106 protein-coding genes, 3 pseudogenes and 1 riboswitch (1 of these 110 cut by a window edge) are annotated in these 113383 nt (G+C 69.2%); of the genes and pseudogenes, 67 read left to right on the top strand and 42 right to left on the bottom strand.

Translation table 11 applies throughout. The features are described 5' to 3' along the window. Positions 1-703 (bottom strand): enoyl-CoA hydratase/isomerase family protein (locus VFQ64_RS05570; RefSeq protein WP_325102314.1); only part of this gene is annotated, 703 nt, incomplete at its 3' end. 178 nt (positions 704-881) lie between these two features. Here VFQ64_RS05570 and VFQ64_RS05575 point away from each other — a divergent pair. From VFQ64_RS05575 to VFQ64_RS05615, 9 genes are read left to right on the top strand one after another with little or no spacing between them, the layout of a single operon-like run. Beyond that, complete coding sequence (locus VFQ64_RS05575; protein WP_325102315.1) at positions 882-2951, top strand: hydantoinase/oxoprolinase family protein; 2070 nt, start codon at positions 882-884, stop codon at positions 2949-2951. Next, positions 2951-4828: a hydantoinase B/oxoprolinase family protein gene (locus VFQ64_RS05580; protein ID WP_325102316.1), complete on the top strand. Its 1878-nt coding sequence runs from the start codon at positions 2951-2953 to the stop codon at positions 4826-4828. Before VFQ64_RS05575 ends, VFQ64_RS05580 begins: the two co-directional genes overlap by 1 nt. A gap of 53 nt (positions 4829-4881) precedes the next feature. Continuing rightward, a complete protein-coding gene (locus VFQ64_RS05585; RefSeq protein ID WP_325102317.1) occupies positions 4882-5514 on the top strand; it encodes an isochorismatase family protein in 633 nt (210 codons plus the stop codon). Beyond that, entirely contained in the window at positions 5511-7241 is a 1731-nt protein-coding gene (locus VFQ64_RS05590) for a tannase/feruloyl esterase family alpha/beta hydrolase (protein WP_325102318.1), read from the top strand. The genes VFQ64_RS05585 and VFQ64_RS05590 overlap by 4 nt, the downstream gene beginning before the upstream one ends. Positions 7242-7281: 40 nt before the next feature. Further along, positions 7282-8142: an amidohydrolase family protein gene (locus VFQ64_RS05595; protein ID WP_325102319.1), complete on the top strand. Its 861-nt coding sequence runs from the start codon at positions 7282-7284 to the stop codon at positions 8140-8142. After that, positions 8142-9653, top strand: coding sequence for a class I adenylate-forming enzyme family protein (locus tag VFQ64_RS05600; RefSeq protein WP_325102320.1), 1512 nt, complete (start codon positions 8142-8144; stop codon positions 9651-9653). Before VFQ64_RS05595 ends, VFQ64_RS05600 begins: the two co-directional genes overlap by 1 nt. Continuing rightward, positions 9650-10801: an NAD(P)H-dependent flavin oxidoreductase gene (locus VFQ64_RS05605; protein WP_325102321.1), complete on the top strand. Its 1152-nt coding sequence runs from the start codon at positions 9650-9652 to the stop codon at positions 10799-10801. Before VFQ64_RS05600 ends, VFQ64_RS05605 begins: the two co-directional genes overlap by 4 nt. Continuing rightward, positions 10801-11589: an enoyl-CoA hydratase/isomerase family protein gene (locus VFQ64_RS05610; RefSeq protein WP_325102322.1), complete on the top strand. Its 789-nt coding sequence runs from the start codon at positions 10801-10803 to the stop codon at positions 11587-11589. Before VFQ64_RS05605 ends, VFQ64_RS05610 begins: the two co-directional genes overlap by 1 nt. Then, entirely contained in the window at positions 11586-12908 is a 1323-nt protein-coding gene (locus VFQ64_RS05615) for an MFS transporter (RefSeq protein ID WP_325102323.1), read from the top strand. Before VFQ64_RS05610 ends, VFQ64_RS05615 begins: the two co-directional genes overlap by 4 nt. A gap of 153 nt (positions 12909-13061) precedes the next feature. Here the strand turns inward: VFQ64_RS05615 and VFQ64_RS05620 are convergent, their stop codons facing one another. Beyond that, complete coding sequence (locus VFQ64_RS05620; protein ID WP_325102324.1) at positions 13062-13304, bottom strand: DUF6894 family protein; 243 nt, start codon at positions 13302-13304, stop codon at positions 13062-13064. Positions 13305-13683: 379 nt separating this feature from the next. On the opposite strand from VFQ64_RS05620, the gene VFQ64_RS05625 reads away from it, so the two are divergent. Beyond that, positions 13684-17094, top strand: a complete 3411-nt coding sequence (locus VFQ64_RS05625; protein ID WP_325102325.1) for an amidohydrolase family protein — start codon at positions 13684-13686, stop codon at positions 17092-17094. Positions 17095-17201: 107 nt separating this feature from the next. Here the strand turns inward: VFQ64_RS05625 and VFQ64_RS05630 are convergent, their stop codons facing one another. Then, complete coding sequence (locus tag VFQ64_RS05630; protein WP_325102326.1) at positions 17202-17597, bottom strand: DUF3597 domain-containing protein; 396 nt, start codon at positions 17595-17597, stop codon at positions 17202-17204. Positions 17598-17671: 74 nt separating this feature from the next. After that, positions 17672-17861, top strand: a riboswitch (cobalamin riboswitch). 270 nt (positions 17862-18131) lie between these two features. On the opposite strand from VFQ64_RS05630, the gene VFQ64_RS05635 reads away from it, so the two are divergent. The 14 genes from VFQ64_RS05635 to VFQ64_RS05700 all read left to right on the top strand — a co-directional run bounded on the left by VFQ64_RS05635 (position 18132) and on the right by VFQ64_RS05700 (position 34609). Beyond that, positions 18132-20021, top strand: a complete 1890-nt coding sequence (locus tag VFQ64_RS05635) for a TonB-dependent receptor plug domain-containing protein (RefSeq protein ID WP_325102327.1) — start codon at positions 18132-18134, stop codon at positions 20019-20021. Next, on the top strand, positions 20018-20893 hold the full coding sequence (locus VFQ64_RS05640; RefSeq protein ID WP_325102328.1) for an ABC transporter substrate-binding protein: 876 nt from the start codon (positions 20018-20020) through the stop codon (positions 20891-20893). The genes VFQ64_RS05635 and VFQ64_RS05640 overlap by 4 nt, the downstream gene beginning before the upstream one ends. Then, entirely contained in the window at positions 20890-21855 is a 966-nt protein-coding gene (locus VFQ64_RS05645) for an iron ABC transporter permease (protein WP_325102329.1), read from the top strand. Before VFQ64_RS05640 ends, VFQ64_RS05645 begins: the two co-directional genes overlap by 4 nt. Continuing rightward, positions 21846-22598: an ABC transporter ATP-binding protein gene (locus VFQ64_RS05650; RefSeq protein WP_325102330.1), complete on the top strand. Its 753-nt coding sequence runs from the start codon at positions 21846-21848 to the stop codon at positions 22596-22598. Before VFQ64_RS05645 ends, VFQ64_RS05650 begins: the two co-directional genes overlap by 10 nt. Positions 22599-22629: 31 nt before the next feature. Then, positions 22630-24159: a CoA-acylating methylmalonate-semialdehyde dehydrogenase gene (locus VFQ64_RS05655; protein WP_325102331.1), complete on the top strand. Its 1530-nt coding sequence runs from the start codon at positions 22630-22632 to the stop codon at positions 24157-24159. Between the two features lie 215 nt (positions 24160-24374). Then, positions 24375-27428, top strand: a complete 3054-nt coding sequence (locus tag VFQ64_RS05660) for a DEAD/DEAH box helicase (protein WP_325102449.1) — start codon at positions 24375-24377, stop codon at positions 27426-27428. A 34-nt stretch (positions 27429-27462) separates the two neighbouring features. Next, complete coding sequence (locus VFQ64_RS05665) at positions 27463-27894, top strand: hypothetical protein (RefSeq protein WP_325102332.1); 432 nt, start codon at positions 27463-27465, stop codon at positions 27892-27894. Next, positions 27891-29036, top strand: a complete 1146-nt coding sequence (locus tag VFQ64_RS05670; RefSeq protein ID WP_325102333.1) for an acyl-CoA dehydrogenase family protein — start codon at positions 27891-27893, stop codon at positions 29034-29036. The genes VFQ64_RS05665 and VFQ64_RS05670 overlap by 4 nt, the downstream gene beginning before the upstream one ends. Continuing rightward, the gene (locus VFQ64_RS05675) at positions 29033-30073 is read left to right on the top strand and encodes an enoyl-CoA hydratase/isomerase family protein (RefSeq protein WP_325102334.1); all 1041 of its coding nucleotides are present in this window, start codon (positions 29033-29035) and stop codon (positions 30071-30073) included. Before VFQ64_RS05670 ends, VFQ64_RS05675 begins: the two co-directional genes overlap by 4 nt. Next, complete coding sequence (locus VFQ64_RS05680; RefSeq protein ID WP_325102335.1) at positions 30070-30843, top strand: enoyl-CoA hydratase; 774 nt, start codon at positions 30070-30072, stop codon at positions 30841-30843. Before VFQ64_RS05675 ends, VFQ64_RS05680 begins: the two co-directional genes overlap by 4 nt. Before the next feature lie 3 nt (positions 30844-30846). After that, positions 30847-31131 (top strand): hypothetical protein, encoded by a 285-nt coding sequence (locus VFQ64_RS05685; RefSeq protein WP_325102336.1) that lies wholly within the window; start codon positions 30847-30849, stop codon positions 31129-31131. A 3-nt stretch (positions 31132-31134) separates the two neighbouring features. Next, positions 31135-32010: a 3-hydroxyisobutyrate dehydrogenase gene (gene mmsB, locus VFQ64_RS05690; protein ID WP_325102337.1), complete on the top strand. Its 876-nt coding sequence runs from the start codon at positions 31135-31137 to the stop codon at positions 32008-32010. A 61-nt stretch (positions 32011-32071) separates the two neighbouring features. Next, positions 32072-33187 carry an NAD(P)-dependent alcohol dehydrogenase gene (locus tag VFQ64_RS05695; protein ID WP_325102338.1) on the top strand — a complete coding sequence of 372 codons (1116 nt, stop codon included), beginning with the start codon at positions 32072-32074 and terminating at the stop codon, positions 33185-33187. 66 nt (positions 33188-33253) lie between these two features. Then, entirely contained in the window at positions 33254-34609 is a 1356-nt protein-coding gene (locus tag VFQ64_RS05700) for an MFS transporter (RefSeq protein ID WP_325102339.1), read from the top strand. A gap of 123 nt (positions 34610-34732) precedes the next feature. Here the strand turns inward: VFQ64_RS05700 and VFQ64_RS05705 are convergent, their stop codons facing one another. Continuing rightward, positions 34733-35893, bottom strand: a complete 1161-nt coding sequence (locus VFQ64_RS05705) for an MBL fold metallo-hydrolase (protein WP_325102340.1) — start codon at positions 35891-35893, stop codon at positions 34733-34735. Positions 35894-36059: 166 nt separating this feature from the next. On the opposite strand from VFQ64_RS05705, the gene VFQ64_RS05710 reads away from it, so the two are divergent. Further along, on the top strand, positions 36060-37640 hold the full coding sequence (locus VFQ64_RS05710; RefSeq protein WP_325102341.1) for an amidase: 1581 nt from the start codon (positions 36060-36062) through the stop codon (positions 37638-37640). 117 nt (positions 37641-37757) lie between these two features. On the opposite strand, the gene VFQ64_RS05715 is transcribed toward VFQ64_RS05710, so the two are convergent. Continuing rightward, positions 37758-38150, bottom strand: a complete 393-nt coding sequence (locus VFQ64_RS05715) for a DUF4345 domain-containing protein (RefSeq protein WP_325102342.1) — start codon at positions 38148-38150, stop codon at positions 37758-37760. Beyond that, the gene (locus VFQ64_RS05720) at positions 38150-38599 is read right to left on the bottom strand and encodes a DUF2721 domain-containing protein (protein ID WP_325102450.1); all 450 of its coding nucleotides are present in this window, start codon (positions 38597-38599) and stop codon (positions 38150-38152) included. The genes VFQ64_RS05715 and VFQ64_RS05720 overlap by 1 nt, the downstream gene beginning before the upstream one ends. Before the next feature lie 83 nt (positions 38600-38682). Here VFQ64_RS05720 and VFQ64_RS05725 point away from each other — a divergent pair, with 83 nt between their 5' ends. After that, positions 38683-39762, top strand: coding sequence for a GNAT family N-acetyltransferase (locus VFQ64_RS05725; RefSeq protein WP_325102343.1), 1080 nt, complete (start codon positions 38683-38685; stop codon positions 39760-39762). Between the two features lie 22 nt (positions 39763-39784). Here the strand turns inward: VFQ64_RS05725 and trmB are convergent, their stop codons facing one another. After that, positions 39785-40465, bottom strand: coding sequence for a tRNA (guanosine(46)-N7)-methyltransferase TrmB (gene trmB, locus VFQ64_RS05730; protein WP_325102344.1), 681 nt, complete (start codon positions 40463-40465; stop codon positions 39785-39787). A 53-nt stretch (positions 40466-40518) separates the two neighbouring features. Between trmB and VFQ64_RS05735 the strand changes: the two genes are divergently transcribed. Continuing rightward, the gene (locus VFQ64_RS05735) at positions 40519-41196 is read left to right on the top strand and encodes a phosphatase PAP2 family protein (RefSeq protein ID WP_325102345.1); all 678 of its coding nucleotides are present in this window, start codon (positions 40519-40521) and stop codon (positions 41194-41196) included. A 24-nt stretch (positions 41197-41220) separates the two neighbouring features. Here the strand turns inward: VFQ64_RS05735 and pth are convergent, their stop codons facing one another. The 5 genes from pth to VFQ64_RS05760 all read right to left on the bottom strand — a co-directional run bounded on the left by pth (position 41221) and on the right by VFQ64_RS05760 (position 44248). Then, positions 41221-41790 (bottom strand): aminoacyl-tRNA hydrolase, encoded by a 570-nt coding sequence (gene pth, locus VFQ64_RS05740; RefSeq protein WP_325102346.1) that lies wholly within the window; start codon positions 41788-41790, stop codon positions 41221-41223. 71 nt (positions 41791-41861) lie between these two features. After that, positions 41862-42554, bottom strand: coding sequence for a 50S ribosomal protein L25/general stress protein Ctc (locus tag VFQ64_RS05745; RefSeq protein ID WP_325102347.1), 693 nt, complete (start codon positions 42552-42554; stop codon positions 41862-41864). Positions 42555-42700: 146 nt separating this feature from the next. Continuing rightward, a complete protein-coding gene (locus VFQ64_RS05750; RefSeq protein WP_325102348.1) occupies positions 42701-43609 on the bottom strand; it encodes a TraB/GumN family protein in 909 nt (302 codons plus the stop codon). Positions 43610-43649: 40 nt separating this feature from the next. Next, positions 43650-44051 (bottom strand): hypothetical protein, encoded by a 402-nt coding sequence (locus VFQ64_RS05755; RefSeq protein WP_325102349.1) that lies wholly within the window; start codon positions 44049-44051, stop codon positions 43650-43652. After that, a complete protein-coding gene (locus tag VFQ64_RS05760; protein ID WP_325102350.1) occupies positions 44051-44248 on the bottom strand; it encodes a helix-turn-helix transcriptional regulator in 198 nt (65 codons plus the stop codon). The genes VFQ64_RS05755 and VFQ64_RS05760 overlap by 1 nt, the downstream gene beginning before the upstream one ends. Before the next feature lie 114 nt (positions 44249-44362). On the opposite strand from VFQ64_RS05760, the gene VFQ64_RS05765 reads away from it, so the two are divergent. The 3 genes from VFQ64_RS05765 to ppdK all read left to right on the top strand — a co-directional run bounded on the left by VFQ64_RS05765 (position 44363) and on the right by ppdK (position 50516). Further along, positions 44363-45292 (top strand): glycine--tRNA ligase subunit alpha, encoded by a 930-nt coding sequence (locus VFQ64_RS05765; RefSeq protein ID WP_414712872.1) that lies wholly within the window; start codon positions 44363-44365, stop codon positions 45290-45292. Then, the gene (gene glyS, locus VFQ64_RS05770; protein ID WP_325102351.1) at positions 45289-47709 is read left to right on the top strand and encodes a glycine--tRNA ligase subunit beta; all 2421 of its coding nucleotides are present in this window, start codon (positions 45289-45291) and stop codon (positions 47707-47709) included. Before VFQ64_RS05765 ends, glyS begins: the two co-directional genes overlap by 4 nt. Before the next feature lie 140 nt (positions 47710-47849). Then, entirely contained in the window at positions 47850-50516 is a 2667-nt protein-coding gene (gene ppdK, locus VFQ64_RS05775; RefSeq protein WP_325102352.1) for a pyruvate, phosphate dikinase, read from the top strand. A 3-nt stretch (positions 50517-50519) separates the two neighbouring features. On the opposite strand, the gene VFQ64_RS05780 is transcribed toward ppdK, so the two are convergent. The 8 genes from VFQ64_RS05780 to VFQ64_RS05815 form a co-directional block, all read right to left on the bottom strand. Next, entirely contained in the window at positions 50520-50867 is a 348-nt protein-coding gene (locus VFQ64_RS05780; protein ID WP_325102353.1) for a hypothetical protein, read from the bottom strand. 93 nt (positions 50868-50960) lie between these two features. Beyond that, positions 50961-51953, bottom strand: a complete 993-nt coding sequence (locus VFQ64_RS05785; RefSeq protein ID WP_325102452.1) for a type II secretion system F family protein — start codon at positions 51951-51953, stop codon at positions 50961-50963. Between the two features lie 13 nt (positions 51954-51966). Beyond that, complete coding sequence (locus tag VFQ64_RS05790) at positions 51967-52938, bottom strand: type II secretion system F family protein (RefSeq protein ID WP_414712869.1); 972 nt, start codon at positions 52936-52938, stop codon at positions 51967-51969. Continuing rightward, the gene (locus VFQ64_RS05795) at positions 52935-54209 is read right to left on the bottom strand and encodes an AAA family ATPase (RefSeq protein WP_325102354.1); all 1275 of its coding nucleotides are present in this window, start codon (positions 54207-54209) and stop codon (positions 52935-52937) included. Before VFQ64_RS05795 ends, VFQ64_RS05790 begins: the two co-directional genes overlap by 4 nt. A gap of 1 nt (position 54210) precedes the next feature. Further along, on the bottom strand, positions 54211-54852 hold the full coding sequence (locus VFQ64_RS05800) for a CpaD family pilus assembly lipoprotein (RefSeq protein WP_325102355.1): 642 nt from the start codon (positions 54850-54852) through the stop codon (positions 54211-54213). 18 nt (positions 54853-54870) lie between these two features. After that, positions 54871-56469: a type II and III secretion system protein family protein gene (locus VFQ64_RS05805; protein ID WP_325102356.1), complete on the bottom strand. Its 1599-nt coding sequence runs from the start codon at positions 56467-56469 to the stop codon at positions 54871-54873. After that, complete coding sequence (gene cpaB, locus VFQ64_RS05810; protein ID WP_325102357.1) at positions 56469-57506, bottom strand: Flp pilus assembly protein CpaB; 1038 nt, start codon at positions 57504-57506, stop codon at positions 56469-56471. Before cpaB ends, VFQ64_RS05805 begins: the two co-directional genes overlap by 1 nt. Positions 57507-57557: 51 nt before the next feature. Continuing rightward, positions 57558-58031: an A24 family peptidase gene (locus VFQ64_RS05815; RefSeq protein WP_325102358.1), complete on the bottom strand. Its 474-nt coding sequence runs from the start codon at positions 58029-58031 to the stop codon at positions 57558-57560. Between the two features lie 51 nt (positions 58032-58082). Between VFQ64_RS05815 and VFQ64_RS05820 the strand changes: the two genes are divergently transcribed. Together VFQ64_RS05820 and VFQ64_RS05825 are read left to right on the top strand one after the other, a co-directional pair. Then, positions 58083-59018, top strand: a complete 936-nt coding sequence (locus tag VFQ64_RS05820; RefSeq protein ID WP_325102359.1) for an alpha/beta fold hydrolase — start codon at positions 58083-58085, stop codon at positions 59016-59018. Further along, positions 59015-60097 (top strand): FAD-dependent oxidoreductase, encoded by a 1083-nt coding sequence (locus VFQ64_RS05825; protein ID WP_325102360.1) that lies wholly within the window; start codon positions 59015-59017, stop codon positions 60095-60097. The genes VFQ64_RS05820 and VFQ64_RS05825 overlap by 4 nt, the downstream gene beginning before the upstream one ends. A 103-nt stretch (positions 60098-60200) precedes the next feature. On the opposite strand, the pseudogene rnhA reads toward VFQ64_RS05825, so the two are convergent. The 3 genes and pseudogenes from rnhA to ispH form a co-directional block, all read right to left on the bottom strand. Continuing rightward, positions 60201-60653: pseudogene (rnhA, locus tag VFQ64_RS05830) on the bottom strand (ribonuclease HI); the annotation flags it as partial. Then, positions 60650-61600, bottom strand: a complete 951-nt coding sequence (gene thrB / locus VFQ64_RS05835) for a homoserine kinase (RefSeq protein WP_325102361.1) — start codon at positions 61598-61600, stop codon at positions 60650-60652. The pseudogene rnhA and the gene thrB, both read right to left, overlap by 4 nt. A gap of 170 nt (positions 61601-61770) precedes the next feature. Further along, positions 61771-62718: a 4-hydroxy-3-methylbut-2-enyl diphosphate reductase gene (gene ispH / locus VFQ64_RS05840; RefSeq protein WP_325102362.1), complete on the bottom strand. Its 948-nt coding sequence runs from the start codon at positions 62716-62718 to the stop codon at positions 61771-61773. A 62-nt stretch (positions 62719-62780) separates the two neighbouring features. Between ispH and VFQ64_RS05845 the strand changes: the two genes are divergently transcribed. Beyond that, the gene (locus VFQ64_RS05845; RefSeq protein WP_325102454.1) at positions 62781-63434 is read left to right on the top strand and encodes a hypothetical protein; all 654 of its coding nucleotides are present in this window, start codon (positions 62781-62783) and stop codon (positions 63432-63434) included. 161 nt (positions 63435-63595) lie between these two features. On the opposite strand, the gene VFQ64_RS05850 is transcribed toward VFQ64_RS05845, so the two are convergent. Then, the gene (locus VFQ64_RS05850; RefSeq protein WP_325102363.1) at positions 63596-65764 is read right to left on the bottom strand and encodes a primosomal protein N'; all 2169 of its coding nucleotides are present in this window, start codon (positions 65762-65764) and stop codon (positions 63596-63598) included. 176 nt (positions 65765-65940) lie between these two features. Between VFQ64_RS05850 and VFQ64_RS05855 the strand changes: the two genes are divergently transcribed. Further along, positions 65941-66813 carry a tyrosine recombinase XerC gene (locus tag VFQ64_RS05855; protein WP_325102364.1) on the top strand — a complete coding sequence of 291 codons (873 nt, stop codon included), beginning with the start codon at positions 65941-65943 and terminating at the stop codon, positions 66811-66813. 96 nt (positions 66814-66909) lie between these two features. Here VFQ64_RS05855 and VFQ64_RS05860 read toward each other — a convergent pair whose 3' ends face one another. From VFQ64_RS05860 to rsmI, 5 genes and pseudogenes are all read right to left on the bottom strand, one after another. Beyond that, positions 66910-67509: a DedA family protein gene (locus VFQ64_RS05860; protein WP_325102365.1), complete on the bottom strand. Its 600-nt coding sequence runs from the start codon at positions 67507-67509 to the stop codon at positions 66910-66912. A gap of 147 nt (positions 67510-67656) precedes the next feature. Then, positions 67657-68613 (bottom strand): glutathione synthase, encoded by a 957-nt coding sequence (gshB, locus tag VFQ64_RS05865; protein ID WP_325102366.1) that lies wholly within the window; start codon positions 68611-68613, stop codon positions 67657-67659. A gap of 144 nt (positions 68614-68757) precedes the next feature. Continuing rightward, positions 68758-69102 (bottom strand): annotated as a pseudogene (locus tag VFQ64_RS05870) (YraN family protein); the annotation flags it as partial. Between the two features lie 186 nt (positions 69103-69288). Beyond that, a pseudogene (locus tag VFQ64_RS05875) lies at positions 69289-69570 on the bottom strand (endonuclease domain-containing protein); the annotation flags it as partial. Between the two features lie 103 nt (positions 69571-69673). Next, on the bottom strand, positions 69674-70504 hold the full coding sequence (rsmI, locus tag VFQ64_RS05880; RefSeq protein WP_325102367.1) for a 16S rRNA (cytidine(1402)-2'-O)-methyltransferase: 831 nt from the start codon (positions 70502-70504) through the stop codon (positions 69674-69676). Positions 70505-70515: 11 nt separating this feature from the next. On the opposite strand from rsmI, the gene VFQ64_RS05885 reads away from it, so the two are divergent. After that, entirely contained in the window at positions 70516-71730 is a 1215-nt protein-coding gene (locus tag VFQ64_RS05885) for a penicillin-binding protein activator (RefSeq protein WP_325102368.1), read from the top strand. Between the two features lie 62 nt (positions 71731-71792). Here VFQ64_RS05885 and hemW read toward each other — a convergent pair whose 3' ends face one another. From hemW to rph, 3 genes are all read right to left on the bottom strand, one after another. After that, complete coding sequence (gene hemW / locus VFQ64_RS05890; RefSeq protein ID WP_325102455.1) at positions 71793-72965, bottom strand: radical SAM family heme chaperone HemW; 1173 nt, start codon at positions 72963-72965, stop codon at positions 71793-71795. A gap of 124 nt (positions 72966-73089) precedes the next feature. After that, entirely contained in the window at positions 73090-73728 is a 639-nt protein-coding gene (gene rdgB, locus VFQ64_RS05895) for an RdgB/HAM1 family non-canonical purine NTP pyrophosphatase (RefSeq protein ID WP_325102369.1), read from the bottom strand. Further along, a complete protein-coding gene (gene rph, locus VFQ64_RS05900; RefSeq protein WP_325102370.1) occupies positions 73725-74438 on the bottom strand; it encodes a ribonuclease PH in 714 nt (237 codons plus the stop codon). The genes rdgB and rph overlap by 4 nt, the downstream gene beginning before the upstream one ends. 175 nt (positions 74439-74613) lie before the next feature. Here rph and hrcA point away from each other — a divergent pair, with 175 nt between their 5' ends. Further along, on the top strand, positions 74614-75654 hold the full coding sequence (hrcA, locus tag VFQ64_RS05905; RefSeq protein ID WP_325102371.1) for a heat-inducible transcriptional repressor HrcA: 1041 nt from the start codon (positions 74614-74616) through the stop codon (positions 75652-75654). A gap of 13 nt (positions 75655-75667) precedes the next feature. Then, positions 75668-76210, top strand: a complete 543-nt coding sequence (grpE, locus tag VFQ64_RS05910) for a nucleotide exchange factor GrpE (protein ID WP_325102456.1) — start codon at positions 75668-75670, stop codon at positions 76208-76210. 264 nt (positions 76211-76474) lie between these two features. On the opposite strand, the gene VFQ64_RS05915 is transcribed toward grpE, so the two are convergent. Together VFQ64_RS05915 and VFQ64_RS05920 are read right to left on the bottom strand one after the other, a co-directional pair. Next, complete coding sequence (locus tag VFQ64_RS05915) at positions 76475-76807, bottom strand: type II toxin-antitoxin system HicB family antitoxin (RefSeq protein ID WP_325102372.1); 333 nt, start codon at positions 76805-76807, stop codon at positions 76475-76477. Then, positions 76804-77025, bottom strand: coding sequence for a type II toxin-antitoxin system HicA family toxin (locus VFQ64_RS05920; protein ID WP_325102373.1), 222 nt, complete (start codon positions 77023-77025; stop codon positions 76804-76806). The genes VFQ64_RS05915 and VFQ64_RS05920 overlap by 4 nt, the downstream gene beginning before the upstream one ends. Positions 77026-77164: 139 nt before the next feature. Between VFQ64_RS05920 and VFQ64_RS05925 the strand changes: the two genes are divergently transcribed. Next, complete coding sequence (locus VFQ64_RS05925) at positions 77165-78388, top strand: threonine synthase (protein ID WP_325102374.1); 1224 nt, start codon at positions 77165-77167, stop codon at positions 78386-78388. Positions 78389-78469: 81 nt separating this feature from the next. Next, entirely contained in the window at positions 78470-79474 is a 1005-nt protein-coding gene (locus VFQ64_RS05930) for an SDR family NAD(P)-dependent oxidoreductase (protein WP_325102375.1), read from the top strand. Between the two features lie 21 nt (positions 79475-79495). On the opposite strand, the gene VFQ64_RS05935 is transcribed toward VFQ64_RS05930, so the two are convergent. Continuing rightward, positions 79496-79912, bottom strand: a complete 417-nt coding sequence (locus tag VFQ64_RS05935) for a copper chaperone PCu(A)C (RefSeq protein ID WP_325102376.1) — start codon at positions 79910-79912, stop codon at positions 79496-79498. 159 nt (positions 79913-80071) lie between these two features. On the opposite strand from VFQ64_RS05935, the gene dnaK reads away from it, so the two are divergent. The 3 genes from dnaK to VFQ64_RS05950 all read left to right on the top strand — a co-directional run bounded on the left by dnaK (position 80072) and on the right by VFQ64_RS05950 (position 83795). After that, the gene (dnaK, locus tag VFQ64_RS05940; protein ID WP_325102377.1) at positions 80072-81976 is read left to right on the top strand and encodes a molecular chaperone DnaK; all 1905 of its coding nucleotides are present in this window, start codon (positions 80072-80074) and stop codon (positions 81974-81976) included. Positions 81977-82163: 187 nt separating this feature from the next. Then, a complete protein-coding gene (dnaJ, locus tag VFQ64_RS05945; protein ID WP_325102378.1) occupies positions 82164-83285 on the top strand; it encodes a molecular chaperone DnaJ in 1122 nt (373 codons plus the stop codon). Between the two features lie 60 nt (positions 83286-83345). After that, positions 83346-83795 (top strand): hypothetical protein, encoded by a 450-nt coding sequence (locus VFQ64_RS05950; protein ID WP_325102379.1) that lies wholly within the window; start codon positions 83346-83348, stop codon positions 83793-83795. Positions 83796-84102: 307 nt separating this feature from the next. On the opposite strand, the gene purB is transcribed toward VFQ64_RS05950, so the two are convergent. Next, entirely contained in the window at positions 84103-85419 is a 1317-nt protein-coding gene (purB, locus tag VFQ64_RS05955; protein WP_325102380.1) for an adenylosuccinate lyase, read from the bottom strand. A gap of 154 nt (positions 85420-85573) precedes the next feature. Then, the gene (gene radC / locus VFQ64_RS05960) at positions 85574-86263 is read right to left on the bottom strand and encodes a RadC family protein (RefSeq protein ID WP_325102381.1); all 690 of its coding nucleotides are present in this window, start codon (positions 86261-86263) and stop codon (positions 85574-85576) included. Positions 86264-86373: 110 nt separating this feature from the next. On the opposite strand from radC, the gene VFQ64_RS05965 reads away from it, so the two are divergent. The 9 genes from VFQ64_RS05965 (at position 86374) to VFQ64_RS06005 (ending at position 93483) form a co-directional block, all read left to right on the top strand. Then, complete coding sequence (locus VFQ64_RS05965; protein ID WP_325102382.1) at positions 86374-89559, top strand: YdbH domain-containing protein; 3186 nt, start codon at positions 86374-86376, stop codon at positions 89557-89559. 219 nt (positions 89560-89778) lie between these two features. Further along, a complete protein-coding gene (locus VFQ64_RS05970; RefSeq protein WP_325102383.1) occupies positions 89779-89898 on the top strand; it encodes a YnbE family lipoprotein in 120 nt (39 codons plus the stop codon). Position 89899: 1 nt separating this feature from the next. Further along, a complete protein-coding gene (locus VFQ64_RS05975; RefSeq protein ID WP_325102384.1) occupies positions 89900-90277 on the top strand; it encodes a YdbL family protein in 378 nt (125 codons plus the stop codon). 279 nt (positions 90278-90556) lie between these two features. Next, the gene (locus tag VFQ64_RS05980; protein ID WP_325102385.1) at positions 90557-90871 is read left to right on the top strand and encodes an AtpZ/AtpI family protein; all 315 of its coding nucleotides are present in this window, start codon (positions 90557-90559) and stop codon (positions 90869-90871) included. Positions 90872-90935: 64 nt separating this feature from the next. Further along, entirely contained in the window at positions 90936-91688 is a 753-nt protein-coding gene (locus VFQ64_RS05985) for a F0F1 ATP synthase subunit A (protein ID WP_325102457.1), read from the top strand. Between the two features lie 61 nt (positions 91689-91749). Next, positions 91750-91977, top strand: a complete 228-nt coding sequence (locus VFQ64_RS05990) for a F0F1 ATP synthase subunit C (protein ID WP_055984318.1) — start codon at positions 91750-91752, stop codon at positions 91975-91977. A gap of 43 nt (positions 91978-92020) precedes the next feature. Beyond that, entirely contained in the window at positions 92021-92512 is a 492-nt protein-coding gene (locus VFQ64_RS05995) for an ATPase (RefSeq protein WP_325102386.1), read from the top strand. Next, positions 92505-93155, top strand: a complete 651-nt coding sequence (locus tag VFQ64_RS06000) for a F0F1 ATP synthase subunit B (RefSeq protein WP_325102387.1) — start codon at positions 92505-92507, stop codon at positions 93153-93155. Before VFQ64_RS05995 ends, VFQ64_RS06000 begins: the two co-directional genes overlap by 8 nt. A 19-nt stretch (positions 93156-93174) precedes the next feature. Continuing rightward, positions 93175-93483, top strand: coding sequence for a hypothetical protein (locus tag VFQ64_RS06005; RefSeq protein ID WP_325102388.1), 309 nt, complete (start codon positions 93175-93177; stop codon positions 93481-93483). A 414-nt stretch (positions 93484-93897) separates the two neighbouring features. Here VFQ64_RS06005 and VFQ64_RS06010 read toward each other — a convergent pair whose 3' ends face one another. Then, on the bottom strand, positions 93898-94644 hold the full coding sequence (locus VFQ64_RS06010; RefSeq protein WP_325102389.1) for a methyltransferase: 747 nt from the start codon (positions 94642-94644) through the stop codon (positions 93898-93900). 60 nt (positions 94645-94704) lie between these two features. After that, entirely contained in the window at positions 94705-95445 is a 741-nt protein-coding gene (locus VFQ64_RS06015; RefSeq protein WP_325102390.1) for an SDR family oxidoreductase, read from the bottom strand. A 42-nt stretch (positions 95446-95487) separates the two neighbouring features. Between VFQ64_RS06015 and uvrC the strand changes: the two genes are divergently transcribed. The 6 genes from uvrC to VFQ64_RS06045 all read left to right on the top strand — a co-directional run bounded on the left by uvrC (position 95488) and on the right by VFQ64_RS06045 (position 102635). Beyond that, complete coding sequence (gene uvrC / locus VFQ64_RS06020) at positions 95488-97404, top strand: excinuclease ABC subunit UvrC (protein WP_325102391.1); 1917 nt, start codon at positions 95488-95490, stop codon at positions 97402-97404. Positions 97405-97833: 429 nt separating this feature from the next. Continuing rightward, positions 97834-98784: a polysaccharide deacetylase family protein gene (locus tag VFQ64_RS06025; RefSeq protein WP_325102392.1), complete on the top strand. Its 951-nt coding sequence runs from the start codon at positions 97834-97836 to the stop codon at positions 98782-98784. Further along, positions 98781-99644, top strand: coding sequence for a GNAT family N-acetyltransferase (locus tag VFQ64_RS06030; protein ID WP_325102393.1), 864 nt, complete (start codon positions 98781-98783; stop codon positions 99642-99644). Before VFQ64_RS06025 ends, VFQ64_RS06030 begins: the two co-directional genes overlap by 4 nt. A 96-nt stretch (positions 99645-99740) precedes the next feature. After that, entirely contained in the window at positions 99741-100472 is a 732-nt protein-coding gene (recO, locus tag VFQ64_RS06035; protein WP_325102394.1) for a DNA repair protein RecO, read from the top strand. A 28-nt stretch (positions 100473-100500) separates the two neighbouring features. Continuing rightward, positions 100501-101544: a 3-isopropylmalate dehydrogenase gene (gene leuB, locus VFQ64_RS06040; protein ID WP_325102395.1), complete on the top strand. Its 1044-nt coding sequence runs from the start codon at positions 100501-100503 to the stop codon at positions 101542-101544. Further along, on the top strand, positions 101544-102635 hold the full coding sequence (locus VFQ64_RS06045) for a glycosyltransferase family 2 protein (protein ID WP_325102396.1): 1092 nt from the start codon (positions 101544-101546) through the stop codon (positions 102633-102635). Before leuB ends, VFQ64_RS06045 begins: the two co-directional genes overlap by 1 nt. Here the strand turns inward: VFQ64_RS06045 and VFQ64_RS06050 are convergent. After that, on the bottom strand, positions 102632-103855 hold the full coding sequence (locus VFQ64_RS06050) for a phospholipid carrier-dependent glycosyltransferase (protein WP_325102397.1): 1224 nt from the start codon (positions 103853-103855) through the stop codon (positions 102632-102634). The genes VFQ64_RS06045 and VFQ64_RS06050 overlap by 4 nt on opposite strands. A 214-nt stretch (positions 103856-104069) precedes the next feature. Here VFQ64_RS06050 and VFQ64_RS06055 point away from each other — a divergent pair, with 214 nt between their 5' ends. The 4 genes from VFQ64_RS06055 (at position 104070) to VFQ64_RS06070 (ending at position 107182) form a co-directional block, all read left to right on the top strand. Then, on the top strand, positions 104070-105275 hold the full coding sequence (locus tag VFQ64_RS06055) for a trans-sulfuration enzyme family protein (RefSeq protein ID WP_325102398.1): 1206 nt from the start codon (positions 104070-104072) through the stop codon (positions 105273-105275). Continuing rightward, positions 105272-105670, top strand: a complete 399-nt coding sequence (apaG, locus tag VFQ64_RS06060) for a Co2+/Mg2+ efflux protein ApaG (RefSeq protein WP_325102399.1) — start codon at positions 105272-105274, stop codon at positions 105668-105670. The genes VFQ64_RS06055 and apaG overlap by 4 nt, the downstream gene beginning before the upstream one ends. A gap of 169 nt (positions 105671-105839) precedes the next feature. Then, positions 105840-106622 (top strand): LysR family transcriptional regulator, encoded by a 783-nt coding sequence (locus tag VFQ64_RS06065; RefSeq protein ID WP_325102400.1) that lies wholly within the window; start codon positions 105840-105842, stop codon positions 106620-106622. Positions 106623-106642: 20 nt separating this feature from the next. Further along, positions 106643-107182 (top strand): GNAT family protein, encoded by a 540-nt coding sequence (locus VFQ64_RS06070; protein ID WP_325102401.1) that lies wholly within the window; start codon positions 106643-106645, stop codon positions 107180-107182. Here VFQ64_RS06070 and VFQ64_RS06075 read toward each other — a convergent pair. Then, positions 107172-108032 (bottom strand): ABC transporter permease, encoded by an 861-nt coding sequence (locus VFQ64_RS06075; RefSeq protein WP_414712870.1) that lies wholly within the window; start codon positions 108030-108032, stop codon positions 107172-107174. The genes VFQ64_RS06070 and VFQ64_RS06075 overlap by 11 nt on opposite strands. Before the next feature lie 58 nt (positions 108033-108090). Between VFQ64_RS06075 and VFQ64_RS06080 the strand changes: the two genes are divergently transcribed. The 5 genes from VFQ64_RS06080 to VFQ64_RS06095 all read left to right on the top strand — a co-directional run bounded on the left by VFQ64_RS06080 (position 108091) and on the right by VFQ64_RS06095 (position 111705). Further along, positions 108091-108753, top strand: a complete 663-nt coding sequence (locus VFQ64_RS06080; RefSeq protein ID WP_325102403.1) for a GcrA family cell cycle regulator — start codon at positions 108091-108093, stop codon at positions 108751-108753. 91 nt (positions 108754-108844) lie between these two features. After that, entirely contained in the window at positions 108845-110827 is a 1983-nt protein-coding gene (gene parE, locus VFQ64_RS06085; protein WP_325102404.1) for a DNA topoisomerase IV subunit B, read from the top strand. 76 nt (positions 110828-110903) lie between these two features. Continuing rightward, a complete protein-coding gene (locus VFQ64_RS06090) occupies positions 110904-111245 on the top strand; it encodes a hypothetical protein (protein ID WP_325102405.1) in 342 nt (113 codons plus the stop codon). Positions 111246-111271: 26 nt separating this feature from the next. Beyond that, positions 111272-111415 (top strand): matrixin family metalloprotease, encoded by a 144-nt coding sequence (locus VFQ64_RS15590; RefSeq protein ID WP_414712871.1) that lies wholly within the window; start codon positions 111272-111274, stop codon positions 111413-111415. 23 nt (positions 111416-111438) lie between these two features. After that, positions 111439-111705: a hypothetical protein gene (locus tag VFQ64_RS06095; RefSeq protein ID WP_325102406.1), complete on the top strand. Its 267-nt coding sequence runs from the start codon at positions 111439-111441 to the stop codon at positions 111703-111705. Between the two features lie 63 nt (positions 111706-111768). On the opposite strand, the gene VFQ64_RS06100 is transcribed toward VFQ64_RS06095, so the two are convergent. Beyond that, entirely contained in the window at positions 111769-112596 is an 828-nt protein-coding gene (locus tag VFQ64_RS06100) for a TIGR00266 family protein (protein WP_325102407.1), read from the bottom strand. A 254-nt stretch (positions 112597-112850) separates the two neighbouring features. On the opposite strand from VFQ64_RS06100, the gene VFQ64_RS06105 reads away from it, so the two are divergent. Then, positions 112851-113383 carry the beginning of an aspartate aminotransferase family protein gene (locus VFQ64_RS06105; RefSeq protein WP_325102408.1) on the top strand. The gene runs 658 nt beyond the window's last position, so the window shows 533 of its 1191 coding nt (coding positions 1-533); its start codon is at positions 112851-112853; the stop codon falls past the right edge of the window.

Raw genomic sequence — 113383 nt, forward strand, 5'->3', positions numbered from 1 at the left:
CGGCGAAGTTGGCAAGCTCCAGCTCGGTGCCTTGCGCGACGTTCATGTCCGCGCCCTGGATATAGACCCGCTTCAGCGCCGCGATCGCCGCGCGCGGCTTGTCGATGATCGACAGCGCATAGGCGCGCGAGTCGTCGAGCAGGCGGGCAAGCGGGACCGACTTCAGCGCCAGCCCGATCTCGACGGCCTCCGCCCCGGTGTACCAGCGCGCGGTCCACAGGATGTCCTTGGCGCGCTGGTCGCCCACCCGCCGGCGCAGGCGAAGCGAGACGAAGGCGGGAACGACGCCCGCGTCGGTGTGCACGTCGCCGATCTTGGCCTCGTCGGCGATGATGCAGAAGTCGCAGCCGAGCGTCATCTCGAACCCGCCCGCGCGCGCGAAGCCGTTGATCGCGGCGATGGTCGGGATCTCCAGCGCCTCGATGCGCTCGACGATCCTCGACAGGCGGCGGACGGTCGTAGTGAAATAGGCGAGATCGTCGAACGCGCGATCGAGCAGATCGAGGTCGAGCCCGACGCAAAAGGCCTTGCCCGTGCCGGTGACGATCAGCGCGCGGATGTCCTGATCGGCCTCCAGCCGGTCCAGCACCGCCTCCAGCTCCGCCAGCCTCTCCTCGGAGATAGCGTTCAGCCGCTCGGGCGTGGTGAAGGTCGCCACGGCGATCCGGTCGGTCACCTCGAAGGTCAGGCTGGTGAACGCCATGCTCGGTTCTCGCGTGGGGAATGGATGCCTGACGCCCCTGCGCATGGCCGTTGCGGGCGCACAGCCGCCGCCGCTCCGGCCACCGCGCTTCGGTTATCGACGGCAAGGCGTTGGACGCATGCCCACTGAGCGGGCTTGTTCGCGGCCCGAGGGACCGGTGGTCGCGAGAGGATAAAGCATGGGCTATCGCCTGGGTGTCGATGTCGGCGGCACCTTTACCGACCTGCTGCTGTTCGATCAGGGATCGGGCGCGTTCTGGCGGCACAAGACGCCGTCCACCCCGCACGACAGCTCCGAGGGCATTCTGACCGGCGTCAACCGGATCTGCGCGGATGCCGGGATCACGCCCGCCGAGGTCGAGATCTTCCTCCACGGCACCACCGTCGCGACGAACGCCGTGCTGGAGGGGAAGGGCGCGCGCGTGGGACTGGTGACGACCCAAGGCTATCGCCAGATCATGCAGATCGCGCGCAGCTTCGTCCCCGGCGGCCTCGCCGGCTGGATCGTCTGGCCCAAGCCCGAGCCGCTGGCGAAGCTCGAGGACACGGTCGAGATCAAGGGGCGGATGGACGCCCAGGGCCGCGAGGTCCGCGCGATCGACGATGCCGATATCCGCGCTGCGCTGGAGATGTTGAAGGCGCAGGGGATCGAGGCGCTGACCGTCAGCCTCATCAACGCCTATCTCAACGGCGCGCACGAAAAGCGCGTCGGCGCGCTGGCGGCCGAGATCATGCCCGACGTGCCGATCTCGCTGAGCCACGAAGTGCTGCCCGAGATGCAGGAATATGAGCGCACGCTGACCACCGTCGCCAATGCGGCGGTGCGGCCGATCGTCGGGCGCTATGTCCGTAATCTACGCGGCCGCCTACGCGAGGCGGGGATGGCGGGCCGGCTGGCGCTGCTGCGTTCCGACGGCGGGCTGATGACGTCGGAGAAGTCGGAGGAGCATCCGGTCTCGCTGCTGATGTCCGGCCCCGCCGGCGGCGTCACCGGCGCGATCTGGGTCGGCAAGAACGCCGGCATTCGCAACATCCTGACGCTGGATGTCGGCGGCACCTCCACCGATGTCGCGCTGATCGAGAATCTGGAAGCGCGTCGCGTCCGCACCACCGAGGTCGGGCATCTGTCCGTCCGCGCCTCCGCGCTCGACGTGAAGACCGTCGGCGCCGGCGGTGGCTCGATCGCCTATGTGCCCGAGCTGACCGGCGCGCTGCGCGTCGGGCCGCAGTCGGCGGGCGCGGTGCCCGGCCCGGTCGCCTATGGCAAGGGCGGGACGCAGCCGACCGTCACCGACGCCAATGTCGTGCTCGGCTATCTGCCCGAGTCGCTGCTCGGCGGCACCTTCAAGCTCGATCGCGAGGGGGCGAAGGCGGCGGTGCAGACGATCGCCGACCGGCTCGGCATCGATCTCTACGCCGCCGCGCGCGGCATCATCGACATCGTCAACGAGAACATGTTCGGGGCGCTGCGCATGATCTCCGTCCAGCAGGGCTATGACCCGCGCGACTTCGCGCTGATGGGCTTCGGTGGGGCGGGGCCGCTCCACCTCAACGCGGTGGCGCGGTTGATGGGCAGCTGGCCGGCGATCTCTCCGGTCAGCCCCGGGGTGCTCTGCGCACTGGGCGACGCGACCACCCGCATGCGCACCGAGAGCGCGCGCAGCTTCTCGCAGCTCGCGTCGCGCACGTCGCTGGACGAGCTGCGCGCGATCCTCGACGACATGGCGGCGCAGACCCGCGCGGAGCTGGAGGCGGAGGGGATCGCCGCCGAGGACGTGGTGCTCAGCTTCGAGATCGACGTGCGCTATTCGGGACAGGCCTTCGAAGTGCCGATGGAGGTGACGCTCGACGACCTGACGGCGCATGGCATCGGCTGGCTGACGGGGCGGTTCGACGACGAACATCGCCGGCTGTTCACCTTCAACATGGATAGCGAGCACGAGATCGTGAACCTGCGCGCGGTCGCTATGGGCAAGCCGCCCGAGCTGCCCGCCGCGCCGCTACCCGAAGGTGACGGCGATCCTTTGGCGGCCAAGCTGCGCGACCATGAGCTGTGGATGGATGGGGCCATGCGTCCCGCCGTTATCTACGACCGCGCCCGGCTGCGCGCCGGCGATCGCATCCCCGGGCCCGCGATCGTCGTCGAGATGGACTCGACGACGCTGATCGAGGGCGGCTGCACGGCCCTGGTCGACCGCGTCGGCAACATCCTGATCACGCCCCAAGCGCCTTCCGCGGAGAGCCACTGATGCCCGCCACCATCATCCAGGCGAACGATACGCCTTTCGCGCCGGTGCCGATCGATCCGGTGACGCTCGACATCATCGAGAACGCGCTGCGGAATGCCCGTATCGAAATGGACGCGACGCTGGTCCGCACCGCGATGTCGCCCGGCATCCGCGAGCAGGGCGACGCCTTTCCGCTGATCGCGGATCACAAGGGCCGTATGATCGTCGGCCAGTTCGGCAGCTATATCGGCCCTTTCCTCGACGGCTATGACGGCACGGTCGAGGACGGCGACATGATCTTCCTGTCCGATCCCTACTCGGTCAGCGGCGCGATCAGCCATCTCAACGACTGGCTGGTGCTGCTGCCGGTGTTCAAGGACGGCCGGCTGATCGCCTATACCTCGATGTTCGGGCACCAGAGCGACATCGGCGGCAAGGTCGCGGGCAGCATGCCGATCGATGCGACCAGCATCTTCCAGGAAGGCGTACGCATCCCGCCGGTCAAGATCTGGAAGCGCGGCGAGTATAACGAGGAGCTGATCAAGCTCGTGATGGCGCAGTCGCGCTCGCCGGAATGGTGCAAGGCGGATCTGAACGCGCTGATCGCGTCGTGCCGTGTCGCCGCGCGCCGCGTGATCGAGATGGCAGGGCGGTTCGGCGACGACGTGTTCGTGTCCGCTTGCGAGAATTTGCTGGCGCGCAACCACCGGGCGATGAAGGCGCTGATCGAGCAGGCGATCGGCGAAGCGCCGGTGAGCTTCGAGGATTATATCTGCGACGACGGCATGGGCTATGGCCCGTACAAGATCAAATGCACCATGTGGCGTGAGAATGGGCGCGTCGTGCTCGACTTCGACGGCACCGATCCGCAGTCGGGCGCGTCGATCAACTTCCTGTTGAACGAAAACATGATGCGGATGTTCTTCGGCATCTACATGATCATGGTGTTCGATCCCCAGATCCTGTTCAACGACGGCTATTACGACCTGATCGATGTTCGGATTCCGGAAGGCTCGCTGTTGAAGCCGGCCTTCCCCGCGGCGCTGTCGGGGCGGACGCATGCGCTGGGGCGGCTGTTCGACATCCTTGGCGGCCTGTTGGGCCAGAAAACGCCCGAGTTCCTCAACGCCGCCGGCTTCTCGTCCTCGCCGCACCTGTTCTATTCGGGCCGCGACAGCGGGGGTAAGTGGTTCCAGCTGTTCCAGATCGGCTTCGGCGGTATCCCCGGCCGGCCGCTGGGTGATGGTCCCGACGGACACAGCCTGTGGCCCAATTTCACGAACGTCCCCAACGAGTTCCTGGAACGTTACTTCCCGTTGCGCATCGAGCAATACACGACGGTGGCGGATTCGGGCGGGGCGGGGCTGCACCGGGGCGGCAACGGCATCCTCATGACCTACAAGTTCCTGGAGCCCGGCGAGATCGCGATCCACGACGATCGCTGGTTCACCATGCCCTGGGGCGTCAACGGCGGCGAGCCCGGCGCGCGCGCGCGCAAGGTGCTGCGCAAGGCGAACGGCACCACCACGATCGTGGGCAACAAGCGCGAGGATCTGCGCGTCGATGCCGGCGACGAACTCGACTTCATCACCTGGGGCGGCGGCGGCTGGGGCGATCCGCTCGACCGTGATCCCGCGATCGTCGCCAGGGAGGTCGTGCAGAGCCTCGTCACCCCGGACGGCGCGCGCAGCTACGGCGTCGTCATCGCGCCAGCCGGTCATGTCGACGAGGTCGCGACCGCCGGGCTGCGCGAGCAGCTCCGTCGCGAGCGCGGCGCGATCCAGCTGTTCAACTACGGGCCGCCGATCGAGGAGTTGCGCGCCAATTGCGAGGCGGAGACGGGCCTTCCCGCGCCGGTCGCCCCGCAATGGGAAGAGTATCGGATGGCCGCGGAGTAGCGCGGCGTGGACGGAAACATCAGCCGTGGCCGCCGTCGCAGAGACGGTGCGGCATGACCGAGCTCCGCGACAGCTATGCGGGCGCGTTCGACGGCCGGCTGGTGCCGGGCCGCACGGCCGCGCTGCTGATCGTCGATGTGGTGATGGCGTATCTCGACCCGGCGTCCAACCTCTACGCGGCGGCCGAACCCGCGCTCGCGTCCAACGAACGGCTGCTCGAGGCGGCGCGGGTCGCAGGGGTGTCCGTGATCTTCACCAACGTGGAGTATCAGGCTGACGGCGCCGACGGCGGCCAGTTCTACCGCAAGGTCCCCGCGCTCAAGGCGTTCCTGAAGGGCTCGCCGATGGGCGCGTTTCCGGCGACTCTCCAGCCGCGCGTCGACGAAATCGTCGTCACCAAGCAATATGCCTCGGCGTTTTTCGGAACGTCGCTCGCGGCCACGCTGCGGACGCTCGAGGTGGACACCGTCTTCATCACCGGCTTCTCGACTTCGGGCTGCGTCCGGGCGAGTGCGCTGGATGCTCTCCAGAACGGCTTTGTCCCGTTCGTCGTGCGCGATGCCTGCGCCGATCGCCACCCGGCCCCGCACGAAGCCAATCTGTTCGACCTTCAGGCCAAATATGCCGAGGTGGTGAGCGAGACCGAAGCGCTCGCGCTGCTGGCGGAAATGGGAACCGTGCGATGACGATGCTGACCCGCGCGATGCTGTTCCTCGCCGCGCTTCTCGCCTTCGGCGCCGCCGCGCAGGCTCACCCGCAAGGGCCCGCCATCCCGGCCGAAGAGGGCTGCCGTACGCTGGAAGGCGATCGTTTCGCCAAGCTTCCCAGCGCCCCGACCCATATCGTCAAGGCGACCTTTCGCCCCGCCGCCGCCGGCAAGCGGGCCGCGTGCCTGGTCGAGGGTTATGTCAACCCGACGGTCAATTTTGCAATGTTGTTGCCCGCCGCCGACTGGAACGGCCGGTATGTGGTGCGCGGCTGTGGCGGCAGTTGCGGTATCGTGGCTGCGGACTTGGCATGCAGCAGCCATGTCCGCGACGGCTATGCCTGCCTCCACACGGACATGGGGCACCGCTCGACCCTGAGCGACAACAATTGGGTGGCCGGCAACCTGCAGGGGCTGGTCGATTTCGGCTATCGCGCGACGCACGTCACCACCGCCGCTGGACGCGCGATCATCAAGGCCTTTTTCGGCAGCGATCCGCGCTACAGCTATTTCTTCGCCTGCTCGACCGGCGGCCGGCAGGGACTGATCGAGGCGCAGCGCTTTCCCGACGACTTCGACGGCATCGTCGCCATCGCCCCCGCCAGCATGGCGCCGTTCGGCCGCGACAAGCCGCCCACCATCACCGAGGTCGATGCCTTCAACCTCGGCGCGGACGGCAGGCCGATCCTGCCCAACCGCAAGGCGATGCTGATCCACCGCGCCGCGATCCGCCGGTGCGACCGCAACGACGGCACCGCCGATGGCGTCATATCGAAGCCGCTGGCCTGCGGGTTCAAGCCGGCCGAGCTGTTGTGCAGGACCGCCGACGCCCGCGACTGCCTGACCGCCGAGCAGGTCGGCGTCGCGGACAAGCTGTACCGCCTGCGCGGCGCGCAGCCCGGGTCCGAGTTCAACTGGATCGGCAACTTCCTGCGCAACGCGAGCATGCCGGGCGAGGGCTCGACGCCGCTGTTCGATCTCGGCGTCGGGCGCGGCGACCCGGTCGTCGTCGAGACGCTGAACGCGCCGAACAACCCCGACCTGCGGCCGTTCCGCGACCGGGGCGGCAAGCTGATCCTGGTCCATGGCTGGTCCGACTTCTCGGTGATGCCGCCGCCCACCATCGACTATTACGAAACGGTCACGCGCACGATGGGGGGAGCGGCCGCGACCGCCCGGTTCGCGCGGCTCTACATGGTGCCGGGGATGGACCATTGCAGCGGCGGCGACGGCGCTTATGCGATCGACTATCTGGGCGCGATCACGCGCTGGGTGGAGAAGGGCGAGGCGCCGGACGCGCTGCGCGGGGTCAAGCCGGTGCCCGGCGCCCCACTCGACTATTTCGCCGTCGACTTGCCGTTGATGGATCGCAAGTACATCGCCTTTGAGCGCGATCACCGCGCCTGGCCGGGCGACAGCGTACCGGTCAAGGGCCGCCCGGCGATCGCCCCCCGGCCGGCGCCGCAGCCGCTCGACCAGGCGCTGCTGACTACCGTCCAATCCGCCGAAAAGACCGGCACCGCGGCCGGCTTTCCCCGGCGCACGACGCTGAACCTGATGCTCAAGTCGCTGTGGGAGACGCTGTACCGTGCCGACCAGGGCGCGGCGGCGCAGACCGCGGCCCTGGCGGCGGTGCCGGTCGAGGGTCTGTCGCCGCTCGGGCGCGAGGCGATCGCCCGGATGCAGGCCGAAATGCGGCTCGACTGATGCGTCCGGCGGTCCTCTCAACCTCGCACCGGGTGGCAGCATGAGCGGCTATATCGACATCGTCTGCAACATCTACACGCCCGAGGCGGTCGCCAACGGCTGGACCGGGCTCGACGACGATTTCAAACGCCAGGTGCGGATGCCGCCCGAGATGTTCGGCGGCGTCTCGATCGACGAGTATCTGCGCAAGATGGACCGGGTGGGTATCGAGCGGTCGCTGCTGATCGCGGTGCGCGCAGGCGACCTGAACGTGAAGCACAGCTGGGAGATTCCCTACCGGGTGATCGCCGACATCTGCCGCGCGCATCCCGACCGCTTCTCGGGGCTGGCTGGAATCGACCAGACGCGTGGGATGCAGGGGCTGCGCGACCTGACCCAGGCGGTCGAGGAGTACGGGTTCGTCGGCGCGCACTGGTATCCGCACTGGTTCGGCAGCCCGCCCGACTGCGCGCAGATCTATCCCTATTACGCCAAGTGCTGCGAGCTCGACGTGCCGATCATGATGCAGGTCGGGCAGAACCTGGTCTATTCCAAGGAGCGCCGGCTGCCGTCGGTCGCGCGGCCGATCCTGCTCGATCAGGTCGCGATCGACTTCCCTGACCTGTCGGTGATCGGCATCCATATCGGCGTCCCCTGGACTGACGAGATGATCGCGATGTGCTGGAAGCATGCCAACATCTACACCGCCGGCGACGCCTATGCGCCCAAGCACTGGCCGCAGCAGTATGTTCGCTATGCCGACAGCTATGGCAGCCACAAGGTACTGTTCGGCACCGACTGGCCGGTGATCGACCCCGAGCGCGCCGTCGCGGAGATCGCGGAACTGGGTCTGCGTCCCGCCAGCCATGCCAGGATGATGCGCGAGAACGCGCTGACGGTGTTCAAGAAGCTGCCGCGCTGATGCGGCCGGAGACGTTTCGCTCGCTGACCTTCGGTGGCGCGATCCGCGCGGCGGCGGCGCGGGACCCGACCAAGATCGCCATGATCATGGGCGAGCGGACGACCAGCTTCGCCGCACTGGCGACGCGGATGAACCGGCTGCGCGACGCCGCCGTCGCGCAGGGCGTCCGCAAGGGCGACGTCGCGGCGATCGTTGCGCGCAACTGCCCCGAATTCATTGAGGTCGTGGCCGGCCTGCCCGAGGCCGGCGCGATGGTGGCGACGATCAACCCGCGGCTGACCGCAGGCGAGGTCCGCCAGACGCTGGAGGATTGCGGCGCCCGGCTCGTCTTCGTCGACCCGGTGTCGAAGGCGCTGGTGGAGGAAACCGGCCTGCCGGGGCTGACGGTCGTCGCCTTCGGGGACGATTACGAGCGCCTGCTCGCCGACCCGCCCGCCGATGTACCGCTGCCCCAAATCGAGGAATGGGACGGCTGGACGCTGCCCTATACCTCCGGCACCACGGGCAAGCCCAAGGGTGTGGTGCTGTCGCATCGCTCGCGGATGCTGCTCGGGCTGATCTGCGCGGCCGAATTCGGTTGCTTCGGCCCCGACGACCGGTTCCTGTGCATCTCCCCGTTCAATCACGGCGGCGGGATGGGGTTTCCCGCGAGCGCGCTGGCGGCGGGTGGATCGATCGAGATCCTCGACAAGTTCGAGCCCGAGCTGGTGCTCGAGCGGCTGAAGTGCGGCGGCATCACCGGCACCTTCATGGTGCCGACGCACTTTCAGATGATCTTCGCGCTGCCCGCCGAGACGCTCGCCCGATACGAGCGGCCGCCGATCAAGACGATCCTCGCGAACGCCGCGCCGCTGCCGCAGGCGATGAAGGAGCGCATCATCCCCTATTTCGGGGAAACGGTGCTCCATGAACTTTATGCCGCGACCGAAACCGGACTGGTCTGCAATCTGCGGCCCAAGGATCAGCTGCGCAAGCTGAGCTGCGTCGGCACGCCGTTCCCGCATGTCGAGGCGGAGGTGCGGCGCGAGGACGGTCGGGTCTGCGAGGCGAACGAGGTCGGCGAGCTGTGGTGCCGCAACCCGGTGCTGTTCAGCGGCTATTGGAACCGACCGGAGGAAACCGCGGCGGCGGTGCGCGGCGGCTGGGTGTCGGTCGGCGACATGGCGCGGCGCGATGCCGAAGGCTTTTTGTACATCGTCGATCGCAAGAAGGACATGGTGATCTCCGGCGGGGTCAACATCTACCCGCGCGAGATCGAGGAGGTGCTGTTCGCGCATCCGCAGGTCGCCGACGTCGCCGTGGTCGGCATCCCCGATGAGACCTGGGGCGAACGGCTGAAGGCCTTCGTCGTGCCGCGCGAACCCGGCCTTACCGCCGAGGCATTGTCCACCTTTTGCGCGGGCAAGATCGCGCCGTTCAAGATTCCCCGCGAGCTGGCGCTGATCGATGTGCTGCCGCGCAACGCCAACGGCAAGGTGCTCAAGACCGAACTCAGAAAGGCCCACGCGTGACCGACGACCCCCTGAAGCGCATCGGCATGGCGACACCGATCTTCGGCTTCTCGCATTGCCGTGACGTCGTCGCCGCGGTGTCCAAGGCGGGCGGGGTCGGCGTCTATGGCGCCGGGCTGCATTCCGACGACCAGATCGCGATCGACCTCAGGTGGATCGAGGATCAGATCGGTGATCTCCCCTATGGCATCGACCTTTTGATGCCGAGCAAATATGTCGGCAGCGAGAGCGGTGGGCTGTCGGGGGCGCAGGCCAAGGCGGCAATCCCGGCGGAGGTCACCGCGTTTCTCGACGACATGATGGTGCGTTACGACGTGCCGGAGGCGACGGGCGACGAGCCGGAGGACGAGTTCCTCGCGCTCGGCGGCCAACGCTACAGCGCGGCGCAGGCGCGCGGCATCCTGGACCTCGCCTTTGCGTCCAAGGCGAAGCTGCTGGTGAGCGCGCTCGGCGTGCCGCCGGCCGACGTGATCGAGCAGGCGCATGCGCAAGGCATGGTGGTCGCGGCACTCGCCGGAAGCGTTAAGCATGCGCTCGCCCATGTGGCTGCGGGCATCGATATCGTCATCGCGCAATCCTATGAGGCGGGCGGGCACACCGGCGAGGTCGGCGGCATGGTGCTGACGCCGCTGATCGTCGACGCGGTGGCGCCGGTGCCGGTGCTGGCGGCGGGCGGGATCGCCGACGGGCGGCAGATGGCGGCGGCACTCGCGCTCGGGGCGAAGGGCGTGTGGTGCGGGTCGGTGTGGCTGCCGACGGCGGAATCGGATCTGCTGCCGGTGGTCAAGCGCCGCCTGGTCGACGCCGCTGCCGAGGACACGCAGCGTACCCGCGCGATGACCGGCAAGCCGTCGCGGCTGCTCAAGACCGCGTGGGTGACCGAATGGGAGCGCCCCGACACCCCCGATCCGCTCCCCAACCCGCTCCATGCGGTGGCGATCGGCAGCTATGTCAGCCGCATCGAAAAGGCCGCCGCATCCCCGGATGCGACCGCACAGTCGGGCGCAGGCGCGCTCGCCCCCACCGCGGCCGGGCAGGTGATCGGCCTGATCACGCAAGAGACCAGCTGCCGACAGGTGATGGTCGAGATGATGACCGGCTGCGTCGACGCGGTGGCGTCGGTGCAAGAGCTGCTGGAGGCGCAGTGATGGCGGACACCCAACTCGCGGTCGAGCGCAAGGGTGAGATCCTCTACGGCACCTTCACCCAGGAGAAGGGGGTCCACTCGTTCAGCCTGCGCCTGCTCGAGCAGATCGACGCCTTTCTGGCCCGCATCGAGGACGAGCCCGCGATCCGCGCGGCGATCATCACCGCGCGCGGCCGCATCTTTTCGCTCGGCACCGACATGACGCAGATCGAGACGGGGCTCGGCGACTTCCGTCAGTTCCGCCACTATCTCGATCGTTTCAACGCCGTGATGGACCGGCTGGAGCGCGCGCCGGTGCCGATGATCGCGGCGGTCAACGGCCTGACCCGCGCGGGTGGGATCGAGATCGTGCTCGCCTGCGACGTGGCGGTGATCGCGCGGGGCGCCAGGATCGGCGACATCCACACCGCGCAGTTCGCGATTCCCGCGGGCGGATCGACCCAGCGGCTGCCGCGCCGCATCGGGCTGCCGCGCGCCAAGGATCTGATCTGGAGCGGGCGTTTCCTGGGGGCGCAAGAGGCGGTCGAGTGGGGGCTTTGCCATGCGCTGGCCGAGGACGACGCGCTGATCGAGACCGCCGAAGCGCTCGCCGCGACCTATATCGACAAGCCCCGGCAATGCCTGTTCGAATGCAAGACGCTGATCAACCGCAGCGTCACCATGTCGCCGGCCGACGGGATCGAGCTCGAAAAGCAGCAGTTCCTCCACTACGTCCAGAACTACCCTTATGTGCGCGACGCGTTCCAGGCGTTCCGCGACGCCAAGCGCGCACCGGTCGCGGCGTCATGAGCGACGCGCTCGCCGGACGCGCGCCGCCGATGCCGGAGGAGGTGCCGGTGCCGACCGGCGGCTATCGCTGGTATGTCGTCGGCGTCCTGATCCTCGCTTATACGTTTTCCTATATCGACCGTTCGATCCTGACGCTGATGGTGGGGCCGATCCGCGCGTCGCTGGGCATCAGCGACGTCGAGCTGAGCATGCTGCACGGTCTCGCCTTTGCGCTGTTCTACACCATCTGCGGCATCCCGATCGGGCGGCTGGTCGACCGGCGGCGGCGCACGACGATCATCGCCGTCGGCGTGGCGTTCTGGAGCGGGATGACCGCGCTGTGCGGGCTGGCGCAGAATTTCGTGCAGATGTTCCTCGCGCGGATCGGGGTCGGGGTGGGGGAGGCGGCGTTGTCGCCGGCGGCCTATTCCAGCTTCAGCGACTGGTTCGAGGGCAAGCAGCTGACCCGCGCGCTCAGCCTCTACAACAGCGCCATCTATGTCGGCGGTGGGCTGGCGACGATGGCCGGCGGGGCGCTGATCGCCTCCGTGCCGGCGGTCGACACGGCGCTGCTCGGCCGTTTGGAGCCGTGGCGGGTGGTGTTCATCCTCGTCGGGCTGCCGGGGTTCCTCATCGCGCTGCTCGTGCTCGCCCTGCGCGAGCCCGCGCGGCGCGGTCTGACCTCGCCCGACATCCCCAGCTTCCGCGCTGTGCTCGCCTATCTGTGGCTGCGGCGCGGCGCGTTCGGCTGGCTGATCGGCGGATTGGCGATCTCGAGCCTGATGTGGAACGGCGTGATCGCCTGGGCGCCGGCGCACTTCATGCGCAATTTCGGCTGGACGCCGGCGGAGGTGGGCGCGCGGTACGGGCTGGCGCTGATCGTCTTCGGATCGGCGGGCGTCCTGTTCGGCGGCTGGCTGGCGGGCATGATGCGCGACCGTGGGCGGCGCGATGCGAATGTGCGGATCGGCGTGATCTCCGCGCTGGCGGCGTTGCCGTTCGGGGTCGCCGCGCCGCTGATGCCGACCGGCGCCACCTCGCTGGCGCTGTTCTGCGGCTTCCTGTTCGCCGGCACCATTCCCTATGGCGGCGCGGCGGCGGCGCTGCAGGAGATGACGCCCAACCGCATGCGTGGACAGGTGACGGCGATCTATCTGTTCTGCCTGAACCTGGTCGGCATCGGGCTGGGGCCGGTGATCGTGGCGCTGTTCACCGAGCAGCTGTACGGCGGCGACGCCTCGGTGCGCTATTCGATCGCCACCATCGTCGCGATTGCCGCGCCGATCTCGGCACTGGTGATGATGGCGGCGTGCCGGTCGATGCTCAGATGGGTGCGGTGACCGGGTGATAGGCGAAGATGGCGGGGTCGCTCGCGGGCGACGCGCGGCCTCGTAGCGACCGAACCCCGGCGCGATCGCGCGCGCCCTGTTCGAGCGCGGGCGAGGATGATCGTGTCCTCGGAAGCATAAGCCGGTGGAACCGACGAAGTCCGACTAGCGAAGGGTGGCGGGCGCTTCCGTCCCCATGATGTGCAGATCGAAGAGAGTCAGGCCCTTCTCGTCGCTTGCGGACATGCGCCAGTCGACCTTGCCCCAGAAGTCCGTGGTGCCGTCACAGATCAGATCGCCCGCGTATTTCACCGCATGACACTTAGCGGCCGCAAGGTCGTCCAGTTCCGTCCCCTCTTCGTCGCGATCAGGGGAGCCGTCATGGACGAGGAAAAAGTAGCGAGGCACAGCGGTTCTCCGACACAAAGGCGGGTGCGCGTCGGCTCTCCCAGCCGTCAGTGCCTCAGCCAACCGATCTGACGATACCGGCAATTACTCCGCTTCGGACCTTTTGTCACCGTCGAATGTGACGGGGTTGTAACCCACAAATACGCCAGCGACGAGCCGCCGGCGTTGGCGGCATGGGCCACGGTCCTGGCGAGATCATGCCGCCAGCTTGCTGTTACCGTCCTGCGAAGTCACGGTCGGGCGGACCGCCGACGTGTGGCGAACCGAGGATCCGCGACCGCGCGCGGTGATCGCCTTCTTCAGCCTCGCCCTGGATTTCCGGCGTGACGGGGCGCGATGATGGGCTACAAGCCCGTGGGATAAGAGAGGGACTGCACCGATGACCTACCGTACCGCCACCGCCATGGCGCTGATCCTGTGCGCCGGTACGCTGGGTGCGCAGGTCACCCCGCCGGTCCAGAAGCCGGTCGAGCAGACCGAGGCGCCCGAGGACAAGGTGACCAGGCCCGAATCGGTCGCGGATGCGGCGCCCACGCCCACGGCATCGGCCACGCCAGCGCCCGCCGCGACCACCGCCGCGCCGGTCGCCACGCCCGCCAAGCCGCCCAAATGGGACGTCAACGCCCCGCGCGGGCTGCGCACGAAGGAGGTGCGGATCGACACCGACGAGGGCAGCTGGATGAACGTCGACGTCTCGCCCGACGGGCGGCAGATCGCGTTCGACCTGCTCGGCGATATCTACACCATGCCGATCGCGGGCGGGATGCCGCGGCGGATCGCGCAGGGGCTCGCCTTCGAGCACCAGCCGCGCTTCTCGCCCGACGGGCGGCGCATCGCCTTTACCTCCGATCGCGGCGGCGGCGACAACATCTGGGTGATGAATGTCGACGGCAGCGACAAGCGCCAGGTGACCAAGGAAGACTTCCGCCTCCTCAACCAGCCGACATGGAGCCCGGACGGCCGCTTCATCGCCGCCAAGAAGCATTTCACCACCGGCCGCTCGCTCGGCACCGGCGAGGTATGGCTGTACCATGTCACCGGCGGTGGCGGCGTCCAGCTGGTCAAGCGCGCCAGCGAGCAGCTGCAGAAAGAGCTGGGCGAGCCGATCTTCGCCCCCGACGGCAAGGGCATCTTCTACACCCGCAACACCACGCCCGGCCCGATCTTTGAATATGCGCAGCATTCGCGCACCGGGCTGTTCGACATCGAGCGTTACGATCTGAACACCGGCGAGGTCGATACGGCGGTCAGCGGCCTGGGCGGCGCGGTCCGCCCGACGCCGTCGCGCGACGGCCGGCGCATCGCCTTCGTGCGGCGCGAGGACAACCAGACGAAGCTGTGGGTCCGCGATCTCGCCGCGGGCACCGAACGCGTGGTCTATGGCGACCTTGATCGCGACGTGCAGGAGACCTGGGCGGTCACCGGCGTCTACCCGAACATGGGCTGGACCGCGGACGATCGCGCGATCGTGTTCTGGGCGGGTGGCAAGCTGCGCCGGGTCAACGCCGACGGCAGCGGCGCGGCCGTGATCCCGTTCCGGGTCAGCGACACGCGCGTGCTGGTCGATGGCATTCATCCGAGTGTGGAGGTGGCGCCCGATCAGGTGCGCACGAAGATGCCGCGCTGGGCCAGCGTGTCTCCGGACGGGCGCCAGGTGGTGTTCGAGACGCTGGGCAAGCTGTGGGTCAAGCCGATGGGCAGTGGCGCCGCGCGGCGGCTGACGCGCGCGACCGACGAGCTGGAGCTGTACCCGAGCTGGTCGCGCGACGGGCGGCAGGTCGTCTTCGTCGGCTGGACCGATGCGGGATTGGGGCAGGTCAAGGTGGTCGCTACAGGCGGCGGAACGGCGCGCGCGGTAACGACCGTGGCGGGCCATTATCGTCGCCCGCGCTTCTCGCCCGATGGGCGCACCATCGTCTTCGAGCAGGGGGAGGGCGGCGGGTTGACGGCGGCGCGCGGCAACCCCGGCCGTGGTGCGTACCGCGTCGCCGCGACGGGGGGCGCGCCGGTCAGGATCGCCAAGGACGGATCGGGGCCGCAGTTCGGCGCCGACAACGACCGGGTGTTCCTGCTCCGGAGCGAAAAGGACAAGCGCCAGCTGGTTAGCATGGACCTGAACGGAGAGGGCGCGCGCGTCCATGCCTCCGGCGATCTGGTCAACGACTTTCAGGTGTCGCCCGACGGCGGCCACATCGCGTTTCGGCAGAATTACGAGGCGTTCGTGATGCCGCTGCTGCCCGGCAAGCAGGCGGTCGAAGTTGGGCCAAAGGGCGGGCCGTTGCCGGTGACCAAGGTTTCGGCGGAGGGCGCGGACTTCATCAACTGGTCCGATAATGGCCGCCGGGTGCACTGGAGCCTGGGACCGACGCTCTACTCCGCCGACACCGCCTCGCTGTTCGCGACCGCGCCGATCGGAGAGGATGCGCCCAAGTTCCCGGCGCCGCGCACCGGCGTCGACCTGTCTATGAATGTGCCCGCGGCCAAGCCGACCGGCACGGTGGCGCTGACCGGCGCGCGGGTGGTGACGATGGCGACGGCCGATGGGGGCATCCTCGACGACGCGACGATCGTGATCCGCGGCGACCGCATCGTCGCGGTGGGCCCGCGCGGGCAGGTCGCGGTGCCGGCGGGTGCGAGGGTGGTCGATGTCGCGGGCAAGTTCATCATCCCCGGGCTGATCGACGCGCACGCGCATGGCAGCCAGGGCGAGGACGAGCTGATCCCGCAGCAGAACTGGGACGCGATGGCGAACCTCGCCCTTGGCACCACCACCGTCCACGACCCGTCGTCGCGCGCGTCGGAGATCTTCCCGGCCGCCGAGATGCAGCGCGCGGGGCTCAGGCTGCAACCGCGCACCTTCTCGACCGGCGAGATCATCTACGGCGCCAAGAATCCGGAGGTCTATGCCGAGATCGACAAATATGAGGACGCGCTCGCCGACGTCCGGCGGCTGAAGGCGCAGGGTGCCAATTCGGTCAAGAACTACAACCAGCCGCGCCGCGAGCAGCGCCAGATGGTGGTCGCCGCCGCGCAAGCCGAGGGGATGCACGTCGTGCCCGAGGGCGGCTCGCTCTACACGATGGACGTCAGCCTGATCCAGGACGGCAACTCGACGGTCGAGCACAATGTGCCGCTGGAGCGGTTCTATGCCGATCTGGTGCAGCTGTGGTCGCAGTCGAAGACCGACTACACGCCGACGCTGGTCGTCACCTATGGCGGGCCCGCAGGCGATCCATACTGGCGGTCGCGGACCGATGTGTGGCGGCATCCGCTGCTCAGCCGCCACGCACCACCCGCGCTGCTGGCCGCGCAGAACGCCCGGCGCGAGATCGCGGCGGAGGGCGATTATGTCGATGCCGACAGCGCGCGCGAGGCGAAGAAGCTGGTCGTGGGCGGCCGCATGGTGTCGATCGGCGCGCACGGCCAGCAGGCGGGGCTGGGGGCGCATTGGGAGTTGTGGAGTTTCGTGCGCGGCGGCTGGTCGCCGATCGAGGCGCTGCGGGCGGGGACGATCATGCCGGCGACCTCGCTCGGCTATGCGCGCGACATCGGCAGCATCGAGGTGGGGAAACTCGCGGACCTGGTGGTGCTGGACGCCGATCCGACGGTGGATATCCGCAATTCGGAGAAGGTTCGCCAGGTGATGCTGGGCGGCCGGCTGTACGACGCGGCCACGCTCAACGAGGTGGCGACGGGGACCGCCAAGCGGCTGCCCTACTGGTGGGAGAATGGCGGGGGCGGTGCCGGGACCGGCGCGAGCGCGGCGCGGGGGCATGGGCACGGGGATTAAAGCCGGGGACGCGGGCAAAGCCCCGCGTCGAACGGGTCGGCTGAGCCGACCCGCCGGCCGTCTTGGGCCGTCTCGCCGCGAGCTACGCTACCGGCGTGCGACCTGCGTCAATCCCGAAGCGACGCAGGCACCTTGCCGCCATTCTCGGCGAGCTTCTTCCACACCGCCTTGCTGAGCGCCATGTTCTGCTCGGCGCTTCCATGATCACCGGCATGGACGCCAAGCTCCTCGGCCAGCTCCTTGCGCGCGGTGAGGCTGGAATCCATGTCGAGCAGCTTGAGCAGGTCGACGATCGACGTCCGCCAGTTGCCGCCACCACCCTTGGTGTCGGCCATCTGCGTCAGCACCGCCTCGACATCGACCGGCTGAGCCGGAGCGGCGGGCGCGGCAGGCTGTGCTTGGCCCGCTACGGGCGCAGCGGCGGGCTTTGGCGCGACCTGGGGCTGCGCGGGCGCGGGCTTCTTGCCGAAGATTTTGCCGAGGATGCCGCCGAAGATGCTCATGATACTACTCCTGTTACCGGCCGTCTCAACGCGCCGCCCATGCCCGGGGTTGCGCGGTGCGTCCTGGCGGGCCTACAGGCGACGGCGTGACAGGTGCCCGGCGACGGGCTGAAAAGGGAAGTCCGGTGTTCAAGACCGGCGCTGCCCCCGCAACTGTGACCGGCGAGTGATCCTCCAATCCATGCCACTGGGCTTCTCGCCCGGGAAGGCGGAGGAAAGCAACGACCTGGGAGCCAGGAGACCTGCCCGTCACGGTCGATCCTTCGCGCGCACGGGGTGTGGCGGGCGGACGAGGGCAACCTCGCGTGAGCGACGCCGAAGGGCGTCCAGTCCGGGCGCCTCGCGTGTGAGGATGTGGCCGTGTTCTGTTTTCCGCTTACTTCTTCCCCGGCGAAGGCCGGGGCCCAGTTGCCACGCACTCGGTTGGCGAAGTCTGCCCTCTCCAACGTCTCAGCCCGATCCTGGGCCCCGGCCTTCGCCGGGGAAGGTGTAGGTGCGGCTGCATGGGTGGGTCTCGCGGGGGTGGGGTTGTTGGTGAGTGCGCCGCTCCCGGCGCAGACGCCCGATCCCTGCGCCGCCGCGCCCAACGACTGCATCATCCTCACCCATGAGCGCATCCCGCCCGACATCCTCGTTGCGGCGCGGGTGCCGCGCTATGCCGACGAGATCGGCCAGGCGGTCACCACCTATGATCGCGACGAGATCGAGCGCCGCCAGACCGTTTCGCTCGCGGACCTGCTCGCCACCACGCCGGGCGTGAACGTCAGCCGCAACGGCAGCGTCGGCGGCTTCACGGGCGTGCGGCTGCGCGGCGCGGAGGCGGAGCAGACGCTGGTGGTGATCGACGGCGTACGGGTCAACGACCCCTCCTCGCCCAGCGGCGGCTTCGACTTCGCCAACCTGCTCGCCGCCTCCGTCGAGCGGATCGAGGTGTTGCGCGGGCCAAATTCTGTGCCGTGGGGTAGCCAGGCGATCGGTGGTCTCGTCCATATCCGCACCGCCGACCCGGCGGGTGGGGCCGACGGCGACGTCAGCGCGCGTGCCCAGGCGGAATATGGCTATGCCGACCAGCTCTATGCGACCGCCGGCGTGCAGGGCCGCTCAGGGGGCCTGTCCGGATCGCTCAACGCCGGGTTCCTGCGCACCGATGGCATCTCGTCCGCCGCAGCGGGAACCGAGCGCGACGGTTATCGCCAGATCGGCGGCACCGCGCGGCTGGGGCTGGCGATCACCGACAATGTCGGCGTCGATCTGCGCGGCTATTACGCCGATAGCCACCTGCGCTTCGACGGCTTCAGCAACGCCCCGCCGTTCGGCCCCGCCGACGGGCCGCAGAGCGGCGAGACGCAGGAATTGTACGGCTATGCCGGCGCCTATGCCGACCTGGCGGGCGGGCGCATCCGCAACCGGATCGCGTTGACGATCGCCGATATCAATCGCGACACCTTCGATCCCGATTTTCCGTCGGCCGCGCGCGGGCGGTCGGAGCGGTACGAGTACGGCGTCGACGCCCGCCTCTCCGATAGACTGCGACTGGCCGGCGGCGCGGAGCGGGAGAACAGCCGGTTTACCGACGGCTTCACGGTGGCGGAGACGGGCATCACCAGCGTCTATGCGCAGGCGATCGTGCGACCGTTCACGCGGCTGACTCTGACCGGCGGCGTGCGCTATGACGATCATGATGCGTTCGGCGACGCGGTGACGGCCGGGGCGGACGCGGCCCTGGCGTTGGGCGGCACGACGCTGCGCGGCAGCTATGGCGAGGGGTTCAAGGCGCCGACGCTGTTCCAGCTCTTTTCCTTCTTCGGCAACGAGCGGCTGGCGCCGGAGCGGGCACGGTCGTTCGACCTCGGTGTACAGCAGCGGCTCCTCGGCGGGAGCGCCACGTTCGGCGCGACCTACTTCAACCGGCGCACCCGCAACCAGATCGGCTTCCGCTCCTGCACCGCCGCCGAGCAGGGCACGGCCGGTTCGATCTGCGTCGACCGGCCGTTCGGCGTGTACGACAACACCGCCCGCACCCGCGCGGAGGGTGTCGAGGTCGAGCTGGCGCTGCGGCCGAACGATGCGCTGTCGCTAAGCGCGAGCCTGACCCTGCTCGAAGCCACGGACCGCACGAACGGTCTCGATCTCGCGCGGAGGCCGGGCGAGACGGCGAGCGTCAGCGCCGATTACCGCTTTCCCTTCGGCCTCAGTGTCGGCGGCACCGTGCTGATCGTCGGCGACAGCTTCGACGATCCGGGCAATTTCGCGCGGCTCGACGGCTATGCGCTCGCCTCGTTGCGCGCGGCATTGCCGGTCGGCGAGCGGCTGGAGCTATACGGCCGCGTCGAGAACATCGCCAACGCGCGGTATCAGACGGTCGCCGGCTACGGCACCTACGGCCGTGCCGCCTATGGCGGGGTGCGGGTGCGGTTCGATTGAGAGCGCTTGCGGGGCTGCTGGCGCTCGCCGCCTGCGCGCCGGAGACGGCGGGCGGCGGCATCGTGTCGGTGAATCCGTGCGCGGACGCGATGCTGGTGCGGCTGGTCGCGCCCGACCGCATCGCCGCCATCAGCCATTACTCGCAGGATCCCGCGGCCACCTCGATCCCGCTGGCGGAGGCGAAACGGTTCCGCGCCACGGCGGGGACGGCGGAGGAGGTGATCGCGCTCAGGCCGGGGCTGGTGCTGGCGTCGACCTTCACGCCGGCGGCGACGCGGGATGCGTATGCGCGGGCGGGTCTGCGGGTGCTGTTGCTCGACTCGCCGGTGACGGTCGCGGGGAGCGTGGCGCAGGTGAGGGAGGTCGCGGCGGCGGTGGGGGAGCAAGCTAGAGGCGAGGCGCTGGTTCAGGAGATTGCGGATAGCCTCAAACATCCTCCCCGGCGAAGGCGGGGATCCAGTTTCGGCCCTGCTCATTGGGAAGGGCAGCCCTCACCAACGCAAACCGTGGCGACTGGGCCCCGGCCTTCACCGGGGAAGATAGGTGAACCCGCGGCCTTGCTGCTCCTCTCCGGCGATCTCGCCAACGGCTCCGGTACATTGCTCGACGAGCTGATGCTCCATGCGGGGCTGCGCAACGCGGCGGCGGACTATGGCCTGCGCTACACCGGCCGGGTGCCGCTGGAGGTGCTCGCCGCGCGACCGCCGGCGGTGGTGATCGCACCCGATGGCGGCGGGCGAACCGCGGCGTTGCGGCGCCAGCTCCTCCCGATGGTGCCGCAGGCGAGCTTCCCGCGCGCGCTCATCAATTGCGGCGGCCCCGCCATTCCGCCCGCGCTCGCCAGGCTGCGCGCGATCCGGGCGAGCCTGTGACGCGGTCTGCGCGCCTGGCGCTTCTCACCGGGCTGGTCGCGGTGCTGTTCTCCGCGTCGCTGCTGGCGGGCAAAATGTGGGTTACACCGCTTGCATGGCTGAACGGCGACCCGCTCACCCCGATCCTGCTCGAACTGCGCCTGCCGCGCGCGCTTCTCGGCGCCATGCTTGGCGCGTCGTTGGGGCTTTCGGGGGCCGTGTTGCAGGGATTCCTGCGCAACCCGCTCGCGGACCCGGCGGTGCTGGGCGTGTCCTCGACGGCGGCGCTGGGCGCGGTCGCCGCGATCCTGCTCGGCGTGGGCAGCGGCGGCGCGTTCGCCGCGGCGATGGCCGGTGCCGCCGGCGCGATGGTGCTGCTCGCCGTGCTCGCCTGGCGGGCGGCAGGGCCGGTGGCGTTCGTGCTCGTGGGCACGGTGCTGGCGAGCCTGGCCGGCGCGCTCACCGCCTTCCTGATCGCGGTCGCCCCCAACCCGTGGGCGGTGGCCGAGGTGATCGACTGGCTGATGGGGGCGCTGACCGACCGCAGCTGGCCGGACCTCGCGCGCGCCGCGCCGGCGATGGTGGTCGGGTGCGCGCTGTTGTTGATGACCGGGCGATCGCTCGACGCGCTGGCGCTCGGCGAGGAGGCCGCGCGTTCGCTGGGGGTGCGGATGGGGCGGTTGCAGGCGCTGGTGATCGTCGGCACCGGCCTGGTGGTCGGCGCGGGCGTCGCGGCAACGGGCGTGATCGGGTTCGTCGGCCTGGTTGTACCGCATCTGCTCCGCCCGCTGTTCGGGGCACGGCCGGCCGCGCTGCTGGTGCCGAGCGCGCTGGGCGGCGCGGCGCTGGTGCTCGCGGCCGACAGCCTGGTGCGGCTGGTGCCGGGCGCCGGCGAAGTGCGGTTGGGGGTGGCGATGGCGATGCTGGGCGCGCCCTTCTTCCTGGCGCTGCTGTGGCGTGGGGAGGGGCGGACATGGCGCTGAGCCTCGACGATGTCACCGTGCGGGTCGGGGGCGCGACGTTGCTCGACCGCGTCACCGCCACGGTCGCGCCGGGCCGCGTCACCGCCATCCTCGGCCCCAATGGCGCGGGCAAGTCGACGCTGCTCCGCGCCGCCGCCGCGTTGATCCGGGCGGACGGCAGGGTCTGCGTGGATGGTGAGGACATTATCCGGATGAGTTCGCGGAGCCGCGCGCGGGCGATCGGTTATCTGCCGCAGGACGCCGCCGTCCACTGGAACTTGCGCGTGCACGAGGTGGTGGCGCTCGGCCGCCTGCCCCATGCCGCCTTGCCGATGGAGGATCGCGCCGCCACCGACCGCGCGCTGGCGGTGACTGCCACCAGTGCCTTCGCCGACCGTCCGATCGTGACGCTGTCCGGCGGCGAGCGCGCCCGGGTGCTGCTCGCACGCGTGCTGGCGGGAGAGCCGCGCTACCTGCTCGCCGACGAGCCGCTCGCCGCGCTCGACCCGGCGCACCAGATCGACCTGGTCGCGCGGCTGCGCGCCTATGCGGCCGGCGGCGCGGGGGTGGCGGTCGTGGTCCACGACCTCCTCCAGGCGCAGGTCGCCGCCGACGACGCGGTGCTGCTCGACGGCGGCCGCGTCGTCGCGGCGGGGCCGTCGGGCGATGTGCTCACGCCCGACAACCTCGCCCGCGTCTTTGGCATTCGCGTAGCGGCGGTCGAGAACCAGGGCCGGAAACTATGGGTGCCGGTAGGGCGCTGACAGCTTCGCTCTGCTGTGGCAAAGGGCCGCCATGCGCACGATAGATCATTTCATCGTCGGCGGGGCCGGCGGCTCCCCCACCCGTTCGTCGGACATCTTCGACCCCAACACCGGCCAGGTGCAGGCGACGGTCGGGCTCGGCGGCCGGGCGGAGCTCGACCTGGCCGTCGCGGCGGCGCTGAAGGCGCAACCAAGCTGGGCGGCCACCAACCCCCAGCGCCGGGCGCGCGTGATGTTCCGGTTCAAGGAGCTGGTCGAGGCGAACATGGACGCACTCGCCCACCTGCTGTCGTCCGAGCACGGCAAGGTGATCGCCGACTCCAAGGGCGACATCCAGCGCGGGCTGGAGGTGATCGAGTTCGCCTGCGGCATTCCGCATGTGCTCAAGGGCGAATACACCCACGGCGCCGGCCCCGGCATCGACGTGTACTCGATGCGCACCCCGCTCGGGATCGGTGCCGGCATTACGCCGTTCAACTTTCCCGCGATGATCCCGATGTGGATGTTCGGCGTCGCCGTCGCCTGCGGCAACGCGTTTATCCTCAAGCCGTCCGAGCGCGATCCCAGCGTACCGGTGCGCCTCGCCGAGCTGATGCGCGAGGCGGGCGCGCCCGAGGGCATCCTGCAGGTGGTGCATGGCGACAAGGAAATGGTCGACGCCATCCTCGACCATCCCGCCATCGCGGCGATCAGTTTCGTCGGCAGCAGCGACATCGCGCACTATGTCTATCGGCGCGGCGTCGACGCGGGTAAGCGCGTGCAGGCGATGGGCGGGGCGAAGAACCACGGCATCGTGATGCCCGACGCCGATCTCGACCAGGTGGTGGCGGACCTCAGCGGCGCGGCGTTCGGCTCGGCCGGCGAACGCTGCATGGCGTTGCCGGTGGTGGTGCCGGTCGGCGACAAGACCGCGGACGCGCTGCGCGAGAAGATGATCCCCGCGATGGCAGCGTTGCGGGTGGGCGTCAGCACCGATGCGGACGCGCATTACGGCCCGGTGGTCAACGCCGCGCACAAGCAACGGGTGGAGAACTGGATCCAGACCGGCGTCGACGAGGGCGCGGAGCTGGTGGTCGATGGCCGCGGCTTCGAGTTGCAGGGGCATGAGCAGGGCTTCTTCATCGGCCCGTCGCTGTTTGACCGGGTCACGCCGCAGATGCAGAGCTACAAGGAGGAGATCTTCGGTCCGGTGCTGCAGATCGTCCGCGCGCCCGACTTCGAGACCGCCGTGCGGCTGCCGACCGAGCACCAATATGGCAACGGCGTTGCGATCTTCACCCGCAATGGCCACGCCGCGCGCGAGTTCGCCGCTAGGGTCGAGGTCGGCATGGTCGGCATCAACGTGCCGATCCCGGTGCCCGTAGCGTATCACAGCTTCGGCGGCTGGAAGCGCTCGGCCTTCGGCGACACGAACCAGCACGGCATGGAGGGCGTGCGGTTCTGGACCCGCACCAAGACCGTGACCCAGCGCTGGCCCGACGGCTCCGCACTGCCGCGCGGGTCAGAGGACGGTGGACCGTCGCGGGTACAGGACGCGTTCGTCATACCCACCATGGGGTAGTCATTCCCCTCCCGCTCGCGGGAGGGACTACGCGAGGGGGTGTCCGTCCGAAAGGGTCGGGTGACAAGCCCCCCGCCCAGCCCCTCCCGCAAGCGGGAGGGGAGCGACCGGGAACGCCGCCCGCGTCCCCTCGTTCAGCTTCCGAGAGGGAGTTTCACAACTTGTCGAATACCGAACGCGCGCCGGTCGGCGCGGTGGCTGCGCGTGCGGCGGAGATGCTCGATACGCAGGACGTGTTCCTCGTCCTCGTCGACGAGCAGCGGGCGGAGGCGGTGACCGCCGCGCTCAGCGCAGCCGCCCCGGCGGCGCGCGTGGTCCACCTGCCCTCGAGCGACGCTTTGCCCGGCGATGCCAGCCCGGCCTCGCCCGCCAATCTCGGTCGCCGCGTGGCGGCGCTCCACGCGGTGTTCGTCGCCCGGCAGCAAGATGCGCGGGTGGCGCTCGTCACCACGGTCGAAGCGGCGGCGCGGCTGCAGGCGCCGCCGGCCAGCTATGACATCGTGCTGCCCGCCGTGACGGTGGGCGAGCCGCTCGACGCCGCGGAATTCGGTGAGACGCTGATCGGGATCGGTTACATCGCCGACGACCGCGTCGACGAGCCCGGCGAGATGGCGGTGCGCGGCGCCACCATCGACATCTTCCCGGCCGACAGCGGCTGCCCGGCGCGGATCGAGATCGCGGACGGCCGGGTCGCCGCGATCCGCCGCTACGATGCCGCGACGCAGCTCGGCACCGAAAATATCGAGCGGCTTGAGGTCGGCCGCATCCACGAGCCGGAACTCGGCGCGGGCGTGCCGCTGTTCGACCATCTGCCCGATGCGCGCGTGCTGCTCGACCTCGACATCGACGGCCGCCGCGACCGCTTCGTCGCGTTGGCCAGGGACGCGGGAGGGCGCGAGCCGGTGCTCGATGCGAAAGCATGGGACAAGGCGCTGAAGGGCCGTTCGGTCGCCTTGTTGGAGGCCGAGGGCGAGCCGATCCCGCGCTTCGTCGAGCAGCGCAACTCCGCCCGCGCCTTCGCCCGCTTCGCGACGCCGCTCCTCGAGGCGGGCGAGCGGGTGGTGCTGGTCGGCGGCGAACGTGACCTGCGCTTCCTGCGCACCCGCGCCGGCGCGACGCTGAAGCGCGAGGTCGAGACCGTCGATAGCTGGGCCGCCGCCCGCGCTGCGCCTGCCGGCGCCCTGCTGGCGCTGGTGATGCCGGCCGAAGCCGGGTGGCGAATGCCCGGGCTGGTCGCGGTCGCCGCCGCCGACCTGATCGGCAGCCGCGCGGTCACCGATCCGAGCGGCGCGTCGGCGGACCCCTTCGCCGCGCACGCGACGGAGATCCGTCTCGGCGATGTAGTGGTGCACGAGGATTTCGGCATCGGCGTCGTCGCCGGGCTGGAGGAACTGGAAGAGGGTGACGCGATCGCGCTGACCTATGCGGGCGACAATCGCCGGCTGGTGCCGGTCGCGGAGGCCGACCGCGTCTGGCGCTATGGCGCGGATGCCGACGCGGTGACGCTGGACAAGCTCGACGGCTCGTCCTGGCAGAAACGGCGGGGCGCGATCGACGCCGCGATCGCGGAAAGTGCGAAGGAGCTGACGCGCCTCGCCGCCGAGCGCGACGGGCGCGAAGCCGTGAAACTCGAGCCCCAATCCTCCGCCTATGAGCGGTTCGCTGCCGGCTTCCCCTTCACCGAAACGACCGATCAGGCGCGCGCCATCGCCGCCGTCCGGGCGGACCTCGCATCGGGCAAGCCGATGGACCGGCTGGTGATCGGCGATGTCGGCTACGGCAAGACCGAGGTCGCCTTGCGCGCCGCGGCGCTGGCGGCGCTGGCCGGCGCGCAGGTGGTGGTGGCCGCGCCCACCACCGTGCTGGTGCGCCAGCATATCGAGACCTTCCGCCGCCGCTTTGAGGGCACCGGCGTCGAGGTCGCGGGCCTGTCCAGGCTGGCGGACGCGGCCGAGAAGAAGCGCGTCAAGGCCGGGGTTGCGGACGGCTCGATCGGCGTCGTCATCGGCACCGCCGCGGTGGCGACGGCGGAATACCGGAACCTGGCACTGGTGGTGATCGACGAGGAGCAGCGGTTCGGTGCTGCGGACAAAGCCAAGCTGCGCGCGCTCGGCGGGGATGCGACACACGCGCTGTCGCTGTCCGCCACGCCGATCCCGCGGACGCTGCAGACTGCGCTGGTCGGCCTGCAGCAGCTGTCGATCATCGCTACGCCGCCGGCGCGCCGTCAGCCGATCCGCACCGCCATCGCCGAGTGGGACGAGGTGACGGTCCGCACTGCGCTGCGCCGCGAGGCGGGGCGCAAGGGCCAGAGCTTCGTCGTCGTCAGCCGCATCGAGGACATGGCAGCGATGGCCAAGCGGCTGCACAAGCTCGTCCCCGAGCTCAAGCTCGTCGAGGCGCACGGCAAGATGCCCGTCGGCGAAATCGACGAGGCCATGGTGGCGTTCGCGAACGGGGAGGGCGACGTGCTGCTGGCGACCAACATCATCGAGGCTGGGCTCGACGTGCCGCGTGCCAACACGATGATCGTCTGGCGCGCGGACCGCTTCGGGCTCTCGCAACTGCACCAGCTGCGTGGCCGGGTCGGACGCGGCAGCCGGCGCGGGCAGGTGCTGCTGCTGACCGATCCCGCGCATCCGATCGCCGACGCGACGGTCAAGCGGCTGAAGACGCTGGAGGCGTTCGACCGGCTAGGCGCGGGCTTCGCCATCGCCGCACGCGATCTCGACATGCGCGGTGCCGGTGACCTGATCGGCGACGAGCAGGCCGGGCACATGAAGCTGATCGGCGTCGACCTTTACCAGTATCTGCTCGAAGCCGGCCTGCGCGTCGCACGCGGCGAGCCGGTCGATCGCTGGACGCCGCAGCTCAACCTCGGCGCGGCCGGCCGCTGGCCCGCAGACTGGGTGCCCGAGGAGGAGGCGCGCATCACCCTCTACGCGCGTCTCGCCCGCATCGCCGATCAAGCCGCGCTCGACGCCTTCACCGCCGAACTGGAGGACCGGTTTAGCCAGCCTCCGCCGGAGGCACGGGCGCTGCTCGACCAGGCCGCGATCCGGCTGGCGGCGCAGGACGCCCGCATCGAGCGCATCGACGCCGGTCCCGCCGCGATCGCGCTGACCCCGCGCAGGGACTTCGCCGGCGATGCGGTCGCGGCCGGGCTGGTCGAGAAGAACGGGCGGTTGCTGCTGGCCGAGCGGATCGAGGACCCCGCCGCCCGGCTCGCCCGATTGACTGAGGTGCTGGATCACCTCGGCGGCGGTTGACCTGGCAAGAAGGGAGAGGCAGCAGGGCGCGGCTATGACAGCACCTCCCCCGATCGACCGCGCCGGGCGAGCCGGCAGCGTGCCGCGGCCTGCGTTCGAGGTCCGGTACGACGCAGTCGCCCGGCGGCTGCGGTGGACGATGCGCGGCTTCTGGACGATGCGAGAGGTCGCCGGGCTGGGCGCGGCGATGCAGGACGCGCTCGCCCCGCTGGGGCCACCGCCGCATCGCTTCGACGGCCTGTGCGATTCGCGCGACTTTCCCGTCCAGTCGGCGGAGGTCAGCAACGCGCTCGGACTGATCGACAAGGCCGGCAGCGCGATGCGCCAGGGCCGGGTGGCGATCGTGGTGGGCAGCATGATCAACAAGCTGCAGGCGGAACGCACGCTGACCTCGCCGGACGTCCGGGTGTTCCTGACGATGGAGGACGCGGAGGCGTGGCTGAACCAGGACAGGCACTCGGAATGACGACCCAATTCGACCTCACTGACGACCAGCGCGAGATCCAGGCGCTGGCGCAGCGTTTCACCACCGATCGCATCACCCCCTTCGCGGCCGAGTGGGACGAGAAGCATCACTATCCCGTCGACGTCTGGAAGGCGGCGGGCGAGCTCGGTTTCGGCGCGATCTACATCGCCGAGGAGTCGGGCGGCATCGCGCTGGGACGGCTGGAGGCGGCGCTGATCATGGAGGCGATGGCCTATGGCTGCCCGGCGACCAGCGCCTTCATCTCGATCCACAACATGGCGACATGGATGATCGATCGCTACGGCGACCAGGCGCTCAGGGACCGGTTCCTGCCGAGCCTCGTGACGATGGAAAAGATCGGCAGCTACTGCCTGACCGAACCCGGCTCCGGCTCCGACGCCGCCGCGCTCAAGGCGACCGCGAAGCGGGATGGCGATCATTATGTGCTCAACGGCACCAAGCAGTTCATCTCCGGCGCGGGCTATAACGACGTCTATGTCTGCATGGTGCGGACCGGCGAGGAGAAGTCGAAGGGCATCACCTGCATCGTCGTCGAGGACGGCACACCGGGGCTGAGCTTCGGCGCGCCCGAGAAGAAGCTCGGCTGGAACGCGTCGCCGACCGCGCAGGTGATCTTCGAGGACTGCCGTGTGCCGGTGGCCAACCGCGTCGGCGCGGAGGGCGAGGGGTTCCGCATCGCGATGGCGGGGCTCGACGGCGGCCGGCTCAACATCGGCGCCTGTTCGCTCGGCGGGGCGCAGCGGTGCCTGGACGAGTCGATCAAATATACCAAGGAGCGCCAGCAGTTCGGCCAGCCCGTGGCGGATTTCCAGAACACGCAATTCACGCTGGCGGACATGGCGACGGACCTGGAGGCGGCGCGCGCGCTGCTCTACCTCGCCGCCGCCAAGGTGACCGCGAACAGCCCCGACAAGTCGCGCTTCTCGGCGATGGCGAAGCGGCTGGCGACCGACAACGGCTCGAGCATCGTCGACCGGGCGCTGCAGTTGCACGGCGGTTATGGCTATCTCAAGGACTATCCGATCGAACGCTTCTGGCGCGACCTGCGGGTGCACTCGATCCTGGAGGGCACCAACCAGGTCATGCGGATGATCGTCGGGCGGGAGCTGACGCGGCAGTGAGCGAAGTCTTGATCGAGCGTAACGGGCCGGTGGCACGGCTGCGGCTGAACCGCCCCAAGCAGCTCCACGCGCTCAACACCGCGATGTGTGAGGCGATGCTCGCGGCACTTGCCGAGTGGCGCACCGACGACGCCGTCCGCGCGATCCTGATCGACCATGCAGACGGTCGCGGCTTCTGCGCGGGCGGCGACATCCGGATGCTCGCCGCCAGCGGTGCCGCGGACGGGGTGGCGGCGCGGGCGTTCTTCCACACCGAATACCGGCTCGACCACGCGCTGTTCACCTGTGCGAAGCCGACGGTCGCGTTCATGGACGGGGTGACGATGGGCGGCGGCGTCGGGCTGAGCCTGCCGTGCCGGTACCGCGTCGCGACCGAGAACACGCGGTTGGCGATGCCGGAGACCGGGATCGGCCTGTTCCCCGATGTCGGCGGCGGCTGGTATCTGTCGCGGCTGTCGGGGCGGATGGGGCAGTTCCTCGCGCTGACCGGGCATCGGCTGGGCGGCGCGGAGTGCGTGAAGCTGGGGCTTGCCACCCACTACATCCCTTCGGCCGAGCTGGCCGCGCTCAAGGCGGCCATCACCGCGCAGCCTGATGCGATCGCCGCGCTGCTGGCTGACAAGGCCGAGGTGCCGGAGGAGGGCGCTATCTTGCGGCACGCCGATGCGATCGATCGGCTCTTCGACTCCGACAAGCTGGAGGATGTATTCGCTGCGCTGGAGGCCGAGGACAGCGACTTCGCACGAGCGACGCTCGCGACGCTGCGCACCAAGTCGCCGCAGACGATGAAGGTCAGCCTCAAGCTGCTGCTCGACGGCGCCACCATGCCGACCTTCGAGGACGAGATGCGGCAGGAATATGCGGTTGGCGCTCGCGTCGTCCAGCGCCACGACTTCATCGAAGGGGTGCGCGCCGTGATCGTGGATAAGGACAACGCGCCCCGCTGGGATCCGGCGACGCCGGAGGGGGTCAGCGACCACCTGATCGACCAGATCTTCGCGCCCCTACCCGACGGCGAAGCATGGAGCCCCGCATGACGTACGAAACCATCCTGGTCGAGCAACGCGGCGGGGTGACGCTGGTGACCCTCAACCGGCCGCAGGCGCTGAACGCACTCAACAATCAGGTTCTAGGTGAGCTGGTCGCGGCGATGCAGGCGTTCGACGCCGACGCGACGCAGGGCTGCGCGGTGCTGACCGGCTCCGAAAAGGCGTTCGCCGCCGGCGCGGACATCAAGGAGATGCAGCCGCAATCGTTCGGCGAGATGTACGGCGGCAACTACTTCGCCGGTTGGGAGCAGTTCACGCTCACCCGCAAGCCGATCATCGCCGCGGTCGCCGGCTTCGCGCTCGGCGGCGGGTGCGAGCTGGCGATGATGTGCGACTTCATCCTCGCCGCCGACACCGCCAAGTTCGGTCAACCGGAGATCAAGCTCGGCGTCGCCCCCGGCATGGGCGGCTCGCAGCGCCTGACCCGCGCGGTCGGGAAGGCCAAGGCGATGGAGATGTGCCTAACCGGTCGCTTCATGGACGCCGCTGAAGCCGAGCGGTCGGGCCTTGTCAGCCGCATCGTTCCCGCCGTCGAGCTGGTTGACGAGGCGGTCAAGGTCGCGACCCAGATCGCCGGCATGGCCCCGCTCGCGGTCAAGGCCAACAAGGAGATGGTCGATGCTGCCTACGAGACGATGCTCTCCCAAGGCATCCGCTTCGAACGCCGCCTGTTCCACGGCCTGTTCGGCACCGACGACCAGAAGGAAGGCATGGCCGCGTTCGTGGAGAAGCGAGCGGGGATATGGAAGGGACGTTGACCCGTGGGCTTGTTCCTCTTCATTCCGCTGGCGCTGCTAATCTTCGCCGTTGCCATTATTTTAGGCCTTCGCCCACTCCCGATCTCACTGGGGGTGCCGGCAGCTCTGTCGATGGGCCTCTGGCTTGCTGCCTTAGTCGCACTTTTTATCAACGACGGTCAGTGGCGCTTCGGCGTATTCGGACATGTTGTTGCCCGATACTGGTTGCCCATGCTGCTGTTTTCGCTGACGTTCGCTGGGCTCGGCGTTGCAGTCCGCCGCTTATTTTCGCTCGTTTTCAGTAGGTAGATAATGGCACGCGTCGCATTCATCGGGCTGGGCAACATGGGCGGCGGCATGGCCGCGAACCTCGCCAAGGCTGGCCACGACGTCCGCGCCTTCGACCTCTCCGAAGACGCGCTCGCGCGCGCCGAGGGCGCCGGCTGCCTGCGCAGCGCCGACGCGGTGAGCGCGGTCGAGGGCGCGGAAGCGGTGGTGACGATGCTGCCCGCCGGCACGCATGTCGAGCAGGTCTATGCCTCGATGCTTCCGGCCTGCGCGCCCGGCGCGGTGCTGATAGACTGCTCAACTATAGACGTGGCCACAGCCAAGCGCGTCGCGCAGCAGGCGATCGGGGCGGGCTTCATGGCGGTCGATGCCCCCGTTTCAGGCGGCATCGCGGCGGCGGCGGCGGGCACACTGACTTTCATGGTCGGCGGCCCGGAAGACGCGTTCGCGCGCGCCGAGTCGTATCTCTCGGCGATGGGCAAGGCGGTAATCCGCGCCGGCCAATCCGGCGCGGGGCAGGCGGCGAAGATCTGCAACAACATGATCCTCGGCGCGACGATGGTCGCAACCTGCGAGGCGTTCCTGCTGGCCGAGAAGCTTGGGCTCGACGCGCAGGCCTTCTACGACATCGCCAGCGTGTCGTCGGGGCAGAGCTGGAGCATGACGAGCTACTGCCCGGTGCCCGACGTCGGCCCCGACACCCCCGCCGACCGCGATTACGAGGGCGGCTTCGCGGCCGCGCTGATGCTCAAGGACCTGCGCCTCGCCATGCAGGCCGCCAGCGACGCGCGCGCGCAGACCCCTATGGGTGCCAAGGCGGCAGGCTTGTACGAGACGATGGTGGCGCAGGGCGAGGGCGCCAAGGACTTTTCGGGCATCATCAATCAGTTGAAGCCGTAACCGGGAACGGCACGGGATGTGAAGGGTTGCCTCAAGCATCGCCTCCACCGGAGCCTGCCCCATGATCGACGCCCTCGGCTACGCCGCCAAGCACAGCTTTTCGCGCCTGAAGCCGCTGGAGTTCCAGCGCGAACCGGCCGGCGCGGGAGAGGTCGAGATCGCGGTGCTGTTCTGCGGCGTGTGCCATTCCGACGTTCACCAGGTGAAGAACGAGTGGTCGAACACCGTCTACCCCTGCATGCCCGGACACGAGATCGTCGGCCGCGTCACCCGCGCCGGCGACCGGGTGACCAGGTTCAAGACCGGCGACCTGGTCGGCGTCGGCTGCATGATCGACAGCTGCCGCAGCTGCCCGTCGTGCCAAGCCGGCGACGAGCAATATTGCGAGGGGCCGAACAGCTGGCTCGCGACCTATAACGGCCCGATGCTGCCAGCCTCCAAGGCGACCACGGGCGAGAACATCTACGGCCACGACAACACCTTTGGCGGCTATTCGGACGTGCTGGTGGTGCGTGAGGAGTTCGTCGTCCGCATTCCGGACGGGCTCGACCCCGCCGCCGCCGCGCCGATCCAGTGCGCGGGCGTCACCACCTGGTCGCCGATGAAGCATTGGGGCGTCACCGCCGGTAGCAAGGTCGGCGTGATCGGCTTGGGCGGGCTCGGCCATATGGCGGTGAAGCTCGCCCGCGCGCTGGGCGCGGAGGTGACGGTGTTCACCCGCTCGCCGGACAAGGAGGGCGCGGCCCAGGCGATGGGCGCGACGCATGTGGAGCTGGAGAAGGACGCCAAGTCGCAGTTGGAGAAGATGGCGGCGACTGCCGGCCGCTTCGACCTGATCCTGTCGACAGTGCCCGAAAAGCACGACATCAACCCGTTCGTGGTGCTGCTGAAGCGCGACGCCGCGCTGGTGATCGTCGGCGCGCTGGAGCCGATGGCGCCAGTCGACAACCAGCAGATCGCGTTTCACCGCCGCAGCGTCGCCGGCTCGCTGATCGGCTCGATCGCGGAGCAGCAGGAGGTGCTCGAGTTCTGCGCCGAGCACGGCATCGCGCCCGACATCGAGATCATCCCGATCCAGGAGATCAACACCGCATTCAAGAAGATCGAGTCGGGCGACGTCCGCTTCCGCTACGTCATCGACATGGCGTCGCTGGCTCGGGAGAAGACGGAGGCCTGAGGGGCGGCCGACGGAACGCTTGCCCGCCCCGCCACCCGCGCTAACAACGCGAGCAGGGGAGAAGACATGACCGCCGCCGCACAACCATCGCCCGGGCAGATTCGCCAGGTCATCACCGCCTCGTCGCTCGGCACCGTGTTCGAATGGTACGACTTCTTCATCTGGGGAACGCTGACCGCGTCCGGCATCCTCCAGCGCAGCTTCTTCCCGCCCGGCGACGAATTGCTGGCGACGCTGCTCGCCTGGGCGACCTTCGCGGTCGGCTTCGCGTTCCGCCCGCTCGGTGCGATCGTGTTCGGCTATCTCGGCGACAAGCTCGGGCGTAAATACACCTTCCTCGTCACCATCACGCTGATGGGCGTCGCCACGGCCGGCATCGGGCTGGTGCCCTCCTATGCGACGATCGGCACGGCCGCGCCGGTCACGATCATCCTGCTCCGCATCGCGCAGGGGCTGGCGCTGGGCGGCGAATATGGCGGAGCCGCGATCTATGTCGCGGAGCATTCGCCCGCGCGGAAGAGCGGCTTCTACACCAGCTTCATCCAGGCGAGCGTCGTCGGCGGCTTCATCCTCAGCCTCGCGGTGGTGCTGTTCTTCAAGGGGCTGGTGAGCGGCGAGGCTTGGATCGCCTGGGGGTGGCGGCTGCCCTTCCTGTTCTCGATCCTGCTGCTCGCCGTCTCGTTGTGGATGCGCTTCAAGCTGGCGGAAAGCCCTGTTTTCAAGGCGATGAAGGCCGAAGGTGAGACGGCGGGCAATCCCTTCGTCGAAAGCTTCACCTATCCCGGCAATCTGAAGCGGCTGTTCGTGGCGCTGTTCGGGATCGGTGCGGGGCTGACCGTGATCTTCTACACCGCCATGTTCTCCGCACTTGCCTTCATGCAGGGCCCACTGCGGATCGACGAGACCACCGCGCAGGTGATCGCCGCTGCTGGCGCGTTCGCCGGGCTGCCCTTCTACTTCTGGACGGGCGCCTGGTCCGACCGCGTCGGCCGCAGGAAGCCGATCCTCATCGGCTATGCGCTGACGCTGGTGCTGCTCTTCCCGCTGTTCTGGCTGATGGGCTGGGCGGGCGCGGGCGCCGCCGCGCCGGGGTTCGTGCCTGACGCCGGTAAGATCGGGCTGATCCTCGTGGCGATCGTGGGGCTGATGGCGCTGTCGGGCCTCACCTACGGCTCGGTCGCGGCGCTGCTGGCGGAGATGTTCCCAGCCCGCATCCGCTACAGCTCGATGTCGATCCCCTATCACTTCGGCACCGGCTATTTCGGCGGCTTCCTGCCGCTGATCAGCGCCTATGTCGTGTCGCGCACCGGCGATCCCTATTCGGGGCTGTGGTATACCTGGGCGGTGGTGCTGATGGCGCTGGTGGTGACCTGGTGGGGGCTGGAGGAGCCGGCGCGGGAGGGGGCGAGGGCCGGCGGCTGACGTTCGGCGCCGGCAATATAGACCCTCCCCGGCGAACGCCGGGGCCCAGTTTGCGGTGCTCCGTCGAAGCTCGGTCCTCGTTCCCGGCGCGGCCGGCTGGGCCCCGGCTTCCGCCAGGGAAGGTCAGGGCAGCGCCCGCACCGCCTCACCCTTGAGGCAAGCGTCGAGCTTGCCCGTATCCACCGGCGCAGGTGCCGCCACGGGCACCTCGAACGTCTCCCCGATCCCCTTGGCCGCGAACCGCGCCGGATCGGCGCCGGTGCAGCGCATCAGCAGGTCGAGCATCCTGGGCGGCGTATCCCAGCCCTCGTACGACAGCCGGAACGTCCCCCAATGGATCGGCAGCGCGGTCGCGGCACCCAGCCCGGCGAACACCCGCACCGCGTCGGCCGGCCCGATATGGCTGCCCGTCGTCATCTGCCCCGGCACGAAGCGGAACGCGCCGATCGGGATGATCGCGAACCGCACCGGCCCCAGCGCCGCCGCTTCGGCGGGCCAGCGACCGTCGCCTAGTCCCGTGTCCCCCGCGAAATAGAGGTTGCCGCCGGGCAGCGTCACTGTGAAGCTCGACCACAGCGCCCGGTTGCGATCGGTGAACCAGCGGCTGCCCCAATGGTGGTTGCGGGTGACGTGCACCTCGACGCCGGGCCGAACCGCGACGCGTCCGCCCCAGTCGATCGCCGTCGCCTGCGCGCCGGTCTGGCCGATGACGCTGTCGTTGCCCAGGCTGGTGACGATCAGCGGTTTGTCACGCGCCCACAGGCGCTTGAGCGTCGGCTTGTCCAGATGGTCGTAATGGTTGTGGCTGAGCAGCACGAGGTCGATCTTGGGCAGGTCGTCGAACCGCACCCCCGGCGCCGCCACCCGCTTTGGCCCGCGCCCGAACGGCCCGGTGCGGTCGCTCCATACCGGATCGGTGAGGATGTTGAGGCCGTTGGTCTGCACCAGCACGGTCGCATGGCCGATCCAGGTCACCACCATCCGCTCGCCCTCGACCCGCGCCGCCGGCTTGCTAGGCGTCACGGAAACCGTCGAGGGCCAGGCCGGGCGGCCGTCGCCCCGGGTCAGCATGTTCCAGAAGAACCCGGCGCGGCTGCCGCCGGTCGGCGGGCGCACGGTGTCGTCGACGCCGGGGTTGAAGAACCGCTCGCCATCGAAATGGTCGCTCGCGTCCCCGCGATAATAGATGCGGTCGAGGAAGCGCGGCACGATCGTCACCGCCAGCCCGAGCACGATCAAGAGCAGCAGCACGATTCCGCCTAGGATCTTGAGCGCGGTGGTCATCGGGCGGAGTGAAGCAGCATGGATGAAGTCTAACGCGGCGCTTGTGCGAACGGTTCAGACCGAGGCCGCTTTGATCGAAGTTAATCTGTCCCGCCCGAGGCTTGTCCCCCCGCGCGCCCTCGCGCAAGCTGCGCGGCAAGCCGCCTCCACCGAAAGCACCCCCCCCATGCGTCGCTTCCTGCTCGCTCTTGCCCTCACCACCCCCGTCCCAGCCGCCGTTCAGGCCCGCACAGTCGCGGTGGAGGAGAAGTCGATCGACGATCTCCAGGCGCTGATGGCGTCCGGCAAGGCGTCCAGCGTCGATCTCGTCCGCGCGTACCTGAAGCGCATTGCGGCGATGGACCGCAAGGGGCCGACGCTGCGCAGCGTGATCGTCACCAACCCCGACGTGATCGCCCAGGCCAAGGCGCTCGACGCGGAGCGGAAGGCGGGCAGGGTGCGCGGCCCGCTCCACGGTGTGCCCATCCTCATCAAGGACAATGTCGAGACCGCCGACCGCATGGCGACCACCGCCGGCAGCCTGGCGCTCGCCCGCAACTACACGGGCCGCGACGCTCCGGTGGTGGCGGAGCTGCGCCGCGCCGGCGCGGTGATCCTGGGCAAGACCAATCTGAGCGAATGGGCCAACATCCGCTCCAGCCGGTCGATGAGCGGGTGGAGCGCGCTCGGTGGGCTGGTCCGCAACCCCTATGCGCTCGATCGCACCGCCTGTGGCTCGTCGTCGGGCTCCGGCGCGGCGGTGGCGGCGAGCTTCGCGGCCGGGGCGGTGGGAACGGAGACCGACGGCTCGGTCGTCTGCCCCGCCTCGATCAACGGCCTGGTCGGGCTCAAGCCGACGATCGGTCTGGTCAGCCGCACCCATGTCGTGCCGATCAGCCACTCGCAGGACACGCCCGGGCCGATGACGCGCTCGGTCCGCGATGCGGCGGCGATGCTGTCGGCGATGGTCACCGTCGACCCGGCCGACCCGAGCACCGCGGGAGCTGCGGCGTACAAGAAGGATTACGTCGCCGGCCTTTCGGCCAGCGCGCTCTCGGGACTGCGCGTCGCGGTACTGCGCCCCGCGATGTCGCCGGATCTGACGGCCGCTTATGCCGGCGCGCTCGACGTGCTGCGCGCGGCTGGCGCGGAGCTGGTGGAGGCGGAGATGCCGCGTCCCGACGGCGTCGGCGCGGCCGAGTTCACCGTCCTCAAGACCGAGCTCAAGGCCGATCTCGACGCCTATCTCGCGACCACCCCGCCGGCGGTAACGACGCGGACGCTGGAGCAGGTGATCGCCTTCAACAAGGCGAACGCGGCGGCCGAGATGCCCTATTTCGGGCAGGAAACCTTCGAGGATGCGCTCAAGACCAAGGGTCTGCGCGACCCCGATTATCTCGCCGCCCGCGCCAGGTCGCTCAAGGGCGCCGGCGAGGCGATCGACGGCGTCCTCGCCAGGGCGCGCGCGACCGTCATCGTCGCACCCAGCTACGGCGCCGCCTGGCCGAGCGACCCCGTGCATGGCGACCAGTATGACGGCCCCAGCTCGTCGGGCCTGCCCGCCATCGCCGGCTATCCCAACCTGACCGTGCCGATGGGGCTGGTGCGCGGCCTGCCCGTGGGGATCAGCTTCATCGCCACGAAGTACGGCGACGCGACGGTGCTCGGCGCGGGTTATGCGTATGAACAGCGCGCCCGCGCCCGGGTGGCGCCCCGCTATCTGCCGACGGCGGACGCGGGGCCGGGGATGGACGGCGTACGGCGGTAACGGCGCGCGGCGAGGGCTCCCCGCACCTCGCACGCGATCCCGAGCGTGCGCCCGGTCCTACGGCCGGGAGGTTCACCGTGTTTCGCGCGCCGGAAGCCAGGGGCCTCGCCGCCGGCTTTAGCGCTGGCGTGCCCGGCGTTCTACCGACCACTGCCACGCCATCAGCAGCGGCACGACGCCCAGCTCCATCGCCAGCCCGAACACATGCCCGTTCGACGGCACTCCCACCGTCACCAGCGACAGAAACCGCGCGGATCCGCCCGCGACCACCATCGCCCCGAGCAGCCGAAAGCGCGCGCCCTTGCGCTCGATCGCCGGGATGCAGGTCACGAACGCCACGCCCAGCGCGAAGAAGATGCCCGACACGTACCGGAAATGGCTGTCGAGATCGACCGGCACCGCCTCGACCCCGCGCAGGAAGCCGGGCCCGAACAGCACCGACCGACCGCCGGTCGACAGCGGCACCAGACAGGCGATGGCGACGACGATCTGCAACAGGCGTTTTTCCATCAGTCGAGCAACTCCGGCCGGATGTGGATCGCGCGCAGCGACACGCGCACCTCGACGAGAAACGCCACCAGCGCCGCGATCAGCAGCAGCATGGCGAGAATGAAGCACAGCGCCACCACCGTGCCGAGATGCAGCTTCGCCAGTTCCGCGACGAACAGCAGCGCCACCACCATGCAGGTCATCACCGCGCTCGCCACCGCGAGGAACAGTGCGGCGTTGATGACGGAGATCCGCCGGTCGAGCAGCCGCAGCTCCCACACGTGGCGCTCGTGCTCGGGCCCGGTCGAGGCGGGGTGTAGCTGCTCCAGCGCGCGCGCGCGGTCCACCACCCGCGACATGCGGCCGGCAAGCACGTTGAGCAGCGAGCCGATGCCGGCCAGCATGAACACCGGCGACAGCGACAGCTGGATGGTCTGGGCGATGGTGGAGACGGCGGGAAGGGTGAACACGGCGATCGTTATGGCCGCCGAGGGGCGCTTCGTCACCCCGTCCAGGTAGCGCTTCGGTAACGCGCGCGGCGTACAGCCCGGACATGACCGCGCCTCTTCCGCTCGCCGCTTTCGACCGCCTGCCGCCGGTGGCGCGCGCCGAGGTGGTGGAAGGGCTCGACTCGCGCCTCGACACTGTCGCCGGGCGCGCTGCGGAAGGACATCGCTTCCTCCGCTGCGGCTGGTTCGCAGCCGCGCTGACCGCCTATGGTGGCGAGGCGCGGACGCTGGTGGCGAGCGAGGATGAGGTGGCGGTGCTGGCATTGCCCTTCGTCGGCATCGGCCCGGCGGCGCTCAAACTGGCGACGATCCCGGGCAGCTATTGGCCATTTCGCGGCTTCCCGCTCGCGCTCGGCGCGGGCGAGCCGGCGCTCAAGCTCGCGCTGGCGGCGCTTGCCCGGCAGGTGCGGGGCCTCCGCGTCGGCCCGATCCCGGACGGCGACGCCGCCGCGGAGCCGCTGCTCGTCGCCGCCCGGGCGGCAGGCTGGACGGTCATCGACCGCGCGGTGGCGCGGAGCTGGCGGTTCGACCTGACCGACCCGGAATGGCCGCGCAGCTCGACGCTCAAGAAGAACCGCTTTTTCGAAAAGCACCTCGCCGGCCACGGCGTACTCGACTGGCGCTTCCTGGACGCCGCCGACTGGCCGGACGGGTTCGATCTGCTGGCGAAGGTCGAGGAAGCGAGCTGGATCGCCGCCGACACCGACGGCCGGGACGCGAAGTTCACGGCAGGCGGTCACGGAGCGTTCTGGCGCGCCGCGGTCGCCGACCCGGTGCTGGCGCAATGCTTCCACGCGGCGCTGCTCACCGTCGATGGCGCGCCGGCCGCCTTCTCCTTCGACATGGATGTCGGCACCGAACGCTACGCCATCGCCAACAGCTATCGCCCCGACATCGCCAAGCACTCGCCCGGGCGCCTGCTCCACTATCGCAACCTCGCTCGCGCCCGCGACGCCGGTGTCCGCTCCGTCGACTGGGGTGCCGGCGACAGCGGCTACAAGCGTACGCTGGGCGCGGTCGAGGGCCCGATGCTGCGCGACTGGCTGCTGCTCAGGCCGGGCCTGCCGGCGCTGGCGGGAAGCATGCTGGCGCGCTGGTGGCGGCAGTCGGGCGCAAAGGAATAGCGCCGCTCAGCGAACCGCGAACTCACCCCCGCACATAGCGGAAATACCACACCTCCCGCCCATGCCGCCGCGCCTTGCGCTCGTAGCGCGTCTCCGGCCAGTCCGCCGGGCGCTCCAGGAAATCCGCCGCACACTCCGCCGTCCAGCGGAAATCGCGCCGCTGTCCCATCACCATCATGGCCCAGCGGCAATAGGTCGGATCGTCGGTGCCGAGCCGGAACTCGCCACCCGCCTTCAGCTTGGCCGCGATCACATCGAGCGGTCCGTGGTTGACCATCCGCCGCTTGGCGTGCCGCGCCTTGGGCCAGGGATCGGGGTGGAGCAGGTACACGCGCTCCAGGCTCACATCGGGCAGCCGCTCGATCACGTCCAGCGCATCGCCCATATGCAGCCGCACATTGGCGAGCCCTGCGTCCCTGACATGCCCCAGCGCCTGGACGACGCCGTTGAGGAACGGCTCGCAGCCGATGAAGCCGGTGTCGGGCCGCGCCGCCGCCTGCGCTGCCAGATGCTCGCCGCCGCCGAAGCCGATCTCGACCTGCATCGGCCGCGCGGTCCCGAACAGCGTCGCCGCGTCCAGCGGTCCGGTTTCAGGCACACTGACCGCCGGCAGCATCTCCTCGACCAGCGTCGCCTGGCCGGCGCGCAGCTTGTGGCCTTTGCTTCGGCCATACAGCCGGCGGATGGTGGCGGGATCGTTCATCGCACCAGGCCATAGCCGGGGACACAACCCGCCCGCCACCCGTTCGACATCGCATGAGCACGCCCAAGACCAGCAAGCACAAAGCCGCCAAGCCCAGGGACGCCAAGCCGAAGGCCAAAGCCAAGGATGGTGCGGTGAAGAAGGCGGCCAGCAAGATCGCCAAGGTCGACCGCGAGGTGACCCACACGATGGCGCAAGGCCGCGACACTCCGCTGATGAAGGCGGTCGCCTTCCTCAGCGAGGCCGCCGACCAGCCGCCGCTGATCGCGGCATCGCTCGGCACATTCGCGATCGGGCTGGCGACCAGACGGGCGGACCTTGCGCGCGGCGGCGCGCGGATGCTGCTGTCGCACCTGCTCGCCACCGCCGCCAAGAACGCGATCAAGCACCGGATCGACCGTACCCGGCCCGCCGCCGCGCTGGAGCAGGGGCATGGCAAGTTCGAACCTGGCCATACCCATGACCATGACGAGAACAGTTTTCCTTCCGGCCACACCGCCGGCGCGGTCGCGGTGGCGCTCGCCGCGAGCCACGATATCGAGGGCGCTGCCCTCCCGGCCGCGCTCGCCACCGCCGGTGTAGCGGCGGCGCAGGCGCCGACCGGACATCACTACCTAACTGACGTGATCGTCGGCGGCGCGATCGGCTGGGCGGTGGAGTCCGTCGTCTCCAACGTGTTCGATCGCTTCGAGCCCAAGGTCGAAGCGGCGATCAGGGAAACGGCAAGCTGATCCTCCCCGTGAACGGGAAGGATTTCACGGCTGCAAGCGCAACGCCACATCATTCATGAACCGTACGTCGTCGCCGTCCGCCAGCCACCCCGCTTCGGCCGCGACCGCGCCGAGCATGTCCGCCAGCGCCTCCATCTCCGCCTTGGCGAAATTGCCGAGCACATGCCCGGTCACCCGGTCCTTGTGTCCGGGATGGCCGATGCCCAACCGTACCCGGCGGAATTCCGGCCCCAGATGCTGGATCGCGGAACGGATGCCGTTATGCCCGGCAGCACCGCCGCCGGTGCGCACCTTGACCTTGAACGGCGCCAGGTCGAGCTCGTCATAGAAGACGGTGAGCGCGTGCGGCTCCAGCTTGTAGAAGCGCAGCGCCTCGCCCAGCGCGCGGCCGCTGTCGTTCATGAAGGTCGCGGGCTTGAGCAGCAGCACGCGTGAGCCGCCGATCCTGCCCTCCTGCGTCCAGCCGGAGAACTGCTTCTTGACCGGGCCGAAGCCGTGCACCGCCGCGATCGCGTCGGCGGCCATGAACCCGACATTGTGCCGGTGCATCGCATATTGCGGCCCCGGATTGCCCAGGCCTGCCCAGATCTGCATCGGCTCAGCTCCAACGAAAAGGGGCAGGGAAGCTCTCGCCACCCTGCCCCCATCAGCAACGGAAGAGGTCTTTAAGCCTCCGGCGCCTCGCGGCCCTCGGCGCCGGTCGGATTGCCCAGCGTGTCCTGGTCGGCCTCGCCCTCACCCGACGGCGTCTCGCTGACGCCGACGCCGGCTTCGGCATCCGCCGCCTCGTCGGCCGCGGTCGGCACCGTCGGCGGCACGATCGTGGCGATCGCAAAGTCGCGGTCGTCAATCGCCGGCTTGGCGCCTGCAGGCAGCGCCACGTCCGAGATGTGGATCGAATCACCCACGACCCGGCCCTTGAGGCTGATCGTCAGCTCGCTCGGGATGTTCGACGCATCGACCACCAGCTCGATCTCGTGACGCGTGACGTTGAGCACGCCGCCCGCCTCCAAGCCTTCGCACTCCTCCTGGTCGACGAACAGGATCGGCACGGCGACAGTGACGGTGGTGTGCTCGGAGATGCGCAGGAAATCGACATGGACCGGCCGGTCGGTGACGACGTCGAAGGCGACATCCTTGGGCAGCGTGCGAACGCCGCCGACCATCACCACGGTATTCATGAAGTGCCCGGTCGCGAGCGCGCGCGAGAGCGCCTTTTCCTCGAGGTGGACGGAGGCCGGAGCCTGGTTCTGGCCATAGATCACGGCGGGGACGCGGCCTTGACGGCGCAGCGCACGGGAGGCTCCCTTGCCAACCCGGTCGCGCGCCTCGGCTGCGAGCGTCAACTGGTCGCTCATTGCAGTATTCCTTAGCTTACGAGGTGCATATCCGACCGCTCCTCCAGGGATGTAGCAGGGTCGGAAGCGGGCGCGTGTAGCGGGGCGTTGCCAATTTGGCAACTTCGGTGCGCGCAGCCCTCTCCCGCCCTTGCGGGCTCAGGCGATCAATATTTCACCCGCACCGCCCTGACGCCAGCCTTGCCCAGCATCGCCTGCACCGATGTCGCGCCCGCCAGATGCCCGGCGCCGACCGCGACGAACACCGTTCCCGGCCGTGCCATCCGCGCCTTCAGCCACTGGGCCCAACGCGCGTTGCGGTCCGTTAGCAGCACCTTGCCGACCTCGGGCGACTTCTTGAGCGAATCGTTCATCTGCACCGCAAGCCCGTCCGGGTTGCCGCGGCTCCACAGATCGACCATCTTGCCCATCTCCGCGCCCGCCTTGGGCAGCTCGTCGACGGTCGAGAGCAGGAACTGCATCTGCGCGGGCTTCGATAGCCCGTCGAAGAAGCCGATCTGCTGCTCGGTCGTCTCCAGCGCCGTCACCGTCTTGCCGCTCGCCGCCGCGGCCTTGGCGAGGACCGTCTCCGGCCCGTTCTCGGGCAGATAGCCGAGCTTCTGGATCGGGGTCAGGCTGGCGATCAGCGCCGCCAGCCACGGGTCCATCCGGTCGTACGCCGCCTGTGGCAGCCCCGCCTCGCCCAGCGCCTTGGCGACGGCGGCGCGCTTGGCGGCGGGCAGCTGCTCGGTCAGGGTCGGGCCGGTGGGGTTGATCCCGCGCGACACCATCAGCTGCTGCTGCGCGGCCGCGTCGCCCTGCACGATCTCGAACACCACCGTGTCCGACCGGTCGAACGCCGCCTTCACCGCCTCGTCGAACCAGGTCAGGCCGGGCTTGAGCATGTGGATCGTGCCGAACAGGTACACCGTGGTGTCGGCGTCCTTGATCACCCACAACGCCGGGTCGGCATCACCAGCGGCGACCTTGGCGGCGGGGGTGGAAGGCTGCGCGCAGGCGGGCAGCGCCAGGCCGAGCGCGAGGGCGGACAGGCTGATCTTCACGAGCATTCTCATCTTGTATCCCCGGATTTGGAACTGTGGCGGCGAACCGCGCCTAACGAAAGCGTTTCCAGGCGAAGACGCCCAGCACCACGGTCATGACGATCAGGAAGACGCCGAGATCGGCATGCGGGACCGGCCGCCCGAGCACCTCAGCGCCGAATTGCAGCGTGAACAGCAGCAGATACGCGCACATGCCGGCATAGCAGCTCCACAGGTTCGCATCGCGCTCCTGTTCGTCGACGGTACGGATGTAGATCGCCGTGCCGTAGACGAAGCCCCACAGCGCCATCGCCCCGCCGCACAGGATGCCGGCCCAGCGCAGCCACGCCTGGTCCGCCATCAGCCCGCCCGCGATCGCCAGCGCGCCGACGCCGGTGAACACCGGCGACCAGATCCAGAACGCCCGACGCCGATGCGCGACATCGCGCGCCCTTTCCCGCCACGTCTCGGTCATCACCGTTCCTCCTCCCAGAATATGTCCTGCACGGGCTGATCGAACAGGCGGGCGATGCGGAACGCGAGCGGCAGCGACGGGTCGTATTTGCCCGTCTCGATCTGGTTCACCGCCTGGCGGGACACGAGCAACCGCTCGGCCAGCTCCGCCTGGCTCCAGTTGCGCTCGGCGCGCAGTACCTTCAGCCTGTTGTTCACCTGACATCCTTGCCTGACATTCTGTCAGCGAAACCTGACTAGACGAGTCGCAGCGCCATGTCAAGCACCCCTGACACAATGTCGTACTCGCCTGACCAGCCGCCGCGCTTGACCATGCAGGCGCGCATCGGCCAAAGCGCAGCCGTGACCCGACCGCTCTCCTTCCAGCGCATGATCCTGACGCTGCATGACTATTGGAGCGACCACGGCTGCCTGATCCTGCAGCCCTATGACATGGAGATGGGCGCGGGGACGTTCCACACCGCCACCACACTGCGCGCGCTGGGGCCGGAGCCGTGGAACGCCGCCTTCGTTCAGCCCTGCCGCCGCCCGACCGACGGCCGCTATGGCGAGAACCCCAACCGGCTCCAGCATTACTACCAGTATCAGGTGATCCTGAAGCCCAGCCCGCCCGATCTGCAGGAGCTGTACCTCGGCAGCCTCGCCGCGATCGGCATCGATTTCACGATGCACGACATCCGCTTCGTCGAGGACGATTGGGAATCGCCGACGCTCGGCGCCTGGGGCCTTGGCTGGGAGGTGTGGTGCGACGGCATGGAGGTGACGCAGTTCACCTATTTCCAGCAGATGGGCGGCTTCGAATGCAAGCCCGTCGCCGGCGAGCTCACCTACGGGCTCGAGCGGCTGGCGATGTACATTCAGAACGTCGACAGCGTGTATGATCTCAGCTTCAACGACGCCGGCGTGACGTACGGCGATGTCTTCCACGCGAACGAGGTCGAGATGTCGACCTGGAACTTCGAGGTCGCCGACACCGACAGCCTGTTCGACCAGTTCCGCAAGCACGTCGCGGAATCGGAGAACTGCCTGACGCGCGACAAGCCGCTGCCGATCCCCGCCTACGAACAGGCGATCAAGGCCAGCCACATCTTCAACCTCCTCCAGGCGAGGGGCGTCATCTCGGTGGCCGAGCGCCAGGCCTATATCGGCCGCGTCCGCGATCTCGCAAAAGGCGCGTGCGCCGCCTGGATCGCGAAGAAGACGCCTGACTGGCAGCGACTGCATCCGGGCTGGTCGGTATGACCGACTTCCTGCTCGAACTCCGCTCGGAGGAGATCCCCGCGCGGATGCAGGCCAAGGCGCGCGATGACCTCGCCCGCCTGTTCGCGGCCGAGCTGGCCAAAGCGGGGCTGACCGCGACCGAGACCGTCACCTACGCCACCCCCCGCCGCCTGGCGCTGATCGCACGCGGGCTGCCCGACTCCACCGCCGCCGTCAGCGAAGAGGTCAAGGGCCCACGCAGCTCCGCGCCCCCGCAGGCGTTGGAGGGCTTTCTGCGCAAGACCGGTCTCACGCGCGAGGACCTGACCGAACGCGACGGCGTGTTCTTCGCGGTCACGCAGAAGCCCGGCCGCGCCACCGCGGAGGTGCTCGCCGAGGCCATTCCGGCGGTGATCCGCGCCTTTCCCTGGCCCAAGTCGATGCGCTGGGGCGACGCGTCGGCCTCGACCGACAGCTTGCGCTGGGTGCGCCCGCTGCAGGGCATCGTCGCGCTGTTCGGCGAGGATGTGGTGCCGGTCGAGATCGCGGGGGTCGTCTCGGGCGCGGCGACGCTCGGCCATCGCTTCCACCATCCCGGCCCGATCACGATCGGCTCGGCCGCCGATTATGTCGAGAAGCTGCGGCTCTGCCACGTCATCGTCGACCAGGACGAACGCGCCGCCCTGATCCGCGACCGCGCGCATGCACTTGCCGCCGAAGCGGGGCTGGCGCTGGTCGCGGACGAGGGCCTGGTCGCGGAGAATGCCGGCCTCACCGAATGGCCGGTGCCGCTGCTCGGCCGCTTCGACGAAGCGTTCCTCAGCGTGCCACCCGAAGTCATCCAGCTCACCGCCCGCGTGAACCAGAAATACTTCGTCCTCTCTCCCCTCCCTGGAAGGGAGGGGCCGGGGGTGGGTCCTGAGACTCATGACGGCGCGGCCAAGGACCTACCCACCCCCAGCCCCTCCCTTCCAGGGAGGGGAGGACTGGCCTCCGCCTTCCTCTGTACCGCCAACATCGACGCGGCCGACGGCGGTGTCCGCATCGTCGAAGGCAACCGCAAGGTCCTCGCCGCCCGCCTATCCGACGCGCGCTTCTTCTACGAGCAGGACCTCAAGGTGCCGCTGGAGGAGCAGGCGAAGAAGCTCGACCGCATCGTCTTCCACGAGAAGCTCGGGACGGTGGCCGACAAGGTCGAGCGCGTCGCGAAGCTCGCCCGCTGGCTGGTCGAGGAGGGGATCATATCCTCCCCACAGAGTGGGGAGGGGGACCATGCGCAGCATGGTGGAGGGGTGGTGCCTCATAGGTCACCGTTTGCCGCGCCGCCCTCCCACCACTCGGCTACGCCGAGCGGTCCCCCTCCCCTTACAGGGGAGGATTTGGCCGCCCTCGCCGAACGCGCGGCGCGGCTGTGCAAGGCGGACCTCGTCACCGGCATGGTGGCCGAGTTCCCCGAGCTCCAGGGCGTCATGGGCGGCTACTACGCCCAAGCTCAGGGCGAAGACCCCCGCGTCGCCGACGCCATCCGCGATCACTACAAGCCGGTCGGGCAGGGCGACGACGTGCCCACCGCGCCGGTGACGGTGGCGGTGAGCTTGGCGGACAAGCTGGACACGCTCTCAGCCTTCTTCTGGATCTCTGAGAAGCCGACAGGCTCACGGGACCCGTTTGCGCTACGGCGAGCCGCGTTGGGGTGCGCAGCCATACTAGTCGACAATGGCATCCGGCTTGCGCTCGAACAAATTGCAGCCCTCGCCATCGGTTCCCTCGAGGCCAATCCACGGCTGCGAGTGACTGGTGAGATCGGCGATGCGGAAAGTGTGGCTGAACACCTGATTGAGTTTATGGCTGAGCGCATCAGAGTTCAGCGAAAGGAAGCCGGTCTCAGGCACGACTTATGGAATGCTGTTTATACGCTCGGGGCCGACTACAAGCCCGTCGATGACGACCTCGTCCGTCTCCTCGCCCGCGTCCGCGCGCTGCAGGCGTTCGTGGGCACGGAGGACGGCGCCAACCTGCTCACCGGCTACCGCCGCGCGGCGAACATCCTGAAGAAGGAGGGCTATGACAGCCCCACCCCCAACCGTCACCCCGGCCTTGAGCCGGGGTCCCCCTTCTCCTCTCCGCAAGAAGGCAGCGGGACCCCGGGTCAAGCCCGGGGCGACGAACAGCTGTCCTCCCCCCAGATTCCGCTGTCCTACACGCCGGAACCCCCCGAAAAGGCCCTCCACGCCGCGCTCGACTCCGCCGAGCCGGCCGCGGCCGACGCGGTCCGCGAAGAGGATTTCGGCGCCGCCATGGCCGCGCTGGCATCGCTCCGCGCGCCGATCGACCAGTTCTTTGAAGCGGTGACCGTCAACGACCCCGCGCCCGAAAAGCGCGCATCGCGGCTGCGGCTGCTCGCCCGCGTACGCGATGCGGTCCATACCGTCGCCGACTTCTCGAAGATCGAGGGCTGAGCGCGATGCGTTTAACCCTCAACTTTCCCTCAACTTCCGAATGCGACCCCTGCGCATCCCAACGCGTTTGACCCTAAACTTCCCCTCAACTTCCGCGCACCTCATCGCGCCAACCCGCTGAGAAGGGCCGACAAACCGCCATGACCCACTATGTCTACCGTTTCGGCGGCGGCGTCTCGGACGGCGGCCAGGGGGACAAGACGCTGCTCGGCGGCAAGGGCGCGAACCTGGCCGAGATGGCGTCGATCGGCCTGCCGGTGCCGCCCGGCTTCACCATTTCCACCCCGATGTGCGCGCGCTATTATGAGGAAGGCGAGCGCTTCCCCGACGACGTAAAGGCGGAGGTCGCGACCGGCCTCGCGCATATCGAGCAGGTCACCGGCCATCGCTTCGGCGATCCGACAGACCCGCTGTTGGTGTCGGTCAGGTCCGGAGCCCGCGTGAGCATGCCCGGCATGATGGACACCGTCCTCAACCTCGGGCTCAACGACGCGACCGTCCAAGGGCTCGCGATCGCGTCGGGCGACGCGCGCTTCGCGTGGGACAGCTATCGCCGCTTCATCCAGATGTACGCCGACGTGGTGCTGGAGCTCGACCACAACGCCTTCGAGGACGCGCTGGAGATCGCCAAGGAGGATCGCGGCTTCACGCTCGACACCGAGCTGTCCGCCGCCGACCTCCAGGCGCTGGTCGCCGAATACAAGGACCTCGTCCAGCAGCAATGGGGCAAGCCCTTCCCCCAGGACGTCCACGACCAGCTCTGGGGCGCGGTCGGCGCGGTGTTCGGCTCGTGGCAGTCGGAGCGCGCCAAGGTCTATCGCCGCCTCAACGACATCCCCGCCGACTGGGGCACGGCGGTCAACGTCCAGGCGATGGTGTTCGGCAACATGGGCGAGACCAGCGCCACCGGCGTCGCCTTCACCCGCGATCCCGCCAGGGGCGACCGCGCCTATTACGGCGAGTTCCTGATCAACGCGCAGGGCGAGGACGTCGTCGCCGGTATCCGCACCCCGCAATACCTCACCCGCGCCGCCCGCGAAGCGGCGGGCGCCAGGCCGGTCTCGATGGAGGAGGCGATGCCGGCGGTCTATGCCGAGCTCGCGGCCGTGTTCGACCGGCTCGAGACTCACTACCGCGACATGCAGGACATCGAGTTCACGGTCGAGAAGACCAAGCTCTGGATGCTCCAGACCCGCGCCGGCAAGCGCACCGCCAAGGCGGCGCTCAAGATCGCGGTCGACATGGCGGCGGAGGGGCTCATCACCCGCGAGGAAGCGATCGCGCGGGTCGATCCCGCCGCGCTTGACCAGCTGCTGCACCCGACGCTGGACCCGAATGCGGTGCGTGACGTGATCGCCAAGGGCCTGCCCGCCTCGCCCGGCGCGGCCTCGGGCGCCGCGGTGTTCGACGCCAACACGGCGGAGAGATGGGCGGCCGACGGCAAGGCGGTGATCCTCGTCCGGACCGAGACCAGCCCGGAGGACATCCATGGCATGCACGCCGCGCGCGGCATCCTGACCGCACGCGGCGGCATGACCAGCCACGCCGCCGTGGTGGCGCGCGGCATGGGCCGCCCCTGTGTCTCGGGCGCGGGCAGCATCGCCATCTCCGCCAAGGACAAGGTCATGCGGGTTGGCACCGGAAGTTCTGGGCGCGAAGTGCGCGAAGGCGACACGCTGACCATCGACGGCGCCACCGGCGAGGTGATGGCGGGCGAGGTGCCGACCGTGCAGCCCGAGTTGTCGGGCGACTTCGGCACGCTGATGGAATGGGCCGACGCGGTCCGCCGCATGAAGGTCCGCACCAATGCCGACACCCCCAACGACGCCCGCACCGCGCGCGAGTTCGGGGCGGAGGGCATCGGCCTGTGCCGCACCGAGCACATGTTCTTCGAAGGCAGCCGCATCACCGCGGTCCGCCAGATGATACTCGCCGAGGACGAGGCCGGCCGCCGCGCCGCGCTCGCCAAGCTGCTGCCCGAGCAGCGCAGCGACTTCGCCGGCATCTTCGAGGTCATGGCCGGGCTGCCGGTGACGATCCGGCTGCTCGACCCGCCGCTGCATGAGTTCCTGCCGCACGAAGAAGCCGACTTCGCCGAGGTCGCGCGCGTCAGTGGGATTGAGGTCGAGGCGCTCAAGCGCCGCGCCGCCGAGCTGCACGAGTTCAACCCCATGCTCGGCCATCGCGGCTGCCGGCTGGGCGTCACCTATCCCGAAATCTACGAGATGCAGGCGCGCGCGATCTTCGAGGCGGCGCTGGATGTGGCGGAGCGGGGGGAGGCGCCGGTGCCGGAGATCATGATCCCGCTGGTTGCCACCAAGCGCGAACTGGAGCTGATGAAGGCGGTGGTCGACAGGGCGGCGCGCACGGTCTTTGCCGAGCGCGGTCGCGAGGTCGAGTATCTCGTCGGCACGATGATCGAGCTTCCTCGTGCGGCGCTGCGGGCGGGCGACATCGCGCAAGCGGCGGAATTCTTCTCGTTCGGCACCAACGACCTGACCCAGACCACGCTCGGCGTCAGCCGCGACGACGCCGCCCGCTTTCTCGGGGCCTATGTCGAACAGGGCATCTACGCCAAGGATCCCTTTGTCAGCATCGACGTCGAGGGGGTCGGCGAGTTGGTCAAGCTGGCGGCGGAGCGGGGCAGGGCGACGCGCCCCGGGATCAAGCTCGGCATATGCGGCGAGCATGGCGGCGATCCGGCCAGCATCACCTTCTGTGAAGAAGTCGGTCTCGATTACGTCAGCGCCAGTCCCTACCGGGTGCCGATCGCCCGCCTCGCGGCGGCGCAGGCGGCCTTGAGGTGACGCTCAGCGCCTCGGCGCGAAGTCGAACCAGCCGCGCTTCTCGTAACCGGTATCGCCCGGACGGACGACCCGGCTGGCGATAGGCCGCGTTGCAACGGGTGCGACCGGAGTAGCAGCGACCGGGGTTGCCGCAACGACACGGTCGTGGTCGCGCTCCAGCTCGCGGTGCCGCGTCTCGGCCGCCGTCACGCGCGCGTCGGCGTCGCGGCGATAGGCGGCATGGGCGTCGCGCTCGGCGGCATAGCGTTCGCGCCACTTGCGGCCGCCGGGGTGGCTCGCCAGCCCCAGCAGCCAGCCGGCGACGAACACGAGCGCAACGATCGCCCACTCGGTGATGGTGAAGGACTGCATGCTCGAACCTCCTGTTACGCAGGCATAACGAGCTTCGGGCCGGAGGGTTGCCTGCCGCCGAGCCTCGGCCCGGCAGCAGGCAACCTTCATGCCTCAGGAGATCAGCGCGTCCTTGATGTCGCAGGCAGCGGGGCCGAGAATGACGATGAACAGCACCGGCAGGATGAACAGGATCAGCGGGATGGTCATGATCGCCGGCAACCGCGCCGCCTTCTCCTCCGCGCGCATCATGCGCTCATTGCGGAACTCCGCCGACAGCACTCGCAGCGCGCTGGCCAGCGGGGTGCCGTACTTCTCGGTCTGGATCATGGTCGTGACCACGCCCTTCACCGCGTCCAGGTTGACGCGGGAGGCAAGGTTCTCGAACGCGGTGCGTCGGTCGGTCAGGAAGCCCAGCTCGATCGCCGTCAGCGAGAACTCGTCGCCCAGCTCCGGATAGGCACGGCCCAGCTCGCGGGCGACCCGGTGGAACGCCGCATCGACGGTCAGGCCGGCCTCCGCGCAGATGACCAGCAGGTCGAGCGCATCGGGCAGGCCCTTGCGGATCGCGTCGGAGCGCTTGGTAATCTTGTTCTTCAGGAAGATGTCCGGCATCTTGTACGCCAGGATCGTGATCCCGGCGACGCAGCCATAGCGCTTCAGCGGCCCCCAGGTGGGAAAGAAGTCGTAGCCGTACACCAGCCAGACGATGAAGATGCCGAACACGATCGGCAGCACCAGACGTCCGAAGATGACCGCGACCGCCCACTCCTTGGAACGGATGCCCGCCTGCATCAGCTTGGTCTGTGCGACTTTGAGCTGACTGTCCTGCAGCATCTTCATCGACTGCAGCATGCCGCGCATGCGGTCGGCGGCATCGTTGCGCTGGACCAGCTTGGCGCGGCGCTTGGTCGAGGCGGTGATGCCGGCCTTCAGCTGCTCGCGCCGGTCGTTCAGCGCCTTGACGCGCTTCACCATTGGGTCGCGCACCGTCGTGACCGCATAGATCGCGACGAGCACGGCGAAGGCGGCGACGCCGGACAGCACGGTCGCGACCCAGATCACGTCGACGCCGAGCAGGGTCGGTGTGGGCGAGGGAGGGATCATCATGTGTCGGCCCTCAAATCTCGAAGCTGACCATCTTGGCCATGATGCCGGCGCCGATGCCCATCCAGATCAGTCCGCCGAGGCCGGCGACCATCAGCCGCTGGTCGACGAAGAAATTCTGCATGTAGCCGGCGTTGATGAACCAGATCAGGGTGAAGACGATGAAGGGCAGTGAGCCGACGATGTAGGCCGACGCCTTGGATTCCGACGACATGGCGCGGATCTTCAGCTTCATCTGCCCGCGCTTGCGCAGCACGTCGGCGAGGTTGGCAAGCGTCTCCGCCAGGTTGCCGCCGGTCTCGCGCTGGATGGCGATGGTAATGACGAAGAACTGGAACTCGGGCGTGCCGAGCCGGTCGGCCGTGTCCTGCAAAGCCGCGTCCATCGAGCGGCCGATCTTCATCTTGTCGGAAACGGCGCGGAATTCCTCGCCGACCGGTCCGTCGACCTCGGTCGCGACGATTCCCATCGTCTCCGAGATGGGAAGGCCGGAGCGCAGGCCGCGGACCAGCAACTCGATCGCGTCGGGGAACTTGGTGGTGAACTTGCCGACCCGCCGCTTGATCGTCCGACCGACCCAGAAATGAGGGATTCCGACCCCGACCACGATGCCCACCAGCGCCGCGAGCAGCAGCGGCATGCCTTGCAGCCGAACCAACAGCGCGACCGCCACCGTCAACCCGGCGGTGGCGAAGCCGTACTGGCCGACATTCCAAGTCTTGCCCGTCATGTTCAGCCGCTTCTGCAGCAGCTCGCGATTGGGCAGGATTTTGCCGAAGGCGAGGTCCGCCCGCGTGGCGCGGCTGGTGGTGATGCGCCGCAGCTTCTCCTCGCCCATCACGGCGATGCTGCCGTAACGCTCGCGCACCGCGCCCAACCGGCGCGTCTGCGCGCGTCCGGTGGAAGGTCCAGAGACGAGCAGCCACGTCAGCCCTACCAGGGTGAGGACGCAGGCCGCCAGCAGGATCACGGGCAGCCAGTTCACTTCTTGTCACGCCTTCCCAGCAGGGCCTTGAAGTCGAACTTGCTGGCCAGCGAGCCGCTCTTAGGCTTTTTGTTGTCGTCGGCCGCAGTCGTCTCCGCCGCACCGGCGAGGAAGGTCGAAAGCTCGACCAGGGGGGCGACCGTCTTGCTGTTCTTGCCCGCTTCGGCCAACGGCTTGCCGAGCTTGGCCGCCTGCGCCGCGAGCTTCTGGTCATAGGGAACGGTGTAGTCGACCTTGCGCTCGATCGAGTTCTCGAAGTCCTTGCGGCTGATCTCGAGCTGGCTGGCGGCGGTCTGCTGACGATTGACGACCACCTGCACGACGGTATTCGGGGCGTTGGATTTCATCCACGACAGGATGCGGATCGTGTCGCGCGCGGCGGCCAGCGTCAGCTCGGTGACCAGCACCGCCAGTTGCACGTCGCTCACCAGCGAGGGATGCTGGACGAGCATGTTGCGGGGCAGGTCGATGACGGTGCATTCGAACGCCCCGCGCATCTCCTCCTGGAGCTGATAAAAGGCCGCGCCGTCAGTCAGCATCGGCGAGTTGATCGGTGCCTCGGCGCTCAGCACGGCGAGCTTCTCTGACGCCTTGACCATCGCGCGCTCGATGAACAGACCGTCGATGCGGCTGGGGTTCTCGATCGCGTCGGTCAGGCCGCGTCCGGGCTCAAGGTCGAGCGCCAGCGCACCCGTGCCGAAATGCACGTCGAGGTCGAGCAGCGCGGTGGTGCGGTTCTCCTTGGACGAGAGCAGCCACGCGAGCGAGGTCGCGACCGTGGACGCGCCGACGCCGCCGCGTGTACCGATCACGGCGATCGATGCATGCGGCCGCTCGACGCTCGCGTCGACCAGCTTGGGCGCGTTGAGCATCGCCTGCGCCTGGGTGAACGCCTCCCGCATTACATCGGGATGGAGCGGCTTTAGCAGATAATCCTGGATGCCGGATGCGACCAGGTCGCGATACAGGCGGACGTCGTTCACCTGCCCGGCGGCAATCACCACCGTACCCGGCTCGCAGACTTCGGCGAGGCCGTTGATGTCGTTGAGCGGATCGCCCGACTCGGCGAGATCGACGAACAGGATGTGCGGGCTCGCCGACACCGACAGCGTCTGGATGGCGTTGCGCAGGCCTCCCTTGTGGACCTTCTCCACCGACCAGCCGAGCTCGGCGACGATCGGCCGCATGGCTTCGACGGTGGTGTCGTCGCAGACATAGGCGACGAACGGTTCGCGGGTGCCCGCGCCGGCGGGCTTCCAAGGTGCGTTCATGTCACTTGCCTCCTGTGCTGGCGCCCTGGACCGCGGTGCCGCCGCCGCCCGACGGTGCCGCCTTGCGGAACGCGTCGATCGCCTTGACAGAGCGAAGCGTATCGGTGCCGGCGCCGTTGCCGCGGCCGTGGATCAGGTCTTCGGGCTGCGCGATCATCGCCGCGAGGCCGCTGTTCACCGCGCACCCGAAATTGGATGAGGTATGCTGGTTATAGTTCACGCTCGCGTTGCGGCTGTGGTCGGGGCAACCCGGCACGGATGCCACCATGCGGCTGACCACGATGCGCGCGCTGCCGGGTGACACCGGCGCGCCACTGATCGCGCGATCCTCGCTCAACAACAGCCCGAACCCGGCGACTGACTGCGCCACATCCTCGCGGACACCACGATAGCCGGTGGGGTCGTCCACCGTGACCTTGTCGCCGTAGCGAAGGCGGAGCGAATCGAGCCAGCCTTCCAACCGACGCGTCTCGCCGGCGGCGAGGCTGTCGCCCGCGGTGCGTACGTCGAAGACGAAGTCCTGGCGGTCAACGACCGGCTGGTGGACCGACTCGAGCCCTCGGTTCTGGGTTCCCCCTGCCGTGCAGGCGCCGAGCAGCAGCGCGGGAGTAAGGGCGGCGAGGAGCAGCGAACGTGTAGGCATCGGTGGCAATCCTCAGGATCAGTTGGAGAAGCCGGGCATCGGCGTCGCACCCTTGCGAGTGGCTTGCGCGGTGCGCTCATCGGAAGCGTTGCGACGGCCCGGCTGCGGCGCCGGTAAGGCGGGCGCGGGCGTCATCGCGCCGATTACGCCGGACGGGGCGACCGGCGCGGCCATGGTCGGCACCGGGCGGCGGGCGCCGGTGGTGCCGGTGCCGAGCTCGCCCAGCAGGACGCGCTCCGCGTCGCTCGGCGACTTCAGGCCGTCGGTCGGCAGCACGATGTCACCGGGATTGTCGATCGGCCGCACCAGGTAAGGCGTGATGACGATCATCAGTTCGGTCTCGCTGCGGCGCCAGCCATTCGACCGGAACAGCGCACCCAGCACGGGCACGTCGCCCAGGCCCGGCGTCTTTTCGATCGAGTTGTTGGTGTCGTTCGACAGCAAGCCGCCGATCACCATGCTCTGCCCGGAGCCGAGCTCCAGCGTCGTTTCGGCACGGCGGGTCGTCAGCGCGGGAATGGTCGTGCCGTTGATCTGCACCGAGCCCTGAGCCGATAGTTGCGAGACTTCGGGGCGGACGCGCAGCGAGATACGCCCGTTGGACAGTACTGTAGGAGTATAGGCCAAGCTGATGCCGTAGGATTTGAATTCCACGGAGACTGCACCCAGCCCCTGGCTGATCGGGATCGGGATCTCGCCGCCGGCCAGGAAGGTCGCGGTTTCACCCGAGAGGGCAGTGAGGTTGGGGTTGGCGAGTGTCGAGACCTGCCCGATCGTCTCGCCCAGATCGAGTGAACCGAGGATGTTCAGTCCAAGGAACTTGGTCAGCGCGCCGACCGTGGCTCGCTGAGCGCCGGGCGTGATCGTTGTGCCGGGACGCAGCACCACCTGACCGTTGGTCGGGTCGATCGTATAGCCCTGGACCGACTGTCCGATGCCGAGCGGCAGATTGGGATCCGTCGTATAGAAGCTCGCGGGCGAGCGGCCGCTGCCGATCCCGAATTTGAAGCCGCCGGTGCCGTCCAACGTCGTCAGATTGGCGCCGATGTTCTTGACGAAGCTGCGGCTCACCTCCGCGATCCGGACCTGCAGATTGACCTGCAGCGGCGTCGCTGACCTCAATCGGGACAGCACCTTGGAGCCGTCGCCGACAAACGCCTGGACCAGCCGTTCCGCCTCGGCGGCGTCCTCCGGCCCGGCGACGGTGCCGGTCAGCAGCACCAGGCCATTCATCGGCGTCGCGACGATCTTTGCGTCCGGCATGGCAAGGTTCAGCATCGTGCCGATCGAGTCGAGGTTGTTGCCGACCCGGACGGTCGCGGCATAGACCACTTGGCCGCCGCGTGCCGTGGCGCTGATCGTCGTCTCGCCCGTCTTCTTGCCGAAGATGTAGAGCTGGGTCGGCGAGCGGACCTGCACGTCGGCGACGTTGTCGTCGGCGATAAAAAGGTCGCTCATCGGCCGCGACAGCGTGATCAGGCGGCCGCGGCCGGTGTTGACCTGGAGCACCGGGGAGGCGCCGCTGGCGGCGACCTGCGCCGAGGTCGATGCCGGAACGGCCAGGGCGGAGCCCAAAGCAAGGAGCGGCAGCGCGGCGAAAGCGAGGGACTTGCGCATTAGTTCTTTCCTCCGACCGGAACGGCCGTGATGCTGGTACCGCGGGCGATCCGCACGACCGGACCGACCGAGATGGTGGCGCCGCCGGGGAACGGGGCAGGCGTGGGAGCGACTGAAACCGTCGGCGCCATGCCGCCGGCTGCCTGGCCCTTCCCGGGTACGCTGCGACGCTGGAAACGGGACACGTCGGCGCCGGTGGCGAAGGTCGGATTGCCGCTGGCGGGCTGCGTAGCGAGCTGGACGAGCATCGCCTTCTCAGCCTTGGGATCGACACCTTCGGGCACCTTCACCGTGCCGGACGCGATGGCCTGCTCGAGCTCGGTCGAGTTGTCGGCGATCGAGCGGAGCGACAGCGACAGGCTGCCGAGTGTCTGCGCGACGGCGATCTGCTCGGAAATCTTGGGCGTCGCCTCGACCGTGATCGAGCTGAACAGCTTGGCGATGGTCTTGCCGGTGGTCTCGTCCACCGACGTGTCGGTGCGCTGGTCGACGGCGAGCACGCGCATGTTGCGCACGATCGTCTCAGACACCTTGAGCGGGGGGCCATCGCCACCGCCGGCGACGGACTGGGTCAGCACCAGGTCGATGCGGTCACCCGGGAAAACGAAGCCCGACACGCCGGCCTGCGCCGCGACGGGGACGGTCACCGCCCGCATGCCGGGTCCGAGCGCCGCGGCCAGGAAGCCACGGTCGCCCGGCTTGACCAGCGCGCCCTGGGTGAGCGGCTGGCCGGCCGTGATCGGGTTGCGGACGACGGTGCCCTGGAGCGCCTGGAGATTGGAATTGGCGCGCAGGTAATAGGCGTTGTCCACCAGCTCTTTCGGCCACGGCTTGTATTGCAGCGCGGTGGCATCGATGATGGTGCCGACCGGCAGCGCCCGCGTGGCGACCAGCACCTCCGGCCCGTCGATGACGACGGCGGGGGCGGCACCGGCCATCGGCGCGCCGCTGCCCATCACGAGGGTGCGGGCGAAGAACGCGGTCAATGCCGCGACGATCAAAGCGCCGACCAGCAGAACGACCTTGCGACTATCCATGTCTCACTCGTACCTTTCGCATGACGGCGTCGATTGATCCGCCGTTAAGCATCAGCTCAATTGGTTAATTATCGGTTCGCGTAGTGCGAGCAGTCCGGCGAAGGCGATCGCCACGCCGTAGGGAATCTCGAGCTGCCCGGACGTGTTGTGCAGGCGGCGCTCGATCATCATGATCAGCGTCACCGCGCCGCCGGCCAACGACATCACCATCAGCAGCGCGAGCAGCGGCATCAGCGGCAGCCACAGCGCCAGCGCCGCGATCAGCTTGACGTCGCCGCCACCCATCGCGCCGATCGCGAAGACGCCGGCAAAGATGAGCAGGACGACGAAGGCGAGCGCGAGCTGCATCGCGACGTCCGGCCAGAGCGCATAGCCCTGGCTCCACCACCAGGCCGGCGCGAGCAGCGCCACCGCGAGGTTGGTCCAGTTGCTGATGGTCCGCTGCCGCGCGTCCTCAATCCCCGCCGCCAGCAGCAGCAGGCCGAGCAAAGCCAACAGGCTCAACGGCAAGACGGTTTCCCCCATGAGGACCGACACTAGACGTGCACCCTTGCGAAAACGTAACCAGCCGCGACGATGACCGCCTCCGATCACCTCCCGACCGCGCTGCCCGACGAAGCCTGGCTATCGTGCTGGCGTGCGCCGGACGGCTGGGAGCACCGCCGCTTCGACTGGCCGTCGCAGGGCGGTCGCGGCCGGGTGCTGGTGCAGGGTGGCCGTTCGGACGTGGTTGAGAAGTATCTGGGGGTGATGGCGCACCTGCACGGACAAGGCTGGAGCATCACCTCGTTCGACTGGCGCGGGCAGGGCGGATCGGGGCGGTTGGGGCAGAACCCGGCGGTCGGGCATGCCGATCGCTTCGCGGTTTGCGTCGATGATCTGGCGGCGTTCTGGGACGACTGGGTCGCGGAGCGGAGCGGTCCGCATGTGCTGCTGGCGCATTCGATGGGCGCGCATTTCGCGCTACAGGCGATGATCGAGGATCGCGTTCGACCCGACGCCACGGTGCTGAGCGCGCCGATGGTGCAGGTGCGCTCGCCCTTGGGGCAGGGGCTGGGCGGGCGTGTGGCGAGCTGGATGGCGAGGACGGGTGATCCGTCGCGAGGGGCTTGGGAGTTCTCGGACGAATCGCGCGCGGTCGAGAAGCGGCTGCGGCGGCTGACGGTGGACAAGGCTTGCGGTCAAGACAGCCGCTGGTGGGAAGAGGATGCCACACTGCGGCTGGGACCACCGAGTTGGGGCTGGATCGCCGAGGCTTTCCGCGCCGGCGCGGCGCTGGTGCGCGATCCGCGGCTGGCGCAGGTCGCGGTCCCCACCCTGTTTCTGATCGCCGACGCCGATCAACTGGTCGACCCGCGCGCGGCGCTGAAAGTCGCAGGCCGGATGCCGGCGGCCGAGATCGTGCGGTTCGGAGCCGAGTCGGCTCACGAGATCCTGCGCGAGGGGCCGGCGGTGCGCGGTCGCGCCTTTTCGGCGATCGACGAGTTCCTGGACCGGAAGGCGCCTGCATGAGCCATTACGACATCGCCATCGTCGGAGCCGGGATCGTCGGGGCGACGCTGGCGGCGGAACTCGCACCACATGCCAGCGTGCTGATGCTCGAGAGCGAGGACCAGCCGGGCTATCACTCGACGGGCCGGTCGGCGGCGTTCTGGTCGGAGACCTATGGCGGCCCAGCGATCCAGCCGCTGACCAGCGCTTCCACGGCGGCGTTCGCGGCGGGCGGGTTCCTGCAGCCGCTGGGTTCGATCAGCATCGGACGGGCGGAGGACGAGGCCGCGATCGACGCATTCATGGCGACCTTTGCCGATACCGACGTCGTGCTCGAGCGGGTGCATCCGGCGACGCTGATCCCCGGCCTGCGCGACGACTGGGTGCTGGGGGTGTGGGAGCCGTCCTGCGCCTATATCGACGTTGGCGGGCTGCATGGTGCGGCACTCGGGACGGCCAAGCGCGCCGGCGCGGTGCTGGCGACGGGAGCGGGCCTGCAGGCGGCGGAGCGGCGCGACGGCCGGTGGCGGCTGAGCACCGCCGCGGGTGCATTCACGGCGGACGTGCTGGTCAATGCGGCGGGAGCCTGGGCCGATCCGGTGGCCGCGCTGGCGGGCGCGGGGCCGCTGCGCATCCAGCCCTATCGTCGCACGGTGGTGCAGATGCGCACCGATCCGGTCGCGCCGGAGACGCTGCCGCATGTCGCCGGCATCAACCACGACTTCTACTTCAAACCCGAGGCGGGCGGGCGGTTGTGGCTGAGCCCGTCCGACGAGACGCCGGTCGATCCGCACGACTGCGCGCCCGAGGAGCTGGACGTCGCGATCGCGATCGACCGGTTCGAGCAGGTCGTCGACTGGCGTGTTGCGGCGGTCGAGCGGCGCTGGGCGGGCTTGCGGTCCTTCGCGCCCGACCGGCTGCCGGTTTATGGGTTCGACGCCGACATGCCGGGCTTCTTCTGGGCGGCGGGGCAGGGTGGCTTCGGCATCCAGACCGCGCCCGCCGCGGCGCGGATGGCGGCGGTGATGCTGCTCGGCCGAGGCGAGATGCCGGCGGGGGTCGATCCCATGCGCTATCGGCCGGACCGGTTCCTTACCTAGCTCCCCTCCCTGGAAGGGAGGGGCTGGGGGTGGGTCGGTCCTTGGTGGCCACGCCATGAGTCTCAAGACCCACCCCCGACCCCTCCCTCGCGGGGAGGGGAGCGCGCCCTGCCGCTTTTGCCGCGTCGCTGGCGAGCTTGTCGGCGCGCTCGTTGTCGGGGTGGCCGGCATGGCCCTTCACCCACACCCACTCGATCCGATGGCGCTCCGACGCGGCGAGCAGCGCCTGCCAGAGTTCGGCGTTCTTGACCGGCTTCTTGTCCGCGGTGCGCCAGCCGTTCTTGCGCCAGCCGTGGATCCACTTGGTCAGGCCGTCCATGACATAGCGGCTGTCGGTCGACAGCTTGACCCGGCACGGCCGGGTGAGCGCGTTGAGGCCCTCGATCGCGGCGGTCAGCTCCATGCGGTTGTTGGTGGTCGGGTTCTCAGCCCCGGACAGCTCCTTCTCCTTGCCGCCAGCCCGGATCAGCGCACCCCAGCCGCCGGGCCCCGGATTGCCCTTGCAGGCACCGTCGGTGGCGATCTCCACCAGCGTCATCTCGGGGCTAGCAGTCATTGGGCGAGATCCGGGCGATAGGTGCCGATCCGCCGCCAATAGGCGAGCGGATCCTTGCGGGTGACCATCGCGTCGGGCGGCGTGTTGAGCCAGTCCCAGGCACGCGACAGGGTGAAACGGATGCAGGCGCCCGCCGCCAGCGTGCCGAAGCCCGCGCGCTCGTGGCTGCTCAACGCCGACTGCTCGCCATAGCCCTGCATCAGCGCGTCGCCGACGTGCGGATTGTAGTGCCGCCCGGTCGCGTCGAAGCTCCACGCGGTATGAGTGACGGCGAGGTCGTAGGCGCGCAGGTCGGTGCACGCGAAATAGAAATCGATCAGCCCCGTTACCGCGTCGCCGCGCATCAGGACGTTGTCGGGGAAGAGATCGGCGTGGACGGTGGTCTTCTGCCCATAACGGTCAGGCCATTTCGCCATCACCGCGTCGAGCGCGCGACCGATGCCGTCGTGCAGCCCAGGCTCGATCTGATCGAGGCTGTGGCCGCAGCGCTCGAAGAGCGGTCGCCAGCTCGCCACGCCCATGGAGTTCTCGCGCTGGAGCGGAAAGCCGACGACGGCGCGGTGCAGCGCGCTCATCGCCTGCCCCGCCGCCAGTGCCTGCGCCGGGGTCGGGCGGGTCACCGATACGCCGGGCAGGAAGCGGATCAGGCAGGCCGGGCGGCCCTCCAGCGTCGCGATCGCGACCCCGCGACGGTCCTTGATCGCGGGCGGCACGGGCAGGCCGCGGGCGGCGAGATGGTCGAGCAGCGCCATGAAGAAGGGCAGGTCGCCCGCTGCCACCCGGCGTTCGTAAAGGGTGAGGATGAAGCGGCCGGCGGTGGTGTCGACCAGGTAGTTGGTGTTCTCGACTCCCTCGGCGATGCCCTTTGCCGAAACGAGCTCGCCGACATCATAGCCGGCGAGGAAGGCCGAGAGCGATTCGGCGGAGACCTGGGTGTAGACGGCCATCAGCGGAGCCCCGAGCCGGCGCGGAAGTTCACGATGTACACGCTACGTCCACGCGGAAGCTGATCGGCGCGGCGTGCGGTCGAGGCGAACCCAAGGTGAGTGGCGACAGCGTGCATGACCGATGCGCGTTGCCCGAACGGCCGCGTGTAGGACAGCCGAAAGTTGCGCGGTCAGGCGGCGGCTTCGAGGCCGCGCGGCAGCTTGAACGCGACCGTCTCCCGCGTCGTTTCGACCTCGCGTTCGGTGATGTCGAAGCGTTCGGCGAGGTGGTCGACCAGCTCGCGTACCAGCAGCTCGGGTGCAGACGCGCCGGCGGTGATGCCAAGCGTGGCGACACCGTCGAGAAAGGTCCAGTCGAGGTCGGCGGCACGCTGGATCAGGCGGGCGGGCGTCCCCTCGCGTGTGGCCACCTCGACGAGGCGAACCGAGTTGGACGAGTTGGGCGCGCCGATCACCAGCATCGCGTCGCAGGCCGCGGCGATCGCCTTGACCGCGGCTTGCCGGTTGGAGGTGGCGTAGCAGATGTCCTCGCCCTTGGGCGCCTGGATCGCCGGGAAGCGACGCTCCAGCACCGCCACTACCGCCGCGGTGTCGTCCACCGACAGCGTCGTCTGCGTCAGAAAGGCGAGATTGTCGGGCTCGGCCGGCTGCATCGCCTCCGCATCCGCGACCGTTTCGATCAGCGTCATCGAGCCCGCTGGCACCTGACCGAAGGTGCCGATCACCTCCGGATGCCCGGCATGGCCGATAAAGACGATGTGCCGCCCCATCGCGACCAGGCGCTCGGCCTGGCGGTGGACCTTGCTGACCAGCGGGCAGGTTGCGTCAAGGTAATCGAGGCCGCGCGCCTGGGCGTCGGCCGGCACCGATTTGGGCACCCCGTGCGCGGAGAACACGACCGGGGCGCCGTCGGGCACCTGGTCCAGCTCCTCCACGAACACCGCGCCTTGCGCCTTGAGGCTGTCCACCACGAACTTGTTGTGGACGATCTCGTGCCGCACGAAGACCGGGGCCTGATGCTTCTCCAGCGCCAGCTCGACGATGCGGATGGCGCGGTCGACGCCGGCGCAAAAGCCGCGTGGGGCGGCGATCAGGAGTTCGAGCGGCGGCTTGGTCACTGGCTGGTCCTACCGGATTGCTTGCGCGCGCGGAAGGCGGTTCCTATGGCGCTGGCATGAAGATGGAGTGCAGGCGCGTGGGCGTAAAGGCGTATGGAGCGGTGGCACTGGCCGCAGTGGCGCTGGCGGGATGCGCCGGGCGTGGCGAGATCACCGAGGGCGGCATCACCGCGGTGCGCTCGGTCTGTCCGACCGTGGCGATCCCGGCGGGGACGGGCGATGTCACGCTGTTCGATCCGCCGGCCAGCCGCGATGCCAGCGCGCTCGACCTGACCGCGTTCATGACCAACGTGCAGTCGACCTGCAGCGACGCAGGCGCCGAGGTGACGACGACCGTGACCTTCGATATCGAGGCGCGCCGTACGCGCACCGACGCCGCCCGATCGGTCGACTTGCCGTATTTCATCACGTTGGTGCGCGGCGGCAGCGCCGTGGTCGCCAAGCGGATCGGGCGAGTGCAGCTGCAGTTCGCGGCCGGTGCGGATCGCGCGCGGGTGTCGGGCCAGGCATCGACCAGCGTCGGCCGCGCCGCCGTTACCCTGCCCGAGGACATTCGCCGCCAGCTGACCCGCCGCCGCAAGGCCGGCGACGAGGACGCCGCGATCGACCCGCTAAGCCAGCCGGAGATCCGCCAGGCGGTGCTGCGCGCGACCTTCGAGGCGCTGGTCGGGTTCCAGCTGACGGATGAGCAGTTGCGGTACAATGCTACGAGGTAGCGGGGCAGGGTAGCAGCGAAAAAGGATGGCTCTGACCTTCCCCGACGGAAGCCGGGGCCCAGATGCGATCATCCTACAGAATGCGGTACCAAGTCCCGGTGCGGCCGACTGAGCCCGGCTTCGGCGGGGGAGGGTGTATTTGGGGCGAGATACCCGTTCCCTCACAAGAAATTATACGGGTCCACGTCCACAGTCACCCGCACCTTGGCGGGCCAGTCGAGCGCGCCGAGCCAGTCGCGGATCACATCCTGCACGTCGAGCGCGCGGCGGGCGTGGACAAGGAGGCGGTAGCGGTGCCGGCCGCGCAGCATCGCGAGCGGGGCGGGGGCGGGGCCATAGACGTGGCAGCCCTCGACCTCCGGCGCGGAACGGCCGACGAGCCGTGCGATCTCGAGTGCCGCCGCCTGGTCCTCCGACGAGACGATGATCGCGGCGTAGCGGCCGAACGGCGGCGCGCCTGCCTCTCGCCGCGCGTCCGTCTCGGCGTCGTAGAACGCCTGGGCGTCGCCGGTGATGAGCGCCTGCATCACCTGCGCCTTGGGCGAGTGGGTCTGGATGAAGACGCGGCCGGGCTTCTCGCCGCGACCGGCGCGGCCGGACACCTGGCGAATCTGCTGAAAGGTGCGCTCGGCCGCGCGCAGGTCGCCACCTTCCAGCCCAAGGTCGGCGTCGACGCACCCTACCAGGGTCAGATTGGGGAAGTGATAGCCCTTGGTAACGAGCTGGGTGCCGACCACCACGTCGATGTCGCGCGCTTCCATGCGGGCGACGAATTCCGCCGCCTTGGCAGGCGACCAGATGGTGTCGGAGGTGACGACGGCGACCTTCGCCTGCGGCATCAGTGCGGCGACTTCGTCGGCAATGCGCTCGACGCCGGGGCCGCAGGCGACGAGGCTGTCCTCTTCCTTGCACTCCGGGCAGACCCGCGGCGTCGGCTCGGCATGGCCGCAATGGTGGCAGGCGAGGCGGCGGATCAGCCGGTGCTCGACCATCCAGGCGGTACAGTTCGGACATTGGAAGCGATGGCCGCAGGTGCGGCACAAGGTCAGCGGCGCATAGCCGCGGCGGTTGAGGAACAGCAGACACTGTTCGCCGCGCTCCAGCGTCTCGTGCATCGCCTTGACGAGGCGTGGGGCGAGCCAGCGGCCGCGCTCGGGCGGCTCGGTAATGAGGTCGATCGCCTCGATGTGCGGCATCTCCGCCGCGCCATGGCGTTCGGGAAGCTGCAGCTCGGCATAGCGGCCGAGCGTCACCTGCTGGCGGGTCTCGATCGCCGGCGTGGCCGAGGCGAGGATCACCGGGCAGCCCTCGAACCTCCCCCGCATCACCGCCACGTCGCGGGCGTGGTAGTGGACGCCCTCCTCCTGTTTGAAGCTGGTCTCGTGCGCTTCGTCGACCACGATCAGGCCCAATTGCGCGTAGGGCAGGAACAGCGCCGAGCGGGCGCCGACGACGACGCGGGCCTCGCCGGTCGAGATGGCGCGCCAGGCGCGGCGGCGCTGGGTGGAGCGCAGGCCCGAATGCCAGGCGACGGGCTCGCAGCCGAAGCGGGCGTGGAAGCGTTGCAGGAAAGGTTCGGTGAGCGCGATTTCGGGGAGGAGGACGAGGGTCTGGCGGCCCTCGCGCAGCGCGGCGGCGACGGCCTCGAAATAGACCTCGGTCTTGCCCGAGCCGGTGACGCCGTCGAGCAGGGTGGGGGCGAAGGCGCGGGCCTGCACGTCGGCGACGAGGGTGGCGGCGGCTCCGGCTTGCGCCTGTGACAGCTCGGGTGGGGCGTGGGCCGGATCGGGCACGGGATAAGGGCTGTCGATGTCGACCTCGACCGGCCGCAGCGCGCCGCACTTGACCAGGCCACGGATCACCGCGTCCGAGACGCCGGCGATGGTGGCGAGTTCGCGGATGAGGCCTTGGCGCTCGCCGATGCGGTCCAGCGCCTGCTCGCGCTGGAGGGTGATGCGGTCCGGCGTGTCGCCGGTGGCGCGGTACTCTATGACGAGCTTGGCGCCCTCCAGCGCACTGGTGGAGGCGAGCGTCATGCGCAGCACCGACGCGGGCGGGGCGAGATAATAGTCGGCGGTCCACTCGATTAGGCGGCGGAGCGGCGCGCGGAGCGGCGGCACGTCGGCGGCGGCGAGGAGCGGGCGCAGGCGGTTGTCGCCGACCTCCGCATCCGACGGCAGCCGCTCGGGCTCCCACACGCAGCCGAGCAGTTGGCGCGGCCCGAGCGGGGCGACGACGATCGAACCGGGCTCGACGTGCATGCCGTGGGGGACGCGATAGTCGAGCGGCCCGAGTGCTGCGTTGAGGAGGAGGACGCGGGCGCGGGACACGAGGGCGCATATGGAGTCTGGGTGATTCCGGCGCCACCCTTCCCATCCTCCCCGGCGAAGGCCGGGTCCAGTCGCCACCCGCTGCGTTGGCGGGGTCGGCCCTGTCAGAACGGAGCAGCCCGAGACTGGACCCCGGCCTTCGCCGGGGAGGATGTAGTTGCTATGCCAAGGAGCAGATGTCCGACCTTCCCCTCCTCTATGCCCAGCACCTCGCGCGCGACCGGCGGCGGTCAGCGCATACGGTGCGGGCGTATCAGGCGACGGCGGAGCGGCTGCTTGCTTTCTTGCAGGCGCATTGGGGCGGGCGGGTCGTCGATCTGACACAGGTGAGCGCGGCGGACCTGCGGGCGTTTCTGGCGGAGCGACGTGGGGAGGGGATCGGCAACGCGTCAGCGGCGCGCGAGCTGTCGGCGGTGCGGGGGTTCCTGACCTTTGCAGGTGCGGAGGCACCCCGGATGCGGGGCCCGCGGGTCAAGAAGGGGGTGCCGCGGCCGATCTCGCCGGCCGAGGCGGTGGCGCTGGCGGAGGAGGTGGCAGACGAGGCCGCCGAGCCGTGGATCGGCGCGCGCGACTGGGCGGTGCTGCTGCTGCTCTATGGCGCGGGGCTGCGAATCGGCGAGGCGATGGGGCTGCCGGCCAAGGTGCTGCCGCTCGGCGAGACGCTGAGCGTGACGGGCAAGCGCAGCAAGACGCGGGTGGTGCCCTTGCTGCCGCAGGTGCGCGCGGCGGTGGAGGCCTATGCCGCCGCGACGCCGTGGACGGCTTCGGGCGACGAGCCGCTGTTCCGGGGGGCCAAGGGTGGCCCGCTATCGGCAGCGGTGGTGCGACGATCCGTCAGGACGGCGCGGGTGCGGCTGGGGCTGGGCGAGCGGACGACGCCGCATGCGCTGCGGCACAGCTTCGCCACCCACCTGCTCGGGCGCGGCGCCGACCTGCGCGCGCTGCAGGAGCTGCTGGGCCACGCCAGCCTCAGCTCGACGCAGATCTATACCGCCGTCGACGCGGCACACCTGATGGACGTGTACCGCCACGCCCATCCGAGGGCGTGAAAGTTTAGGGGAAGTTGAGGCCCAAATCATCCCTATTCAGGTCAGCATCGCTGTCCATTCTCCCGATGTAGCGATGGCGGCGGTTGTAGGACAGCATCAAATGCGCGGCTTCCAAGTCGCGACCCGATACAGATAGGCGCCGATCATCAGGGCCGAGGTCGCGATCGCGAACGGGCCGACATAGTCGTTCAACATCTTGAATCGGCTGCCCAGCAGCAGCCCGGCGCCCGCCAGAATGGCGTTCCAGATCGCGCTGCCGGCAAAGGTCCAGATCACGAACTTCCAGCGCGGCATGCCCGTCATGCCGGCGGGCAGCGAGATGATCGTGCGGCCCACCGGCATGAAACGCATGAAGAAGATCACCCACTGGCCCCGGCGCAGGAAGAAGCCGTGCAGCCGCTCGACCGCGTCCCAGTCGAGCGTCAGCCAACGGCCGTGCCGCTCGATGAAGGGGCGCAGCCGCTCATAGCCGATGCGGCGACCGATCGCGTACCAGAAGTAATTGCCAAGCGTGGTGCCGGCGGTGCCGATCGCGATCAGCGGCACCAGCGCCATGTCGCCGCGCGCGACCGCCATCCCGCCCAGGCCCATGATGACCTCCGACGGGATCGGCGGGATGACGTTCTCCAGCGCCATCAGCAGGAAGATGCCGAGATACCCGCCGCGCGCGATCAGATCGAGGATGAGGTCGGTCATGCGAGCCTATGCCATCATGCTGAACTTGTTTCAGCATTCATGGGCGGCCGCTCGATCCAAAGACCGTCGCCCAGTGTCGAAGCCGTCGCGCATGGACCCTGAAACAAGTTCAGGGTGACGAAGGTTGCTGACGAAGCGCGGGTCACGTCAGCGTCGCGCCGACACCTTCGCCTCTATGGCATCCCAGATCATGCCGGTGATATCCGACCCGTCGAACCGCTCGATCGCGACGATGCCGGTGGGGGAGGTGACGTTGATCTCGGTCAGCCAGCGTCCGCCGATCACGTCGATGCCGACGAACAGCAGCCCTCTTGCCTTCAGCTCCGGGCCGAGCACGGCGCAGATCTCGCGCTCGGTGGCCGTCAGTACCGTCTTCTCGGCCGAGCCGCCGACCGCCAGGTTGCTGCGGATCTCGCCCTCGCCGGGCAAGCGGTTGATCGCGCCCGCGACCTCGCCGTCGACCAGCACGATGCGCTTGTCGCCCTTCGCCACGTCGGGGAGGAAGGCCTGGACCATGTGCGGCTCGCGCCAGGTGTTGTTGAACACCTCGATCAGCGCCGACAGGTTGGCGCCGTCGCGGCCGACCTTGAAGATCGCCTTGCCGCCATTGCCGTGGAGCGGCTTGACGACGATCTCGCCGTGTTCCGCGAGGAAGGCGCGCGCGGCGTCGAGGCTGCGGGTGACCAATGTCGGCGGCATGAACTGGGGATAGTCGAGGACGAACACCTTTTCGGGCGCGTTGCGGACCTGCGCGGGATCGTTGACGACGACGGTGCGGTTGGCGATCCGCTCCAGCAGGTGGGTGGCGGTGATGTAGCCGAGGTCGAAGGGCGGGTCCTGGCGCATCAGCACCACGTCTGCATCGGCGCCAAGATCGAGGTCGATCGGATCGCCGAGCGTGAAATGGTCGCCCTGCACGGGGCGGACGGTGACCGGCTCCGCGCGCGCCCACACCCGACCGGCCGCGTAGTTGAGGGCTTCGGCCTGATAGTGGAACAGCCGGTGCCCGCGCGCCTGGGCGACGAGCATCAGCGCAAAGGTCGAGTCGCCGGCGATGGCGATGCCTGCGATCGGGTCCATCTGGACGGCGACGGTAAGGGGCATGACGGTTCCCGTTCGTGGTGAGGAGAGGCTGAGCGAAGCCGAAGCCGCGTCTCGAACCACCATGTCCTTCGAGACGCCGCTTCGCCTTCGCTCAGCGGCTCCTCAGGACGAACGGAGGATGTCTAGCGGCACGCCGCCCGTTAGTCATCCGATCCACGCATTCTCGATGTGGCGCGGCATGCTGCCCGGTGCGAGCAGGATGACGTCGACGCGGATGTCGTCGCCGGGGTGCGCGAACCGCTCCATCAGCAGCTCCGCCGCCGCGGCGACACGGGCGAGGCGGGGTTCATCGATCGCGTGATCGAGCTCGGCCGCGGTCCTGCGGACCTTGACCTCGACAAAGGCGACCAGTCCCGGTCGGCGGGCGACGAGGTCGACCTCGCCCGCCGCCGTCTTCACCCGCTGTGCGAGGATGGTCCAGCCGCGGCGTTCGAGCCACGCCGCGGCATAGGTCTCGCCGCGACGACCTTGTGCGTCGGCTGCCTGGCGGGCGAGGGTAGTTGCGCTCTCCTCCGGCTTGCGGGAGGGGCCCTCTGAACTCCCCTCCCGCTTGCGGGAGGGGCGCCCTGAACTCCCCTCCCGCTTGCGGGAGGGGCTGGGGGAGGGAATGTCCGCCAACACCCGCTCGATCTCAGCGACGACGCCTTCTGGATTTGCAAGCACCTCATTGTTCCAGAAGCGGATGACCCGGTAGCCCTGGTTCTCCAGATAGAAGGTCCGGCGCTGGTCCGCTCCAGCGGAACTGGCATGTTGCCCGCCGTCCAGCTCGATTACCAAACGCGGCGTCCTCGCTACGAAGTCGCAGATGAAAGGGCCGACGGCGTGCTGCCGATTGAAGCATGTGTTGGCGACCTTGCGGGCGCTTAGGCAGCGCCACAGGCGCTTTTCCGCGTCCGTGGGGTTCGCCCGCAGCGCGCGCGCGCGTAGGGTCGGGCGCTTGCTGCCCTTGTCGTCCATGGTGGTGACATGCCCTCCCCCAATCTTCCCGCAAGCGGGAGGGGAGTTCAGGGAGACTCCTCCCGCAAGCGGGAGGGGAGCTTGGTCGTCCTACCCGGCTGATCTAGCTCTTCATCTCCAGCGCTCGGGCGTAAAGTGCTTTGCGGTCCACGCCCAATCGCTTGGCGACCTCGCTCGCGGCTTTGGCAACCGGCAAACGCGTCAGCGCCTCTGCAAGCGCAGCATCGGCTTCGTCGTCGCTCGCAGGCGGGGCCTCGCCGGGCGGCGCGACGACGACCACGATCTCGCCCTTGGGGGCTGCCTCGGCGTAGCGGGTGGCTAGCGTCGAGAGGGTGCCGCTGACCGCCTCCTCGTAATGTTTGGTGATCTCGCGGGTCACGGCGGCGTCGCGGTCGCCCAGCCCCTCGGCAAGCGCGGACAGGCAGGCGGCGAGGCGGGGGCCCGATTCGTAGAGGATCAGGGTGGCCCGCACGGTCGCGACCTCGGCGATGGCCGCCGCCCGGGCCTGCGCCTTGGACGGCAGGAAGCCGCAGAACAGGAAGCGGTCGGTCGGCAGCCCGGCCAGCGTCAGCGCCGCCACCGCCGCGCACGGGCCGGGGATCGTCACGACGGTGTGCCCGGCCGCGCGCGCGTCGCGGACCAGCTTGTAGCCGGGGTCGGAGATCAGCGGTGTGCCGGCGTCGCTGACCAGCGCCACCGCCTCGCTGGCCATGCGCGCGACCAGGCCGGGCCGGACGCCTTCGGCATTGTGGTCGTGATAGGGCGTCATCGGCCGCTTGACGCCGAGGTGGCGGAGCAGCCCGGCGGTGACGCGGCTATCCTCGACCGCGATCACGTCGGCGCGCGAAAGTATGTCGGCGGCGCGCGGCGAGAGGTCGCCGAGATTGCCGATCGGGGTCGCAACGATGTAGAGCCCGGCTCGTAAAGCGTTCATGGGAGTGGGTCATGGCAGAGGGTAAGCGGGTCCGGCAATCCGGCTGGACGGGACGGCTCCTTGCCTTCGGCGCGGGACGGATTTTTGCGCTCGGCGCGGGCTTGGCGCTCGCTGCCTGTTCGACGGTGGTGCCGCGCGGGCCCGCGCCGCCGCCGCCGCCGCGCGCCGAACGGCCGGTCTATGAGGAGCCGCGGGTCGAGACCGGCATCCCGCGCGACACGCAGCGCAACCGCGTGGCGCTGCTGGTGCCGCTCTCCGGCGGCAATGCGGGCGTCGGCACCTCGATCGCCAATGCGACGATGCTGGCGCTGCTCGACACCGGCAACGACCGCATCCGCATCACCAACTACGACACTGCGACAGGTGCCGCCGCGGCGGCGCGGCGCGCGATAGGGGAGGGCGCGCAGCTGATCCTGGGGCCGTTACTGGCGGAGGACGCGCGCGCGGTCGGGCCGATCGCGCGGGCGGCGGGGGTGCCGGTGCTGAGCTTTTCCAACGATACCGGCGTGGCCGGGCAGGGCACCTATGTGATGGGCCACGCGCCCGCGCAGTCGATCGAGCGGGTGGTCGCCTTCGCGCGCTCGCGCGGGGTGACGAGCTTCGCCGGGCTGGTGCCCAACGGGCTTTACGGCGAGCGGGCCTCGACCGCCTTCCTGCGCACGGTGGAAGGGCAGGGCGGCCAGGTGGTGTCGTTGCAGACCTATTCCCGCACGCCTGCCAGCATCAACGCCGCGGCGGCGCGGGTCGCGGCGAAGGCGCCCTATGGCGCGGTGCTGATCGCCGATGGCGGCGCAACCGCCGCCGCGGCTGCGCCGGGGGCGAAGCGGGGCAGCCCGTCGGCGCGCATCCTGGGCACCGAGCTGTGGAACACCGAAAGCGGCATCGCGGCGCGGCCGCAACTGGCCGGGGCGTGGTTCGCGAGCGTGTCGGACGGATTGTACCGCCAGTTCGCGACCAAGTATCGCGCGCGCTTCGGAGCGGGGCCGTATCGGCTGGCGAGCCTCGGCTATGACGCGGTGCTGCTGACGATCCGCATCGCGCGCGACTGGCCGGTGGGGACGCGCTTTCCCGAGGGCCGGATGCGTGATGCCGACGGGTTCGCCGGGTTGGACGGCGCGTTCCGCTTCGATCGCAGCGGCGTCGCGGAGCGGGCGCTGGAGGTGCAGGAGATCAGGGGTGGGCAGACCGTGACGGTCAGTCCGGCGCCGACGGGGTTCGGGCGGTAATCCCCCTCCCGCTTGCGGGAGGGCATTCGACATCTTCCCCCTCCCGCTTGCGGGAGGGGAGATCAGATGGCCCCTCCGGCAAGCCGGAGGGGAGCTGCCGTCACCACCTCCGGCAGGATGGCGTCGAGCAGGAGCGCGCCGGTCTCGGTGACGGTCAGGCGTTCGTCGGCGAGCGTCAGCAGCCCGAGCCGCTCCAGCCGCCCGACCGCACCACGATCCACCGGCGCCTGGCCGCCCGCCAGCGCCGCGACCCGGCGCAGGTACACGCCCTCGCGCAAGCGCAGGCCCATCAGCAGCGCCTCCTGCGCGCGGGCGTGGCCGTCGAGCGGCTCCTCCGCCTGCAGGCCGTGGCCGTTGCGGTCGATCGCGCCGAGCCAGTTCTCGGGCTTCTTGTGTCGCACCGTCGCGCAAGCGCCGCGCCGGCCATGCGCGCCGGGACCGACGCCGAGATAATCGCCGTAACGCCAATAGGTGAGGTTGTGGCGGCTTTCGGCGCCCGGCCGGGCGTGATTGGAGGTCTCGTAGGCGGGCAGCCCCGCCGCCGCGGTGATCGCGCGCGTCGCTTCGAACAGGTCGGCGGCGGTGTCGCCATCGGGAATGTGGAGGCGACCCTGCGCGGCATCGGTGGCGAAGCGCGTGCCGGGCTCGACCGTCAGCTGATAAAGCGACAGGTGCTCGGTGCCGAAGCTGAGCGCGCGGGAGAGCTCGCTCTGCCAGGCGGCGAGCGTCTGTTCGGGGAGTGCGTAGATCAGGTCGAACGACACGCGCGGAAAGGCGGCCTGGGCGGTGGCGAGCGCCGCCAGCCCCTCCGTCACGCCATGCGCGCGGCCGAGGAACGCGAGGGCCGCATCGTCGAGCGACTGAAGGCCGAGGCTGACGCGGTTGACGCCGGTGGCGGCGAGGTCGGCGAAGCGGGCCGCCTCGACGGAGGAGGGGTTCGCCTCCAGCGTGATCTCGACGTCCGGGGTGAACCCCCAGTGCCCGGCGGCTGCGTCGAGCATCGCCGCGACGGTGGCGGGCGGCATCAGCGAAGGGGTGCCGCCGCCGAAGAACACCGAGCCCATCCGGCGGCCGGGCGTCAGCGCCGCCTCATGCGTGAGGTCGGCGAGCAGCGCCGCGCGCCAGCGGTCCTGGTCGACCGAGTCGCGGACATGGCTGTTGAAATCGCAATAGGGGCATTTGCTGACGCAGAACGGCCAGTGGATGTAGAGGGCGAGGCTGTCCGCCTCATCCATCTTCCCCGGCGAAGGCCGGGGCCCAGGCTCGGGCTGCTCGGTAAGGGTGGGCTTCATCACGGCGTGTGTCGCAACTGGGCCCCGGCTTTCGCCGGGGAAGATGCCTTCTCGCAAAACGGGGATGTTAGAAAACGGCGGCAACGAGCTTTCCGAACGCGTCGGCGCGGTGGCTGATCGCGTGCTTCTCGGCCGGGTCGAGTTCCGCGAAGGTGCGGGTGTCGCCCAGCGGCACGAACACGGGATCGTAGCCAAAGCCGACCGTACCACGCGGCGGCCAGCTTAGTGTTCCCTCCGCGCGGCCCTCGAACCATTCGACATGGCCGTCCGGCCAGGCGAGTGCGAGGACGCAGACGAAGTGCGCGTCGCGCCCGGCTTCGGGACCAGCCGCCTGCAACGCGTCCTCGACCTTGCGCATCGCCAGGGTCCAGTCGCGCGAGCCGTCCGGCGTCTCCGCCCAGTTGGCGGTGCGCACGCCGGGGTCGCCGCCCAGCGCGTCGACGCACAGTCCCGAATCGTCGGCGAGCGCCGGCAGGCCGCTGAGGTCCGCGGCCTGGCGCGCCTTCAGCTCCGCATTGGCGAAGAAGGTGGTGCCGGTCTCGTCGGGCTCGGGCAGGTCGAGCTCCTTGGCGGACACCGGCTCGATGCCGAACGGCTCGAGCAGCGCCCTGATCTCGCGCACCTTGCCTTCATTGTGGCTGGCGATGACGAGCTTGCCCGGCTTGAGCTTGCGCACCGCCTGCGGGCCGGGGAACTCCAGGCTCATGCTACAGCGCGCGCCTGCGCCGCGAAGATGTCCGCGCAGCCGATGCGGGCGAGGCGGAGCAGGCGGAGCAGCGCCTCCTCGTCATAGGTCGCACCCTCGGCGGTCGCCTGCGCCTCGGCGATGTTGCCGTTTTCGAGCAGCACGAAATTGGCATCGGCGTCGGCGGCGGAGTCCTCGGGATAGTCGAGGTCGAGCACGGGGGTGCCCTGATAGATGCCGCAGCTGACCGCCGCGACCTTCTGCTGCAGCGGGTCGACCGTCAGCTTGCCGTCCCTGAGCAGCCCGTCGATCGCCAGCCGGAGCGCCACCCACGCGCCCGAGATCGAGGCGGTGCGGGTGCCGCCGTCGGCCTGGATGACGTCGCAGTCGAGCACGATCTGGCGCTCGCCCAGGGCCTTCATGTCGGTCACGGCACGCAAGCTGCGGCCGATCAGCCGCTGGATCTCCTGCGTGCGACCGGACTGCTTGCCCTTGGCCGCCTCGCGGTTGCCGCGGGTGTGGGTGGCGCGGGGCAGCATGCCGTATTCGGCCGTGACCCAGCCCTCGCCCTTGCCGCGCATGAACGGGGGCACGCGCTCCTCGACGCTGGCGGTCACCAGCACCTTGGTGTCGCCGAAGCCGATCAGCACCGACCCTTCGGCGTGGCGGGTGAAGCGTGGCTCGATGGTGATGGCACGCATCTGGTCGGGGGCGCGGCCGCTGGGGCGCATGGAGGTTCCTTGATTGCCTCCGTTCGTCCCGAGGAGCTGCTGAGCGAAGTCGAAGGATGCTGGTTCGAAACGCGCCTTCGACTGCGCTCAGTCGCTCCTCACCACGAACGGCAATTGGTGAATGGCCGTGCGCCTAGCCTTCCACCGGAGCCCGCGCCAGCCTAGATCATCGACCATGGCCTCGCTGCCCGTCACCGAACTGTCCGACCGCGCCCGCGACATCTTCCGCCGGGTGGTCGACGGCTATCTGGCGACCGGAACCCCCGTCGGGTCGAAGACGCTGGCGCTGGCGGGGCTGAACCTGTCGCCCGCGTCGATCCGCAACGTGATGGGCGAGTTGGAGGGGCTGGGGCTGCTCGCCAGTCCGCATACCAGCGCCGGACGCATGCCGACCGAGCGCGGCCTGCGGCTGTTCGTCGACGGCATGATGCAGGCGACCGAGCCGTCGCCCGAGGAGCGCGCGCAGATCGAGGCGCGGGCCGGGGCGGCGGGGCCGGTCGAGGAGGCGCTGGCGACGACGGCTGCGGCGCTGAGCGGGCTGTCGGCCTGCGCGGGGCTGGTGATGGTGCCCAAGCGCGAGGTGCGGCTGCGGTCGATCGGGTTCGTGGGCCTGTCGCCCGGACAGGCGATGGCGGTGCTGGTGAGCGAGGACGGCTCCGTCGAGAACCGCGTCGTCACGCTCTCGGCGGGCATGAACGACGCGGCGCTGATCGAGGCGGGCAATTACATGACCGCGACGCTCGGCGGGCTGACGCTGGCGGAAGCGCGGGCGCGACTCGACCGCGAGCTGACGGCGGGGCGCGCGGCGATCGACGGCGCCGCGCGGGCGCTGGTCGAACAGGGGCTGGCGGTGTGGAGCGAGGATGGTGATCGTCGCCCGGTGCTGATCGTGCGCGGCCAGGCGCGGTTGATCGACGCGACCGCACTTGCCGATCTGGAGCGGGTGCGCGAGCTGCTCGACGACCTGGAGGGCAAGCAGGAGATCGCGTCCTTGCTCGATTCGGCGGCGGCGGGGGATGCGACGCGGATCTTCATCGGCGCGGAGAACAAGCTGTTCGCGCTCTCCGGCTCGTCCGTCATCGCGCGGCCGTTCCGCGGACCCGGTGGCCGCGTCGTCGGCGTCGTCGGGGTGATCGGGCCGACGCGGTTGAACTACGCCCGCGTCGTGCCCATGGTGGATTTCACGGCGGCGACGCTCGCCCGACTGATGGGCTGACACAGGGATCATGATGACCGACGAGACGACCGACACGCAGGCCGACGACCTGCGCGAACAGACTGCCGAGGCCGCGCCCGAGGTGGCCGAACATGACCGCCTAGCGGAGCTGGAGCAGCAGCTCGCCGAGGCAAAGCAGGCGACGCTCTATGCGCAGGCGGACCTGCAGAATTACCGCCGCCGTGCCGAAAAGGAGGCCGCCGACGCGCGCCAGTACGCCGCGACCAGCTTCGCGCGCGACATCCTGTCGGTGGCGGATAATCTCCAGCGCGGGCTGGCCGCGATCCCGGCCGAGCTGCGCGAGGACGAGAAGATGAAGGGCCTGGTCGCGGGCCTGGAGGCGACGGGTCGCGAAATCGAGAGCGTCTTCACCCGCCACGGCATCACCAAGATCGCGGCGCTCGGCGAGGTGCTCGACCCCAACAAGCATCAGGCGATGCTGGAGGTGCCGAGCGACGTGCCGGCAGGTACGATCGTCCAGGAGATGCAGGCCGGCTACATGATCAAGGACCGCCTGCTCCGCCCGGCACTGGTGGGGGTGGCGCGGGCGGGATGACCGGATTGCGCGCTTAGGTGTCCACGCACCGCCCGGAGTTCGAGGCCGCGCTGCGTCTATTTGCGCGGGCCAGCGGGATGTCGGTCGGGCGGGGCTTCCTTCCACCGGTCTTGGTGGGCGGTGCCGCTGCTGAGTTCTACTCGGGCGGTGTGGTCAACACGGGTGATTTCGACATCGTCACCGTCCGACCGGACGCATTCGAGCAGACGCCGCGGATCTTGGACTCACGAAGAGGAGGCAGGCGGCAAGTGGTGAGCGTAGCGGTCAGACAACCGCCGCCGCCAGCGCTTCCTCTCCCAATTGGTTGAGGCTCTTGCCGGCCAATTCAGCCTTGAGGGCCAGGGCTTGATGTAGCTCGGGTCGGACGCGGAGCATCAGCTTGCCCGAATAAGGCTTTTGCGGCTTTCGTCCGAGCCGCGCGCAGGTGACCAGGTAATCGTCCACCGCCTCCTGAAATGCGGCGCGCAGTTCCGAGACGCTCTCGCCGTGGAAACCGACACCGTCGCGGATACCGGCGATCCGGCCGGTGAAGATGCCATCCTCGCCGTCGAACTCGACGGCGGCCGAATAGCCCTTGTGAGACATGACATTGCTCATGGGGTGACTCCGATCCTGATGAGAAATGCGCGGGCGGCCTTCACTTGATAGCGTTTGGCCTCCTTGGCCGGATGAGGCCGATGGAAGCTTTCGAACTCGCCGGCGTTGATGAACCGGACGCGCGAACCACTTCCCTCCACCACCTGACAGCCGACAGCGATCAACAGCGACTCGATGTCCGCCCAGGCCATGGTGCCCGACACAGGGTCGGTAAACACGCGCCCCAACGTCCTCGCATGTTTGCTGTCCGCGTTTGCATATCGTGCAAGCTGCCTCAATTTGCAAGCATTCAGTGATAGCATCAACACGACAAATGCGGTGCTACCTTCAACACTCCGGGGACGTTAGGACGCGGCCATGAACCCGAACCTCAGCGCCGATCGCCCGACCTTCGTCACCCATCTCGAATGCTCGATGACGGGTGAGCGGTACGAAGCGGACCAGCTGCACGGGCTCAGCCAGGTCGGGCGACCGCTGCTGGTGCGCTATGACTTGGACGCGGTGGCGGCCAACCTGCCCAAGCCGTTGCTGGAGGCGCGCCCGACCGACCTGTGGCGGTGGCGCGAGCTGCTGCCGGTTCGCCGCACGGACAGCATCGTCAGCCTGGGCGAGATCGAGACGCCGCTGATCCCGATCCTGGCGAGCGGCGGCGCGAACTGCCTCGTCAAGGACGAAGGAAGGCTGCCGACCGGCAGCTTCAAGGCGCGCGGGCTGGTGATGGCCGTGGCGATGGCACGCGAGCTCGGCGTGACCAAGATCGCGATGCCCACCAACGGCAATGCCGGCGCGGCGCTCGCCGCCTATGCCAGCCGCTGCGGGATCGAGACGGTGATCTTTTGTCCGGAGGAAACCCCGGAGATCAACGTGCGCGAGATCGCCGCGCAGGGCGCGCGCGTCTACCGCGTCAACGGCCAGATCGACGAATGCGGCGCGATCGTCGGCAGGGGTGCGGCCGAGGGACGCTGGTTCGACTTCTCGACCTTGAAAGAGCCCTATCGGATCGAAGGCAAGAAGACGATGGGGCTGGAACTCGCCGCTCAGTTCGGCTGGCGGCTGCCGGACGCGATCTTCTACCCCACCGGCGGCGGCACCGGGCTGATCGGCATGTGGAAGGCGTTCGACGAGCTGGAGCGGATCGGCTGGATCGGACCGGAGCGGCCGCGCATGTACGCGGTACAGGCGTCGGGCTGCGCGCCGATCGTGCGTGCCTGGGAAGAGGGCAAGGAGCATGCCGAGCGCTGGGAGGACGCCGCCACCGTCGCCGCCGGCATCCGTGTGCCCAAGGCGGTGGGCGACTTCCTGATCCTGCGTGCAGTCCGTGAGTCGAACGGCAAGGCGCTGGCGGTCGGCGACCCGGCGATCCTGCGGGCGGTGGAGGACTGCGCGAAAAAGGACGGACTGCTGCTCTGCCCCGAAGGCGGCGCGACGCTGGCCGCTTACCAGCAGGCGTTGCGCACCGGCGAGGTCGACGAGGAGGAGCGCGTCGTCCTGTTCAACTGCGCGACCGGGCTGAAATACCCGATGCCCGCGGCGGACCGGCGGCTCGACAAGGCCGGGCCGATCGACTTCGACGCACTATGACAGTGTGAGGAAGTGACGGCAAAGGTGAGGTTTTCGATCTAGGTTAGCGCGTCGGGCGGCGGATCGGCGCAGGGCTGCGTCATGCGCCACCTGCTCGCCGCCGCCCTGCTCGCCTCCACGCTGAGCGCCTGCGCCACGCCGCGCGTCCGCTCGGCCGAGGCGGCGCGGTTCGCGGGGCAGGTTTATGTCGTGACCGGCGCGTCCTCCGGCTTTGGACGTGGCTTTGCGGTCCGGCTGGGCCGGCAGGGCGCGCGCGTGGTGCTGGCGGCACGGCGGGCGGAAGTGCTGGAGGAAGTGGCGGCGGAGGTCCGCGCGGGCGGCGGCGAGGCGCTGGTGGTGGCGACGGATGTCGCTGATCCGGCGCAGGTGGAGCGGCTCGCGAGCGCCGCGGTTGCGCGGTTCGGGCGGATCGACGTCTGGGCCAACATCGCTGGCGTCGGCGCGCTGGGCCGGTTCTGGGAGATCCCCGTCGCCGATCATAACCGGGTGGTCGACACCAACCTGAAGGGACTGTTCGCCGCCAGCCACGCCGCGCTGCGCCAGTTCGTCGCGCAAGGCCATGGCACGCTGGTCAACATGGGGTCGGTCGAGAGCGTGGTGCCAATCGCCTACCATTCCAGCTATGCGGCGACCAAGGCCGGGGTGCTGAGCCTGGGGCGCTCGCTCAACCAGGAACTCCGCCACGCCGGCCATGGCAAGCGGATCAAGGTCGCGACCGTCATGCCCTGGGCCGCCGACACGCCCTTCTTCGATCACGCCGCCAACTATACCGGCAGGAAGGGGCGGATGGTGATTCCGGACGGCCCGGAGAAGATCGTCGACGCGCTGATATGGGTGTCGCTGCACCCGCGCGAGGAGCTGCCGGTCGGCTGGAAAGCACATGGCGCGGTGGCGGCGCACTGGCTGCTGCCCGACCTGACCGAGCGGGTGTCGGCGAACATCCAGCGCGCGGAGTTCGAGAAGGCGTCGCCTCAGTCGCCGACCAGCGGTTCGTTGCACCGGCCGATGGCGGAGGGCCGCGGCGTCGACGGCGGCCTGCGCGCGCGCATGAAGACGGAGGACGCGGCGCGGAAAGGGACGAAGTAGGCGAGATTCGGCGGAGCCGGATCAGGGCGCCGGATCGGCCGCGCCGACGACCTTTGCGGCCACTACCACGCTGGCCCCGTCGTCGAAGGTGAACTGGAGCGGCATTTCCGATCCCGGCGCGACGCTCGGCTCGACCTCGAACAGCATCAGATGGCGGCCGCCGGGGGTGAAGGCGACGTCCTTGCCGGAGGGCACCGGGACGCTGGGCAGCGCGCGCATGCCGCCCGCCATGCTCTCGTGCAGCTCCGCACGCCGGAAGGCGGTGCTGCCGACGCCGAGCAGCGTACGCGATCGGTCGGCGCTGCTGACGGTGAAATAGCCGGCTGCCGGGCGGCCGGGGACGGCGGAGAGGCGCACCCAGGCGTTCTCGACGCTGACCGGCTGCGGCTGCGCGCAGGCCGCGAGCACGATACCGAATAGTGCCGCAGCGATGCGCATCCGCCTGTCTCCGGGTGGGAAAAGTCCGTCACGCCCTATGCGCGCGGCCTTCTTGCGACAAGCCGAACCCCACCTATATCCGGCCCAGTAACACAGGTTGCGCTGCCGAAACGGAGCGCCGCCTCCAACTGTTTTGTTTGTCAGGGGCCTTTCAGACACATGGCTAAAGTAATCGGTATCGATCTCGGCACCACCAACAGCTGCGTCGCGGTGATGGAGGGCGGCAAGCCCAAGGTGATCGAGAATGCGGAAGGCGCGCGTACCACGCCGTCGATCGTCGCGTTCGCCAAGGACGGGGAGCGACTGGTCGGTCAGCCGGCCAAGCGTCAGGCCGTCACCAACGGCGACAACACCATCTTTGCGGTAAAGCGCCTGATCGGCCGCCGCTATGACGACCCGATCACCAAGAAGGACACCGAGCTGGTGCCCTACAAGATCGCGCGCGGTTCCAACGGCGATGCGTGGGTGACCGCGGGCGGCAAGGATTATTCGCCGTCGCAGATCAGCGCCTTCACGCTGCAGAAGATGAAGGAGACCGCCGAGTCCTATCTGGGCGAGACGGTGACGCAGGCGGTCATCACCGTGCCGGCCTATTTCAACGACGCGCAGCGCCAGGCGACCAAGGACGCCGGCCAGATCGCGGGGCTGGAGGTGCTGCGCATCATCAACGAGCCGACCGCGGCGGCGCTGGCGTACGGGCTGGAGAAGCAGGACGGCAAGACGATCGCGGTCTATGACCTGGGCGGCGGCACGTTCGACGTCTCGATCCTGGAGATCGGCGACGGCGTGTTCGAGGTGAAGGCGACCAACGGCGACACCTTCCTGGGCGGCGAGGACTTCGACAACAAGATCGTCCAGTATCTGGCCGACGGCTTCAAGAAGGACGAGGGCATCGACCTCGCCAAGGACAAGCTGGCGCTGCAGCGGCTGAAGGAAGCGGCGGAAAAGGCGAAGATCGAGCTCAGCTCGGCGGCCTCGACCGAGGTCAACCTGCCCTTCATCACCGCCGACCAGAACGGGCCGAAGCACCTGGTCAAGCAGATCAACCGCGCCGACCTGGAGCGGCTGGTCGACGACCTGATCAAGCGTACCATCGAGCCGATGAAGAAGGCGCTGGCCGACGCCGGCGTCAAGAGCGACGACATCAGCGAAGTGGTGCTGGTCGGCGGCATGACCCGCATGCCCAAGGTCCGCGAGGCGGTGAAGGCGTTCTTCGGCAAGGAGCCGCACACCGGCGTCAACCCCGACGAGGTCGTGGCGATGGGTGCCGCGATCCAGGCCGGCGTGCTGCAGGGCGACGTCAAGGACGTGCTGCTGCTCGACGTGACGCCACTGAGCCTCGGCATCGAGACGCTGGGCGGCGTGTTCACCCGCATGATCGACCGCAACACGACGATCCCGACCAAGAAGTCGCAGACCTACTCCACCGCCGACGACAACCAGGGCGCGGTGACGATCCGCGTCTTCCAGGGCGAGCGCGAGATGGCGGCGGACAACAAGATGCTGGGTCAGTTCGATCTGGTCGGCATCCCGCCGGCGCCGCGCGGCGTGCCGCAGATCGAGGTCACGTTCGACATCGACGCCAACGGCATCGTCAACGTCAGCGCCAAGGACAAGGGCACCGGCAAGGAGCAGCAGATCCGCATTCAGGCCTCGGGCGGCTTGAGCGACAACGACATCGAACAGATGGTCCGCGACGCCGAGACCTTCGCCGAGGAGGACAAGAAGCGGCGCGCGGGCGCGGAGGCGAAGAACAACGCCGAATCGCTGATCCACACCACGGAGCGCCAGCTGGCCGACAACGGCGACAAGGTCGACGACAGCCTGAAGTCGGAGATCCAGGCGGCGGTCGACGCCGCCAAGAGCGCCGTCGAAAGCGGCGACGCCGACCAGATGAACGAGAAGAGTCAGGCGTTGGCGACGGTGGCGATGAAGCTCGGCCAGGCGATCTACGAGAAGCAGGCGCAGGCCGACGCCTCGCCGCAGGCGGATGCGCCCGAAGCGCCGAAGGAGGACGTGGTCGACGCAGAGTTCTCCGAGGTCGACGAAGACCAGAAAGCGTAATCGTGGCCGGTCCTTCGAGAGGCCGCTTTGACTGCGCTCAGCGGCTCCTCAGAACGAACGGGGTGGTGGATGCTTCCTTCGTTCGTCCTGAGGAGGGGCTGAGCGAGGGTTCCCGCCAAAGTATTACTTTGGCGGGGCCCGATGGCGAAGGCCCGTCTCGAAGGACAGACGCACGAACGGACATCCGATGACCACCACCGTCGATTATTACGAGCTGCTGGAATGCGAGCGCACCGCCGATGCGGGGACGCTCAAGTCCGCGTATCGCAAGCTCGCAATGAAGTATCACCCGGACAAGAATTCCGGCTGTCGCGACTCCGAGGCCAAGTTCAAGGCGGTGTCGGAAGCGTATGAGATTTTGAAGGATCCTCAGAAGCGCGCGGCCTATGACCGCTATGGCCATGCCGCGTTCCAGAACGGTGGCGGAAGCGGCGGCGGCGCGCAGGATTTCGGCGGTTTCTCCGACATTTTCGAGTCCGTGTTCGGCGAGTTCATGGGGGGTGGCCAGCGCGGCGGCCGTGCCGGTCCCCGGCGTGGCGCCGACCTGCGCTACGACATGGAGATCGGGCTGGAGGACGCGTTCCACGGCAAGCAGACCGAGATCACCGTCGATGTCTCGGCTGCATGCGCCACCTGCCACGGCCAGGGCGCGCGGCCGGGGACCAGCGTCAAGACCTGTCAACAGTGCAACGGTCACGGCAAGGTACGCGCGCAGCAAGGCTTCTTCGTGGTCGAGCGGGCCTGCCCGGTCTGCCAGGGCTCGGGCGAGATGATCGCCGATCCCTGCCCCGACTGTCGCGGCGAGGGCCGGATCGAGAAGACCAAGACGCTGGCCGTCAACGTGCCGCCCGGCGTCGACGAGGGCACGCGCATCCGGTTGAGCGGCGAAGGCGAGGCGGGCGCGCGTGGCGCGCCGTCCGGCGATCTCTACATCTTCCTTCACGTCAAACGCCACGCGCTGTTTGAGCGCGACGGCACGACGTTGTTCGCGCGCGCGCCGGTCAGCTTCACGACCGCCGCCTTGGGCGGGACGCTCGAAATTCCCGGGCTCGACGATCAGACCCACGAGATCCGCATTCCGGCCGGTATTCAGTCGGGCAAGCAGATCCGCCAGCGCGGCGCCGGCATGCCCGTGCTGCAAGGCCGCGGCCGCGGCGACCTGGTGGTGCAGGTCGAGGTCGAGACGCCGACCAAGCTGTCGGCGCGGCAACGGGAAATCCTGGAGATGTTCCGAGACACCGAGACGGGCGACGAGTGTCCGGCGAGCCAGGGATTTTTCGCGAAGTTGAAGAAGGCCGTGGCCGGCTGAGCTCGCGCTTGTGCCAGTCCGCGCTCGGGCTCAGACTTCTCCCGAATGGGAGGCTGAAGCATGTCGATGATCCTGGCCATGTTGTTGCAGGCGGGGGCCGTGCCCGCGCCCGAAGCCGAGGCGCTGGGCCTCAGGCTGGCCCGGACCGGTACGCTGGCCGCGCTGCTGCCGATGATGGGCGCGAGCGAAACCGCCGAGCTGATCAAGCAAAATCCTGAACTGGCGCAAACCGAGCAGGCGGCATTGCGGGAGACGGCGGCTGCTACACTCGAGCAAGGAATGGCTCGCCTGATGAAAGCGGAAGGCCGAGCCTATGCCTCTGCGTTGAGCGTCGACGATCTGCGCGCGCTGGTCGCATTCGCCGAGTCCGCACCGGCGCGGCGGCAGCGCGCCGTGATGCCAAAGGTGATCGCAGGGACCATGGCCGCCGCCGGTGCGTTCGATTTCAAGCAAGAGGTGCGCGCAGCATTCTGCACGCGAGCCGGCAAACTCTGCGGCGAGAAGAAGTAGCCGCCCCGCACCGCCCCCCGAGCCCGTCATGGGCGAGAGGGCGGGATTGGGCTGACTTCAGAGGGCGAAGAACGCCCCGACCGCCAGCACGATGGTGGCTGCCGACAGCAAGCTGCTGGTCAGCGTCTCCATGACGCGCATATCTGGTCTCCTGGCCGGCACCGTGCCGACCCGGACCTAATTGGAGATTGTTACGCCCTTGCGCAACTTTGTTGCGCGCGATTGCAGATGCACAAATTGCAGCCGGTGAGCCCAACACCCACCAACGATGCATCTCGATGCTGGACCTCGCCTTGGCGAGGTGGATTTACGAGGCGCCGAATACCCGGTCGAACACCGTGTCGACATGCTTGAAATGGTATTCCAGGTCGAAATTCACGGCGATCTGCTCCGGGGTCAGCGCGGCGGTGACCTCCGCGTCCGCCTGCAACAGCTCGAGCAAGGACAGCGCGCCGTCGCTCTCCCATACCTTCATCGCGTTGCGCTGAACCAGCCGGTAGGAGTCTTCGCGGCTCACGCCGGCCTGGGTCAGCGCCAGCAGGACGCGTTGCGAGTGGATCAGGCCGCCCATGCGGTCCATGTTGCGCCGCATCCGCGCGGGGTAGACGAGCAGCTTGTCGACGACGCCGGTCAGCCGCGCGAGCGCGAAGTCGAGCGTCACGCACGCGTCCGGGCCGATGTAGCGTTCGACCGACGAGTGGCTGATGTCGCGCTCGTGCCAAAGTGCCACATTCTCCAGCGCCGGGGTGACATAGCCGCGCACCATGCGGGCGAGGCCGGTCAGGTTCTCGGTCAGGACGGGATTGCGCTTGTGCGGCATCGCCGACGAGCCTTTCTGGCCGGGGCTGAAATACTCCTCCGCTTCCAAGACCTCGGTGCGCTGGAGGTGGCGGATTTCGGTGGCGAGCCGTTCGACCGAGCCGGCGATCACGCCCAAGGTCGCGAAGAACATCGCATGGCGATCGCGCGGGATGACTTGCGTCGACACCGGCTCGACCGCCAGGCCGAGCTTGGCGGCGACATGCGCTTCGACGCGGGGGTCGATATTCGCGAACGTCCCCACCGCGCCGGAGATGGCGCAGGTGGCGATGTCGGCGCGGGCGGCGATCAGGCGGCTCTTGGCGCGCTGGAACTCGGCATGGGCGAAGGCGAGCTTCAATCCGAAGGTGACGGGCTCGGCATGGATGCCGTGGCTGCGGCCGATGGTGGGGGTCAGCTTGTGCTCGCGGGCGCGGCGTTCGAGCACGGCGAGGAGCTGGTCGAGGTCGTCGAGCAGCAGGTCCGCGGCGCGGGTGAGCTGGACGGACAGGCAGGTGTCGAGCACGTCGGAGCTGGTCATGCCCTGATGCATGAAGCGCGCCTCTTCGCCGACCTGCTCGGCAACCCAGGTCAGGAAGGCGATGACATCGTGCTTGGTCACCGCCTCGATGGCGTCGATCGCGGCGACGTCGATCGCGGGCTCCGTCGCCCACCAGCGCCACAGCGCGGCGGCCGCCGCCTTCGGCACCACGCCGAGATCCGCGAGCGCGTCGGTGGCATGGGCCTCGATCTCGAACCAGATGGCATAGCGGGTTTCCGCCGACCAGATGGCGGTCATGGCGGGGCGGGAATAGCGGAGGATCATGGGGTGCGGGTAGCAGGCGCCATGACGGTCGCCAACTTGCTCTTCCGCGGCGCAGGCCGGGGCCCAGTTGCAGCCGAGTGAGTTGGAGAAGGCAGCCCGTCGCCACGGAGAAGCTCGCGACTGGGCCCCGGCCTGCGCCGGGGAAGAAGACCCGTTAAATCAACCCCTGCGCCCTGAGGCTCGCATGCCCTTGTGTGCCGATGATCAGGTGATCGTGGACCGCGATCCCCAGCGGCTTGCCGGCGGCGGCGATCGCCTTGGTGATGTCGATGTCGGCGCGGCTGGGGGAGGGATCGCCGGACGGATGGTTGTGGACCAGGATGATCGCCGCCGAGCCGAAGTCGAGCGCGCGGCGGATCACCTCGCGGACGTACACCGCCGCCTGATCGATCGAGCCTTCGCTCATCACCTCGTCGCGGATCAGCATGTTGCGGGTATTGAGGTGGAGGACGCGGAACCGCTCCACCGCGTGATGCGCCATGTCGGCGCGCAGATAGTCGAGCAGCGCCTGCCAGTTGGCGAGGACGGGCCGGTCTGCGATCTCGGCCTTCACCAGCCGGATGGCGGTGGCGTGGACGGCCTTCAACGCGGCGACGCTGGTGTCGCCCATGCCGGCGACGCGGGCGAGGGCCGCGTGATCGGCCGCGAAGACGCCGCCGATGCCGCCGAACTCGCGCAGCAGCGCCTTGGCGGTCGGCTTGGTGTCGATGCGTGGACGGCCGAGCGCGAGGATGAACTCCAGCAGCTCGTGATCGTGGAAAGCTTCGCCGCCCCCAGCGACCAGCCGCTCGCGCAGCCTCGCGCGGTGGCCTTGAGCGTCGGGGGCGGGATCGGCATCGGCCATCGCACAGGAACCTAACCGGGGGTGGGTTGGACGCAAGCGGCGTGTTCAGCTTATGGCAACGGATTGGAGGGCGTGGGAGCCGCGTGGAGGAAGTCGAGCATTCGCGCGCAATGCGACGCCGCTGGCCGCGGGTGCTGCTGGCGCTGTTGCTGTTGCTCCTCGTTGCGCTTGCCGTGCTGTGGCTGGCGCGCAAGCCCATCGCCAGCGGCTATGTCGACCGCTTCCTCGCTGAGAAGGGTGTGCAGGCGCGCTACGAGGTCGCCGATCTCGGGCTCGGGCGGCAACGACTGGTCAACGTCGTGCTCGGCGATCCGCGCGACCCCGATCTGGTCGCCGACTGGCTGGAGGCGCGCACGCTGGTGGGCCTGAACGGGGCGCAGCTGACGGGTGTGCGCGGCGGGCGGGTGCGGCTGCGCGCGCGGCTGGTGGATGGAAGGCTGTCGTTCGGCAGCATCGACAGGTTGCTGCCGCCGCCGAGCGGCAAGGCGTTCGCGCTGCCCGCGCTCGACGTGAATGTCGCGGACGCGCGGGTGCGGCTGGAGACGCCTTATGGCGTAGCGGGGCTGAGGGTCTCGGGCGCTGGCCGGCTAGACGGCGGATTCGACGGGCGGGTGGCGGTGGTGAGCCAAAGGTTGAACGCGAGCTGTTCGGTCGAGCGCGCGCAGGGCGTGGTGCGGGTCCGATCGCGCGCGCCCTATGGGCTGGCGCGTGTCCCCACCGTGCAACTGACCGGCCCCGTCGGCTTCGCGCAGGGCGAGTGCGCGGGTGTGCAGGTCGCCGGCGCGCGGGCGGACGCGGACGTGGAGCTGGCGCTGGGGGAGCGGCTGGGCTGGAACGCCGACCTGCGGCTGACCACCGGCGCGGTGCGTCATGCCCAGGGCTCGGCCGCGCGCATCGCGGGGCGCGTGGAGATCGCGGGCGGGCCGAAGATCACCGGCAGCGTGGCGCTGACGGCCAGCGACGCGCGCGGCGCGAACATGCGGGCGGGGCGGCTGGCGCTCGACGGCAGCATCGTGCGCGACACAGGGCGGCAGGTCGCCTTCGGCTATGACGGCAGCGTCGCGGTGGCGGATGCCGATGTGCGCGGCGTGACCCCCACGCTCGCGACCGCCGGTGTCGCGAACACCCCGCTGGCGCCGCTGGCGCAGGCGCTGGCGAGCGCGGTCGGGCGCGCGGCGGGACGCCTGAGCGGCGAGGCGCGGCTGAATGTCGCGACCGGTCCGCTCGGGACCAACCTCTCGGTCGCCACCGCCGCGCTGCGTAGCGCCAGCGGCGCGCGGGCGACGCTGGGCGGCGGCCGTGGCCTGCGGTGGAGCGAACGCGAGGGACTGTTGCTTGAAGGCAGCATCGACGTGGCGGGCGGCGGCTTGCCGACGCTGACGGCACGCGTTGCCGAGCAGAGTGGCGGGCGCCGCTTCAACGTGACGATGGCCCCCTATGCCGCGGGCGGAGCGCGTCTTGCGGTGACGCCGGTCACCGTGACCACTGGCCGCGATGCGCTGAGTGTCCGGACGGTGGCCACCCTCTCGGGGCCGTTCGCCGATGGGCGCGTCGACGGGCTGACGGTACCGATTGACCTGGTGCAGCGCGGACGCCGCGTCGTACTCAACCGCACCTGCACGCCCGTCGCGTGGCAGCGGCTGGCGGTGTCGGGGCTGGTGCTCGACCGCAACACCGTGCGGCTGTGTCCGACCGGCGGGGCGCTGCTGGCGGTCGCCGGGGGTCGGGTGGGCGGTGGCGCGACCCTCGGCGCCACGCGGCTGACCGGGCGGCTTGGCAGCACGCCGCTCGCGCTGACGGCGGCGCGCGCGCGGCTGCGGCTCGACGATCGGCGGTTCGCGTTGAATGGTGTGCAGGCGCGGCTTGGGCAGGGAGCGCGAACGACGCGGATCGACGTGGCGACGCTGGAGGGCGGGGCGGGGCCGCAGGGGATCGTCGGGCGCTTTGCCGGCGCGGGCGGGCAGGTCGGCGCGGTGCCGTTGCTGATGTCCGATGCCGTAGGCGACTGGCGGTTCACGAGCGGCGCGCTCAGCCTTACAGGTGGGCTGACGGTGAGCGATGCGCAGACCGAACGCCCGCGGCTGCGCCCGCTGCCGGTGCGCGACGTGGCGCTGACGTTGCGCGGGCCGCTGATCGAGGCGACCGGGCGGGTGCTGGCGCCGACCGACGGGCGGCTGGTGACGACGCTGCGGCTGACCCACAACCTGACGCGCGGCGCGGGCGGCGTGGCGTTGAACGTGCCGGGTCTCGGTTTCGACAAGCGGTTGCAGCCCGATCAGCTCACGCCGGTCACCTTCGGCGTCATCGCGGATGTGAAGGGCACGGTCACGGGCGAAGGGCAGATCAGCTGGACGCCCGAGGGCGTGGCGAGTAGCGGCGTCTTCCGGACCCAAGGGGCCGACCTCGCCGCCGCCTTCGGCCCGGTGGAGGGCATCGCGGGCGAAATCCGCTTCACCGACCTGCTCGCCTTGCAGAGCGCGCCCGGACAGACCCTGCGCGTCCGTTCGGTCAATCCTGGCATTCCGGTCACCGACGGCGTCGTGCGACTGCAGACGCTGGCGAACGCGCGGGTGCAGGTGGAGGGCGCGCGCTGGCCGTTCGCGGGCGGGACATTGAGGCTCGAGCCGACGCTGCTCGATTTCTCCGCCGAGGCGCGTCGCCGATTGACCTTCCGCGTCGAGGGCATGGCGGCGGACCAGTTCCTCCAGCAGTTCGACTTCAAGAACCTCGACGCCACCGGCACCTTCGACGGCGTGCTGCCGATGGTCTTCGACGCGAGCGGGGGACGGATCGCCGACGGCCGGCTGACGGTCCGACCCGGCGGCGGCACGATCGCCTATGTCGGCGACATCACGCAGAAGGACATCGGCTTCTGGCCTAACCTCGCGTTCCAGGCGCTGAAGTCGCTGCGGTACCGGTCGCTCAACATCGTCATGAACGGTCCGCTGGCGGGCGAGATGGTGACGGAGGTGCGCTTCGCCGGCATCAGCCAGGGTGCCGGCGCGGCGCGCGGCGGCATCACCGGGCTGCTGGTCGGGCGGCTGCAGCGGCTGCCGTTCGTCTTCAACATCCGCATCAAGGCGCCGTTCCGCGGCCTGCTCGACGCGACGGCGAGCTTCTACGACCCGTCACGCCTGATCCAGCGCAACCTGCCGCGGCTGCTGGAGGAGCAGGAGAAGCGCAGGGCGCCGGCCGCTCCGCCTGCTCCGCCGCCCTCTATGCCCGTACCTTCACGATCACCCGCAACCCCCGCCCCTTCACCATCCCCCGCGAAGGTGGGCCCCCAGTTGCCATGAGCCTTGAGCTGGCGCCTCGCTTCCAGCCCCCGGCGTCGTGCAACTGGACCCCCGCCTCCGCGGGGGTAGATCGGAGAAGTGCGGGGGTGGAGGAAGTCAGCGGCGAGCGCCCTCGTCTATTCAGGCGCCCGCAAGCGACATCGTGCGAATGACACCGGAGGAATGATGATAAAGCTTACTCTTCTGATGTTGCCGCTCGCGGCAGGAGCGTGCGTCAATGTGACCGCGCCCGACAAGCCGATCGAGATCAACCTCAACATCAGCGTCACGCAGGAAGTCGTGTATCGCCTCGACGGCGAGGCCAAGTCGATCATTCAGCAGAACCCGGGGATATTCTGAGATGAAGAAGCGAGTCTTTGCGGCGGCGGCGGTGCTCCTTCTGGCAGGCGCGGCGACGGCCGCCTGGGCGCAGCGCGACCCGGCCTATGCGGCGGCGCGCGCAAGCGGGCAGGTGGGCGAACAGCCCGACGGCTATCTCGGCGTCGTCGGCGCGGGCTCGGCGGAGCTGCGCGCCGTGGTCGCCAACATCAACATCCAGCGCAAGGCGGCGTACACCAGCCGCGCCCAGGCAAACGGCGCGACGGTGGAGCAGCTGGCGTTCACCAGCGGCTGCAACCTGATTGCGAAGACGACGCCGGGCGAGAAGTACCGGACGCCGGCGGGTGAGTGGATGACACGCGGGTCCGGCCCGCCGGAGCGCGATTCGCGCTGCGTGTGAGCAGATCCCTCTCCCGCAACCGGGAGAGGGACAGCCGCGTAAGGCGGCAGGGCGAGGGCCGGAGCCACTGACGTGCCAGATCGCCGGCGGGGCCCCTCACCGCTGCGACTAAGGCCCGCTGCGCGGACCTAAGTCTCGCTCCTGTCCCGCGAGCGGGAGAGGGCTGTCCCGCCACAACGGTTGACTTACAAATGACCCCCCGCTAACCGCTTCCTCGCCTTGGCGGGCTCGCTTTTCGGCATCTTTTCGCCTGCTTGTTCGATACTGCGGGAGGGAAAGATGGCGGAGGACGGGCTCGGACCAGACTCCCTCGGCGACGACCCGCGCATCCGCTCGCTCGACGAACGGCTGAAACGGGCCCAAGCCGCCGAGAACGAGCGGACCGGCGCGGACAAGGCGGTTGCCAACGAGAGCTATAATCTCGGCAACCGCGTGCTCGCCGAGCTGCTGGGGGGAATGATCGGTGGCGCTTTGATCGGCTGGGTTCTCGACCGGCTGTTCGGCACCTCCCCGGCGCTCCTGTTGACGCTGCTGTTCCTCGGGATCGGCGTCGCGTTCAGGAACATCTATCGTATCTCACAACGCTCGAAGTAGCAGCTTCGGGCGTTTTCGTTAGGGTTTGAACCAAGTGGCGGCAGGCGGCGGCAAGATCGACCCGATGCACCAGTTCCAGGTGCAGACGCTGTGGGACGGGTTCACGATCGGCGGACAGCAGATCGCGTTCACCAACTCCGCGTTGTGGATGTGCATCACGGTGGTGGCGCTGTGGGCGTTCATGCTCGGCGGCATGAAGGGACAGACCGTGCCCGGCCGCTGGCAGATGGCGGTCGAGGGTGCGACGCGCTTCATCGACAACATGCTCACCGCCAATGTCGGGCCTGAGGGGCGGCGCTACGTCCCCTACGTCTTCTCGCTGTTCATGTTCATCCTGTTCGCCAACATGCTCGGGCTGCTGCCGCTGGGCGTGGTCGGCGTCCATCCCTTTACCTTCACCTCGCATTTCACGATTACCGGCGTGCTGGCGATCATGTCCTTCTCGATCGTGCTGGTGGTCGGCTTCGCCCGCCACGGGCTGCACTTCTTCAGTCTGTTCGTGCCGCACGGCACGCCTGCCTGGCTGCTGCCGCTGATCCCGGTCATCGAGTTCGTGTCGTTCATGGTCCGTCCTTTCAGTCTTGCGCTGCGGCTGTTCGTGGCGATGACGGCGGGCCATGTGCTGCTCGAGGTGCTGTCCGGCTTCGTCATCAACGGCGGCAATGCGGGGCTCGGCATCGGGCTCGGCGTCGGCATCCCGTCCTTCGTGCTGATGATCGGCATCTGCGCGCTGGAGGTGCTGGTGTCGGCGATCCAGGCCTATGTCTTTGCGCTGCTGACGTCGCTGTACATCAACGACGCGGTCAACCTTCACTGAGCCCTCCAAGGTATCCGGCGGGCTCTCAACTTTCTCAACATTCGTTTTTGGAGTGAATATCATGGACGCAGAAGCAGCGAAGCTCGTCGGCGCAGGTCTGGCCGCGATCGGCGCGGGCATGGCCGCGATCGGCGTGGGTAACGTGTTCGGCTCGTTCCTGGAGGGTGCGCTGCGCAATCCGGGTGCCGCCGACGGTCAGCAGGGTCGCCTCTTCATCGGCTTCGCCGCCGCCGAGCTGCTCGGCCTGCTGGCGTTCGTCGTGGCGATGATCCTGATCTTCGTCGCCTGATCCGTTCCGGGGCCGGGTTCGCCCGGTCCCATCGGGATTTTGCATGCCTCAGATTTCGCAGCTTGCCGCGACCTATGCGTCGCAGATCTTCTGGCTTCTCCTGACCTTCGGCCTGGTATTCCTGGTCGTCGGCCGGGGCATGCTGCCGCGGGTGCAGAAGACGATCGCGGATCGCGACGCCGGTATCCAGGGCGACCTGGCCGCCGCCGCCGCGGCGCGCGATGCCGCCGATCGGGCGGAGGATCAGTGGAAGCTGCGCGACCAGGCCAACCGCGAGCGCGCCCAGGCGCTGCTGGCGGAGGCGCGGGGCAAGGCCGCCAAGGCGAGCGAGGCGACACTCGCTGCCGCCAATGCGCAGCAGGCGGAAAAGGTCGGCCAGGCCGAGACCTCGATCCGCGAGGCGACCGCGCGCGCGGTGGCGGAGATCGAGAGCGTGGCCGCGGAGGCCGCGCAGGCGATCGTCGCGCGCGTTTCGGGCGCACAGGTTTCGGCCGACGAGGCGCGTGCGGCGGTGCAGAAGGTGCTTCATGTCTAGCCATTCCGATACCCGGACCGCTTCGGAGGCGTCTGCGATCGTCGCGAGCAATCTCGCCAACGCCGATCATCAGCAGGGCCTGCCGCACGGCGACGCCGCCGGCACTACCGAGACGGTCGGGCACGAGGGCGGCCACGATGCGCCGGTGCCGACGCTGTTCGGTGTCGTCAACGCGACCGCCGTGGTCTCGCTGGCGATGCTGGTGTTCATCGCCATCCTGCTGTGGAAGGGCGTGCCGCGGATCATCACCGGCGCGCTCGACAAGCAGATCGCCGACATCCGCCGCCAGCTCGACGAAGCCAAGGCCCTGCGCGCCGAGGCTGAGGCTCTGCGCGACAGCTATGCCGCCAAGATGGCCGATGCCGAGGGTCAGGCCGCCGCGATGCTCAGCCATGCCGAGGCGGAGGCCGATGCGCTGGTCGCCAAGGCCAACACCGATGCCGCCGAGCTGGTCGAGCGCCGCGGCCGCATGGCGGAGGACAAGATCGCCGCTGCCGAGCGCGCCGCGCTGGCCGAGGTCCGCGCCAAGGCCGCCGATGCCGCCGCCCGCGCCGCCGCCGAGCTCATCGCCACGCGCCACGGCGCCGCCGCCGACCGGGCGCTGGTCGACCGCACCATCGCCGGGCTAGGTCGCCCGAACTGACTGCCGGAGAGGAAACATCATGATCGTCCCCGCCTTGCTGCTCGCCGCTGCCCAGACCGCTCAGGCACCCACCGCTGCGCCGGCGCCCGCCGCGCCGCTGGCCACGGCGCCGGCCGCGCGCCTCAACCTCGACACGCCGGTCGAGACGATCATGGCCGACCCGAAAGGCAAGGCGGTGATGGACGCCAACCTGCCGCAGCTCGCCGCGCATCCCTCCTATGAGATGGCCAAGAGCATGAGCCTGAAGCAGCTCCAGGGCTATGCTCCCGATACGCTCACCGACGCGGTGCTGGCGAAGACCGCGACCGATCTGGCGGCGGTGAAGTAGATTTCGTAACAGGCGAGCATCCACCCTCGCGAAGGCCGGGGCCCAGTTGCCGTGCGCTCAGGGAAGCGCAACGCGATCGTAAAGGTCGAACCGGTCGGAATTGAGATCTTCGATCTCACGCACTTTCCAGGCACCACTCCATTCCTTCGTCTGCTTCTCACCCAACCGCGCGCCTTTCCGGCTACCGGCCGATTCGTACCGGACGAGAAGCTTGCATCGGTACGTCCGGGTGAAGCCTGGAACGACACCGTTTCGGTGCTCCCAGACCCGGCTGGGCAGGTCGAGGGCCTCGCCAGGTACAACGTGCCGTTCCTGCGGCTCGCCATCATAGATACGCAGGCGAGTTCTGCACTCAGGAGCGTCTCGCAACTGGACCCCGGCCTTCGCCGGGTGGATACTAGGTCGGCTGGTAGATCACCGCGGCTTCCGAAATCGATACACGAACTGATCCGTCTTCCCGCGGATCGCCGGGTCGAACACCAACTGTGTCCTGGGATCGCCGGGTTGCCGCAACAGCGCGCTCTCACCATCGAATTGGAACCCGGCCGCTTCGATCTCCGTCCGGGCCCGCGCGGGGTCGATGCGGTGGAGCGTGTCGGCGACGGTGCGCGGCGCGCCGGCGACCGCGGCGTGGTCGATGACCAGCAATACGCCGCCGGGCTTGAGCGCGTCGTACAGGCGCTTCGCCGCCGCGGCGGCCGTGCCTTCGGGCGCGAAGTTGAGGTGGAGGTCGTGCCAGTTCTGCACGGTCATGATCGCGTCGAGCTTCTCGGGAAACGCGATCGCGCGCACCGACTCGCGCTTGGCGACGATATTGGCGCGCCCCGCCACCGCCGCGTCCTGCTCAGTGCCATAGGCGGCGCGGAAGGCGATGAACTCGGCCGGCTGATAGGCATAGACCTTGCCCTTCGGTCCGACCACGCCCGCCAGCAGGCGCGTCCAATAGCCGCCGCCCATGATGAAGTCGGCGACCTTCATGCCCGGCTTCACCCCGGCAAAGGTGAGCAGCCGCGCCGCGTGCCGCCCCTCGTCGCGGGCACGGTCGGCGGCCGGGCGGGACGGGTCGGCCAGCGCCCGCTGCACGGCGGTCGACGGGGTCTGCGCGGCGCCCGGCATGGCGATCAGCAGCGCCAGCGGCGCGAGGGCATAAACGGCATTCATCGGTGATCCTCCTCCTGGTGCCGGCAGCGTAGCGGCTTGTCGCGCGGAAGGAAGGGCGGCTCAGAAGCGCAGCATGATCCGCCGCGCGACCGGGGCCGCGACATTGTGGATGGCGTCGAGCAGCTTGGTCTGGCCGACGTTGATCTGCGGCTTGCCGGCCGCCATGCCGGCGACGATCTGCCGCGCGCACTCGGCCGCGCTGATCGCGCCCTTGTGGCGCCCTTCGGTCATCCGCGTCGCCACCAGCGGCGGCAGCGCCTCGACGACGCGCACGGTCGTGCCGGCGAGCTGCGCGCGCAGCGCCTGGGTGAAGCTGCGCAGGCCTGCCTTGGTCGCGCAATAGACCGGCGCCCCGGCGCGCGGCGCGATCGCCAGACCCGAGGTGACGTTGACGATCGTCGCCGCCGGCCGGCCGCGCAGACCCTCCAGCAGCCGCGTCGCCAGCCGGATCGGCGCATGGAGATTGGTGTAGATGGCGCGATCGACCGCGTCAGGGTCGATCGGCTCGTCGACCAGATAAGGTGCCCCGGCACCTGCGTTGTTGACCAAGATGTCGAGCAGGCGGCCGTGCACCGCCTCCACCAGCGCGTCGCACCCCGTCGCGCTCGACAGGTCGGCGGCGATCGACTCCAGCCCTTGCGCGCGGGCGGCGTCGAGCCTGGCGGGGTCGCGCCCTGCGACGACCACGGTCGCGCCCGCGTCCTTCAGCTGGCGCGCGATCTCCAGCCCAATGCCATCGGTGCCTCCCGTCACCAGCGCCGTCTTGCCGCTCAGTCCCAAGCCCGCTCCCCCGCTGCGCATGGGACTCTAGCCGCTTGCGACGGCGACTCCTACATGACGGCCATGTCCGGCTACGGCCCTCCCGACCGCTTCAACGACGAGCGCGCCGCCTTTACTGTGCGCGGCGTCGACGCGCCCGATCTCGACGCGGGCGTGGCGGCGATCCGCAACGTGCTGAAGACGCTGCCGCCCGCGCCCGGCGTGTACCGGATGCACGATGCCAAGGGCGACGTGCTGTATGTCGGCAAGGCGCGGGCGCTGAAGAGCCGGGTCGCCAATTATTGCCAGGTCAAGCAGCTGTCGAAGCGATTGCAGCGCATGGTCGCGCAATGCCGGTCGATGACGGTGGTGGTGACCAACAACGAGGCGGAGGCGCTGCTGCTCGAGGCGCAGCTGATCAAGCGGTATCGCCCGCCGTACAACGTGCTGCTGCGCGACGACAAAAGCTTTCCCTTCATCCTTTTGCGTGGCGACCAGCAGTTCCCGCGCGTCCAGAAGCACCGCGGCGCGCGCAAGTGGCAGGGCGAATATTACGGCCCCTTCGCCAGCGCCGGCAGCGTCAACAACACGCTGAACGCGCTGCAGAAGCTGTTCCTGCTGCGCAGCTGCACCGACGGATTCTTCAAGACCCGCGACCGACCGTGCCTGCTCTACCAGATCAAGCGCTGCTCCGCGCCCTGTGTCGGGCGGATCGACGAGGCCGGCTATGGTGAGCTGGTCAAGGAGGCGAAGGACTTTCTGGCCGGCAAGGCGACGCAGGTGCAGGCGAAGCTGGGCGCCGAGATGAGCCAGGCCGCCGAGGCAATGGACTTCGAGCGCGCGGTGGTGCTGCGCGACCGGCTGAAGGCGCTGACCTTCATCCAGGGGTCGCAGTTCATCAACGCCGAAGGGGTGGGCGATGCCGACATCTTTGCGCTCGCCGCCAAGGAAGGCGTGGTCGGAATCGAGGCGTTCTTCATCCGTGGCGGCCAGAATTGGGGGCACCGCTCCTTCTTCCCCAGCCACGTCGCCGACGTGCCGGAAGCCGAGGTGCTGCAGCAATTCCTGCTCCAGTTTTACGAGGAGGTGCCGCCCGCGCGCACGATCTTCATCGACCGGGCGCTGCCCGAACAGGTGCTGCTCGCAGAGGCGCTGGCAAAGCAAGCGGGCCGCAAGGTCGCGATCGGCACGCCGCAGCGAGGAACGCGACGGCGGCTGCTCGATCAGGCGAAGCGCAACGCCGCCGAGGCGCTCGACCGACGGCTGGCCGAGTCGACCACCCAGGCGAAGCTGCTGCGCGAGGTCGCCGAGCTGTTCGACCTGTCCGAGCCGCCGAACCGGATCGAGGTCTATGACAACAGCCACATTCAGGGCACCAACGCGTTGGGCGCGATGATCGTCGCCGGGCCGGAGGGCTTCCGCAAGGGCCAGTATCGCAAGTTCAACATCAAGCAGGCCGCGACCGACGACGACTACGCGATGATGCGCGAGGTGCTGCAACGCCGCTTCGCCCGCGCGCAAGCCGAAGACCCGGACCGCGACGGCGACACCTGGCCAGACCTGGTGCTGCTCGACGGCGGGCGGGGGCAGTTGAACGCGGCCAAGGCGGTGCTGGAGGATCTGGGGATCGAGGACGTCTGCATGGTCGGAGTCGCCAAGGGCCCGCATCATGGCCGCGAGGGGCGCGAGGTCTTCCACCTCTTGGACGGCCGCGAGATCACGCTGCCCCCCAACGCGCCGGTGCTGTTCTACCTCCAGCGGCTGCGCGACGAGGTCCACCGCTTTGCGATCGGCGCTCATCGTGACAAGCGCGCGCGCGCGATCGGCGCGTCACCGCTGGACGAGGTTCCCGGCATTGGCCCCGCGCGCAAAAAGGCACTGCTGATGCACTTCGGTACAGGGCGGGCGGTGAGGAACGCCAGCCTCGAGGATTTGCAGAAGGCGCCGGGGGTGAGCGCGAACGTGGCGCAGACGGTGTATGACTTCTATCACAGCCGCTAGGTCGCACGCGCCGTAGCGGAGCTACGCGCTAGACTTCGCAAGGCCGATGAGCGGCCTCGTATTTTCGTGCTGTCCTACACGTCGCCTCCGGCGCCAAGGAGGACCGATGTCCGTTCCGCAACCTTATCTTCGCCGGCGCAGGCCGGGGGCCCGGTTGCCACGCGCGAATGCCGGGAGCGACGTCCTCTGCCACCGACCCCGCCGCGACTGGACCCGAACCTTCGCCGGGAACGATGCAGCATCGGCGGTGCATCGCGGGAGCGTCGCCGCCGCCCATGTGCCGCCCTCCCGCCGCGTTGTTGTCCAGTCGCGGTGCGGTTCTGCCGCGTTCCCGCCGCATCCGGCGAGAACAGCGTCAGGCACTCAACACTCTCAACGTTCGCGCCCGGTTTGCGGATTGTTCACGCCCTTGCCGCTACGCTCCCGCCCATGCCGCACGTCTTCCTGACCATCGATACCGAGCTCGCCTGGCGTCATCACAGCGCGGGCCTGCCGGCGGACGACGTGGTCGCGCGTTCGCTGGAGCCGGCCGGTGTCGGTGTCGCCTACACGCTCGATCTGCTCGCGCGGCACGGGCTGAAGGCGTGCTTCTTCGTCGATCCGATGCCGGCCCTGGTCTATGGTCTCGGCCCGATCCGCGGAGTCGTCGAGGCGATCCTGGCGGCCGGGCAGGAGGTGCAGCTGCATTTCCACGGCCAATGGACCCACGCGCAGGCAGACGACCGCACCGCCGCCGGTCGCTTCGAGCTTTGGGATTACGGCACGGACGAGCAGCAACAGCTGATCGGCGCCGCCGCCGACCTGCTCCAGGCCGCCGGCGCCCCGCGGCCGAATGCCTTCCGCGCCGGCAGCTATGCCGCCGACGAGGGCACGGTGGCGGCCCTCGAGCGGCTCGGGTTCACCTATGACAGCAGCCACAATGGCGCCGAGGCGCCGCGCTGGAGCCGGCTCGACCTGCCACGCGAGCGCATCGCGCCGGTTGAGCATGGCGGCCTGATCGAGGTGCCGGTGACGACCATCGCGGATCGCCCCGGCGCGCTGCGGAGCTTCCAGCCCTGCGCGCTGTCGGGGGGTGAGCAGGCGGCTGCGCTCGATCACGCGATCGCCGAGGATCACGCGGCGGTGACGATCGTCAGCCACAGCTTCGAGCTGTCCAATCGCGCCGGCACTCGCCCCAATGCGGTGCATGTCCGCCGCTTCGAGGCGCTGTGCCGGATGCTTGAGGACCGTCGCGCGGTGCTGCCGACCACGCATTTCAGCGATTGGCCGGAGCTGCCGCTCGAGCGCCACGACCAGCCGCTCGGCCCCCGCCGCCTGCGCACCGCCCGGCGGCAGGCGGAGCAGCTTTGGTCGAATTGGGTCGAAGAGCGGGCGGCATGACCGCGGCCGCGCTGAAGTTCCAGGTCGGTGCGCGGACGCTGCTCAGCATCCCCCGGCGGCTGCGGCGCGTGTCGCTGTCGCTCGACGCGGTGCTCGCCGGCCGCGCGCCGGCGCTGGCGCCGCTGGCGCCGGGGGAGGACGGCTATTCCGTGACCTCGCTCCCCGAGGTGGCGCTGCCGGCGCTGACCACCTCGGGTTCGCTCGCATATGTGCGTCAGCATTACCGCCGCTATTGGGTCGATCTGGCTGCCGGCGAGGCGGCGTGGCGCGCGGGTCTGTCGAGCAATGCCCGCGCGCAGATCAAGCGCAAGGCCAAGAAGCTCGGCGATTATCGGGTCGAGCGGTTCCGCACTCCCGACGAGATTGCCGCGTTTCATCACACCGCCCGCGCCGTATCGCTCAAGACCTACCAAGAGAAGCTGCTCGGGAGCGGCCTGCCCGCCGATCCCTCCGCGCTGCTGCGGCTGGCGGCGGCGGACGAGGTCCGCGCCTGGCTGCTGAGCCGCGACGACGCCCCGATCGCCTACCTCTGCTGCGTCGCGGATGGGGAAACGCTGCGCTACGACTATGTCGGCCACGATCCGGCCCATGGCGATCTGTCGCCCGGCGCGGTGTTGCAGGCCGATGCGCTGGTCGACCTGTTCGCAGACCGCTTCGCCCGCTTCGATTTCACCGAAGGGGAGGGGCAGCACAAACGCCAGTTTGCCACGGGTGGAGAGGCCTGTGCCGACGTCCTGCTGCTGCGGCCGACGCTCGGGAACCGTGCCAGCCTGGCGGCCCTCAAGGGCTGGGACGTCGCGGTCGCTGGAGTGAAGCGAGTGGATTGGTTGAAGAGGGCGGGTGAGAGATTACGGCGCTAGGTCCGTCACCCCGGGCTTGACCCGCGGTCCCGCTTCTTCTTCGTGGGACAGGCAGCGTCACCCCGGCTCAAGGCCGGGGTGACGAAGGAAGAAGCCATGCATCTGCGCGCCGAAGCCATCCTCCTCGCCGTTCGCAGCCATGGCGAGCACGGCGCGGTGGTGCGCGGCTTCACCCGCGACGACGGCGTCCAGCCGGGCTACGTCCGCGGCGGCCACTCGCGACGGCTGCGGCCGGTGTTGCAGCCCGCCAACACCGTGCTCGGCGAATGGCGCGCGCGGACCGGCGAGCAGCTGGCGGCGCTGACCGTCGAGCTCGTTCATAGCCGAGCGGCGCTCCACGCGGAGGCGCTGCCGGCGGCGGCGCTCGACTGGGTGACCGCGCTGACCGCGGCGGCGCTGCCCGAGGGGCAGGCCTATGCGCGCCTGCACGACGGGCTGGGCGGGTTGCTCGGCGCGATCGAGGCGGCGCCGTCGGCGAAGGGCTGGGCGGGCAGCCTGGTACGTTACGAGCTGTTGCTGCTCGCCGAACTCGGCTTCGGCCTCGACCTCGACCGCTGCGTCGTCAGCGGCGTCGCGGACGACCTCGGCTTCGTCAGCCCACGCAGCGGCGGCGCGGTGAGCCGCGCGGCGGCGGCGGGGTACGAAGCGAAACTGTTGTCCCTGCCCGCCTTCGTGCGGGACGGTGGCGCGGCGGAGTGGCCGGCGATCATCGATGGACTGGCGCTAAGCGGCCACTTCCTCGCCCGCGACATCCTGGTCGATCGCCGCGCCGATACGCTCGCGGCGCGCGAACGGCTGGTGGAGCGGCTGAAGCGGGCGGTTGCGTGAGGTGCTGCGGCCCGGCAAGAGCGGGCCCATGGCTCTGATCGCAGTTCTGCCGGGCGACGGCATCGGCCCCGAGGTGACCGCCGAGGCACGGCGGGTGCTGGACGCCCTCGCGCTCGGCCTGGTGTTCGAGGAAGCGCCGGTCGGGGGTGCCGCCTACCTCGCCGCCGCTCACCCGCTGCCGCCCGAAACGCTGGCGCTGGCCGAGCGCGCCGATGCGGTGTTGTTCGGCGCGGTCGGCGATCCGCAATTCGACGGGCTGGAGCGCGATCTGCGCCCCGAACAGGCGATCCTCGGGCTGCGCAAGAAGTTGGGCCTGTTCGCCAACCTGCGGCCAGTCCGCCTTTTCCCCGGGTTGGAGGACGCCAGCGCGCTCAGGCCGGAGATCGCGCGCGAGATCGACCTGCTGATCGTGCGCGAGCTGACCGGCGACATCTATTTCGGCGAAAAGGGGCGCGGGCGCACCGCGACCGGCCTGCGGGAGGGCCACGACCTGATGCGCTATGACGAGGCGGAGGTCGCCCGCATCGCGCGTGTCGGCTTCGAGGCGGCGGCGAAGCGGCACGGCCGGCTGCTGTCGGTCGACAAGGCGAACGTGCTGGAAACCTCCGCGCTGTGGCGAGAGATCGTCAACGAAGTGTCCCGAGATTTCCGCGACGTGCGCCTGACCCATATGTATGTCGACAACGCCGCGATGCAGCTGGTGCGCGCGCCCGGCCAGTTCGATGTCATCGTCACCGGCAACCTGTTCGGCGACATCCTGTCCGACCAGGCCTCGATGTGCGTTGGCTCCATCGGCATGCTGCCGTCGGCATCGCTGGACGAAGACGGCAAGGGGCTGTTCGAGCCGATCCACGGTTCCGCGCCCGACATCGCCGGTCAGGGCAAGGCCAATCCATGCGCCGCGATCCTGTCCGCGGCGATGATGCTGCGCCATTCGCTGCGCATGCCCGCCAGCGCCGACCTGATCGACTCGGCGGTGGCGGCGGCGATCGCTGGCGGCGCGCGGACCGCGGACCTGGGCGGCGACCTGTCGACACAGGCGATGGGCGACGCGGTGCTGGCCCAGCTCTGATGCTCGAGATCGCGGTGGTGGTGCCGACGTTCAACGAGCGCGCCAATGTGGCGGAGCTGGTGCGGCGTCTCGAAACGGCGCTCGGCCCGCAAGGCTGGGAGGTGATCCTGGTCGACGACGACAGCCCCGACGGCACCGCCGATGCCGCGCGCGAACTGGCGCGGGCAGATGCGCGCGTGCGGGTGATCCATCGCATCGGCCGGCGCGGGCTGTCGTCCGCCTGTGTCGAGGGGATGTGCGCGACTGCGGCGCCGGTGGTGGCGGTGATCGACGGCGACCTCCAGCATGACGAGACACTGCTGCCGGCGATGCTCGAGCGGCTGCAGGGCGACCCGACGCTCGACGTGGTGATCGGCTCGCGCTTCGTGGATGGCGGCGGCACCGGCGACTGGGATAACGATCGTGTCGCCAAGTCGGCGCTCGCCACCCGCCTGTCGCGCCGCGTGCTGAAGGCGGACCTCAGCGACCCGATGAGCGGCTTCTTCGCGATCCGCACCGAAATCGTGCGCAGGCTGGCGCCGGACCTTTCCGCGATCGGGTTCAAGATCCTGCTCGACCTGATGACCACCAGCCCGCGTCCGCTCAAGTTCGCGGAGCTGCCCTATACCTTCCGCGTGCGGACGGCGGGCGAGTCGAAGCTCGACCATGTCGTGGCCCTCGAATATCTGATCGCGCTGTACGACCGCATGTTCGGGCGCGTCATTCCGGTGCGGTTCGCGATGTTCTCCGCGATCGGCCTACTCGGCGTCGTCGTCCACATGGCCGTCCTGGCGCTGCTCTATCGCGGGTTGGACACGAGTTTTCTCGCCGGGCAGATCGGTGCGACCTTGGTGGCGTTGACCGTCAATTTCTTTCTCAACAATGCGCTGACCTATCGTGATCGGCGGCTGAAGGGGTGGCGCCAGCTGGCCGATGGCTGGGTCTCGTTCGCGGCGGTGTGCTCGGTCGGCGCGGTCGCGAATGTCGGCGTGGCCGGGTTCCTGCACGACGTGCGCGACGGCGCTTGGGTGGCCTCGGCGCTGGTCGGGGTGCTGGTCGGCGCGGTGTGGAATTACGCCCTGTCGTCGCGGTTCACCTGGGGGAGATACTAAGGCCAGGTCGGCAGCCACATCCAGCGTTGGAACGCCTGCGGGCCGGACAGCGGCGCGGCGGAGATGATCGGGAAGAACCACACGAACAACACACCCGCGAGCGCCAGAAACACCTCGTCCCACGCGCGCAGGCGGGCATGGCGATGGAACGCTGCGGCTATGGCAAGCGGCAGCCACAAGCTTGGCAGGTAGTAGTAATAGAAGAAGCCGAGCGACTTGGGGATCAGCGCCCACACCCCCCAACCGCCGAGCCAAAGCGCCGCGACGCCGCCCAGCGCCACCGACCGTTCGCGCACCCCCGCCCAGCCGCAGGCGAGGACGGCGATCAGCCCGCCCCACATCACTGCCGGGTTGCCGATCATCAGCACGCCGCGCTGCGCGCCGTCGACGGGTTCGTAGAGGTACCAGATCGGCCTCAAATCGAGCGGCCATGTCCACCAGGCGGACTGATAGGTATGCGCGGGCAACACCTGGGTCTGCTGGCGCAGCATCTCGAGCTGGAACGGCAGCAGCTCCGCCAGCGTCAGCGGCTGCCGCGCGTAGAAGAAGGCGGGCAGGAAGGTCAGCAGATACGCGAGCGCGCTGCCGAGCGCGAGCCGCCACGCCGCGCTCCAGACCGACAGGTCCGGCCACCGGGAGCCCGAGCGGCACAGCAGGAACGCGGCCGCGGCGAAGCCGATATACGGCAGCGCCGCCCACTTTACCCCGACAGCAAGGCCCAACAGCACCGCCGCCAGCGTCCAGCGCCGCGTCACCGCCGGCCCGGTACCCCGCATCGACCACAGCATCGCCGCGACGCCGCCGACCACCAGCGCCGCCATGAACCCGTCGAGCATCGCGATCCGTGCTTGGACGTAAAGCGTGAAGTTGAGCAGGGCGAACAGCGCGGTCATGATCGCGGCGCGGAGATCGCGGAACAGCAGCCAGGCGATCGCGAACAGGCCGGTGAGCGTCGCGGTGGCGGCCAGGCTCGACATGATCCGCCAGCCGAAACTGTGGTCGCCGAACAGCGCCATGCCGAGGCCGATCAGCGCCTTGCCGAGCAGCGGATGCTCGATGTTCACCGGCCCGGCGAGCGCCCAGAGCTGGCGCGCGGCGGGGACGTAGTGGACCTCGTCGAAGACCAGCGTGGTGGGGGTGGCGAGGCGATAGAGGAACAGCGCCTGCGCGCTCAGCGCAAGGACGATGGCGTAGGGGAGGGGACGGGTGGGGAGGCGCACGCACCTCCTCTTGAGGAGGGCAAAGGCTGAAGCAAGCACTAGCTCTACCCGGCGAAGGTCGGGCCCCAGTCGCCACGACCTGGTGAGGTAGTCCGCCTTCACTTGGCAGCCCGAAGCTGGGCCCCCGGCCTTCGCCGGGGTGGATGCTCCCTGCTCCTGCTCCCTGCCACCTCTAACCTTGCCCCGCCGCACGCCAACAGGCAAAGCGCGCGCCATGAAGCGTCGCGCCGGTCAGGACCGTTCGATCACCGACCATTGGCGGCCCGCGACGCGCGCCATCCGCGGCGGCACCGCCCGATCGGAATGGGGGGAGACGTCGGAGGCGATCTTCCTCACGTCCGGCTATTGCTACGACAGCGCGGAGGAGGTCGCCGCCCGCTTCGCCGGCGAGGCGACCGGGATGACCTATTCGCGCCTCCAGAATCCCAGCACCGAGATGCTGGAGCAGCGGATCGCGCTGCTCGAAGGGTCGGAGGCGTGCCGCGTCACCGCCACCGGCATGGCGGCGATGACGGCCGCGTTGATGTGCCAGCTCAGCCAGGGCGACCATCTGGTCGCCGGCCGCGCCGCCTTCGGCTCGTGCCGGGTGCTGACCGACACGATCCTGCCGCGCTTCGGCGTGGAGACGACAATCGTCGACGCGCGCGATCCGCAGGCCTGGGCCGACGCGGTGAAGCCGAACACCAAGGCGTTCTTCTTCGAGACACCCGCCAACCCGACCATGGACGTGGTCGACCTGCGCGCGGTCTGTGACATCGCGCGGGCGCGCGGCATCACCACCGTGGTCGACAACGCCTTCGCCACCCCCGCCTTGCAGCGGCCGCTGGAATGGGGCGCGGACGTGGTCGCCTATTCGGCCACCAAGATGATGGACGGGCAGGGGCGGGTGCTCGCCGGCGCGGTCTGCGGCACACGCGAGTGGATCGAAACCAAGCTGCTCGCCTTCACCCGCCACACCGGCCCGAACCTGTCGCCGTTCAGCGCCTGGGTGGTACTGAAGGGGCTGGAGACGCTCGACCTGCGCATCCGGCGCCAGTCGGAGCAAGCGCTGACCGTCGGCCGCTTTCTGGAGTCGCGGGCCAAGCGCATGCTCCACCCGGGGCTGCCGAGCCACCCGCAGCACGCGCTGGCGATGCGGCAGATGGACGCCTGCGGCGCGATCTTCGCGTTCGAGGTCGCCGACCGCGCCCAGGCGTTCGCGCTGCTCAACGCGCTGGAGCTGATCGATATCTCCAACAATATCGGCGACAGCCGCTCGCTGATGACGCACCCGGCGTCCACCACCCATGCCAGCGTTTCGGCGGAGGCGCGGGCGGAGATGGGCGTCAGCGAGGGGCTGCTGCGCCTCAACGTTGGTCTGGAGGATCCCGCCGACCTGATCAACGATCTCGACCGCGCGTTGGCGGCGGCAGGCCTGTGAACTTCCTCTTTCCCCATGCGGCGACGACGCGCGGCGTCACCGTGCGCGTGTCGGTCAGCTACCTGCCCGAACAGTCGGAGCCGAGGCGCGGGCGCTGGTTCTGGGCCTATCATGTGCGGCTCGAGAACGAGGGCCCAGGTACGGTGCAGTTGCTGACCCGGCACTGGATCATCACCGACGGTCGCGGCGCGCGGCATACCGTGGAGGGTGAGGGCGTGGTCGGCGAACAGCCGCTGATCGAACCGAACGGCAGCTTCGACTATGTCTCCGGCTGCCCGCTCGCGACCCCCACCGGAGCAATGCAGGGCAGCTATCGCATGGTCGCGGAGGACGGAGACGTGTTCGATGTCGAGATCCCGCGCTTCGCCCTGGTCGCGCCGGCGGTAACGGGTTGAGTCCCCCTCCCGCTTGCGGGAGGGGCGCCATTACTCCCCTCCCGCTTGCCGGAGGGACGCCATTACTCCCCTCCCGCTTGCCGGAGGGGCTGGGGGAGGGCATGTCCGCAGCCGTGTCTCTCCGCTCACCTCCCCTTCCCCAGCCCCTCCCGCCAGCGGGAGGGGAGCTTTGAAGCGCACCCACCTTCCCCTTAACGGCCTGCGCGTCCTCGACGCCGCCGCGCGGCACCTGTCCTTTACCCGCGCCGCCGACGAACTGGCGGTGACGCCAGCCGCGGTCGGGCAGCAGATCCGCGCGCTGGAGGACACGCTCGGCACCGTGCTGTTCCGCCGCACCACGCGCGGGCTGGAGCTGACGCCGGAGGCGGAGGCGGGCCTCGGCCCCTTGCGCGACGGGTTTCTCCAGTTCGAGGAGGCGGTGCGCGCCATGCAGGCGGGGCAATCGTCCAAGTCGCTGACCATCGCCGCGCCGCGTGACGTGACGGAAAAGTGGCTGATGCCGCGCCTCGCCGCCATCGCCGCTGCTGACACCGACCTCCGCTTCGTCCTGCTCTCGGCGGACGAGTCGGTCGACTTCGCCCAGGCCAATCTCGACCTGGCGGTGCGCTGGGGCGACGGGCCGGGGGCCGAGGAGGGCGAGGCGATCGAGGCGGACGGCATGGTCACGGTCTCGGGCCTCGGCGGCGCCGACACGCCGATCGCCTGGCCCGGCGAGCCGGATGCCGCCGCGCCCGTGCGCGTGGCCGATGCGGGGCTTGCGGTCGATGCGGCCGCAGCCGGACTGGGCCGCGCCACCGTTCCCGAACTGATCGCCCGCGCCGATCTCGCCAGCGGCCGCGTCGTCGCGGTGGGCGACGCACAGCCGTCGGGCCAGGGCTATTGGCTGGTCGCGCCGCTGCCGCAATGGCGCCAGAAGAAGGTCCGCGCGCTCGTGGAGGCGCTGGCGCGTTGAGCGGGGATACCAAGCCGAACGTGCCCCTGCTGGTCACCAAGCGGCTGGTTTGCCGGCCCGCGACCGCGGCCGACGCCGACGCGCTGCATGCCATCTATGCCGACGCGCGGGCGATGCGCTGGTGGTCGCACGCGCCGCATACCGCCGTCGAGCAGACGCGCGCGCGGCACGCCGGCAACTTGTCCGCGGCCGACTGGCGCATGTGGGCGATCACGCTCGCTGGCGACGATCGCGCGATCGGTACGCTGACGGCGCACGAGAAGCGGCAGGGCGGCGTCGCGGAGATCGGCTATTCGCTGGTGCGCGCGCACTGGGGCAAGGGGCTGGCGCGCGAGGCGGTGGGGGCGCTGCTCGACCGGCTGTTCGCGGTCGAGGGCTACCGCCGCGCCTTTGCCGACACCGATCCGGACAATGCCGCGTCCAACCGGCTGCTCGACGCGCTGGGTTTCCAGTGCGAGGGCCATCTGCGGGGCGAGTGGGACACGCATATCGGCATCCGCGACTCGCTGATCTGGGGATTGCTCCGCCACGAATGGCTGGCCGCGCGCCCTAGCTCTTGAGCTTCCACCCGCGCCGCAGCAGGCCATAGCACAGCGCGGCCAGCGCCCCGTTCAGCACAACCATCAACGCCAGCCCGATCGCGACCGGCGAGTCCGCGACGCCCAGGAAACCATAGCGGAACCCTGAGATGATGTAGAAGAACGGGTTGGCGTGGCTGATGTCGCGGAACAGCGGCGACAGGCGGTCGACCGAATAGAAGGTCCCCGACAGCAACGTCAGCGGCCCGACGACGAAGTTGGTGACCGCCGCGGCATGATCGAACTTCTCCGCCCAGATCGACGTCAACACTCCGAGCAGCGCCAGGAACACCGAGCCGAGCAGCCCGAACGCCAGCACCATCAGCGGATGGCGGGGCATGATGTGGATCCCCGGCCACAACAGCATCGCCAGCCACACCGCTCCACCCACGCAGAAGGCGCGCGTCACCGCGCCGCCGACCAGCGCCGCCAGTAGCTCGCCGGTCGACAGCGGCGGCATCAGATAGTCGACGATCGTCCCCTGGATCTTGCCGACCAGCAGCGAGAAGCTCGAATTGGCGAAGGCGTTGGTCATCATCCCCATCACGATCAGCCCCGGCCCGACGAAGTCGGCGAAGCTGGTCGTGGTGCCGCGGACATGGACCGCGCCATTGGCGCCGAGCGCGGTGGTGAAGACGATGAGGTAGAGCAGCGTCTGAATCGCCGGTGCCCATACCGTTTGGAGCTGCACCTTGAAGAAGCGGCGCACCTCCTTCACATAGAGGGTCTTCAGGCCGCCCCAATTAACGTTCCGGATTACCGGCACGCCCGGTTCGGTCCTGATCGCAGATTGAACACCCATATTCGGGCTGATTGGGGGCTGGCTGCTCATCGAGCATGGCGCTACTCCGCGCCGCCGCCGCCCGCAACCGGCCCAAAAGGAAGTATGCATGTCCTGGACCGACGAGCGGATCGAGCAGCTGAAGACGATGTGGGAGGCGGGACAGACCGCCAGCCAGATCGCCGAGGCGCTGGGCGGGGTCAGCCGCAACGCCGTGATCGGTAAGGCGCACCGGCTGGAGCTACAGGCGCGGCCCTCGCCGGTCCGCCCCAACGAGCCCGCAGCCGCGCCCGAGCTCGGTTCGCCCCCGCCGGCGCCCGAGCCGGTGCGCGAGGTCGTCAGCGCGCGCCCGGCCGCCCCGGCGCCGATCGAAGAGCCGCCGTTCGAGCGTGACGTGGACGCGCAGGCGCCGCAGCAGCCGCAAGCTCCGGCCCAGCCGGTGATGCGCTCGGTCGGCCCCGGCGGCTTCGTGCGCCAGACGCCCGGCGAGCAGGCGCCGCCGACGACGCCCGCGCCGCCGCGCCGACTGGTGCCCGCCAAGCCGTCCGCCGAGATCGCCGGCAAGACGACGCTGCTCGACCTCAACGACCGCATCTGCAAATGGCCATTGGGGCATCCCGGCGAGCCAGACTTCCACTTTTGCGGCGAAAAGGTGAACCCCGGCTTCCCCTATTGCGTCGATCACTGCGGCCATGCCTATCAGGCGCAGCTGCCGCGCCGCGACCGTCGCGCGCCGCCGCCATTGCCGTTCGGCGGGCCGCGGGTTCGCTAGCCGGCTCCCGCCATTCCGCCGCTGCGCGGGGTGGCGGGCGAGTTGAGGCGGGGAGCTTGCCCGACCCGCCTTCGTCCCCCATACGTTCCGTATGGCCTCAGACCTGTTCGCCGCCCCTTCCGCCACCAGCCAGCCCGCCTATGACGCCGCCTCGATCGAGGTGCTCGAGGGGCTCGAGCCGGTCAGGCGTCGTCCCGGCATGTATGTCGGCGGCACCGACGAGCGCGCGCTCCACCACCTCGCCGCCGAGGTGCTCGACAACGCGATGGACGAGGCGGTCGCGGGCCATGCGACGCGGATCGAGATCACGCTGGAGCCGGGCAACCGGCTGACCGTCACCGACAATGGCCGCGGCATCCCCGTCGATCCGCATCCCAAATTCCCCGACAAGTCGGCGCTGGAGGTGATCCTGTCGACGCTGCATTCGGGCGGCAAATTCTCGGGGAAGGCATACGCGACCTCCGGCGGCCTGCACGGCGTCGGCGTGTCGGTGGTCAATGCGCTGTCGTCGGACACGGTGGTGGAGGTGGCGCGCGACCGGCAGCTGTACCGCCAGCGTTTCGCCAGAGGGGTGACGCTCGGGCCGCTCGAGCATGCCGGCGCCGCCCCGAACCGGCGCGGCACCAGCGTCGCGTTTACGCCGGATACGGAGATCTTCGGGCCGGAGCTGCAGTTCAAGCCGCAGCGACTGTATCGGCTGGCGCGATCCAAGGCCTATCTGTTCGCAGGCGTCGAGATCCGCTGGAAGTGCGCCGCCGAGCTGATCGGGGACGAGACGCCGGCCGAGGCGGTGTTCCAGTTCCCCGGCGGCCTCGCCGACCATCTGAAGGAGCAGATCGCCGGCCGCGAATGCGCCACTGCGGACTTCTTCACGGGCGCGCAGGACTTCCCGGGTGAACAGGGCCGCGTCGAATGGGCGGTAGCCTGGCCTTTATGGTCGGACGGCAGCTACTCCTGGTATTGCAACACCATCCCGACGCCTGACGGCGGCACCCACGAACAGGGGCTCCGCCAAGCGCTGGTGCGCGGGCTTCGGCAGTTTGGCGAGCTGGTCAAGGACAAGCGCGCGAAGGAGCTGACCGCCGACGACGTCGTGCTCGGCGCCGAGCTGATGCTGTCGGTGTTCGTCCGCGAGCCGCAGTTCCAGTCGCAGACCAAGGACCGGCTGACCTCGCCCGAGGCGGCGGGGCTGGTCGAGAAGGCGGTGCGCGACCATTTCGACCACTGGCTGGGCGCCCATATGGATCGGGGCAAGGCGCTGCTCGGCTATGTGCTGGAGCGGATGGACGACCGTCTGCGCCGCAAGCAGGAGCGCGAGGTCAAGCGCAAGACCGCTACATCGGGCCGCAAGCTGCGTCTGCCGGGCAAGCTCACCGACTGTTCCGCCGACACCCCCGAAGGCACCGAGCTGTTCATCGTCGAGGGCGACAGCGCCGGCGGCTCCGCCAAGCAGGCGCGCGACCGCAAGACGCAGGCGATCCTGCCGATTCGCGGCAAGATCCTGAACGTCGCATCCGCCACCGCCGCCAAGATCGCCGCCAATTCGGAAATCGCCGACCTGATCCAGGCATTGGGCTGCGGCACCCGCAAGGACTTCGTGCCCGAGGCGCTGCGCTACGAACGGATCGTCATCATGACCGACGCCGATGTCGACGGCGCGCATATCGCGACGCTGCTGATGACCTTTTTCTTCCAGGAAATGCCGGACATGGTGCGGCGCGGGCACCTCTACCTGGCGCAGCCGCCGCTGTATCGGCTGACGGTCGGCGCCAAGTCTCTCTACGCCCGCGACGACGCCCACCGCGCCGAGATCGAGCGCACCGCGTTCAAAGGCAAGACGGTCGAGGTCAGCCGATTCAAGGGGCTGGGCGAGATGAACCCGATGCAGCTGCGCGAAACGACGATGGACCCCAAGACACGCGGCATGTTGCGGATCACGCTCCCGCAGGAATATGAGGAGCGGGCGGTGGTGAAGGATTTGGTCGACCGGCTGATGGGCAACAATCCCGCGCACCGCTTCGCCTTCATCCAGGAGAATGCCGGACGGCTGGAGGAAGAGGCGATCGACGCGTGAGTCTTGACTTGCGTCTACGCTTGGAGAGGCCGATGCGCTGGGGCTGTCGTTCCGGCGATCATTGAAGGCACCGCTGATGACACAACAGCTCGCCCGCCCTTCGCCGAACTACCGGCGCTGGTACGCGGCCGGACTGGTCGTGCAAGGCAGGATTCCGACCGGCACACTGTTGGTCGACTTCGATGGCGAGCGGGGTGTCTCTTATGACAAGGAAGCGCTGCTTGCCCGCATGCGGCGCGTGAACCGACGGACGCCGGACGGCTACGCCATCCAGCTGACCATTCGGGAACAATCATTGATCGAAAGCCTGCATAGCTCGCTGCCGCTGGTGAAGGTTTATGTGCTGCGAGCTTGGCACGTAACGAATATGAGGGCGCGGCTGCCTGTTACAGTCCGAACTGGAACACGATCAGGCTGACGCCAAGCGCTCCCGATTATGTTGTGGTGCACGAGTTGTTCCACAAATTAGGGCTAGGACACAGCGACTCCCGCGCCAGTGTGATGTTCTGGAATCAAGGCGCTAGGCCTGTTCGGGACACTAGAACCTACGCCGCCGAGGTCCGCGCGATCGTGGATGCGTACAGGTGAAGCGCCGATCCAACGCTCGATCCATGGTGAAGATCGCGTTGCTCGTGCTTGCCACACTTGTCGTCGTCAACGTGGCAGCTTGGTGGTCTCCGTATAAGCCGCTGATCTGGACAATGGACCGGAAGTTCATCGCAGATCACGACATCCAATTCGATGTGCCGGCGAAGGCAGGCAGACGATGGGACGGGCGTGTTGTTCGGCGTGGTAGAGTCTGCATTTATTGGCGAGGTGCCGCGCTCACCCGTGCGATATTCATCGACGCTGACCGGCATTGCTCTTTTTTCACGTAGGCTCGAGTTCAGCGTCAGCACCACGGCCCTTGGATCACGGCGGGCGGCGAGGGCCAACGGGCCCTAGTTGTTCCCGCCGATCAGGTCGCCCAGGCCGCCCAGCACCGAACCCTCGCCCCGGCTCTGCCCGCCGCCGCCGGCCGCCGCGAGCATGCGCCCGGCGAGGCGCGAGAAGGGCAGCGACTGGATCCACACCGTTCCCGGCCCGGTCAGCCGCGCGAAGAACACGCCCTCGCCGCCGAACAGCATCGACTTGACCCCGCCCGCCGCGACCAGGTCGAAATCGACCGATGGCGTGTACGCGGCCAAGCAGCCCGTATCGACGTGCAGTTGCTCGCCCGCGCGCAGCTCGCGCTGCGTGACGGTGCCGCCCATCGAGACGAACACCCAGCCGTCGCCGTCCAGCTTCTGCATGATGAAGCCTTCGCCGCCGAATAGCCCGGTCATCATCCGACGCTGAAAGGCAATGCCCAGCGCCACGCCCTTGGCGGCGCACAGGAACGCGTCCTTCTGGCAGATCAGCGTGCCGCCGATGTCGGAAAGCTTGAGCGGCAGGATCGTGCCCGGCACCGCGGCGGCGAACGCGACGCGCGCCTTGCCGCCGCCCTCATGCGTGAACACGGTGGTGAACAGGCTTTCGCCCGTCACCAGCCGCTTGCCCGCGCCGAGCAGCTTGCCCATGAAGCCGCCCTCTGCGCCGCGCCCGTCGCCGAACACGGTCGCCATGCCGACGCTGGCGTCCTTCCACACCATTGCGCCGGCCTCCGCCACCGCACTTTCGCCGGGATCGAGCTCGATCTCGACGAACTGCAGCTCCTGGCCCTTGATCTCGAAGTCGATGTCGTCGGCTTCCCCGCTGCGGGCGGCGTGGGTCCAGGGGCTGGTCGGCATGTGCGGTCTCCTCGTGTCGCTTCTGATGTCGCTTCAGAGCGGGTGAAATCACCATCTCCGTTCGCCCTGAGCGAAGTCGAAGGGCATTGCGCTCAGGTGCTTCGACTTCGCTCGGCACGAACGGTGAATTAGCTGGAACGCTTAGAGCCATACCCTCCGAGCGACCAGTACCGACCTTGGCAGCTCGGCTCATGCGCCGTATGACGAGGGCGGGCGGTCCGGTTGGCCGCCCTTTCGCATTAGGAGCACAGCCCGTGCCGATCACCCCGCTCATGCCCGTCTATCCCCGCTGCGGGGTCAGGCCGGTGCGAGGTGAGGGGTGCTACCTCTACGGCGAGGACGGCGCCAGGTATCTCGACATGGCCGCCGGCATCGCGGTCAATGCGCTCGGGCATGGTCATCCCAAGCTGGTGGAGGCGATCGCGGCGCAGGCGGCGACGCTGATGCACACGTCGAACCTGTACGGCAGCCCGCTGGGTGAACAGTTCGCGCAGCGGCTGGTCGACGCGACCTTCGCCGACACGGTGTTCTTCACCAATTCAGGGGCGGAGGCGATCGACTGCGCGATCAAGACGGCGCGGCGCTATCATTTCGTCAACGGGAACCCTGAGCGTCACACGCTCATCACCTTCGACACCGCGTTCCACGGCCGGACGCTCGGCGCGATATCGGCGACCGACCAGGCGAAGATGCGCGACGGGTTCGAGCCGCTGCTGCCGGGGTTCAAATACGGCAAGTTCGACGACCTCGACGCAGCCTTGGCGCTGATCGACGACAATACGGCAGG

This window comes from Sphingomonas sp. (assembly GCF_035714405.1).
Taxonomy (GTDB): Bacteria; Pseudomonadota; Alphaproteobacteria; order Sphingomonadales; family Sphingomonadaceae; genus Sphingomonas.

Bases quoted from the DNA above. Each gene is read 5' to 3' on its own strand.
- VFQ64_RS05610 (WP_325102322.1), top strand. From the start codon at position 10,801: ATGGCGGACACCCAACTCGCGGTCGAGCGCAAGGGTGAGATCCTCTAC.
- VFQ64_RS06030 (WP_325102393.1), top strand. From the start codon at position 98,781: ATGACCGCGGCCGCGCTGAAGTTCCAGGTCGGTGCGCGGACGCTGCTC.
- rdgB (WP_325102369.1), bottom strand. From the start codon at position 73,728: ATGAGCCTGGAGTTCCCCGGCCCGCAGGCGGTGCGCAAGCTCAAGCCG.
- VFQ64_RS05745 (WP_325102347.1), bottom strand. From the start codon at position 42,554: ATGAGCGACCAGTTGACGCTCGCAGCCGAGGCGCGCGACCGGGTTGGC.
- parE (WP_325102404.1), top strand. From the start codon at position 108,845: ATGGCCTCAGACCTGTTCGCCGCCCCTTCCGCCACCAGCCAGCCCGCC.
- VFQ64_RS05625 (WP_325102325.1), top strand. From the start codon at position 13,684: ATGACCTACCGTACCGCCACCGCCATGGCGCTGATCCTGTGCGCCGGT.
- ppdK (WP_325102352.1), top strand. From the start codon at position 47,850: ATGACCCACTATGTCTACCGTTTCGGCGGCGGCGTCTCGGACGGCGGC.
- VFQ64_RS05985 (WP_325102457.1), top strand. From the start codon at position 90,936: ATGCACCAGTTCCAGGTGCAGACGCTGTGGGACGGGTTCACGATCGGC.
- VFQ64_RS06045 (WP_325102396.1), top strand. From the start codon at position 101,544: ATGCTCGAGATCGCGGTGGTGGTGCCGACGTTCAACGAGCGCGCCAAT.
- VFQ64_RS05785 (WP_325102452.1), bottom strand. From the start codon at position 51,953: ATGATCCCTCCCTCGCCCACACCGACCCTGCTCGGCGTCGACGTGATC.
- VFQ64_RS05915 (WP_325102372.1), bottom strand. From the start codon at position 76,807: ATGAGCAATGTCATGTCTCACAAGGGCTATTCGGCCGCCGTCGAGTTC.
- VFQ64_RS06090 (WP_325102405.1), top strand. From the start codon at position 110,904: ATGACACAACAGCTCGCCCGCCCTTCGCCGAACTACCGGCGCTGGTAC.
- VFQ64_RS05735 (WP_325102345.1), top strand. From the start codon at position 40,519: ATGAGCACGCCCAAGACCAGCAAGCACAAAGCCGCCAAGCCCAGGGAC.
- VFQ64_RS05585 (WP_325102317.1), top strand. From the start codon at position 4,882: ATGACCGAGCTCCGCGACAGCTATGCGGGCGCGTTCGACGGCCGGCTG.
- VFQ64_RS05665 (WP_325102332.1), top strand. From the start codon at position 27,463: ATGACAGCACCTCCCCCGATCGACCGCGCCGGGCGAGCCGGCAGCGTG.
- hemW (WP_325102455.1), bottom strand. From the start codon at position 72,965: ATGGATGAGGCGGACAGCCTCGCCCTCTACATCCACTGGCCGTTCTGC.
- uvrC (WP_325102391.1), top strand. From the start codon at position 95,488: ATGTCCGGCTACGGCCCTCCCGACCGCTTCAACGACGAGCGCGCCGCC.
- VFQ64_RS05845 (WP_325102454.1), top strand. From the start codon at position 62,781: ATGGAGTGCAGGCGCGTGGGCGTAAAGGCGTATGGAGCGGTGGCACTG.
- dnaJ (WP_325102378.1), top strand. From the start codon at position 82,164: ATGACCACCACCGTCGATTATTACGAGCTGCTGGAATGCGAGCGCACC.
- VFQ64_RS05655 (WP_325102331.1), top strand. From the start codon at position 22,630: ATGCGCACGATAGATCATTTCATCGTCGGCGGGGCCGGCGGCTCCCCC.
- VFQ64_RS05705 (WP_325102340.1), bottom strand. From the start codon at position 35,893: ATGACCACCGCGCTCAAGATCCTAGGCGGAATCGTGCTGCTGCTCTTG.
- grpE (WP_325102456.1), top strand. From the start codon at position 75,668: ATGACCGACGAGACGACCGACACGCAGGCCGACGACCTGCGCGAACAG.
- trmB (WP_325102344.1), bottom strand. From the start codon at position 40,465: ATGAACGATCCCGCCACCATCCGCCGGCTGTATGGCCGAAGCAAAGGC.
- VFQ64_RS05825 (WP_325102360.1), top strand. From the start codon at position 59,015: ATGAGCCATTACGACATCGCCATCGTCGGAGCCGGGATCGTCGGGGCG.
- VFQ64_RS05670 (WP_325102333.1), top strand. From the start codon at position 27,891: ATGACGACCCAATTCGACCTCACTGACGACCAGCGCGAGATCCAGGCG.
- VFQ64_RS05615 (WP_325102323.1), top strand. From the start codon at position 11,586: ATGAGCGACGCGCTCGCCGGACGCGCGCCGCCGATGCCGGAGGAGGTG.
- VFQ64_RS05595 (WP_325102319.1), top strand. From the start codon at position 7,282: ATGAGCGGCTATATCGACATCGTCTGCAACATCTACACGCCCGAGGCG.
- VFQ64_RS06010 (WP_325102389.1), bottom strand. From the start codon at position 94,644: ATGAATGCCGTTTATGCCCTCGCGCCGCTGGCGCTGCTGATCGCCATG.
- VFQ64_RS06075 (WP_414712870.1), bottom strand. From the start codon at position 108,032: ATGAGCAGCCAGCCCCCAATCAGCCCGAATATGGGTGTTCAATCTGCG.
- VFQ64_RS06100 (WP_325102407.1), bottom strand. From the start codon at position 112,596: ATGCCGACCAGCCCCTGGACCCACGCCGCCCGCAGCGGGGAAGCCGAC.
- VFQ64_RS05630 (WP_325102326.1), bottom strand. From the start codon at position 17,597: ATGAGCATCTTCGGCGGCATCCTCGGCAAAATCTTCGGCAAGAAGCCC.
- VFQ64_RS05995 (WP_325102386.1), top strand. From the start codon at position 92,021: ATGCCTCAGATTTCGCAGCTTGCCGCGACCTATGCGTCGCAGATCTTC.
- cpaB (WP_325102357.1), bottom strand. From the start codon at position 57,506: ATGGATAGTCGCAAGGTCGTTCTGCTGGTCGGCGCTTTGATCGTCGCG.
- VFQ64_RS05680 (WP_325102335.1), top strand. From the start codon at position 30,070: ATGACGTACGAAACCATCCTGGTCGAGCAACGCGGCGGGGTGACGCTG.
- hrcA (WP_325102371.1), top strand. From the start codon at position 74,614: ATGGCCTCGCTGCCCGTCACCGAACTGTCCGACCGCGCCCGCGACATC.
- thrB (WP_325102361.1), bottom strand. From the start codon at position 61,600: ATGGCCGTCTACACCCAGGTCTCCGCCGAATCGCTCTCGGCCTTCCTC.
- VFQ64_RS05575 (WP_325102315.1), top strand. From the start codon at position 882: ATGGGCTATCGCCTGGGTGTCGATGTCGGCGGCACCTTTACCGACCTG.
- VFQ64_RS05750 (WP_325102348.1), bottom strand. From the start codon at position 43,609: ATGAGAATGCTCGTGAAGATCAGCCTGTCCGCCCTCGCGCTCGGCCTG.
- VFQ64_RS05980 (WP_325102385.1), top strand. From the start codon at position 90,557: ATGGCGGAGGACGGGCTCGGACCAGACTCCCTCGGCGACGACCCGCGC.
- VFQ64_RS06025 (WP_325102392.1), top strand. From the start codon at position 97,834: ATGCCGCACGTCTTCCTGACCATCGATACCGAGCTCGCCTGGCGTCAT.
- purB (WP_325102380.1), bottom strand. From the start codon at position 85,419: ATGATCCTCCGCTATTCCCGCCCCGCCATGACCGCCATCTGGTCGGCG.
- VFQ64_RS06080 (WP_325102403.1), top strand. From the start codon at position 108,091: ATGTCCTGGACCGACGAGCGGATCGAGCAGCTGAAGACGATGTGGGAG.
- VFQ64_RS06000 (WP_325102387.1), top strand. From the start codon at position 92,505: ATGTCTAGCCATTCCGATACCCGGACCGCTTCGGAGGCGTCTGCGATC.
- VFQ64_RS05765 (WP_414712872.1), top strand. From the start codon at position 44,363: ATGCAGGCGCGCATCGGCCAAAGCGCAGCCGTGACCCGACCGCTCTCC.
- VFQ64_RS05950 (WP_325102379.1), top strand. From the start codon at position 83,346: ATGTCGATGATCCTGGCCATGTTGTTGCAGGCGGGGGCCGTGCCCGCG.
- VFQ64_RS05660 (WP_325102449.1), top strand. From the start codon at position 24,375: ATGCTCGATACGCAGGACGTGTTCCTCGTCCTCGTCGACGAGCAGCGG.
- mmsB (WP_325102337.1), top strand. From the start codon at position 31,135: ATGGCACGCGTCGCATTCATCGGGCTGGGCAACATGGGCGGCGGCATG.
- gshB (WP_325102366.1), bottom strand. From the start codon at position 68,613: ATGCCCCTTACCGTCGCCGTCCAGATGGACCCGATCGCAGGCATCGCC.
- leuB (WP_325102395.1), top strand. From the start codon at position 100,501: ATGGCTCTGATCGCAGTTCTGCCGGGCGACGGCATCGGCCCCGAGGTG.
- glyS (WP_325102351.1), top strand. From the start codon at position 45,289: ATGACCGACTTCCTGCTCGAACTCCGCTCGGAGGAGATCCCCGCGCGG.
- VFQ64_RS05780 (WP_325102353.1), bottom strand. From the start codon at position 50,867: ATGCAGTCCTTCACCATCACCGAGTGGGCGATCGTTGCGCTCGTGTTC.
- VFQ64_RS05600 (WP_325102320.1), top strand. From the start codon at position 8,142: ATGCGGCCGGAGACGTTTCGCTCGCTGACCTTCGGTGGCGCGATCCGC.
- VFQ64_RS05855 (WP_325102364.1), top strand. From the start codon at position 65,941: ATGTCCGACCTTCCCCTCCTCTATGCCCAGCACCTCGCGCGCGACCGG.
- VFQ64_RS05805 (WP_325102356.1), bottom strand. From the start codon at position 56,469: ATGCGCAAGTCCCTCGCTTTCGCCGCGCTGCCGCTCCTTGCTTTGGGC.
- VFQ64_RS05930 (WP_325102375.1), top strand. From the start codon at position 78,470: ATGCGCCACCTGCTCGCCGCCGCCCTGCTCGCCTCCACGCTGAGCGCC.
- VFQ64_RS05860 (WP_325102365.1), bottom strand. From the start codon at position 67,509: ATGACCGACCTCATCCTCGATCTGATCGCGCGCGGCGGGTATCTCGGC.
- VFQ64_RS05755 (WP_325102349.1), bottom strand. From the start codon at position 44,051: ATGACCGAGACGTGGCGGGAAAGGGCGCGCGATGTCGCGCATCGGCGT.
- rph (WP_325102370.1), bottom strand. From the start codon at position 74,438: ATGCGCCCCAGCGGCCGCGCCCCCGACCAGATGCGTGCCATCACCATC.
- VFQ64_RS05710 (WP_325102341.1), top strand. From the start codon at position 36,060: ATGCGTCGCTTCCTGCTCGCTCTTGCCCTCACCACCCCCGTCCCAGCC.
- VFQ64_RS05650 (WP_325102330.1), top strand. From the start codon at position 21,846: ATGGCGCTGAGCCTCGACGATGTCACCGTGCGGGTCGGGGGCGCGACG.
- VFQ64_RS05965 (WP_325102382.1), top strand. From the start codon at position 86,374: ATGCGACGCCGCTGGCCGCGGGTGCTGCTGGCGCTGTTGCTGTTGCTC.
- VFQ64_RS05715 (WP_325102342.1), bottom strand. From the start codon at position 38,150: ATGGAAAAACGCCTGTTGCAGATCGTCGTCGCCATCGCCTGTCTGGTG.
- dnaK (WP_325102377.1), top strand. From the start codon at position 80,072: ATGGCTAAAGTAATCGGTATCGATCTCGGCACCACCAACAGCTGCGTC.
- VFQ64_RS05590 (WP_325102318.1), top strand. From the start codon at position 5,511: ATGACGATGCTGACCCGCGCGATGCTGTTCCTCGCCGCGCTTCTCGCC.
- VFQ64_RS05975 (WP_325102384.1), top strand. From the start codon at position 89,900: ATGAAGAAGCGAGTCTTTGCGGCGGCGGCGGTGCTCCTTCTGGCAGGC.
- VFQ64_RS05815 (WP_325102358.1), bottom strand. From the start codon at position 58,031: ATGGGGGAAACCGTCTTGCCGTTGAGCCTGTTGGCTTTGCTCGGCCTG.
- rsmI (WP_325102367.1), bottom strand. From the start codon at position 70,504: ATGAACGCTTTACGAGCCGGGCTCTACATCGTTGCGACCCCGATCGGC.
- VFQ64_RS05580 (WP_325102316.1), top strand. From the start codon at position 2,951: ATGCCCGCCACCATCATCCAGGCGAACGATACGCCTTTCGCGCCGGTG.
- VFQ64_RS05885 (WP_325102368.1), top strand. From the start codon at position 70,516: ATGGCAGAGGGTAAGCGGGTCCGGCAATCCGGCTGGACGGGACGGCTC.
- VFQ64_RS06055 (WP_325102398.1), top strand. From the start codon at position 104,070: ATGAAGCGTCGCGCCGGTCAGGACCGTTCGATCACCGACCATTGGCGG.
- VFQ64_RS05935 (WP_325102376.1), bottom strand. From the start codon at position 79,912: ATGCGCATCGCTGCGGCACTATTCGGTATCGTGCTCGCGGCCTGCGCG.
- VFQ64_RS06015 (WP_325102390.1), bottom strand. From the start codon at position 95,445: ATGCGCAGCGGGGGAGCGGGCTTGGGACTGAGCGGCAAGACGGCGCTG.
- VFQ64_RS06095 (WP_325102406.1), top strand. From the start codon at position 111,439: ATGGTGAAGATCGCGTTGCTCGTGCTTGCCACACTTGTCGTCGTCAAC.
- radC (WP_325102381.1), bottom strand. From the start codon at position 86,263: ATGGCCGATGCCGATCCCGCCCCCGACGCTCAAGGCCACCGCGCGAGG.
- VFQ64_RS05725 (WP_325102343.1), top strand. From the start codon at position 38,683: ATGACCGCGCCTCTTCCGCTCGCCGCTTTCGACCGCCTGCCGCCGGTG.
- VFQ64_RS05695 (WP_325102338.1), top strand. From the start codon at position 32,072: ATGATCGACGCCCTCGGCTACGCCGCCAAGCACAGCTTTTCGCGCCTG.
- VFQ64_RS05925 (WP_325102374.1), top strand. From the start codon at position 77,165: ATGAACCCGAACCTCAGCGCCGATCGCCCGACCTTCGTCACCCATCTC.
- VFQ64_RS05700 (WP_325102339.1), top strand. From the start codon at position 33,254: ATGACCGCCGCCGCACAACCATCGCCCGGGCAGATTCGCCAGGTCATC.
- recO (WP_325102394.1), top strand. From the start codon at position 99,741: ATGCATCTGCGCGCCGAAGCCATCCTCCTCGCCGTTCGCAGCCATGGC.
- VFQ64_RS05820 (WP_325102359.1), top strand. From the start codon at position 58,083: ATGACCGCCTCCGATCACCTCCCGACCGCGCTGCCCGACGAAGCCTGG.
- VFQ64_RS05800 (WP_325102355.1), bottom strand. From the start codon at position 54,852: ATGCCTACACGTTCGCTGCTCCTCGCCGCCCTTACTCCCGCGCTGCTG.
- VFQ64_RS05795 (WP_325102354.1), bottom strand. From the start codon at position 54,209: ATGAACGCACCTTGGAAGCCCGCCGGCGCGGGCACCCGCGAACCGTTC.
- VFQ64_RS06005 (WP_325102388.1), top strand. From the start codon at position 93,175: ATGATCGTCCCCGCCTTGCTGCTCGCCGCTGCCCAGACCGCTCAGGCA.
- VFQ64_RS05990 (WP_055984318.1), top strand. From the start codon at position 91,750: ATGGACGCAGAAGCAGCGAAGCTCGTCGGCGCAGGTCTGGCCGCGATC.
- pth (WP_325102346.1), bottom strand. From the start codon at position 41,790: ATGCAGATCTGGGCAGGCCTGGGCAATCCGGGGCCGCAATATGCGATG.